Below are 113,158 nucleotides of genomic sequence, written 5' to 3' on the forward strand. Positions count from 1 at the left end.
CCCTTTCGATCAACTCAGCGGTTCACCGCGTGAGATCGAGAGGCCGTGCGTCCAGGAACCTCCCCCTGTGGGGGAGGCGGCCGAAGGCCGGTGGGGGGCGTTTTCAGCTTTCGAGGCGTCGGCCCATCTCGCACCAACTCCCCCCACCGATCGCTACGCGATCGCCTCCCCCACAGGGGGAGGTTCCTCGCAAGCCGCCGCCACCTTCTCCCGCAAGGGGAGAAGGAACTCAGAGCTCCAACCCGTACAGCCGCCCATCCCGCCGTTCGCCGTCGCGGTCCACCTGGCCCTTCAGATAGGCCGCGCCCTTGAAGCCCAGGCGCTCCAGCAGCTTCTCGGCCCGGGCGTCGCCGACCTGGGTGCGGGCGACCACGTGCTTGAGGTCGCTGGCGGCGGCGTGGGCGAGGAGGGCGCTGACCGCTTCCTGGGCGTAGCCGTTGCCCCAGGCCTCGCGGGCCACGATGAAGCGCAGTTCGGCCCGGTGGCGGCGCTCGTCGATCTCGACGAACTCGCAGGCCCCGACGAAGGCGCCGGTCGCGGTCAGGCGGATGGTCCAGTAGAGCGCGGTCCCGGCCTGCATGTCCTCGACCTGGCCGACCACGCAGGCGGCGACCTCGTCGGGATCCTCCAGCGGCGCCCGGTCCCAGTGCGCCATCAGTTCCGGATCGCTGAGGAACGGATAGATCAGCGGGGCGTCTTCGGCGACCAAGGGCTTGAGGGTCAGGCGTTCGGTCTCGAGAATCATGCGCGCCCTAAAGCTTGGATTGGAACTTGAGTTGGCCGGCCGTCGTCCCACCTATGGCGTGCGCGCGCCGGTAGTGGTAGAGGGGCCGCTTCGTTTTTCGCAGCCGGTCCGCCGACTGCACTGATCGAGAACTGTTTCGACATGCTCATCGCCGTCCTGCTGGCCATCAACATCATCGTCTGCATCGCGCTGATCGGCTTCGTGTTGCTCCAGCGTTCTGAGGGCGGCGCGCTCGGCATGGGCGGCGGTGGAGCGGGCAGCTTCATGACCGCCCGCGGCGCCGGCGACTTCATGACCCGGATGACCTGGATCCTGTTCTCGGTGTTCCTGGTCGTCAGCCTGGTGCTGACCATTCTGACCGGTCGCATCGGCGGCGCCGATTCGGTCGTCGACAAGCTGAAGATCGACAATCTCGACACCAAGACCCTGAACGCTCCGGCGACCCCGGCGGCTCCGGCCACGACCACGCCGGCGCCGATCCAGGCTCCGACCCCGCAACTGGGCGCCCCGGCTCCGGCCGTTCCGGCCACGACCGCTCCGGCCCAAACTCCGGCCCAAACCCCCGCCCAATAAGGGCGGGGCCCAGGCCCTGAAACGAAACTTGTTTATGAACGTCGGTCTTTTCGCCGCGATCGCCGAATCGCGGGTAATCTGAGCGCCCATGACGCGGTACATTTTCATCACCGGCGGCGTGGTTTCCTCCCTTGGAAAAGGCCTCGCCTCCGCAGCGCTCGGCGCTCTCCTGCAGGCTCGCGGCTACACCGTCCGCCTGCGCAAGCTCGACCCCTATCTGAACGTCGATCCGGGCACCATGAGCCCGTATCAGCACGGCGAGGTGTTCGTCACCGACGACGGGGCCGAGACGGACCTGGATCTGGGGCACTACGAGCGCTTCACCGGCGTGTCGGCCAAGAAGGCCGACAACATCACGACCGGCCAGATCTACAAGACGATCATCGAGAAGGAGCGCCGCGGCGACTATCTGGGCGCGACCGTCCAGGTGATTCCGCACGTCACCAACGAGATCAAGGACTTCGTCCTCTCGCCCGCCATGGACGAGACGGGCCAGAAGGCCGTGGACTTCGTGCTGGTCGAGATCGGCGGCACGGTCGGCGACATCGAAGGCCTGCCGTTCTTCGAGGCCATCCGCCAGCTGCGCCAGGACCTGCCGCGCGGCCAGAGCTGCTACGTGCACCTGACCCTGCTGCCGTTCATCAAGACGGCCGGCGAGATGAAGACCAAGCCGACCCAGCACTCGGTCAAGGAACTGCGCTCGATCGGCATCCAGCCGGATATCCTGCTCTGCCGCTGCGAGCAGGACATTCCGGTCGAGGAAAAGCGCAAGATCGCCCAGTTCTGCAACGTGCGCCCCAGCGCCGTGATCCAGGCCATGGACAGCGCCTCGATCTACGCGGTGCCGATCGACTATCACAAGGAAGGCCTCGACGCCGAAGTCCTCGACGTCTTCGGCATGCACGACGCGCCCAAGCCGGACCTGTCGCGCTGGGAAGCCATCGACAACACCGTCCAGCATCCCGACGGCGAGGTGACCATCGCCGTCGTCGGCAAGTACACCGTGCTCAAGGATGCCTATAAGTCCCTGATCGAGGCTCTGCACCACGGCGGCCTGGCCAACAAGGTCAAGGTCAACCTGGACTGGGTCGAGAGCGAGACCTTCGAGGGCGACGAGGGCGCGGCCGCGGCCCGTCTCGAGAACGCCCACGCCATCATGGTGCCGGGCGGCTTCGGCGAGCGCGGCGCGGAAGGCAAGATCCGGGCGGCCCAGTTCGCCCGCGAGCGCAAGGTGCCGTACTTCGGCATCTGCTTCGGCATGCAGATGGCGGTCATCGAGACCCTGCGCAACGTCGCGGGAATCACCGACGCCAGTTCCAGCGAGTTCGGCCCGACCGAACGCCCGGTCGTGGGCATCATGACCGAGTGGATCAAGGGCAACGAGACCGTGCAGCGCAAGGCCGGCGACGACCTGGGCGGCACCATGCGCCTGGGCGCCTACGACGCCGTCCTGCAGCAGGGCTCCAAGGTCGCCGAGATCTACGGCGGCACAGAGATCGTCGAGCGCCACCGTCACCGCTACGAGGTCAACATCGGCTACAGCCACAAGATGGAGGAGGCGGGTCTCAAGCTCACCGGCCGTTCTCCGGACGGCGTGCTGCCCGAGATCGTCGAGCGCGACGACCATCCGTGGTTCATCGGCGTTCAGTTCCACCCGGAACTGAAGAGCCGTCCGTTCGCCCCGCACCCCCTGTTCGCCAGCTTCATCGCGGCGGCCAAGGAGCACGGTCGACTGGTCTGAACTGGCGAGTTGCATGTCTGGAGAGATTCAGGCATAAGCGCGCCCTCACGCGGCGACCTGGGCTTTCCCGAGTCGCCGCTTCCGATTTTCACGCTCAGCGAGCAGAGTCACTTCGATGGCCGTTCCCAAAAGAAAAACTTCGCCTTCTCGCCGGAACATGCGCCGGTCGCACCACGCCCTGGGCGCTAACTCGTTCATCGAGGACAAGGACACCGGCGAGCTGCGTCGTCCGCACCACGTCGATCTGAAGACCGGCCTGTACAACGGCAAGCAGATCCTGACCCCGAAGGAAGACTAAGGTCTTTCTCGGACGCGCCCGCCCCACCGGCGAGCGCTCCAGGATTTAGCGTCTGACGCTTCGAAAGCGCCGCCCGGCTCGCCTGGGCGGCGCTTTTCGTCGTGGGGCGCCTCAAGCGGTGCTATCATGGCTTCCGGACCGCCACTGGGACGGTCCCAACAAAGCCAGGAGCGCGGTCAGCGCCAAGAATGGCGTGATCAGACTCCGGCGAACTGGGAGGTTCGCCATGTTCACGCGTCGCACCCTCGCGTGCGGCCTCGGCGCATCGTTCGCCGCCGCGCCCTCGCTCGTCCACGCCTTCTCACCCGGCCAGGCGCTGCAGGCCGGTTCCCCGACGCCGCCGGTCGTCGCTCCACCCGCCGCGCCTCTGCCGCTCTACGTCATCGACACCGGCATCGACGAATCGGAACGGATGACCGTCGAGACCCAGATCAACGATCAGGGGCCCTACCAGTTCGTCGTCGATTCCGGCGCGGATCGCTCGGTGCTCTCCCAGACGCTCGCCGCTCGCCTGGACCTGCCACGCGGCCGCGATGTGATCGTCCACGGCATCGGCGGCTCGGCGGTGACCCCGACCGCACGCATCGCCCGCCTGTCCACCGGCGAGGCGCGGCTGGCCGATGTCGAGCTGCCGGTGCTGCCGTCCGAACGGGTCGGCGGCGAGGGGCTTCTGGGCGTCGACATCCTGCAGGACCGCTCGGTGGTCATGGACTTCAGGAAGAAGCGCCTGGAAGTCCGCCACAGCACGCCGGAGTATCGCTTCTTCCGGCGAAACCAGGAGGTGCAGATCGAAGCCGACCAGCGCTTCGGACGGCTCACCGTGGTCAACTGCCGGGTCAACAACATCCGCACCCTGGCCTTCATCGATTCCGGGGCGGGCTCGTCGATCGGCAACATGGCGCTGTCGCGGGCCATCCAGGCCAGGCAGCGGCGCGGCGCCGACCCGGCCCTGGCCGTGCGCCTGATCGGCGTGGCCGGCGGCGAGACGATCGGCGAGTATCGGGTCCTGCGGTCGATGAACATGGGCGACCTGCGGATGACCAACCTGGCCGTGGTCTTCGCCGACCTGCACATCTTCGATCATTGGAAGCTCAACGAGAAGCCGGCGCTGCTGCTGGGCGTGGACGTGCTGAAGCTGTTCGCCCGGGTCGAGCTCGACTTCGGCGCCGAACAACTGCTGTTCCGCCTCGGTTCGGGCGGGCCGCCGGTCCTGCAGGCGTGACGACAAAGCGCTGACGCAGCGGAACTTCGATCCTGCCGAACGCCGGTCTTGGTTGCGGCGACGCGGCGTCGCGGCTAAGGGGAAGCGCCTTTTCTTTCGGGAGCTCCCATGACCGAGATCGTCGACATCATCGCCCGCGAAATCCTCGATAGCCGCGGCAATCCGACGGTCGAGGTCGACGTCGTCCTCGAGGACGGCGCCTTCGGTCGCGCCGCGGTGCCGTCGGGCGCCTCGACCGGCGCCCACGAAGCCGTCGAAAAGCGTGACGGCGACAAGGCGCGCTACCTCGGCAAGGGCGTCCGCCAGGCCGTGGAAGCCGTCAACGGCGAGATCTTCGACGCTCTGTCGGGCGTCGACGCCGAAGACCAGCGCCGCATCGACAGCCTGCTGATCGGCCTCGACGGCACGCCGAACAAGGCTCGCCTGGGCGCCAACGCCATCCTCGGCGTCTCGCTGGCCGTCGCCAAGGCCGCCGCCGAGTCGGCCGGCCTGCCGCTGCACCGCTACATCGGCGGCGTGAACGCCCGCGTTCTGCCGACCCCGATGATGAACATCATCAACGGCGGCGCCCACGCCGACAATCCGATCGACATCCAGGAATTCATGATCCTGCCGACCGGCGCGGCCAGCTTCTCCGAAGCCCTGCGCATGGGCGCCGAGATCTTCCACGGCCTGAAGAAGGCTCTGAAGGACGCCGGCCACAACACCAACGTCGGCGACGAAGGCGGCTTCGCCCCGAATCTCGCCTCGGCCGAAGCCGCGCTCGACTTCATCGTCAAGGCCGGTGAAGCCGCGGGCTACAAGGCCGGTGACGACTTCCTGCTGGGCCTCGACGTCGCCTCGACCGAGTTCTTCAAGAACGGCAAGTACGAGCTGGAAGGCGAGGGCAAGTCGCTCGACCCGGCCCAGATGGTCGACTACCTGGCCGACCTCGTTTCCAAGTTCCCGATCGCCTCGATCGAGGACGGCATGGCCGAAGACGACTTCGCCGGCTGGAAGCTGCTGACCGACACCCTGGGCAAGAAGGTCCAGCTGGTCGGCGACGACCTGTTCGTGACCAACCCCAAGCGCCTGCAGATCGGTCTCGACCAGGGCCTGGCCAACTCGATCCTGGTCAAGGTCAACCAGATCGGCACGCTGTCGGAAACCATCGACGCCGTCGATCTGGCTCACCGCCACGGCTACACCAGCGTCATGAGCCACCGCTCGGGCGAGACCGAGGACAGCACCATCGCCGACCTGGCCGTGGCCCTGAACTGCGGTCAGATCAAGACCGGCTCGCTGGCCCGTTCGGACCGGCTGGCCAAGTACAACCAGCTCCTGCGCATCGAGCAGCAGCTGGAAGACCAGGGCGTCTATGCCGGTCGCGCCGCCCTCAAGGGCCGTTGATCGGGCGGACTTCGGTCCAAGCTGAACGAGAAGAGCGCGCCGGGGCAGCCCGGCGCGCTTTTTCGTGTCCGATCCTCAGCCGGGCAGACTGCCCAACCAAGCCAGGAACAATCCGCCCCAGGCGGTTTCCGGCGCCGGCGGGCGCGAGCGCAGGGCGAAGCCGTGGCCTCCGGTCGGGAAGACGTGCAACTCGGCGGCGCCGCCTTGGGCGACGATGTCGCGAGCGGCGTCACGGCTATTGTCGGCCGACACCTTGGGATCGTCCTCGGCGTGGAACAGGAAGGCCCTCGTGGGGCCGTCGAAGCCGTGGAAGGGCGTCGCCTGCGGCGGGGCCTTGGGCCGGGTCAGCCACGGATATCCCAGGCCGATGAAGTCGGGCAGGGAAGGGGCCGCGTCCAGGGCGTCGACCGGCGGATAGAGGGCGGCGGCTCCGCGCGAGGCCAGGGCCGCGGCCAGGGTCCCGCCGGCCGAGAAGCCCAACGCGCCGACCATGGGAGCGCTGGTCCGGCTTCTCAGCAGCCGCAGCGCGCGCTGGGCGTCCTGCAACGGGGCGTCGAAGCGGGCCGCCCACGGATCCTTCGGCAACCGGTAGACCAGCACGCTGGCGTAAACGCCGTTGGCGGCCAGCCAGCGGGCGACCTCGTGCCCTTCCTTGTCGGCCACAACCTTGCTGAACCCGCCGCCGGGAATGACCAGCACCGCCGCCTTCGGCTTGGCGGTCCCAGCCGGCGGATAGAGCGTCAGCGTCGGTCGCGTGACGCCCTCGATGCTGTAGTCGACACGGCCGTCGGGCCAGTTGTAGGCCACGCGCTGCTCTTCGCCCGTCACGCGCTCTCCACCCGGCGCCGGACCGGGCCACAGGGGCAGGACTTCCGGGGCGGTCTCGGCTCTGGCCGCGCCTGCTGCGCCAAAGGCCAGCGCGCCGCCGGCCGCCATCAACCGGCGGCGATTCCAGTCGTGGTCCATCAAGGCGTCTCCAACCATGGGATAGGGCGAGCGTCTCAGCCCTCGATCAGCTGCGCCCGGGCCTTCACATCGGCCAGGGTGACGTCCTTCTTCATGACCATGTAGCCGGTCACCGCATGCCAGGCGTCCTCGCCCAGGCCGTCGGTCTCCGCGCCGGTCGCCGCGCCGTTGACGCGATCGGTGGTCGGCATCACCGGGCGGCCGGGCAGGGCGATCTCGCCCAGCACGAGGTCCTTGGCGTCGCCCGTCCGACCACGCCAGCCGCAGGTTTCGAACCGAACCAGGCGTTCCGGTGCGAAGGCCTGGGTCAGCAGCATCAGCTTCATCGTGCCGGTGGCGGCGTTTTCGGCCTGCAGCATGGCGCGCGCCTCGATACGGGCCACCGAGCGGCCATAGGTGACCCAGCGGTCCTCGCCCTCCCACAGGGTCTTGAAGATCGAGCTGTTCATCGGGATCACCAGCCCGCCGCCGAAGTCGAGCCTGGGCGGATCGCCTTTGATCATGTTCGGCCCGCCCTTGCGGCCCTTCACGACGCCGTTGTCGCTGCGCTGTCGGGCCGCCGCCGGCAGCGCCAGGGCGGTGATGGCGAGGCCCGCCAGAGCGTGTCTGCGAAGCATGTCGTTTCTCTCCCCATGAGACGCCGTCGCCGACGCTGATTTGACACGCATGGCGCGCGCTCAATCAATCTTGGATAGCAAGAGGAAAGCGTCACCGCGGCGATTCTGGGGCGAGGGCGCCTTCAAAACAGGCGTGACCGGTGTTCGATCAAAAAAGACCGACCACATTTTTTCTAAAAGCTCGGCCGCCTTTAGAAAAACAGAGGTTTTAACCGTTCTCGCGGCTGCGAACGAAATGCCGCGATGCGGTATCTCGATGCCCCTGAAACGGTCTCATTTGAAAGTATTTTGAGCCTGCTCGCGAGCTATTTGCAAGCCCCTTGCAGGGTTGGGGATTTAGACCGTGTTAAGCACGTTCTGGCAGCCTGAACCTCCCTGTCCGGGATTCTCCGATGTTCGCTCGACTGCAACCTTACCTGCCGACCGCGGCGCTCCTTCTCCTGATCACGTACTTCGTCTTTCACGCTCTGACGGGCGAGAGAGGCCTGCTTTCCTCGTCTCAACGCAACGCGGACTTGGCCGCCAAGACGATGGAACTTAAGAAGATCCGCGCTGAGAGGATGGACCTGGAGGCTCGGGCTCGTCTATTACGCAGCGGCAGCCTGTCGGCCGATCTCCTGGAGGAACGTGCGCGTTCCCTCCTTGGATACGCCGATCCCAAGGACTACGTGATCCGCACCAAGCGCTGAGCTCGGTCGGTTCACACCGGTCCGAGGCTGTCTTGTAGACCACACTCCAGGTTGCGGCCTGGAGGGCGGTCTCGGCGTCAACATGAGCGCGATCCTGCGCCGGAAAGCCGCAAAGCGGCGGCGACGGAAGCCTCTGAGATGAAGGCCGTTATGGTGATTGGCCAGGGAGAGTTTAATGGCGCGAACGCGCAAGGGTGAAGCCTCGACGGAGAAGGGCGCCGACACCGGTGTCAACGCCTTCGTCGGCAAGGAAGAGCTTCTCAAATTCTATCAGGACATGCTGCTGATCCGCCGCTTTGAAGAGCGCGCCGGCCAGCTTTACGGCATGGGCCTGATCGGCGGGTTCTGCCACCTCTACATCGGTCAGGAAGCCATCGCGGTCGGCATGCAGTCGATCTCGCACAAGGGCGACCAGATCATCACGGGCTACCGTGACCACGGCCACATGCTGGCCGCCGGCATGGACCCCAAGGAAGTCATGGCCGAGCTGACCGGTCGCGCTGGCGGTTCGTCGCGCGGCAAGGGCGGCTCGATGCACATGTTCGACATCGAGACCGGCTTCTACGGCGGCCACGGCATCGTCGGCGCCCAGGTGGCGCTCGGCACCGGCCTGGCGCTGGCCAACCACTACAAGGGCAACGGCAACGTCTCGTACGCCTACTTCGGCGACGGCGCGGCCAACCAGGGCCAGGTCTACGAGAGCTTCAACATGGCCCAGCTGTGGAAGCTGCCGGTCGTGTACGTGATCGAGAACAACCAGTACGCCATGGGCACCAGCGTCGAGCGTTCGGCGTCGGAAACCGCCTTCCACAAGCGCGGCGTCTCGTTCCGGATCCCGGGCGAGGAAGTCGACGGCATGGACGTGGTGGCCGTGCGTGAAGCCGGCGCCCGCGCCAGCGAGCACGCCCGCAGCGGCCAGGGTCCCTACATCCTCGAGATGAAGACCTACCGCTACCGCGGTCACTCGATGTCCGACCCGGCCAAGTACCGCACCAAGGAAGAGGTCGACGAGGTCAAGACGACCCGCGATCCGATCGACCACATCAAGGAACGCCTGGCCGCGGCCGGCGTCACCGAGGACGATCTGAAGACCGTCGACGGCGAAGTGAAGCGCATCGTGGCCGAAGCGGCCGAGTTCGCCCGCACCAGCCCCGAGCCGGACCCCTCCGAACTCTACACCGACGTATACCTGGAGGCCGCCGAGTGACGGACATCCTGATGCCCGCGCTTTCCCCCACCATGGAGGAAGGCACCCTGGCCAAATGGCTCGTCAAGGAAGGCGACACCATCAAGGCCGGCGACGTGATCGCCGAAATCGAGACCGACAAGGCGACGATGGAAGTCGAAGCCGTCGACGAGGGCGTGGTCGAGGCCATCCTCGTCCCGGCCGGCTCGGAGAACGTCAAGGTCAACACGATCATCGCCAAGCTGGCCGATGAAGACGGCGCCTCGGCGTCGGCGGCTCCCGCCGCCGCCCCGCTCGTCGCCGAAGCCGCTCCGGCTCCGGTCGCCGCGGCTCCGGCCCCGATCGCCGCCGCCTCGAACTTCGCGGACCCGGAACTGCCGGAAGGCACGCCGACCAAGAAGATCACCGTGCGCGACGCCCTGCGCGACGCCATGGCCGAAGAGATGCGCCGCGACGACCGCGTGTTCCTGATGGGCGAGGAAGTCGCCCAGTACCAGGGCGCCTACAAGGTCAGTCGCGAGCTCCTGCAGGAGTTCGGCGACAAGCGCGTCATCGACACCCCGATTACCGAGCACGGCTTCGCCGGCATGGGCGTCGGCGCGGCGATGGCGGGCCTGAAGCCCATCGTCGAGTTCATGACCTGGAACTTCGCCATGCAGGCGATCGACCACATCATCAACTCGGCGGCCAAGACGCTGTACATGTCGGGCGGCCAGATCAAGTCGTCGATCGTGTTCCGCGGCCCCAACGGCGCGGCCTCGCGCGTCGGCGCCCAGCACAGCCAGGACTACGCGGCCTGGTACGGCAACATCCCGGGCCTGAAGGTCATCGCGCCTTACGACGCGGCCGACGCCAAGGGCCTGCTGAAGGCCGCCATCCGCGACCCGAACCCGATCGTCTTCCTCGAACACGAGATGATGTACGGGCACGAGTTCGACATCCCGGATGTCGAGGACTACGTCGTGCCGATCGGCAAGGCCAAGGTTCGTCGTCAGGGCACGGACGTGACCCTGGTCGCCTACAGCCGCATGGTGGGCTTCGCCCTGCAAGCCGCTGAGGCCCTGGCCGCCGAAGGCATCTCGGCCGAGGTCGTCGACCTGCGGACCATCCGCCCGATGGACCACGCGACGATCCTGGAAAGCGTCAAGAAGACCAACCGTCTGGTCACGGTCGAGGAAGGCTGGGGCCCGATGGGCGTCGGCTCCGAGATCGTCGCCCGCATCACGGAGTTCGGCTTCGACTACCTGGACGCCCCGCCGCTGCGCGTGCACCAGGAAGACGTGCCGCTGCCCTATGCGGCCAACCTGGAAGCCCTGTCGCTGCCGTCGGTCGACAAGATCGTCAAGGCGGCCAAGGCGGTCTGCTACCGCTAAGCGCGGCGCGGCCCCCGCTCCTGATGGGCGGGGGCCGCATCGTCTTGGCCAACGAATTCATCCCGCTTCGAAGCGGGGTCTCGCGGACGACAGCCCCATCGGGGGCGGACATCGTCCCGAACGCTTGAGGAAAGAGCTCAAATGTCGATCGACATCCTGATGCCCGCCCTGTCGCCCACCATGGAAGAGGGCACCCTCGCCAAGTGGCACGTCAAGGTCGGCGACACCGTCAAGGCCGGCGACGTCATCGCCGAGATCGAGACCGACAAGGCGACCATGGAAGTCGAAGCCGTCGATGAGGGCGTGATCGAAGCCATCCTGGTCGAGGCCGGGACCGAGAACGTCAAGGTCAACGCGCTGATCGCCAAGCTGGCGGGCGAGGGCGAAAGCCCCGCGCCGGCTCCGGTCGCTGCACCCGCCGCCGCTGTCGCCGAGGCCCCGAAGGCCGCTGCTCCGGCTCCCGCCGCTGCGCCCGCGCCGGCCGCCCCGGCTCCGGCTGCTCCCGTGGCCGCCGACGGTTCGCGCGTCTTCGCCTCGCCGCTGGCCCGCCGTCTGGCCGCCGCCGCTAATCTTGACCTGAAGGCCATCAAGGGCTCGGGTCCGCACGGCCGCGTCGTCAAGTCGGACGTGGAAGCCGCCAAGAGCGGCGGCGCCCCGGCCGCCAAGGCCGCGCCGGCTCCCGCCGCCGCTGCTTCGGCCCCGGCCGCCGAACCGCGCAAGGTGCAGTCGCTGGAGCAGATGGGCATCCCCGCCGGCTCCTACGACCTCGTCCCGCTGGACGGCATGCGCAAGACCATCGCGCGCCGCCTGACGGAAAGCTTCCGCGACGTGCCGCACTTCCCGCTGACGATCGACATCGAGCTCGACGGCCTGCTGGCCGCCCGCGCGAAGATCAACAGCCTGCTTGAAGGCCAGGGCGTGAAGGTGTCGGTCAACGACATCGTCATCAAGGCCGCCGCCGTGGCGCTGAAGCGCGTGCCGGAGGCCAACGCCTCCTACACGCCCGAAGGCATCGCCATGCACAAGCATGCCGACATCGCCGTGGCCGTGGCCATCGACGGCGGCCTGATCACCCCGATCATCCGCGCCGCCGAGACCAAGGGCCTGGCCCAGATCTCGGCCGAGATGAAGGACCTGGCCGCCCGCGCCAAGGCCAAGAAGCTGAAGCCCGAGGAATTCCAGGGCGGCACCTTCTCGGTCTCGAACCTCGGCATGTTCGGCATCAAGGCCTTCTCGTCGATCATCAACGAGCCGCAGGGCGCGATCATGAGCGTCGGGGCCGGCGAGCAGCGTCCGGTGGTCAAGAACGGCCAGCTGGCCGTGGCCACGGTCATGACCGTGACCCTGACCTGCGATCACCGCGTGGTCGACGGTGCAGTCGGCGCCAAGTTCCTGGCGGCCTTCAAGCCGCTGATCGAGGAACCGCTGACCCTGATCGTCTAACGAAGCCATCGGAATCCTCGCCCCTCGACCAAACGCGGGGCGGGGATTTCGGAAGCGGCCGGGCAGGGCCCCATCCTGGACCTTTCAGGAACGGGGACGGCCCCGGGGAGAACACGCGATGTCGGTCTACGAATTCTCGGCCAAGACGCTCGAAGGCAAGGATGTCAGCCTGGCTGACTATCGCGGCCAGGTGCTGCTGATCGTCAACACCGCCAGCAAGTGCGGCCTGACCCCGCAGTACGAAGGCCTGGAAGCGCTCTACAAGGCGCAGAAGGACCGCGGCCTGACCATCCTGGGCTTTCCCTGCAACCAGTTCGGAAGCCAGGAACCGGGTACGGCCGAAGAGATCGGCAGCTTCTGCTCGCTGACCTACGACGTCACCTTCCCGATGATGGCCAAGATCGACGTCAACGGCCCCTCGGCCCACCCGCTCTACGCCTATCTGAAGAAGCAGCAGAAGGGCGTGCTGGGCACCGAAGGCATCAAGTGGAACTTCACCAAGTTCCTGATCGACCGCGACGGAAACGTCGTCGAGCGTTTCGCCCCGACCACCAAGCCTGAAGAGCTCCAGGCGGCCGTCGAGGCGCTGTTATAGATTTCCCAGGCCGGCCCCGCGGGGCCGGTCGTTCGACGCCGCCGCTCCCCCGTGCGACGTCCAAGCTAGGGTAAGACTACCATGTCCACGGAATTCGATGTCGTCGTCATCGGCGCCGGTCCGGGCGGCTACGTCGCCGCCATCCGCGCCAGCCAGCTGGGCCTGAAGACGGCGATCGTCGAGCGCGAAAACCTGGGCGGCATCTGCCTGAACTGGGGCTGCATCCCCACCAAGGCGCTGCTGAAGTCCGGCGAGATCTTCGAACAGCTGTCCCACCTGGACGCCTACGGCCTGGCGGTCGAAAAGCCCTCGTTCGACTTCAACAAGATCATCGAGCGCTCGCGCGGCGTGGCCAAGACCATGTCGGGCGGCATCGCCTTCCTGATGAAAAAGCACAAGATCGAGGTCATCGAGGGCGAGGCCAAGCTCGAGAAGGGTACGCCCGCTCCGAAGGTCGTGATCGCCCTGAAGGCCGGCGGCAGCCGCACGGTCCAGGCCAAGAACGTCATCCTGGCCAGCGGCGCCCGCGCCCGCAACATCCCGGCCATCGGCGCCGTTTCCGACGGCGACAAGGTCTGGACCTATCGCGACGCCCTGGCGCCGAAGTCGATGCCGAAGTCGCTGGTGGTCATCGGCTCGGGCGCCATCGGCATCGAGTTCGCCAGCTTCTACCGCGCCCTCGGCGCCGAGGTGACCGTCGTCGAGGCCGTCGACCGCATCATGCCGGTCGAGGACGCCGAGGTCTCCAAGGCCGCCCAGAAGGCCTTCGAGAAGCGCGGCATCAAGTTCCGCATCGGCGCCAAGGTCACCAAGATCGACAAGACCGCCACCGGCGTGTCGGTCTCGGTCGAGGTCGGCGGCAAGGCCGAGCAACTGACCGCCGAGAAGTGCATCGTCGCCATCGGCATCGTTCCGAACACCGAAGGCACGGAAGCCGTCGGCCTGACGCTGGACCGCGGCCACGTGGTCACCGGCAAGCATGGCGAAACCAACGTCCCGGGCCTCTACGCCATCGGCGACGTCGCCGGCGCCCCCTGGCTCGCCCACAAGGCCAGCCACGAAGGCATCCACGCCGCCGAGCACATCGCCGGCTACAAGACCCCGAACGTCCACTCGCCGATCCCGGGCTGCACCTACGCCAACCCGCAGGTCGCCTCGGTGGGCTACACCGAAGCCGCCGCCAAGGCCGCCGGCATCGACGCCAAGGCCGGCCGCTTCCCGTTCAAGGTCAACGGCAAGGCCGTGGCCGCGGGCGAGACCGAGGGCTTCGTCAAGACGGTGTTCGACGGCAAGACCGGCGCCCTGATCGGCGCCCACATGATCGGCCACGAAGTGACCGAGATGATCCAGGGCTTCGTCACCGCCATCACGCTGGAAGCCACCGAGGAAGATCTGCACGGCATCGTCTACGCTCACCCGACCATGTCGGAAGCCATGCACGAGGCCTCGCTGGACGCCTACGGCCGCGTCCTGCACATCTGATCCGGCTGCGGGTCTGGAGTTCGTCCGAACGCGGATGAACTTCAATCCTGGAGACTTTCCCAGACACACTTTGTCACGGGACAGCAAAGGCCCGGTCGCTATGAAGACCCGCCCGACAGGCCGTCGGGCGGGTATTCTGCATTCCGGGTGACGATCTTGCGCGCCTCCATCCAGCTCCCGCTGGCGACCGCCGTCGCCGGCCTTTGCCTCGCCACGTCTCCAGCCCAGGCCCAGGACGGGTCGCTGAGCGCCGAGGACGCCGCCGCGCTGCGGGCCGAGATCGCCACCCTGAAGGCCCAGCTCCAGCGCATGGAGCAGCGTCTGGACGGGGCGACCGGCGCGCCTCAGCGTACGGCCCCGCCGACCGCCCCCGCCGCCGTGGTCGCCGTCGCGCCGCCGGCCAAGGCCTCTGCGCCGACCGAGATCGCCTGGAAGGGCTCGCCCCAGTTCACCGCCAGCGGCGGCCGCAGCTTCAAGGCCAAGGGCCGTATTCAGACCGACGTCGGCTACGTTTCGCGCCCCGACGGCTCGACCGACCGCGGCCTCGGCTATGCCGCCGAGATGCGCCGCATCCGCCTGGGCGGGGAGGGGAGCCTCGGCGCCGGGATCGGCTACAAGCTGGAGCTCGAGCTCTCCGACAACGGCGTCGACCTGGTCGACACCTTCGTCACCTACAAGACCGGCGGCTGGCAGTTCGCGCTCGGCAACCAGAACCAGTTCCAGTCGCTCGACGAGTTGACCGGCGACACCTCCGGTTCGTTCATGGAACGCGCGGCCTTCACCGACGCCTTCAACTTCGAGCGCCGCCTGGGCTTGGCCGCCCAGTACGAGAACTCCGCCTGGCTGCTGCAGGCGGGCCTGTTCGCCGACGACATCACCGCCCTCTCCAATGACAGCGACGGCGCCAGCGGCGGCGACGAGAACAACAGCTACGGCCTGGACGGCCGCGTGGTCTATGCGCCCAAGCTCGGCAAGGCCCAGTTGCACCTGGGCGGTTCGGCCCACTGGCGCGACCTCAAGCGGGTTGGCGACGCCGGCACGCGCTATCGCCAGCGGCCCTACGTCCACACCAGCAACAGCCGCCTGATCGGAACCTCGACCCTGGCCGTCAGAGACGAGGCCCACTATGGCCTGGAAGCCGCCTTTGTCAGCGGCCGCCTGCATGGCGCGGCCGAGACCCATTGGCTGGAGAGCAACCTGGCCTCAGGCCCCGACGCCCGCTTCTTCGGCGGCTATGCCGAACTGGGCTGGTTCCTGACCGATGATGCGCGCGGCTACAAGTCGGGCATCTTCGACCGCGCCAAGCCGAAGAAGCCGCTGGGCGGCGGCGGTCTGGGCGCGGTGCAGGTCAACGCGCGCTACGACTATCTCGATCTCAACGACGGCCCGATCGTCGGCGGCCGTCAGGACGCCCTGATCGCCGCCATCATCTGGCAGCCGGTCGAGTATCTGCGCTTCAACCTCAACCACGCCTACCTGGCCTACCAGGACGCCACGCCCCTGGCCGACGGCGACCGCGACTATAGCGTGCATGTGACGGGCGCGCGGATGGAACTGGATTTCTAGCGGCTCGGACACGCCTTGGCGGGGACCAGCCTGATGTTGTCGGCGTTCAGCGGGACGTCATGGCCGTCCTCGGCGTCGATATCCCAGACCGAGGCCTTGCCGGCGAAGGTGGCTGGGATCTCGCCAGTGGCCTCGTAGATCGTTTCCTTCTGGACGGGGCCGTAGAGGGTGACCAGGACCAGCGCTTCGAGGCTCTTTGGATTGCGCTCCCTCAGCCAGCTGATCCCCTGGCCGCCTTCGCCGATCAGTTCGGCGTCAGGCGTCAGGCTTCCACCCGCCGTGATCCGCCAGCCATGGGGTATCTGGCAGACCGCATTGAACTCGACGCCCCAGGTCGTGAAGCTGAAGCCGTCGATCATCTGCCCGGTCTTCACAGGCAGGTCGACGATCGACAGCAGATAGGTCTTGGGGACGTCCGCCGGCGGGGCGACGGCCAGGGCCAGCATGAAAGGCAGGAAGGCGCTCATGCGCCATCCTGCGATAGGTCATGGCTGCTGTGCGGTTTCTTTCGGTTTTTCCGACAGTCGGATGGTCGTGGTTACGGCCGCTTGCGCACCTGCGCATCCACGCTCCATTCCCCCGGCCCGGCGAACACCAGGTACAGGAACACGAAACAGAACAGGATCGCCGCCTCGCCGCCGTTCAGCGCCGGCCAGAAGCCCTGGCTGAAGTGGGCGAGGAAGTAGGCCACGGCCATCTGGCCCGACAGCAGGAACGCCACCGGCCGCGTGAACAGGCCCAGCACCAGCAGGCCGCCGCCGACGACCTCCAATACCGCCGCGGCCAGCAGCAGCGGCGGCAGCGGATCGGGCGCGCCGGGCTGGGCGGCCGGGAAGTGGAAGAGCTTCATCAGGCCGTGCTCCATGAAGAGCAGGGCGGCGATGATGCGCAGCAGGCTCAGCACCCGCGGGGCCCACACGTACAGTCGTTCCAAGGATCTCTCCCGTTTCCGTCGTTTCGGTTCACGCAGTCGATCGCCGCCAGAAGGCGACGGCCGCAAGCTCTACTGAAACGCCCGGGGAGGGGCGAAGTTCGTCGGTCCGTAGGCGGGCCGTCAGGCGGCCTGGCTGTCGGTCTCGGCCATGCGCTGGATGGCGACGTAGTCGGTCTTGCCGCTGCCCAACACCGGCACCTGGGTGACCTTCAGGATCTTGCGCGGCACGGCCAGTTCAGGTGCGCCGATCGCCTGAGCATGAGCCACCAGCGGGGCCGCCGTGGCGGTCTGGCAATCGGTGACCAGGACCAGCTTCTCGCCCTTCTTCTTGTCGGGCATCGAGATAACGGCGTGACGGCCGTTGGGCCACACGGCCACGGCCAGGTCCTCGGCCGCGGTCAGCGACACCATCTCGCCGCCGATCTTGGCGAAACGCTTCACCCGGCCCTTGATGGTGATCCAGTCGTCGTCGGTCATGGTGACGACGTCGCCGGTGTCGTGCCAGCCGCCCTCGGGAGCATCCAGGCCGCCGTCCTCGCGCAGATAGCCCGACATGATGTTGGGACCGCGCACGTAGAAGCGGCCGCCCTCGGCGATGCCCTCGACGGACTCCAGACGGGTCTCGATGCCCGGCAGCAGGCCGCCGACGGTGCCGGGGCGATTGTCGGTCGGCTTGTTGACCGCGATCACCGGCGAGGCCTCGGTGGCGCCATAGCCTTCCAGCACCGGCACGTCGCCGAAGCGTTCCTTGATCAAGGCGTGGGTTTCGTCGCGCACCTTCTCGGCGCCGCAGACGATGAATTGCAGCCCGCCCAGTTCGTCGGTCTCGGAGGCCCGTGCGTACTGGTTGACGAAGGTGTCGGTGGCCAGCAGCAGCGAAGCCTTGCTGTCCTTGATCAGCGGCGGGATCTGCTTGGTGTGCAGCGGCGAGGGATATTCGAACGCCTTCATGCCCTGCAGCAGCGGCAGGATCACGCCGGCGGTCAGGCCAAAGCAGTGGAACACCGGCAGCGGGTTGAACATCACCCAGGCCGGATCCAGCGGAATGTGGGCGGCGATCTGGGCGGCGTTGGAGACCAGGTTGGCCTGGCTCAGCACCACGCCGCGCGGCGCGCCGAAGCTGCCCGAGGTGAACAGCACCACGCCCTTGTCCGACGGCTTGGCCGGGCTGCGGAACTGGCGCGGGAAGGCGCCGGCCGCGGCCGCGAACAGCTTGTCGCCGAGGCCGATCGTCTTGCGGACGTCTTCCAGGTAGACGACCTTGGCCAGGTCGTCGATCGCGTCGACCACGTCGTGCAGCTTGCCCAGTTCGATGAACTTGTGGGCGGTCAGCACGTGCTGGACATTGGCCAGCTTCACCGCGGCCTTGATGTTCCGCAGGCCCGCCGTGAAGTTCAGCATGGTCGGCACGCGGCCGAAGGCGTGCAGGGCGAAGAACACCACGACCGCGCCGACGCCCGAGGGCAGCAACACGCCGACATGCTCGCCGGGCTTGGTCATGGCCGCGATCTTGCGGCCCAGGGCGAAGCTCGCCCGGATCAGGTCGGTGTAGCTCAGAGGGTTGCGGTCCTGGTCCTCCAGGATCGGCTTCTTGGCTCCGAACTTGTCCTTGGCGTCGATCAGGGCGTCGAAGAGCGCCTTTTGGCCGTCTTCGGCTTTAAAAACTACCGGCATGCCGGCGAAACCTCCCACAAAGGCGCGAGTTCCGCCCTCGTTCGATTGAGCAGGGACCCTAGCGATCCCGGCGGGGTTTGCAAAGATCGGTCACGTTTCGTGATCGAACCCCGTTCTTCAGGTGGGATGCAAACCCTTGCGGCTCAAGGTGTGGCGGTCGAATGGCGGCCGGCGCCGCGCACGGTCTGGATCACCGCCTCCAGCCAGGGGCCCCGCACCGAATCCCGCTCCAGGTGCAGCGCATGGCGCCCGCCCGGCAAGCGGGTTTCGCGGCAGTCCGCCAGCGCCTTGCAGACGCTGGCCTGGGCCGAGGCCGGCGTGACCGTATCGGCGTCGCCGGCCAGCAGCACGGTCGGGATCTTCACCTCTGCCAGGTCTCGGGCCGTCGCGTCCAGCGCGTCGTAATAGGCCGCATAGAGGCCAAGGCTCGGCGCGCCCATCCGCAGGTCCGGATTGGCCGTCTGCCAGGCATGGTTCACCGCGCCCCGCACCGGATCGCCGGTCAGGCCCTGGGCCTTGTCGTCGGGACCGTCGCGCCGCCAGTCCTGCGCCGTCGGCCAGGCCAGGAACGACAGCCGGGCCTGCCGCGCCAGGCGGGCGGTCTTGATCAGTTGGGCCTTGGGAGCGGGCAGGGCGGAAAGCTCGAAGCTCGGCGCCGACAGCACCAGGGCGTCGGCCATCAGGCCTTCCTCGGCCGCGCGCAGGGCCACCAGCCCGCCCTGGCCCTGACCCAGCACCGTCAGCGGCAGGCGGCCGTCGGGACGGATCACCGCCTTGACCATCGCCTTGGTCGCCGTGACGTCGGGGGCGTAGCTGAACACGTGGCCGCGCTCGCGCTTGCCGGCCAGCCGCTCGGAGCCGCCCTGGCCCTGGCGCTCCAGGATCCAAACCACCACGCCCTTGGCGTTGAGGTCATTGGCCGTCTCGAACCAGGTCTCGGCGCTTTCGCCGTAATCGGTCAGGATCAGGATCTGGCTGGTCGGCGCGCCGTGTGGGGCCGAGACGCCGTAACGCTGCACCGCGTCCTCGCCGACCTGGACATAGCCCCAGGCCCAGCCGTTTGGCGGCAGGAAGCGGCGTTCCAGGCCCGGCGGGGTTCGACTGTCGGCGAAAGGCGCGCGGGAGCCTTGCTCGCCGCAGGCGAAAAGGGGCAGGGCGAGCAGCAGGACGAGCGCGTGGCGAAGCATATAGGCCACTCATTTCGCGCCTTTGCGCCGCATGCAAGATCGAGAGCTTGATCCGGAGGCCAAGAAGGCCGATCTAGGCCCACATGGTCACGTTGATCGATACGCTGAAGGCTCGCGGTCCCGAGGAACGCGCCGTCCGCCACCCCGAAAAGCAGAATCGCCCGGATACGCCGGTCCTGCGCAAACCCGAGTGGCTGCGCGTCCGCGCGCCCGGCTCGGGGCAGTACAACGAGACCAAGGGCATCGTGCGCGAGCACAAGCTGACCACGGTCTGCGAAGAGGCCGCCTGCCCGAACATCGGCGAGTGCTGGAGCCAGAAGCACGCGACCATGATGATCATGGGCGAGATCTGCACCCGCGCCTGCGCCTTCTGCAACGTCACCACCGGCCTGCCGACTCAGCTGGATCCGGACGAGCCACGCCGCGTGGCCGAGGCCGTCGCCAAGATGGGCCTCAAGCACGTCGTCATCACCTCGGTCGACCGCGACGACCTGATCGACGGCGGCGCCCGCCACTTCGCCGAGGTCGTCACCTCGATCCGCGCGATGTCGCCCGGCACGACCATCGAGATCCTGACGCCGGACTTCCTGCGCAAGGATCAGGCCGAGAACGTGGTGATCGACTCGCGGCCCGACGTCTTCAACCACAATCTGGAGACCGTGCCGCGGCTCTATCTGAAGATCCGTCCCGGCGCGCGCTACTACAACTCGCTGCGCCTGCTGGACCGCGTGAAGCAGCGCGATCCTTCCCAGTTCACCAAGTCCGGCCTGATGGTCGGCCTGGGCGAAACCAAGGAAGAGGTCATGCAGGTGATGGACGACATGCGTTCGGCCGGCGTCGACTTCATCACCATCGGCCAGTACCTGCAGCCGACCCGCAAGCACGCGGCCATCGACCGCTTCGTGACGCCCGAAGAGTTCAAGGCCTATGAGGCGATCGCTCGGGCCAAGGGCTTCCTGATGGTGTCGTCCAGCCCGCTGACCCGCTCGTCGCACCACGCGGGCGAAGACTTCGCCAAGCTGCAGGCGGCCCGCCGGGCCCTCGACTCCAAGGCCCGCTAAGCCTTGCACCGCCACGTCGTCACTCGGGTGCTGCCCTACGCGCCCGAACAGCTCTTCACGCTCGTCGGCGACGTCGAGGCCTATCCGTCGTTCGTGCCGTGGATCACGGCCATGCGCACCTGGAACGCCCACGAGGCGGGCGACGTCTCCAGCCTCGACGCCGAGGCCCAGGTCGGCTTCTCGTTCCTGCGCGAGAAGTTCGCCACCCGCGTCCGCCGCGACGTGACGGACTTGAGCGTCACGGTCAGCCTGCTCTACGGGCCGTTCAAGCGGCTGTCGAACCAGTGGCGGTTCTCGCCCCATCCGGATGGGACCACCGTCGACTTCGCCATCGACTTCGCCTTCAAGTCCAAGGTGCTCGACGCCCTGCTGGCCGCCAACATGGACCGCGCGGTCGACAAGCTGATCGCCTGCTTCGAGGCCCGCGCGGCGCAGCTCTATGGCGTGAAGGCCTGAGGCCCGCTCATTTCGGAATGGCGGGCGTCCAGGGCTTGGTGTCCTTCGGGCCGGCCCAACTGATGAACATCAGGCATTGGTCAGAAAGACAGTCGTCCGCATGGCCCTGTCCGCCCGGCTGGAACCAGTAGCTGCCCGGCCCCAGCGATTTGGCGTTCTCCCGGCCGCTCTGCGGCGTCCAGTGCTTCATGACGCCGCTGATCACCGTCAGGCGATAGTCGCTGGTATGGAAGTGAAGCTGGCCTTCGCTGCGCGGCGTCTTCATCAGCATGTCGGACGGACCCGTGTCCGGGTCGCCGCGCAGGACGGCGATCTGCGCCCCGTTGGGGTTGGTCGGTGAGACGGGCGCGAACTTGGCGTCCTCGAAGGGAATGATCACCAGCTGTTCGGCGGCGCTGGAGGCGCTCGCGAGGGCGGCGAGCAGGACGGTCAGGCAGCCGGCGCGCAGGGGCGTGCTGGACGAAGGCGAGCGCAACATCAGGCGTTTCCTCGATGCGGGACGACCCATCGAAGATAACCGGCGTTATTTGGAATGATGTGCGTTTTGGCGCCGAATCTAGTCCCGCTTCCCCGCCGTCTCCTCGACGCGATCGGCGAAATCCCCCAGGTTGGCGAACAGGTTCTCCACCGCGAACACCAGGCCGAAGGTCCGCGCCGCGTCGTCGAAGCCCAGTTCCCGTGTCGCCCCGACGTCGCGCATGCCCTCCACAGCGTCCTGGAAGGTCTGGTGGCCGGCGGCGAAGGCGATGCGGTCGGGGCGGGCGGTTCCTGACAGGCTCTGAGCCACGCCGCGCAGATAGGCCGACGAGGCCGACAGCATGGCCGCCGTCGGTGGGGCGAGGCTGGCCGCGGGCAGAGGCTCGCGCAGGGCCCGGCCGATCATCACGCAGTCGTTGCGCAGCCTCCACAGGGTGCGGGGCAGGGCGTCCGACACCGAGCGGTCGGAAAGCTTGCTGGCCGTCTCGCGGTCGGCCTCGGTCATCGCCGTCTGCAACTTCGACAGCGCCTTGAGGGTCTCGTCATAGTGTTCGCGCGCGTCCAGGTCGCTCGGCGCGCCCTCCAGTTTGGCGGCGTAGTGCGACAGCAGATCGGCCAGCAGTCCGGCCGCCTTCTGGCTGCTCGACACCACCGACTGGTGCGCCCGGGCCGGGAAGATCAGCAGGGTGGCGGCCACGCCGACCAGGCTGCCGACGGTGATCTCGGCCACCCGCAGGAACGCCGCTGTCAGCGGGTCCATGTGCGTCGTCGTGCCGATCAGCATGATCACCGCCGTGATCGGCGCCACCTTGAAGGCCGGACGCACCGCAGCCAGAAAGGCCAGGGCCGCGGCCGTCACGGCCAGGATCGGTCCACCCCATTCGGGATGACGGCTATGCAGCCAGGCCGCCACCGCGCCACCCGCCGCGCCGACCACGGTGCCCATGAACCGCTCGATCGAGGCTGTGATGGTCGCGCCCAGGCTCGACTGCACGACGATGACGGCCGTGAACACCGCCCAATAGCCCTGCGGCAGGTGCAGGAGCGTGGCCAGGGCGTAGGCGGCGACGACCGCCGCCGACACCCGCACCGCGTGGCGCAGCTCGCTCTTGCGCTTGGCCGCCGCGCCCAGCGCCGAGCGCGAAAAGCCCGCCCCGACGAACCGTCGCCAGTCGGAAGGCGCGCTGTCGGGCATCAGGCCACGGCCTCGCGCAACATCTCCAGCGCCGTGCGGATCGCCGCCAGCTGCACGGCCTCGCGCGTCTCGCCGTCGAAATGTTCGTGCCTATGGACGACCGAGCGGTTGGCGCGGGCGACGGCGAAGTGGACGGTGCCGACCGGCTTCATCGGCGTGCCGCCGCCGGGGCCGGCGATGCCGGTGATGGCCACGGCCACGTGGGCGTTGCTGTTGGCCAGGCCGCCCTCGGCCATCATCCGCGCTACCGGCTCTGAAACGGCCCCATGGTCGGCGATCAGGTCGCCCGGCACGCCCACCATCTCGCTCTTGGCGCGGTTGGTGTAGGTGACGAAGCCGCGCTCGAAGACGTCGGACGCGCCCGAGATCGCGCAGATCGCGCCCGCCACGAGCCCGCCGGTACAGCTTTCGACCGCCGTCAGGCGCAGCTTCTTCTCTCGCGCCTCGTCGATCAGCAGTCGGGCCAGGGTTTCGATCTCGATGGGAAACATGCCGCGACTCCTTTGAGGGCCAATCTAGAGGGGCGTCTCGACCGTCGCCACCGCCTGGGCCGCCAGGCCTTCGCCGCGGCCGGTGAAGCCCATCTTCTCGGTCGTGGTCGCCTTCACGCTGACGCGGTCGAGCGGCAGGTCGAGAATCTCGGCCAGTCGCTGACGCATGGCCTCGCGATGCGGTTTGATCTTCGGCCGCTCGCAGATCAGCGTCACGTCCACATTGATCAGGCGTCCGCCGCGCTGGCGGACGAGATCCACGGCGTGGATCAGGAACTTGTCCGAGGCCGCGCCCTTCCACTGCGGATCGGTCGGCGGGAAGTGGTCGCCGATGTCGCCGTCGCCGATCGCGCCCAGAATCGCGTCGGTCAGGGCGTGCAGGCCGGCGTCGGCGTCGGAATGGCCGATCAGGGTCTCGTCGTGGGCGATCTCGACGCCGCACAGCCACACTGATTCTCCCGGACCCCAGCGGTGGGCGTCGAAACCCTGGCCGATGCGGGTGATGCGGGCGCCGCCCGCCAGCCGTTCGGCCATGGCGAAGTCCTCCGGATAGGTCAGTTTGGTCAGCAGCGGATCGCCGGCCGAGATGGCGACCTTGCCGCCGTCGGCCTCGACCACCTGGGCGTCGTCCGTTGGCTCGGTCTCGCCGCTCCAGGCGGCGTAGGCGGCGAGCAGGCGGTCGCGGCGGAAGGCTTGCGGGGTCTGGGCGCGCCATAGGCCCTCGCGCGACGTCGTGGTCGCGCCCGACTCGCCGCCGCGCTTGCCAACGTACTTGAGCGTGTCGGCCACCGGCAGAGCCGGAACCACGCCGTCGGCGGTCTCCAGGGCCGCCAGCACGCCGTCCACGACGGTCTTGGTCAGGAAGGGGCGGGCGGCGTCATGCACCAGCACCGGCTCGTCGGCCTGGCGATGGGCGAGGGCGGCCAGGCCCGACTGCACCGACAGCGCCCGCGTGGCGCCGCCCGGCGCGAACCGCCAGCCGGCAAGGCCGGCCAAGGTTTCGCCCAGGATGTCCTGCATGGTGGGATCGGTAACGATTACGAGATCGGCGGCCCCGGCCGCCAGCAAGGCCTCGACCGACCAGCGCAGGACCGGCTTTCCCGCCAGATCCCGCCACTGCTTGGCCTGGCCGGGTCCGGCACGGGTTCCGCTGCCTGCGGCGACGACGACGGCTGAGAAGGTCATGGCCCGTGTCTAACGTTGTCGTCGCGCATGTCCAGCGAACGGAGGGCTTTACTGCGCTGCACAATGTGCCTAAAAACACAGCGGTGGGGATGATCATAAAATGAGCAAGCAGCTCGCAGTCGGCGCCGTCACGGTGCCCGGACGGGTGTGGATTGCGCCTATGACAGGCGTTTCCGACCTTCCGTTCAGAGAAACGGCCACGCGCCTTGGCGCATCATACGTGGCCACCGAAATGGTCGCCTGCGCGGAATTCGCGAAGGGCCGGCCCGACGTCGTCCGCCGCGCGGCCGTCGGCGAAGGCCTGCCGCTGATGGTCGTACAGCTTGTCGGCCGTGATCCGGAGCACATGGCGCACGGCGCCCGCCTGGCGGCTGAAGCCGGGGCCGAGATCATCGACCTGAACTTCGGCTGCCCGGCCAAGGAAGTCACCGCCGGCGCCGCCTCGGGCTCGGCCCTGATGCGCGAGCCGGACTTGGCCGAAGCCCTGGTCGCCGCCGCCGTCGAGGCCGTCGATGTGCCCGTCACCGTCAAGATGCGCCTGGGCTGGGACGACGCCAGCCGCAACGCCCCCGAGATCGCCGCTCGCGCCGAAGCCGTCGGGGCCCGCGCCATCACCGTGCACGGCCGCACCCGCTGCCAGTTCTACAAGGGTGAAGCCGATTGGGCCGCCGTCGCGCCGGTCAAGAACGCCGTCTCGGTACCGGTCCTGGTCAATGGCGACATCATCGACGCTGACAGCGCTCGCCGCGCCCTCGAGCAATCGGGCGCCGACGGCGTGATGATCGGCCGGGGCGTCTATGGTCGCCCGTGGATCGCCCAGGCCATCGAGGCGGCCCTGGACGGCCGCGACTTCGTCGAGCCGCAGGCCGACGAGCGCCTGGCGATCGTCCTGACCCATTTCCGTCGCAGCCTCGCCTTCTACGGCGATCGCCTGGGCCTGAAGATGTTCCGCAAGCACCTGGCCTCATACATCGAGGCCGCGCCGTGGCCGCAGAGCGCCGAAGCGCGCCGCCAGGCGCGCGCCAGCCTTTGTCGCATCGAGGATCCGGTTGTTCTGGAGGCGGCCCTGGCCGACCTCTGGCTCGCCGGCGGAAGGATCGCCGCATGACCGACCGCGCCCGCGCCATTACCGGTCCCGCGCTGGACGCCCTGAAGGCCGCCGCCTTCGAGCTCAGCCCCGAGCCCGCCCTGGTCGTCGATCGCGACGGCGCCCTGGTGGCCGTCAACGAGGCCGCCGAGGCCCTGTTCGGACATGGCCTGTCGCTGCTGGCCCGCGGCCGCTTCCGCGCCGCCCTGCCGCCCGGCTCGGTGCTGGTCTCCCTGATGGACCGCGCCGTGTTCGAAGGCGCGCTGGTCCGCGAGCACGGGGTCGAGGTCAATCTCTTCGGCCAGCCGCCGTTCGAGGCCGACGGCGCCGCCGCGCCCCTGGGCGATGGCTCTGTGCTGCTGACCCTGCACGTCAAGGGCGCGCTGAGCGGCGAGCGCAGCGCCGACGCCGCCGGCCTGCGCTCGGTCGTGGGCCTGGGCCGCATGCTGGCCCACGAGATCAAGAACCCGCTGGCCGGCATCCGCGGCGCGGCCCAACTGCTGAAGACCGGCGCCAGCGCCGCCGACCAGCCGCTGGCTCAGCTGATCGTCGACGAGACCGACCGCATCCGCCGTCTGGTGGATCGCATGGAGGCCTTCTCCGACCAGGCCCCGACCCCGCGCGAAGCCGTCAACATCCACCAGGTGCTCGACCGCGTGCGGGCGCTGGTGGTCAACGGCGTCGCCGACGGCCTGCGTTTCCGTGAGCAATACGATCCCTCGCTGCCGCCGGTCTGGGGCGACGAGGACCAGCTGATCCAGATCTTCCTGAACCTGGTGAAGAACGCCTCCGAGGCCGCCCACATGCGCGGCGACGGCCGTGGCGAGCTGGTCATCCACACCGCCTGGCGTCCGGGCGTGAGGGTGCGCGGCGCCGACGGCAAGGCCGCCTCCAGCGCGCCGATCGAGATCCGCGTGCAGGACAACGGGCCGGGCGTGCCCCAGAGCCTGCGCGAGCACCTGTTCCAGCCCTTCGTGACCACCAAGGCCAACGGCACCGGCCTCGGCCTCGCGTTGGTCACCAAGCTCGTGACGGCCCACGGCGGCCTGATCGATTTCGAATCCGAGCCCGGCCGCACCGTGTTCCGCGTGTTGCTGCCTGTGGCGCCCGAACCTTCCTTTGGAGACGCGTGAGTAGATGAACGCCGCCAACAAGAAGATTCTGATCGCTGACGACGACTCTTCGGTCCGTCTCGTTCTCAGCCAGGCCTTCACTCGTCTGGGTTACCAAGTCCGGGCCACCGGCAACGCCACCACGCTCTTGAAGTGGGTCAGCGACGGGGAGGGCGATCTCGTCGTCACCGACGTGATGATGCCCGACGAGAACGTGTTCGACGTGCTACCGCGCATCCGCAAGGAGCGCCCAAAGCTGCCGATCATCGTGATGAGCGCGCAGAACACCCTGCTGACCGCGGTCAACGCGGCCGACGCCGGGGCCTTCGAGTACGTCTCCAAGCCCTTCGACCTCGACGACGTCACCGCCGCCGCCCGCCGCGCCCTGTCGCGTCCGGCCGACGCCGAGGCCTCCAAGGCCCAGGCCCGCGCCATGCGCGACGAGCGCCTGCCGTTGATCGGCCGCTCGGCGCCGATGCAGGAGGTCTATCGCACCATCGCCCGCCTGGTCGGCGCGGACCTCACCGTCCTGATCCTGGGCGAAAGCGGCACCGGCAAGGAGCTGGTCGCCCGCGCCCTGCACGACCTGGGGCGCCGCCGCGACGGCAAGTTCGTGGTCCTGAACCTGGCGGCCGTGCCGCGCGAGCGGGTCGAGACCGAGCTGTTCGGCCGCGGGGAAGGCGACCTTGGCCGCCTCGTCGAAGCCGACGGCGGCACCCTGTTCCTCGACGAGATCGGCGACATGCCGCTCGACGCCCAGACCCGCCTGCTGCGCGTGATCGACGGCACCGAGCCGGTCGTGAACCCCAAGACCGGCCGTCGCCCCAATGTGCGGATCATCGCGGCCACCAACCGCGACCTGCGCGGCCTGATCCAGCAGGGTCTGTTCCGTGAAGACCTGTTCTTCCGCCTGAACGTCGCCCCCGTGCGCCTGCCGCCGCTGCGTGACCGTTCGGAGGACATCCCGGATCTGGCCCGCACCTTCCTGCTGCGCGCTAACCGCGAGGGTCTTCCCGCCAAGACCATCGACCAGAGCGCCCTCGACCGCATGAAGAGCCACTCCTGGCCGGGCAACGTGCGCGAGCTGGAGAACCTGATCCGGCGGATGTGCGCCCTCTATGCCGAGGAGCTGATCACCGCGCGCATCGTCGATCGCGAGCTGCAGGACCATTCGCCCGCGCCCCGCGCCGACGAAGGTCCGGTCACGCTGGCGGCCCTGGTCGAGCGCCACCTGGCCTCGCACTTCGCCGAACAGCCCGACGGCGTGCCGGCCGCCGGTCTCTACGACCGGGTACTGCAGGAGGTCGAGCGTCCGCTGATCCAGCTGACCCTGTCGGCCACGCGCGGCAACCAGGTGCGGGCGGCCGAAATCCTCGGCCTGAACCGCAACACGTTGCGCAAGAAGATCCAGGATCTGGGCGTCGAGATGAGCCGCGGCCGCCGCTAGGCGACCCGCGGAATTTGCGCTGACGCTTTTTCGGCACATGGGTGTTGAGTTTGGGGCACACCCCGCCCTAAACTCAACCCGATGTCGTCGATCCCGTCAGTTTCGGAATCGGAAGACCGCCCGCGCCGCTTCAGCCGGCTCTGGTGGCGTGAGCTTCTGAGGTCACGCTACGTCCTCGGCGGCGGTTACATCCTGGCGGCCATACTCACGGCCACCGGCGTGGGCCTGGCCTCGTCGCCGCCGACCACCGGCCCGATCGGACCGGCCAGCACCGTGATCCTGGTGGTGCTGGGCTTCAACCTAGCCCTCATCCTCTGCATCGCCGCCATCGTCGGCTGGCGGCTGCTCGACCTGATCGACGCCCGGTCCAGCGACGCCGGCGCGCGCCTGCACCTGCGCTTCGTCGGCCTGTTCTCCGTGGCCGCCGTCGCCCCGGCGGTGATCGTGGCCCTGTTCTTCGGGGTGCTCGTCAACCGCGGCGTCGACGGCTGGTTCAGCAAGCGGGTGACGACCGTGGTCGAGAACTCGGCCACCGTCGCGCGCTCCTACGTCTCGGAGCAGACGGCCTATATCAGCCAGCACATGGGCCCGATGGCCGGCATGTTGAACACCGCCGCACCGGCCATGGTCGAGTCGCCGGTCGCCTTCGGCCACTTCCTGAAGAACCTCGCCGACGACAACGGCTTTTCCGCCGCTTACGTGCTCGACCGCGACGGCCGCATCCTCGCAAGGGCGGAAGCCGAGAACGCCCCGCCGTTCCTGGCCCCGCCGCCCTCCAGCTTCCGCTGGACAGACACCGGCGAGATCACCTCGCAGCGCTTCGTGTCCGAAGACCTGTTCCGCGCGCTCTACAAGCTCAAGGGCTTCGAGGACGGCTATCTCTACATCGCCCGGCCGATCGACAAGGGCATCCTCGCCCACCTGATCGAGTCCGAGGAGTCGCTGATCTCCTATCGCGACGCCGCCGAGAACCGGGCGCGCATCCAGGCGATCTTCGGCCTCAGCTACGCCGAGACCGCGCTGCTGGTGCTGGTCGCCGCCGTCTGGGTCGGCATCGCCGCCGCCAACTCGATCGCCGCCCCGGTCTCGGGCCTCGTCCAGGCGGCCGGCCGCGTCTCGGCCGGCGATCTGGACGCCCGGGTCGATGTCGAGCTCGGTCCCGAGGAAATCCGGGCCCTGTCCAACGCCTTCAACATGATGACAGCCGATCTTCAGGCCCAGCAGGCCGCTCTGAAGGCCGCCAGCCTCGACGCCGAGTCGCGCCGCCAGTTCATCGAGACCGTGCTGTCGGGCGTCAGCGCCGGGGTCATCAGCCTGGACGGCGCTGGCCGGATCTCGGCCTTGAACCGCCGCGCCGGCGCCCTGCTGGCGCTCGACGACGAGGCCGTGGGCCAGGACCTCGTCGAGGCCGCCCCCGAGTTCGCCGAGGTGCTGGAAGAAATCAGCCAGGGCCGGCCCAACGCCGAGGTCGAGATCGACGTCGTGCGCGGCGGCGAGACCCTGCGCCTGCGCGTGCGCGCCGCCGGCCACGCCGCCGAGGGCCAGGTGCTGACCTTCGACGACGTCACCCGCCTGATGGCCGCCCAGCGCAACGCCGCCTGGAAGGACGTCGCCCGCCGCATCGCCCACGAGATCAAGAACCCGCTGACCCCGATCCAGCTGTCGGCCGAGCGCATCCGCCGCAAGTACCGCAAGGACATCACGGGCGATCTCGAGACCTTCGACCGCTGCACCGACACCATCATCCGCCAGGTCGGCGACATCGGCCGGATGGTCGACGAGTTCTCGGCCTTCGCCCGCATGCCCGCGCCGCGCTTCGCGCCGGCCGACGTGGCCGAGCTGCTGCGGGCCGGGGTCTTCGCCCAGCGGGTGGTCGACGCCGACACCGACGTGGTCATCGACGAGCCGGGCGGGGCGGTCTGGGTCAATTGCGACGCCCGCATGATCGGCCAGGCCCTGACCAACATCCTCAAGAACGCCGGCGAGGCCGTGGGCGCGCGACGCCACGCGGCGCCCGAGCCGCGCGGCCATATCGACGCGACCCTGGTCTCCGACGACGAGAACCTGTGCATCGTCGTCGAGGACAACGGCGTCGGCCTGCCGGCCAAGGATCGCGACCGGCTGGCCGAACCCTATGTGACCACCCGCGAGAAGGGCACGGGCCTAGGCCTGGCCATCGTCAAGCGGATCATGGAGGACCACGGCGGCGAGCTGGTCCTCACCGACGCGCACGGCCACGCCGGCGCGCGCGTCGTCCTGAAGTTCCCGGCGTCGGCGCGGCTCTCGTCCGCGCCATCCGTTCACGGCGTAGAGGAGATGACATGAGCGCCGACGTGCTGGTGGTCGACGATGAAGTCGACATCCGCGATCTGGTGGCCGGGATCCTGGAGGACGAAGGCTACGCCGTTCGCACGGCCGCCGATTCCGATCAGGCCCTGGCGGCCATCCGCGCCCGCAAGCCGGCCCTGCTGATCCTCGACATCTGGATGCAGGGCGGCGGCATGGACGGTCTCGAGCTGCTCGACATGATCAAGACGCTCGACGCCGACCTGCCGGTGATCATGATCTCCGGCCACGGCAATATCGAGACCGCCGTCAGCGCCATCAAGCGCGGCGCCTACGAGTTCCTGGAGAAGCCGTTCAAGTCCGACCGGCTGCTGCTGGTCGTCGAGCGGGCCCTGGAGGCGGCCAACCTCAAGCGCGAGAACCGCCGCCTGCGGGCCCAGAGCTTCGCCTCCGACGGCCTGATGGGCAAGTCGCAGGCCGCCCAGGCCCTGCGCCAGATGATCGCCAAGGTCGCGCCGGCCAACAGCCGGGTGCTGGTCGCCGGCCCGCCGGGGTCGGGCAAGGAGCTGGTCGCCCGCCTGATCCACAGCGCCAGCGCCCGCACCAAGGCCGAGTTCGTCGCCGTCAGCTCCGCCGGCATGGCTCCCGAGCGTCTCGACGTCGAGTTGTTTGGCGAGGAAGGCGAGGGCGGTCGTCCGCGCAAGATCGGCGTCTTCGAACGCGCCCACGGCGGCACCCTCTATCTCGACGAAGTGGCCGACATGCCGCGCGAGACCCAGAGCCGCATCCTGCGGGTGCTGGTCGAGCAGCGCTTCCGCCGCGTCGGCGGCGACAGCGACGTGCAGGTCGATGTGCGCGTGATCTCGTCCACCTCGCGCGACCTGCGCGAGGAGATCGCCGCCGGGCGGTTCCGCGAGGACCTGTTCCACCGCCTCAACGTCGTGCCCGTGCGCGTGCCCGGCCTCGCCGAGCGGCGCGAGGACATCCCCGAACTGATCAGCTATTTCGTCGAGCGGATCTCCGAGGCCACCGGCATGCAGCGCCGTCGTCTGGGCGAGGACGCCCTGGCCACGCTTCAGGTCCAGGCGTGGCCCGGCAACGTCCGTCAGCTGCGCAACAACGTCGAGCGGATGCTGATCCTGGCGGCCGGTGAGCCTGGCGACCTGATCACCGCCGACATGCTGAACGCGGCCGACCAGCCCTCCAGCGGCGGTTCGGGCGCGATCGGCGCCGAGCGGATCATCGCCCTGCCGCTGCGCGAGGCCCGCGAGCTGTTCGAGCGCGAATATCTCAACGCCCAGATCCTGCGGTTCGGCGGCAACATCTCGCGTACGGCCAACTTCATCGGCATGGAGCGCTCGGCCCTGCACCGCAAGCTGAAGTCCCTGGGCGTGGCCGGCGGCCGCGGCGAGGAAGAAGAGTAAGGACCCCGATGTCGCGTTTCGCTTACGTCAACGGCCGTTTCGTGCGCCACGGCCAGGCCGCCGTGCACATCGAGGACCGCGGCTACCAGCTGGCCGACGGCGTCTATGAGGTCTGGGCGGTGTTCGACGGCAAGCTGGCCGACGCCGCCGGCCACTTCGCCCGCCTGTGGCGCAGCCTCGACGAGCTGCGCATCGCCCATCCGATGAGCGAGGCGGCGCTGACCATCGTGCTGCGCGAGGCCATCCGCCGCAACCAGGTGCGCGAGGGCCTCGTCTATCTGCAGGTGACCCGCGGCGTCGCCAAGCGCGACCACGCTTTCCCCAATCCGGAAGTGCCGCCGGCCGTGGTGATCACCGCCCGTTCGGTCGATCGCGCCGCCGCCGAGGCCAAGGCCGCCAAGGGTTCCGGCGTCGTCACCGTGCCCGAGAACCGCTGGGGCCGCTGCGACATCAAGACTATCGGCCTTCTGCCCAACGCCCTGGCCAAGCAGGCCGCCCGCGAGCGCGGCGCCATCGAGGCCTGGTTCGTCGACGATCTGGGCCTGGTCACCGAAGGCGCCTCGTCCAACGCCTGGATCGTCGACGCCGAGGGCCGCCTGCGCACCCGCGACACCCAGGCCAACATCCTGCGCGGCGTCACCCGCCTGACCCTGCTGGACGTCATCGCCGAGGCGGGCCTGCCGGTCGAGGAGCGGCCGTTCACCGTGGAAGAGGCCAAGACCGCCCGGGAAGCCTTCATCACCGGGGCCGGCAGCCTGGTCACCCCCATCGTCAGCATCGACGGCGACAAGATCGGGGATGGAACGGTCGGACCGGTGGCGAGCCGGCTGCGGCGCGCCTATATCGAGCGCGCGAAGGCGGGAGCGATCTAAGGTTCGTCGCCGCCAAGCGTGCATTTTTCGCCGAAGGCCATGTCCAACGGCGAAAAATGCTCTAGCATGAACTTGTTTGTGTGGAGGGCGTGTTGCCCTCCGAAATCAACGAGAGGGGAATCCCCAATGTCCGCCGACAAGAAACAAAACCTTCAGGACACCTTCCTGAACAGCGTGCGCAAGTCCAAGACGCCGCTCACCATCTTCCTGGTCAACGGCGTCAAGCTGCAGGGCGTGGTCAGCTGGTTCGACAACTTCTGCGTCCTGCTGCGCCGCGACGGCCAGTCGCAACTGGTCTACAAGCACGCCATCTCGACGATCATGCCGGCTCAGCCCGTTCAGCTGTACGAGCCGAGCGCCGATCAAGACGACTAAGTCCAAGGCTCTTTTGTCAAAATCCACATCTAAGTCCCCCGATGGACTTATCGATCACGCCGACCCGATCCTTAAGGCGTTCGTGATCCACCCGGTGCGGCCTGCTCGTGGGCAGGCCGCTCTCGAGGCGCGCGATCCCAAGGCGCGTCTCGAAGAGGCCGTCGGCCTCGCCGTAGCCCTCGATCTCGACGTCGTCGAAACGGCCATCGCGCCGTTGCGCACCGTCACGCCCGCCACCCTGTTCGGCAGCGGCAAGATCGCCGAATTCAAGGCGATCTGCGAGGTCGAGCACATCGACGTCGCCGTGTTCGACGACCAGCTCACCCCCGTCCAGCAGCGCAATCTCGAACGCGGCCTGGGGGTCAAGGTCGTCGACCGTACGGGCCTGATCCTCGAGATCTTCGCCCGTCGCGCCCGCACGCGTGAAGGCAAGCTGCAGGTCGAACTGGCGCGGCTCGACTATGAGCGCTCGCGCCTCGTGCGCACCTGGACCCACCTGGAACGCCAGCGCGGCGGCACCGGAAACACCGGCGGCCCCGGCGAAACCCAGATCGAACTCGACCGGCGCCTGATCGCCGGCACGATCGGCAAGCTCAAGCGCGAGCTGGAGGAAGTGCGGCGCACCCGCACCCTGCACCGCAGCGCCCGCAAGAAGGTCCCGTACCCGACCGTGGCGCTGGTGGGCTACACCAACGCCGGCAAGTCGACCCTGTTCAACCGCCTGACCAACGCCGAGGTCGTGGCCCAGGACATGCTGTTCGCCACGCTCGACCCGACCCTGCGGACGGTCAAGCTGCCCGACGGCCGCCCGGCCATCCTGTCCGACACCGTCGGCTTCATCTCCGACCTGCCGCACGAGCTGGTCGAGGCTTTCCGCGCCACCCTCGAGGAGGTGCAGGAGGCCGACGTGGTCCTGCACGTCCGCGACGTCGCCAATCCCGACACCGACGCCCAGGCCCGCGACGTCCAGTCCGTGCTGAACGAGCTGAAGGTCACGGCCGACGAGGGCAAGACCGTCGTCGAGGTCTGGAACAAGATCGACCTGGTCGATGGCGAGGAACGCGAGATCCTCGAAGGCCGCGCCAAGCGCTCCGACGCCTCGGCGGTCTCGGCCGTCACCGGCGAAGGCTGCGCCGAACTGCTCAAGCGGGTCGGCGGCCTGATCGACGACACCCCGCCCATCGCCCTGCGCCTGTCGCCGGCCGACGGCGAGGCCCTGGCCTGGATCTACCGTAACGGCCGCGTGGTCGAGCGCGACGATCGCGAGGACGGCGAAGTCCACCTGGTGGCCCGCATGGACCCCCAGGCGCTGGGCCGCTTCGAGCGGCAGTTTCCGGGCGTCTGGGTGATGCCGATCGGGGAGTGATTTCACTCCCCCTCGACCCTATAAAAGTTCGTCATCCCGGAAAGCCCGCAGGGCTTATCCGGGACCCAGGGGCCGACGCGTCGCGGCTGCTCCTGGGTCCCGGCTCTGCGCTTCGCTCCGGCCGGGATGACGATCTTTTTGGGCGTTAGTTGCCGTTCTTCTCCGCCGCCTTCGCCGCGTCCCACAGCGCATCCATCTCCGCCAGGTCCGACTGATCCGGCGTGCGCCCGTCCTTGGCCAGTTCGGCCTCGATGAAGGCGAAGCGCCGGGCGAACTTGGCGTTGGTGGCGCGCAGGGCGTCCTCGGGCTCGACATCCAGCTTGCGGGCCAGGTTGGCGCAGACGAACAGGATGTCGCCCAGCTCCTCGCGGGCCTTGACCTGGTCGCCGGCGTCGATCTCGACCTGCAGTTCGGCCACTTCCTCGGCCAGCTTGGCCAGCACCTCGTCGGTCGAGGGCCAGTCGAAGCCGACGCGGGCGGCGCGCTTGGTCAGCTTCACCGCGCGGGTCAGGGCGGGCAGGCCGGCCGGCACGTCGTCGAGCACGCCGCCCTTCTTCTTGGCCTTGCGTTCCTGCGCCTTCAGCTCTTCCCAGCCGGCCTTCTGGTCGGCCAGATCGTCATAGGCGTGGTCGCCGAACACATGCGGATGCCGGCGGATCATCTTGTCGGAGATCGACTGGGCCACGCCCGCCAGGTCGAACGCGCCCTGTTCCTCGGCCATCCTTGAGTGGAACACCACCTGCAGCAGCAGGTCGCCCAGCTCTTCCCGCAGGTCCGACAGATCGTTCCGCTCGATGGCGTCGGCGACCTCGTAGGCCTCCTCGACCGTGTAGGGGGCGATGGTCGCGAAGGTCTGCTCCACGTCCCACGGGCAGCCGTGGTCGGGGTCGCGCAGGCGGGCCATGATCTCCACCAGGGTGAAGAGCGGATGCTCCTCACTCTGCTGCAGAGGACGCGGGGCTGGGGTCGGGGCGGCGGTCATGCGGGCTCGTGTCTGCGGCGGTGGCGGCCTCGGCGGCGTCGCGCGCGTCCAGTTGGGCGCGGATCTCGGCGTGGCGTCTGGCGTCCAGCGGATAGCGCACGATGATCAGGCAGACCAGCACCCCGAGCGCCGCCGGCACGACGGTGTACAGCGCCACCAGGGCCGCGTCGCCCTGGGCGCTGGGGACCTTGGGGTCGAAGCCGAGCTTCTCCAGCACCAGGAAGACGCCGATCGCCAGGGCGAAGCCCAGCTTCACCGTGCCGTTGACGACGGCGTAGAGCAGACCCGTGCGGTCGACGCCGGTGTTCAGCCGTTCCTCGTCGCCGATGTCCGCCATCATCGAGCGCACCAGCAGCGGCGCGGCCGAATAGGGCAGGCCGGCCAGCACCAGCACCGCCACGCCGAACAGGTTCATGCCCGGGGGCGTCAGGATCGCGGCCATCTGGAAGACGGCGTACATGATCCCGGCGATGGCCAGGGCGGTGTGCTTGCCCAGAGTCTTGGCCAGCCAGGGCCACAGCGGCGCGCCGGCCAGGGCGGCGACGAAATAGATCAGCAGCAGGATCCCTGCCTGATCCTTCGGGATGCCCTTGATCCGTTCGAAGAAGAAGAAGAACAGCGCCCCGCCGATGCCCGGCGCCAGGCCCATCAGCAGGTCGGCCGCCAGCAGCTTCTGCACGCTCGGGCGCTTGAGTAGGCCCAGATACTGCTTGAGGCCCGCCTCGTGACGCTGGGGCGGGGCGGCCGGCTCGCCGACCACGGCGCTGGCCACCAGCGCCGTCAGCGGCGTCAGCACGATGATGAACCAGCCCATGGCCGCGATGCCGGCGGCGTGGTCGCCCTTGAAGGCGAAGGCCACCAGCGGCGGCAGCAACAGCACCAGGATCATGCCGATCACGTTCCCGGCGCTCCAGAAGCCGTAGATCCGCGAGCGCTGCTGATAGTCGCCGGAGAGCACCGCCCCCCAGGCCGTCTGCGCCAGCACCGCCATGGAGTAGCCCACATAGACCACGATCAGCCACGACCACAGGAAGATCGGCCCGATCCCGGGCTTGGCCATGAACAGCGCGTAGGAGGCCGCCATCAGCAGCGGAGCGCTGGCGATCAGCCAGGGCCGGAAGCGGCCCCAGCGGGTGCGCGTGCGGTCCATCAGGCCGCCGAGGATCGGGTCCAGGATGATGTCGGCCAGCCGCACCAGCAGGAAGGCGGTCCCGACGACCGACAGCGAAAGGCCAAGCTCGCTGACGTAGTATTCCGGAAGATAGACCACCAGCGGCAGGCCCAGGCCCGCCAGCGGCAGGGTGGGCGAGGCATAGGCCGCCAGGACGGCGTTCGATCGTCGTGGCGCGGCGCTCATGCTTCCTCCCCGGCGCATTACGCAGCGCCTCACTGAACGGCGATCAGACGCTGCGTCGAGGCGTCTGGCAAGCGAGGGTGAAGATCAGCCAGGCTAGCAGGGCCGAGGCCAGCGAGCCGGCCAGCACGCCGATCTTGGTCTTCTCGCGCAGCAGTTCGGCGTCGAAGGCCAGGTTGTTGATGAACAGGCTCATGGTGAAGCCCACCCCGCACAGCGCCGCCACGCCGTAGAGCTGGCCCCAGTTCACCCCCGACGGCTTGCGCGCCAGCCCCAGCCCGATGGCGGCGGCGCTGAAGGCGAAGACGCCGGCCTGCTTGCCCAGGAACAGGCCCAGCGCCGCGCCCAGCGTCGCCGGCGCGGTCAGGGCCGAGGCGGAAAGGCCGCCCAGGGCCACGCCCGCATTGGCGAAGCCGAAGATCGGCACGATCAGGTAGGCGACCCACGGATTGAGCCCGTGCTCCAGCCGGTGCAGCGGCGACTTGGCTTGGTCGGGCGACAGCGGAATGGTCATGGCCAGCAGCACGCCGGCCAGCGTCGCGTGGATCCCCGACTTCAGGAACAGCACCCAGAGCACGGCCCCCAGCAGTAGATAGGGCCACAGCATCGTCACCTTCAGCCGGTTCAGCGCGATGAGAGCGGCCAGCACGACCGCCGCCCCGCCCAGCGCCCACAGCGTCAGGTGGTCGGTGTAGAAGAGGGCGATGATCACGATGGCGCCCAGGTCGTCGATGATCGCCAGGGCCGCCAGGAAGATCTTCAGCGCGCCCGGCACGCGTGGTCCCAGCAGCGACAGCACCCCCAAGGCGAAAGCGATGTCGGTCGCCGCCGGGATCGCCCAGCCGGCTCGAACCTGCGGCGCGTCGCGGGCGATCAGCAGATAGACCAGGGCCGGGACGATCATCCCGCCCAGGGCCGCGAAGCCGGGCAGGGCGCGGCGGGGCCAGGTCGAGAGCTCGCCGTCGACGACCTCGCGCTTGATCTCCAGCCCCACCAGCAGGAAGAACACCGCCATCAGCCCGTCATTGATCCAATGCTCGATGGACAGCGGTCCGAGATAGGCGTGCAGGGCGTGGAAATAGCCGTCCGCCAGCGGTGAGTTGGCGACGACCAGCGCCGCGGCCGCCGCGATCATCAGCAGCACCCCGCCGGCGGCTTCGCTGCGCAGGAAGTCGCGCAGGGAGGAGATCGGGCGGCGCGACATGGCGGCTCCTGGTCGGGATTCGTCGCCGGCAGTCTGGCCGCCGGCGAAGGGCGCGGCCAGGAAAACCGGTTTCAGGGCAGCCCGGCGATGCGGGCGATGGTGGCGATGTCCAGCGACCGGTCCAGGATTTCGGCGATCTCGTCGAGCGCCGCATCGACCCGCGCCGACTGATCATGGCCGTCGGCCGTCACGCCGAGCGGGGCGAGCAGGGCGGCGCGCGCCGAGGCCTTGTCGAACAGGCCATGCACGTAGCCGCCGGAAAGCCGGCCATCAGCCGACACGGCGCCGTCCGGGCCGTGGCCATCGATGGTAAGCAGCGGTCGCGCGGTTCCAGGACCGGTCGTTCGGCCGACATGGATCTCGTAGCCCTCGAAGGCCGCGCCGTCGGCCAGGTGTCCGGCGACCGGTCGCACCGTCTTGTCTCCGGCCAGAACGGTCTCGACGTCCAGCAGGCCAAGCCCCGCCGCCGACCCCGGCGCGCCCTCGACCCCGTCAGGATCGCTCACCGTCCGGCCCAGCATCTGGTAGCCGCCGCAGACGCCCAGCACCCGGCCGCCGCGCCGGGCATGCGCGAGGATGTCGACGTCCCAGCCGTTGGCGCGCAGGAAGGCCAGGTCCGCCAGCGTCGCCTTGGTGCCCGGCAGGATCACCAGGTCCGCATCAGCCGGCAGAACGCCGCCAGGCGGCAGGAACTGAAGCTCGATCGCCGGATCGTTCCGCAAAGGATCGAAGTCGTCGAAATTGGCGATCCGCGACAGCATCGGCACGACCACCTTGGCGCGGCGGCCTTCGGCAGGGGCGGCGGCGCGCTCCAGCACCACGGCGTCCTCAGCCGGCAGGAACCGCACCGGCGGCAGCCACGGGACCATGCCTAGGTCCGGCCATCCCGTCCGTTTGACGACCTCGGCCCGCCCGTCGTCGAACAGCGCCGGATCGCCCCGGAACTTGTTGATGATGAAGCCCTTGATCCGCGCCCGGTCGGCGTCGTCGAGGACCAGGTGCGCCCCGGCCAGGGCCGCGATCACGTGCCCCCGATCGATGTCGCCGACCAGGGCCACGGGCGCGTCGGCGGCGTGGGCGAAACCCATGTTGGCGATGTCGCCGGCTCTGAGGTTGGTCTCCGCCGGACTGCCCGCGCCCTCGATCAAAACGAGGTCGGCTTCGGCGGCTAGGCGGCGATAGCTGTGCAGCGTCGTGGCCAGCAGGTCGGGCTTCAGCCCCTGGAACGCCCGGGCCTTGTAGTTTCCGACCACGCGGCCCTGCACCACCACCTGCGCGCCCACATCGCTCTGGGGTTTGAGCAGCACCGGGTTCATGTGAACGCTGGCCGGTGTCCGACAGGCTATCGCCTGCAAGGCCTGGGCCCGCCCGATCTCGCCGCCGTCGGCGGTGACGGCCGCGTTGTTTGACATGTTCTGCGGCTTGAACGGCCGCACCACTAGGCCGCGATTGGCGAACAGCCGGCACAACCCGGCCACCAGCGTGGATTTGCCGACGTCGGAACCGCAGCCCTGGATCATCAATACCGCCATGGGTCTCCGTCGCGGTCCAATCGCTCCTGCGGACGCGTCGAGGATTGCCGTCGGCGCGGATCCGATGCTCTACTCAAGCTTGCGTCGCCGCCCGCTGGAAGAGCCCGTTGAAGCGATATCTGTTCCTGGCCCTGGCCATAGCCGCGTTTGCCGCCGTTGTCCCGCGGCCGGCCGCCGCCGTCGTTCCGACCAGCTGCCATGACCGCTATTTGGCCGGGCGCGCGATACCCAAGCAGGTCGAGGCGTGGGTCTGCGCCGATCCGGCCTTGGCCGCTCTGGAACGCGCCGCCTTCAAGACTTTCGTCGACCAGCGCCGCGTCGCGGAATGGGAGTCTATCGGAAGCGAGGACGACCTGCGGCTGGAACTGGAGAAGTGCCAGCAGGCGGCGTGCGTACGACGGGCCTACCAGGGGCGGCTCGACGAGATCGTCTCGATCGAGCCCTTTCCGCTCTCGCACGGTCGAAATCTGCGGTTCCGGGACCACGATCTTCGGGCGGACATCTGGAGCCGGGATCTGGGAGACGGCTGGCGAGTCTTCAAATTCAGCATCATCCAGGGCTATCCCCCGGAACCGACGCCGCAGGACTGGGCGGGGCAGGGCGTCTTCGAGGGCGCCGAGATGTTCGTCGCCAAGATGATCGACGGCCGGACCCGATATCGGCGCGCGGACGGCGGCGGCTTCGACATCCAGATCCGTCGGGACGGCTCATGGAAGGTCGATCAACTCGGCGATTGCGCCTGCGCCATAGGCCGACCGCTGAACTACACTGGCGTCTATCGCTGACCATAGCTGGCGCAAGACGGCGGCGCGCTCTATATCGGCGGCCGCATGACCATCGATCACGACGCCCGCCTTCGGCGGCTGAAGTTCCGGGCCTGGCATCGCGGCTTCCGTGAAGCGGACCTCATTCTGGGGCCGTTCGCGGATACGCTTGGCCCGACCCTGACCCCCGACCAGCTCGACGTGCTGGAAACCCTGCTCGAACAGTCCGATCGCGAGATCTACGCCTGGATCGTCGGCCAGGAGGCCACGCCCGAGGCCTTCGAGACCGAGATCATGGCCATGATCCGCAAGTTCCGCTTCGAGGCCCACACCTCGCGGCCTGTCGGCGACGGCGCCTGAACCCTTTGCATCTCGGCGGGTTGTTCCTCGCCCATACTTGAAGAGCAGCATGGCCTACGACGCCAAACAGATCGCCAAGGCCGCCGGCGGCCTGACCCTGGCCGGCGCGCCCGAGGGCTTCGACGCCCTGGCGATGGCCGACATCGCCCGCGCGCGCGGCGGCCTGACCGTGTTCGTGGCCCGCGACACCGCCCGGGCCAGCGCCTTCATCGACGCCCTGAAGTTCTTCGCCCCCGAGATCGAGGCGGTGCTGCTGCCTTCTTGGGACTGCCTGCCCTATGACCGCATCGGCCCCTCGGCCGGGGTCGCCGCCACCCGCATGTGCACCCTGCATCGCCTGGCCAACGGCCTGGGCGAGGGCAAGGCCGCCATGCTGGTCGTCGCCGCGCCCGCGCTCCTGCAGCGCGTGCCGACGAAAGAGGTGCTGCTCCGCGCCAGCTACGGCGCCAAGGTCGGCCAGTCGGTCGATATCAAGGACCTGGAGCGCTATTTCGCCGTCAACGGCTATGTCCGCGCCTCCACCGTCTCCGAGCGTGGCGAATTCGCCATCCGCGGCGGCGTCATCGACGTCTATCCGCCAGCCGCCGAGGAGCCCGTGCGCCTGGATCTGTTCGGCGACACCCTGGAGAGCATCCGCGCCTTCGATCCGGAGACCCAGCGCTCGACCAAGCAGCTGAAGTCGATCGAGCTCTTGCCGGTCAGCGAGGCCCTGCTCGACGCCGACGCCATCTCGCGCTTCCGGGGTTCCTATGTGCGCCTGTTCGGCGCGCCCGGTGACGATGCGCTCTACGCCGCGGTCAGCGACGGCGGTCGCCGCGCCGGCATGGAGCACTGGCTGCCGCTGTTCTACGAGCGGATGGCGACGATCTTCGACTACCTGCCGGCCGGAACCCTGATCGGCGTCGATCACCAGACGGCCGAGGCCCGCGACGAGCGCCTGGCGATGATCGCCGACGCCTACGACGCCCGCGCCGCCGCCGACCGCAAGTCGGCCTACCGCCCGCTGGAGCCGCACGCCCTCTACTTGACCGCCAAGGAGTGGGACGAGGCGGTCGCCGACCGTCCGCACCGCCAGTTCACGCCGTTCCAGCCTCAGGGGCTCGACGTCGTCGACATGGGCGCCAAGCATGGCCGGACCTTCGCCGCCGAGCGCGCCCAGGACAGCGTCAACCTTTTCGAGGCCACCGCCGACCACGCCAAGAAACTGGCCGGGGAGGGAAAACGCGTTCTCTTCGCCTCGTGGTCCGAAGGCTCGTCCGAGCGCCTCGGGACCATGCTGGCCGACCACGGCCTCAAGAAGATCCCCTATGCCGGCTACTGGCAGGCGGCCAAGGCCAACGATCCGAAGGTTCCCCAGCGCGTCGTCCTGCCGCTCGACGCCGGCTTCGAGACCGACAGCCTGGCTGTCATCTCCGAGACCGACATCCTCGGCGATCGCCTGGCCCGTCCGCGCAAGAAGCGCCGCGCCGCCAACTTCCTCGCCGAAGCCAGCGCCCTGACCCCCGGCGATCTCGTCGTCCACATCGACCACGGCATCGGCCGCTATGAGGGCCTCAAGACCCTCGACGTGCAGGGCGCGCCGCACGACTGCCTCGACCTGATGTACGGCGGCGAGGCCAAGCTCTACCTGCCGGTCGAGAACATCGACCTGCTCACCCGCTACGGCGCCGACGGCGAGAACGTCCAGCTGGACAAGCTGGGCGGCGCGGCCTGGCAGGGCCGCAAGGCCAAGGCGAAGGAGCGCCTGCGGGTCATGGCCGAGGGCCTGATCCAGATCGCCGCCGCCCGCTCGCTGAAGTCGGTGGAAGAGACCGATCCGCCGTCCGGCGTGTTCGACGAGTTCTGCGCCCGCTTCCCCTACGAAGAGACGGACGACCAGCTCAACGCCATCCACGACGTGCTGGAAGACCTGGCCTCAGGCAAGCCGATGGACCGCCTGATCTGCGGCGACGTCGGCTTCGGCAAGACCGAGGTCGCCCTGCGCGCCGCCTTCGTGGTGGCCATGAGCGGCAAGCAGGTGGCGATCGTCTGTCCGACGACGCTGCTGGCCCGCCAGCACTACAAGACCTTCAAGGAGCGCTTCCAGGGCTGGCCGATCAAGGTCACCCGCCTGTCGCGCCTGGTCACCGGCAAGGAAGCCGCCGACACCCGCGAGGGCCTGGCCAACGGCCAGCTGGAGATCGTGGTCGGCACCCACGCCGTGCTCAGCAAGCAGGTGGCGTTCAAGGACCTGGGCCTGGTCATCGTCGACGAGGAGCAGCACTTCGGGGTCAAGCACAAGGAGAAGCTCAAGGAGCTTCGCGCCGACGTGCATATGCTGACCCTGACTGCGACGCCGATCCCTCGAACCCTCCAAATGGCGCTCAGCGGCATCCGGGAGATGTCGATCATCGCCACCCCGCCGGTCGATCGCCTGGCGGTGCGCACCTACATCACGCCCTTCGACGCCGTCACCGTGCGCGAGGCCCTGCTGCGCGAGAAGTATCGCGGCGGCCAGGCCTATTACGTCGTGCCGCGCCTGAAGGACCTGGAGGACATCGAGAAGTTCCTCCGCACCCAGGTGCCGGAGATCAAGTACGTCGTCGGTCACGGCCAGATGAGCGCCACCCAGCTCGAGGAGGTGATGACCGCCTTCTACGAGGGCCAGTACGACGTGCTTTTGGCCACGACGATCGTCGAGAGCGGGCTCGACATTCCCTCGGCCAACACCCTGGTCGTGCACCGCGCCGACATGTTCGGCCTGGCCCAGCTCTACCAGATCCGCGGACGCGTCGGCCGCTCCAAGGCCCGCGCCTACGCCTATCTGACCACGCCCGCCGAGAAGCAGATCACCCTGTCGGCCGAGAAGCGCCTGAAGGTCCTGCAGTCGCTCGACAGCTTGGGCGCCGGCTTCCAGCTGGCCAGCCACGACCTCGACATCCGCGGCGGCGGCAACCTGCTCGGCGACGAGCAGAGCGGCCACATCAAGGAGATCGGCGTCGAGCTCTATCAGCAGATGCTGGAAGACGCCGTGGCGGCCCTGCGCGAGCGCCAGGGCGCCGAGGCCCTGCTGGAGGACCGCGCCTGGTCGCCGCAGATCAACACCGGCGCGGCCGTGATGATCCCCGACGACTACGTGCCCGACCTCAACGTGCGCCTGTCGCTCTATCGCCGTCTGTCGGAAGCCGAAAAGGCCGCCGACCGCGAGGCCCTGGCCGCCGAGATGATCGACCGCTTCGGCCCGCTGCCGCCCGAGACCGACTCCCTGCTGAAGGTCGTCGGCATCAAGGGCATGTGCCGCGAAGCCAATGTCGCCAAGATCGACGTCGGCCCCAAGGGCGCGGTGCTCAGCTTCCGCAACGACGAGTTCGCCAATCCGCTGCCCCTCATGCAGTTCATCGGCAAAAACAACCTGATCTGGAAGGCGCGTCCCGACCAGAAGGTCGTCGTGAAGGGCGAGTGGGATACGCCGGCCCAACGGCTGGATGCGGCCGAGAAGATCCTGGTCCAGCTGGTCAAGCTGGCGAAGGGGTAGGGAAGGCGAGGCGGTTTCGGCCGCCTCATATTCCCAGCAGGCTGACCGGCTCGACTTCGGCCACGCCGTCGAACCACGCCGCCAGGGTCTCGAACAGCCGCGCCGCTTCGAGATAGCGCAGCGGGTTGTCGACGAACGCCTGCCGGATTTCCTCGACCGAGTATTCGCCGGAGCGGAATACCTTTGGCGCACAGGCCGCCAGTCGGCGCGGGGTCAGTCGCCGACCGGGAGGCATGGCGGCGGCGAACCGCAAGCGACGCAGGCGGGATGCTTCAAGGCGCAACGCGGCGGTGAAGGCCGTCCTGGCCTCCACGGGAATGACGTTGGCGCCCCAGCGAACATAGGGCGGCATGGCGGGCCAGGCGGCGCCCAACAACGGAAAGACCAGATCGAACCCGTCCTCGCGCAGCACCAGGCTGTCGCCGATGGGATCGGGCCAGCGGCCGACCGCGAACTGGTAGCTGGTTCCTCTGGCGAAACCGAAGTGTCGCCTGACGCTCAGGTCCAGCCGAACAGGCCCCTTCCAATCGGGCCTCTGCGTGCCGTCGTAGCGATGGCGGCGTCGCCATTCGAGGCGGTCGCGAAATCCAAACATGCTGGCGCTGCGCGGCTGAGGCGCGAGTTGTGGGAAGCCCTGAAGTTGCACGCGGCCGCATCGACCGCAAGCCTTGCAGGCGCCAGATTGTCGCAGGTTAATCTCAGTTAAAGCGCCGTTAGGAATCGACCGCCACAACCAAGCTAAGGGCTCGGGCTGTGGAGATTCTCGATGAAGGCGTTCGGTCGGCTGACCATCGCGTGGAAGCTGGTGACGGTGGCGGGTCTGGCCATCGGCCTTCTGCTGATCGCCGCCGCCGTGGCGGTGTCGATGCACACCTTCGGCATCGTGGCGGGGCTGACGCACCGCTACGCCGACGCCGTGGCCGACGACGCCATCGAGCAGATCCGCACCGAGATCGGCCGGGTCGAGGCCACCTCGCGCTCGACCGCCGGTTCGATCGCCGCCGCCCACCAGGCCGGCCTGCGCGACCGCAAGACCTATATCGAGATGCTGCGCCCCCAGGCCGACGCCACGCCGATCGTCATGGGCAGCTGGTTCATGGCCGCGCCCAACGCCCTGGACGGCCGCGACGCCGAGTTCGCCGGCCAGACCGACATGGGCGCCAATCCCGACGGCAGCTTCACCCCGTACTGGGTGCACGCAGACGGCAAGGTGGTGTTCCAGCCCCTCAACGAGGGCAACGAATACAGCCAGCCCTACTACACGATCCCGCGCGACACCCATAAGGCCGCGCTGCTGGAGCCCTATCCCTACACCGTCGCCGGCAAGACCGAGCTGATGACCTCGGTGGTCTATCCGTCGATGGTCGGCGGCCAGTTTCTCGGCGCGACCGGCGTCGACCTGTCGCTGGATGGCGTCTCCAAGCGCCTGGAGCAGTTGAAGCCCCTGGGCGGCGGCCGCGTGATGCTGCTGTCGGCGGCCGGCAAATGGGTGGCTCACCCCGAGGCCGACAAGCTGACCACGTCCTATGCCGACGAAGGCGCCGACAAGGTCAAGGCCGTGCTCGGCGGCGGCAAGGCGGCGCTGTTCGGCGGCGTCAAGGTCGGCGACGAGGACATGGAGCGCCTGGTCAGCCCGATCGCCATTCCCGAGCTGAACACCACCTGGGCCCTGGTCATGGACGTGCCGCGTTCGGCCATTACCGGCCCGGCCGACCGCTTGGCCATGATCCTGCTGATCGGCGGTCTGGTCATCACCGGCGCCGTGCTTCTGGCCCTGTTCCTGGCCAGCGCCACCCTGGTCCGCAAGCCGCTGTCGGGCCTGACCCAGTCGGTCGACGCCCTCAGCGCCGGCCGCTACGACCAGCCGGTGCCCGGCGTGACCGGCGGCGACGAGATCGGCGCCATCGCCCGCGCTCTCGACGGCTTCCGCCACGATCTGGCCGACGGCCAGCGCCGCCGCGCCGAGCAGGAGGCCGAACGCGCCGCCGCCGAGATCGAGCGCCAGCGACACGCCGAAGAGGCCGAGGCCTTCGCCAAGGCCCAGGCCGCCGCCGTCGCCACCCTGGGCGAAGGCATGGAGAAACTGGCCGACGGCGACCTGATCTGGCGCATGCGCGAGGACGGCTTCGCCGGCGACGCCCGCAAGATGCCGCGCGACTTCAACGCCGCCGTCGAAAGCCTGCAGCAGACCATGGCCGGCATCCTGTCGGCCGCCCAGAGTATCCGCACCGGCTGCGCCGAGATCAGCCATGCCTCCGACGACCTGGCCCAGCGCACCGAGCGCCAGGCCGCCGGCCTGGAACAGACCGCCGCCGCCCTCGACCAGATCACCGCCACGGTGAAGAAGAGCTCGGACGGCGCCGAGCGCGCCCGCCAGCTGACCGAGAGCGCCAAGGCCAACGCCGAGAAGAGCGGCAAGGTCGTCACCGAGGCCGTCCAGGCCATGGGCGGCATCGAGAAGTCGTCGCAGTCGATCACCCAGATCATCGGCGTCATCGACGAGATCGCCTTCCAGACCAACCTCCTGGCCCTCAACGCCGGCGTCGAGGCCGCGCGGGCCGGCGAGGCGGGACGTGGTTTCGCGGTTGTCGCCCAGGAAGTGCGGGCCCTGGCCCAGCGCTCGGCCGACGCCGCCAAGGAGATCAAGGGCCTGATCCGCGCCTCCACCGACGAGGTCGGCAAGGGCGTGCGCCTGGTCGGCGAGACCGGCGAGACCCTGCAGCAGATCATGGAGCAGGTCTCCGAGATCAACGCCCTGGTCGGCGAGATCGCCTCGTCCGCCAAGGAGCAGGCCATCGGCCTGGCGGAGGTCAACACCGCCGTCAACCAGATGGACCAGGTCACCCAGCAGAACGCGGCCATGGTCGAGCAGTCGACCGCCGCCAGCCACGCCCTGTCCAGCGAGGCCGCCGAGCTCGAACGCCTGATCGGTCGCTTCCAGGTCGGCGCCGAGGTCCGCGAATTGCGGGCGCCCCCGCGCCAGCCGGCCGCCCCGCGCCGCGAGGCCTTCCGCGAACGCTACGTCCACGGCGCCAACGCCCTGAAGGTGGCCCCGCAGTCGCGCCCGGGCGACTGGGAGGAGTTCTAGGAACTGTGCCATTCCGGGCCTTGCCCGAAACGGCACGCTGAAGCTTGGGGAAAACGCCGTGCGCGGGGGCTCGCTTCCGCGCACGTTCGCGCTATATCCGGGCCATGGCTGAAGCTTTCAACGACAAGACCCTCTCCGCCGACAAGGCCGCCCGCTACGCCGAGGTGGCCGACGAGATCGCCTCGGTGCTCGACGGCGAAGGCAACGTGACGGCCCGCATGGCCACCGTGGCCTCGATGCTGGCCAACAGCTTCGACCACTACTTCTGGACCGGCTTCTACGTCGTCGATCCGGCCAAGCAGCGCGAGTTGGTCGTCGGCCCCTACCAGGGCACGCTGGGCTGCCTGCGCATCGCCTTCGGTCGCGGGGTCTGCGGCGCGGCCGCCGAGACCGGCCAGACCCAGCTGGTCGCCGACGTCCACGCCTTCCCGGGCCACATCGCCTGCGACGCCCGCTCGGCCAGCGAGATCGTCGTGCCGGTGTTCGACGGACAAGGTCGCCTGCTGGCGGTGTTCGACGTCGATTCCGACCGTCCGGCCGCCTTCGACGAAACCGACCAGGCCTGGCTCGAGCGCATCCTGGCCGCGACCTTCGTATCCTGAGGTTGGCCCCAGGGTTGCAGAATTGTTTCCATCATTCCTTAGCCGAGCCGGATTAGGACAGGTGGACATGCTGCAAGTCGAGACCCTGCACCCCACTGATCTGGCCCAGGCGGACGTGGCCCTGTGGCGAGCCTTCGCCGCGGCCGATCCGGCCCTGGCCAGCCCGCTCCTGGGTCCGGACTTCACCCTGGCCGTGGGGCGGGTGCGCGAGGATGCGCGGGTGGCGGTGATCCGTCGCGAGGGCGAGACGATCGGCTTCCTGCCCCACCATCGCCGTCCCGGCGGCATGGCCCGGCCGATCGGCGCGCCGCTGTCGGACTATCACGGCCTGGTCGCCAAGCCCGGTGTCGAGATCGATGCGGCCCAGGTGCTGCGCGCCGCCGACCTGGCCGTGTTCCGCTACACGGGCCTCGTCGATCCTGCCCACGCCTTCGCCGCCGAGCCGACGACGGCGGCCTACGTCATCGACATCGAGGACGACGTCGACGCCTATCTGGAGGCCGTCCGCTCGGGCAGCCCCAAGAAGATCAAGAACTACCGCCGCCTGGACAACAAGCTCGAGCGCGAGATGGGGCAGGTGGTGCTGAAGGCCGCCGACCACTCCCAGGAGTCGTTCGACCAGCTGATCGCCTGGAAGCGCGAGCAGATCGAGCGCACCGGCGTGCACGACTTCCTGCGTCCGCAATGGACCCGAGACCTGTTCCAGACCCTGTTCGAGACCCGCGAGGGCGACTTCCGGGGCCTGATGATCAACCTCTACGCCGGCGGCCAGCTGGTGGCCGGCCACTTCGGGGTGCGCCAGGGCGCGACCTACCATCCGTGGATCGCCTCGACCAATCCGGCCTTCGCCGCCTGGTCGCCGGGCCAGATCTTCTTCCCCCGGGCCATCGCCGCCATGCCGGCGGTGGGCCTGTCGCGCTACGACCTTGGTCCCGGCTCGGACCACTACAAGCACTCCTACGGCCTGACCCAGACCCTGATCGCCGACGGCGCGGTCACCTCGGCCAGCATGGCCGGCCGCGTCGCCCACTCGGTGGAGGGCGTCTGGGCCCTGGCCGGCGCCAACGGCCAGGGACCGGTTGCGCGCCTGCGCCGGCGCATGGACATCATCGCCAGCACCGAGCTTACGATGGGCGGTCGGGTGAAGGGGCTGGTCGACGCCGTCGCCTCCCAGGGCCGCCGCCGCAACGCGACGATGGAGGTCTGATGGCGCGCGTGACGATCATGATCCCGACCCAGCGTCGGCCCGGCGGCCTCACCGTCGCGGCCCGCTCGGTCCTGGCCCAGGCCGGGGTGGATCACGCCGAGCTCGAGCTCGTGATCGTCGACAACGACCAGACGCCCTCGGCCCAACCGGTCGCCGAGGCCCTGGCCGCGCAGGCGCCGTTCCCCGTCCACTACGTGCACGAACCCCGCGCCGGCGTCGCCAACGCCCGCAACGCCGGCATGGCCAAGGCTTCGGGCGAGTTCATCGCCTTCCTCGACGACGACGAGGAGGCCCCGGCCGGCTGGCTGGCGGCCCTGCTGGCGGCCCAGGCGCGTTACGCCGCCGACGTCGTCTTCGGACCCGTCCGCGGCCGCGCCCCGGAAGGCGCCGCCCATCGCGACTATCTGGAGCGGTTCTTCTCGCGCCTCGGCCCGGATCAGGCCGGCGTCATCGATCACTATTACGGCTGCGGCGACAGCCTGCTGAAGCGCTCGAGCCTGCCCGATCCCGTCGCGCCCTTCGCCGTCGAGCGCAACCATATCGGCGGCGAGGACGACATGCTGTTCGGCCACATGCAGGCGGCCGGCGCCGTCTTCGCCTGGGAGCCGGCCGCGTGGGTCTGGGAAGACCCGCTGCCCGAGCGCCTGACCCTCGACTACACGATCCGCCGCGCCTTCGCTTACGGGCAGGGGCCCTCGGCCCACTGCGCGGCCGCCGTACCGCCCGACCGGGCGGGCGTGGCCCGCTGGATGGTGGTCGGCGTCGTCCAGGCCGCTCTGTTCGGGGCCGTGGCCGGCTTCAAGTGGCTGACCCGCGCCGGCGACCGGGCCGAATGGCTCGACCGCGCCGCCCGGGGCCTCGGCAAGACCCTGTGGTGGGGCCCCTTCAAGATCCACTTCTACGGACACTCGGCGTGAGGCTGGCGTCATGACCATCATCCACGACTGGACCCCCGAAAAGGCCAAGGCCTTCGGCCGCGAGAACCTCGTCTTCAAGCACGGCCTGCACGAGCGGCCGATGTTCGACGACGAAGGCCTGGCGCGCCTGCTCGACCGCTATCCGCGCGAGCTGCTCGGCGTCTTCACCATGGGCGAGGACCCCAAGGCCTGGACTACCTGGCGCAAGGGCTCGGCCGGAAACCTGTCGGGCGACCAGCTGCTGGAGGCCGCCAAGGCCGGCCGCATCTGGCTGAACCTGCGCCACACCAACGACCACGTTCCCGAATACGCCGCCCTCTGCGACGAGATCTTCGCCGAGAAGGAAAGGGAGGTCCCGGGCCTCAAGACCTTCAAGCGCGATCTGGGCATGCTGATCAGCAGCGCCAACGCCCAGGTCTTCTACCACCTCGACGTGCCGCTGGTGTCGCTGTGGCAGATCCGCGGCGTCAAGAAGGTCTGGGTCTATCCGGTCGCCGATCCTTACGTCGGCGAACTGGCCCTCGAGAAGATCGTGCTGCGCGAAACCGCCGAGCAGTTCGCTTTCGAGCCCGCGTGGGACGCCGGCGCCCAGGCCGTCGAGCTGACGCCCGGCTCCATGGTCACCTGGAAGCAGAACGCCCCGCACCGGATCGAGAACGGCCCGATGCTGAACGTCTCGATCTCGATCGAATTCATGACCCCCCCGGCCCTGATGCGCGCCAACGTCATCTACGCCAACGGCGTGCTGCGCCGCCGGCTGGGCGCCAGTCCCAAGGTCCAGGCGGGCTTTGGTCCCACGGCCCTGGGCAAGCTGGCCATCGCCCGCGGCGCCAAGGCCCTGAACCTGCAGACCCCGCATGTGCGCCACCTGCCGGTGACCTTCGGCCTCGACGCCGCCCGGCCCGGCGTGCTGGTCGAGCACGCCTAGCCGCGGCCCCAGGCCCGACGCTCCGACACAGCCCGCGCGCGATCCGATCGCGCTCTCGTTCGGCGGACCGTCGTGCGACGGGCCCAATCGACTCCTCCTCGAGTTGAGGCTGGCGTCGACTGCTCGTCGGCGCCGCAATCCTGATCATCGCGCTGCAAAAAATCATGGCGGGCGCCATGCAAAGGGGCGCCGACGCGCCTGAAGCCCCCGTTACGATCCGATGACGGCGGGAGCTATTGCGCAAGTTGCAAGCCTGACGAACTGTTTCATTGGCGACATTCTTCGAATGTATCGCCCGACTTTTATTATCAAATAAGAACACTCGAACCGGGAAGCACCACGGAGAAAGCAAACGCGCGCGCATAGCGCCACGAGGGGGTATGCATGACTAAGTGCTCACGGACTATTTTGCTTTCTGGTATCTCTGCTTTTTCTCTGACCTTGGCGTATGCCAGCCTGGCCAATGCCGCCGACGCTCCCGCCGAACCGGCTGAGCCGGCCGTGACCGAGGTCGACACCGTCATCGTGCTCGGCACGCGCAGAACCGACCGCTCGGTCGTGGACTCGCCGTCTCCGATCGACGTCTTCGGCGGCGAAGAGCTCGCCCGCCAGCCGGCCGCCGACATGCTGGACGTGGTCAAGAACCTCGTCCCGTCGTTCTACGTCCCGCAGAACACCATCTCCGACGCCTCGACCTTCGTGCGCGCGCCATCCCTGCGCGGTCTCGGCGCCGACCAGGTGCTCGTGATGATCAACGGCAAGCGCTACAACCGCTCGGCGCTGGTCCAGGTCGTCACGGGCGGCGACACGGCCCTGTCGCTCGGCGCCCAGGCCGTCGACCTGTCGATGATCCCGTCGATCGCCGTCAAGAGCCTGCAGATCCTGCGCGACGGCGCCACCGCCCAATACGGCTCAGACGCCATCGGCGGCGTCATCAACTACGGCCTGCGCGACGCCGACAGCGGCTTCGAGGCCCAGGCGCGCTACGGCCAGACCTACGCCGGCGACGGCGAGAGCTATCAGTTCGCGGTCAACGGCGGCTTCAAGCTGTTCGACGCGGGCTTCGTCAACGTGTCGGCCGAGTATTTCGACGACAGCCAGACCAGCCGCGGCGCCACCCGGCCCATCGCGGCCGTCTTCGCGGCCCAGAACCCCACGCTGGCGAACCAGCTGCCCAACTATCCCGGTCCCGCGCAGATCTGGGGCTCGTCGCCGACCAACGGCTACAAGGTGTTCGTCAACTCCGCCTACGAGGTCAACGACAACACCAGCATCTATCTGACGGCCAATGTCGGGCATCGCGAGGCCGACCAGAGCTTCAACTACCGCTCGCCGATCTCGGCCCCGACGCCGCTGGCGGTCGACAACGGCACCGGCACGCCGGCCACGGGCTCGCCCGGGCGCAACGGCGCCTTCGCGCCGATCTATCTGACGCCTTGCCCGACCGGCAACGCCACCTGCCCGACGGGCGGTTTCGTCAAGGACGGCAACACCTTCAGCTTCACGTCGATCTATCCGGCCGGCTTCACCCCGCGCTTCCAGGGCGAGGTCGAACAGTTCTACGGCACGATGGGCGTCAAGGGTAAGGCCGACAGCGGTCTGACCTACGACCTGTCCGCCACCGTGGCGAAGAACTCGCTCGACCTGGCGATGACCCAATCGCTCAACGCCTCCTTCGGCCCGACCAGCCAGACCTCGTTCAAGTTCGGCAAGCTGATCCAGCGCGAAACCAACCTGAACCTCGACCTGACCTATCCGCTGGAAGTCGGGTTCGCCAGCCCGGTCACCCTGTCGGGCGGCGCCGAGTATCGGCACGAGGAGTATGAGGCGACCGCGGGCGACCTGCAGTCCTACGCCGCGGGTCCCTACGCCGTGCAGCCGCTGTACGTGCAGGTCTCGCCCGGCGTCTACACGCGCTCGATCGTGGGCGGCAATCCCGAGACGGCCTCGCAGTCGCCCGGCGCCAGCGGCTATGGCGGCACCAGCCCGGCCTCGGCCAAGACCTCGACCCAGAGCAACTACGGCGTCTATCTGGGCGCCGAGACCGACGTCACCGAGGCCTTCACGGTCGGCGTCGCCGGTCGCTACGAGGACTACGACACCTTCGGCGACACCGTGGTGGGCAAGGTCAACGCCCTCTATCGGTTCTCCGGGATGTTCTCGGTGCGCGGCACCGTCGGCACCGGCTTCCACGCCCCGTCTCCGGGGCAGAGCAACACCGAGATCCTGACGACCGCCTTCGCTCCCGGCGGCGAACAGGTCCAGACCGGCACCTATCCGGTGACCAGCGCCATCGCCCAGTATTTCGGCGCCAAGACCCTGACGCCTGAAGAGTCCACCAACTACGGCGTCGGGTTCATCTTCAACCCGATGAGCAACTTCACGCTCACGGTCGATGGCTACTTCATCAAGGTGAAGGACCGCATCAGCATCACCAGCACCTTCGATGTCACGGCGGCCGACATCGTCGCCCAGCCCGCGCTCGCCGCGGTCGGGGTCGGCGGCGCGGTGGCCTATTTCACCAATGGCTTCGACACAGAGACCAAGGGGATCGACGCCGTCGCCAGCTACCGCACCGAGCTGCTGGACAATCCGCTGAGCCTCACGCTCGCCTACAGCTACAACAAGAGCGAGGTCACCAAGTCCGACCCCGTCGCCATCGGCGCCGACCGGATCTACGACATCGAGAACATCACGCCCAAGCACCGGGCCAACGTCTCGGCCAGCTACGAGGTCGCCGGCTTCACGATCAACGCCCGCGGCAACTACTACAGCAAATGGAGCACCAACCAGGACTATCCCGGTCAGACGTTCGGCGCGAAGGTCACCGCCGACCTCGACATCAGCTATACGGTCGCGGAGAAGTACACGCTCACCGTCGGCGCCAATAACCTGTTCGACGAGTATCCGGACAAGCTGGCGCCGACCACGGCCAACCCGATCTACGCCATCACCGGCAGCACGGCCGATGGTCAGATCTACCCGCGTTCGGGCGGTCCGTTCGGCATGAACGGCGGCTTCTGGTACGCGCGCCTGAAGGTGAAGTACTAGGCTTAGGGACGCTCGTCGCCTCCACAGGGTGTTGGCGACGAAAGGGGAGGCGGCCAGGCAGTTCCTGGCTGCCTCCTCGCATCCTCCAAGGTCGCCAGCACGCGAATGCCGGTGATCAGCAAGTAAGCAAAAACTTCATTAGAACGCCGTGACGTCTTCAGGGCGGGATCGCGCCCTTGCCCGTGGCTCGCCTTTGCCTCACAGCTTGGTCACGATGAGTCAGGCAGTCACGATTGAACTTGGGGAAGGCGGCGCGCATGACGCCCGCGCCCTGCGCGATGCTTTCGGGTGTTTCACCACGGGGGTCACGGTCATCACGACCCTGGCGCAGGACGGCCGCCGCGTCGGCCTGACCGCCAATTCCTTCACGTCGGTTTCGCTGGATCCGCCGCTGGCCCTGGTCTGCGTCGATCTGAAGTCGTCCAGCCTCGGGGCGCTCGACGCCGCCGGCCGCTTCGCCGTCAACGTGCTGCATGCCGACCACCAGGCCCTGGCCCGCCAGTTCGTGCAGAAGAACACCGACCGCTTCGCCGGGATCTACACCGAGACCTGGCGCACCGGCGTGCCGATCCTGCCGGGCTGCATGGCCAATTTCGAGTGCGAGACCCACCACGTCTTCGACGCCGGCGATCACCGGGTCTATGTCGGCCGCGTGGTCAAGCTGCGCTACGACCCCGACCACGAGCCGCTGGTCTATTTGCAGGGCCGGTTCCGCCGCGTGCATGTGGACGCCGAGTAGGCGGGGATAGATTTTCCAGGATACGCGCCGTTTCTCGGATGCTATTGACGCCGAAAAACAGCGTTAGGGAGCGCATCATGCGAGACATCGCCCATTTCGTGAACGGCCAAGCCCTTGTCGGCGCCTCGGGGCGCTACGGCGACGTCTTCAATCCCAACACCGGCGAGGTGCAGGCCCGCGTCCAGTTCGCCAGCGACGCCGAGATCGACGCCGCCGTCCGGGCCGCTGCGAAAGCGCAGATCGGCTGGGCCGCCACCAACCCGCAGCGCCGCGCCCGGGTGATGTTCGAGTTCAAGCGCCTGATCGAGCGCGACATGAATGTGCTGGCCGAGATCCTGTCGTCCGAGCACGGCAAGGTCATCGCCGACAGCAAGGGCGACATCCAGCGCGGCCTTGAGGTGATCGAGTTCGCCTGCGGCATCCCCCATATCCTGAAGGGCGAGTACACCGAGGGCGCGGGCCCGGGCATCGACGTCTATTCGATGCGCCAGCCCCTGGGCGTGGTCGCCGGCATCACCCCGTTCAACTTCCCGGCCATGATCCCGATGTGGATGTTCGGGGTGGCCATCGCCGTCGGCAACACCTTCATCCTCAAGCCGTCGGAGAAGGATCCCACGGTTCCGGTGAAGCTCGCCGAGCTGATGATGGAAGCCGGCGCGCCCGAGGGCGTGCTGAACGTGATCCACGGCGACAAGAGCGCCGTCGACGCCATCCTGACCCATCCGGACATCAAGGCCGTCAGCTTCGTCGGCAGCTCCGACATCGCCCACTACGTCTACCAGACCGGCACGGCGCACGGGAAACGCGTCCAGGCCATGGGCGGCGCCAAGAACCACGGCCTCGTCCTGCCCGACGCCGACCTCGACCAGGTGGTCAAGGACCTGTCGGGCGCGGCCTTCGGCTCGGCCGGCGAGCGCTGCATGGCCCTGCCGGTCGTGGTTCCCGTAGGCCAGAAGACCGCCGACGAGCTGCGCGAACGCCTCGTCGCCGAGATCGAGACCCTGCAGGTCGGCATCTCCACCGATCCGGCCGCCCACTACGGCCCCGTGGTCAGCGCCCAGCACCGCGCCAAGATCGCCGACTACATCCAGATCGGCGTCGACGAAGGCGCGGAACTGGTGGTCGACGGCCGGGACTTCTCGCTTCAAGGCTTCGAGAAGGGCTTCTTCATCGGTCCGTCGCTGTTCGACGGCGTCAAGAAGGGCATGAAGACCTACCAGGAAGAGATCTTCGGTCCCGTCCTGCAGATGGTCCGCGCCGAAAGCTTCGAGGAGGCGATCGCCCTGCCGTCCGAGCACCAGTACGGCAACGGCGTCGCCATCTTCACCCGCAACGGCCGCGCCGCCCGCGAGTTCGCCCAGCGCGTCAATGTCGGCATGGTCGGCATCAATGTGCCGATCCCCGTGCCGGTGGCCTATCACACCTTCGGCGGCTGGAAGCGCAGTGCGTTTGGCGACACCAACCAGCACGGCGTCGAGGGCGTGAAGTTCTACACCAAGGTCAAGACGGTCACGGCCCGCTGGCCGGAGGGCGACGTCGAGGACAGCGCCTTCGTCATCCCGACCATGAAGTAGCGGGCAGGGGGCGGCGATGGGCCAGACGCGCAGGACCGTGGCGGCCGGGATGCTGGCTTCCAGCCTCGCGCCCAGCGTGGCCCTCGCCGCCGCCGATCTCGCCCTCGTTGGCCAGTACGGCGTGGCCGAGGCGCCGACGACGGTGTTCGAGACCGACGCCGGCGGCCTGGGCGTCTTCGCCCATGGCCAGCCGGCCCGGCGGCTTTCGCCGCTGGCGGCCGGCCGCTACGCCGTCGAGGGCGGCGGCGAGCTTCTAGTCACAGCCCGAGGCGTGCGCCTTGACGGCGCCTTCCTGCCGCGCCGTGATTTCGGGGCAGAAGTCCAGTCCGGCATCCGCCGCGCCGTCCGCGCCGATTCCAAGGCCCTTCGCGCTCGGGCGCTTGCCGCGACGCCGCCGAAGGAGGCCGGCCAGTTCCTGCCGGCCGACCTCGTCGATCTGGCCACGATCGATCCGACCATCCGCTTCGACATCCGCTATGCGGGCCGCGACAACTTCATGGGCCTGAAGCTCTACGAACGTCCGGCGGCCTGGCTCCAGCGGCCGGCCGCCCAGGCGTTGGGACGCGCCGCCAAGCTCCTGGCGGCTCAAGGCTACGGCCTGACGATCCACGACGCCTATCGCCCCTGGTTCGTCACCTGGATGTTCTGGGAGGCGACGCCGCCGGCCAGCCGCGTCTTCGTCGCCGATCCGGCCAAGGGCTCGCGCCACAACCGCGGCTGCGCCGTGGACCTGACGCTCCACGATCTGAAGACCGGCGCTGTTGTCGACATGCCCAGCCGCTACGACGAGATGTCGACCCGCTCCTACGCCGACTTCGCCGGTGGAACGGCCCGACAGCGCGCCCTGCGCCAGATCCTGCGCGACGCCATGGTTGCCCAGGGATTCGAGGTCTATCCGGAAGAGTGGTGGCACTTCGACTACGGCGACTGGCGCCGCTATCCGATCGGAACCAAGACCTTCACGGAACTGGCGGGGTAGGGGCTCTCCCTCGGTCCTCCGCGCTCCTCCGCTCGTCATCCCGGGCGAAGGGCCGCGCAGCGGACCGTAGACCCGGGACTCAGGGGACTGGGCGCGGCGCTTGCAACAGCCTCATCTTTGCGATCGCCACCACGGTGCAGGCGGCCCCTGGGTCCCAGCTCTACGCTTCGCTCCGGCCGGGATGACGATATGCGCGGGCCGGCCATAGCTCACCCCAGCCACTCGAAGCTCACGACAGCCCAACCGTACGACCGGATCCGCCAGTCGCCGGCCTCGCGGACCTGTACGAACGTCCAGCCGCCATGCTCGACGAACCGCCGCCCGTCGCGCACGCCGGTCCACTGCGTCGGCAGGGTGAAGTGAACCGTCTCGTCGGTCAGTACGAAGTCCTGAGCCGCGCCGAACGCGTGCTTCAGCTCGCCGATGCTTCCCGCATGGCCGGTCATGATCGTTCGCCATTGCGCCAGGCCTGCCCGGCCCTGAAACACGTGCGGCGCGAAGTTCTCCAGGATCGTGACGTCGCCGGACGAGAACGCGCCGTCGAGCAGGCGCTCGTCCACCGTCTCGAGGAACCGCGCCAGCGCTTGCGGAGCGGCCATCATGGCGGCGTCGGGTCCTTCGACCTTGGGATGCTCGCTCATCGACCTCGACTCCTCGTCCGCCCAGCCGCGATTCCACAGCAGCCTAGCGCGCCGCCTTAAGGCGAGGCTTGCGCCGCTCGCGGATTTATCACATCAATCAATGTAAAGTTGCGAGCGTTTAGGGGGCGTGAGTGCGTATCGACAGGCGAGCCGTGATTGCGGCCGGGACGGCGTCGGCTTGGCTGTTGGCCGCCGGAGCGCGGGCCCAGGAACCCACCGGTCGCTGGGTGCGGGCCGAAAGTCCCCACTTCGTCGTCTATTCCGCTGACGGCGAGCGCGAGGCGCGCGAATACGCCCTGATGCTGGAAGACTTCGACGGCGTCCTGCGCCGCTTCCACGGCAAGCAGGATGCGCCGGCCGGGCGCAAGCTGCCGGTCTACCTGGTCCGCGACAACGACCAGCTCCAGAAGGTGTTTCCCGGCGCCGACCGCGCGGCCGGCCTCTACAGCGCTTCGCTGCAGGAGATCTTCATTATCGCCGTCAAGGGCATCGGCGACTACAGCACGCTGGACCTGACAGTCGGCGACAACGTCGTGCTGCACGAGTACGTGCACCACTTCGTCATGCAGTACTTCCCGGACGGCTATCCCGCCTGGCTCTCGGAAGGCCTGCCCGAGTACTATTCGACCATCGACCTGAAGCCCAAGCGCGTCTTCGTCGGCGGCCCCAACAACCTGCGAGCCTTCTCGCTGCGCCAGCGCGCCTGGCTGCCGGCGGACAAGCTGCTGAGCAGCAATCGCCGCCAGATCGACGAGCAGAGCATCGGCGTGTTCTACGGCCAGGCCTGGCTGCTGACCCACTACGTCTGGAGCAACGCCGAGCGCCGCCAGAAGCTGGGCGCCTATCTCGAGCGCTATCGCGACGGTCACGATGCGATGCAGGCCTGGACCGCGGTCTATGGCGACGACGCCAAGGGCCTGGAGAACAAGCTCAAGAGCTACATGAACACCCGCCTGATGGGCGTGGAGATGACCCGCGACGGCCCGCCGACACCGCCGGTCACGGTGACGGCCATGCCGGCCGGCGCCGACGACCTGCTGCTGGACGTCCAGCTTCTCAAGCGCCAGATGGTCAACGACAAGGACAAGCAGCTGGAACGGGTGCGCACCCAGGCCGCCAAGCGTCCGAACGAGCGCTTCAGTCGGCTGGCCCTGGCCCGGGCCGAAACCCAGTTCGGCGATCGCGACGCCGGCGAGGCGATGCTGGAGCGCCTGTTGGCCGAAAAGCCCGACGACCTGGAAGCCCTGCAACTCGCCGCCTTCAGCCGTCTCTATCGCGCCGAGAAGAAGTCGCCCGACGCCGCGGCCCAGATGAGCCAGGCCTCCGTCTATCTCGGGCGCGCCAACAAGCTGGACCCGGACAACTACCTCACCCTCTACGGCTATTTCCGGGCCCAACGCGGCGCGGGCAAGCCGACCGAAAACACGCTGAACGTCCTGGCGCGCGCCGTCGAACTGGCGCCCCAGCAGGCCTCCATCCGCATGACCGCCGGCCAGACCTTCATGGAGGCCGGCCACTACGACGAGGCCCGCTTCTTCCTCGAACCGGCCGCCAACAATCCGCACGGCGGCGGCCTGGCCGCGGCCGCCCAGAAGCTGATCGACCAGATCGACGCCAAGGAAGCCGCCGCCGGGGCCAAGACCACCTGAGCTAGATCCGGGCGAGGTGCGTCTTGAGCGCCAGCGCATCGGTCGTCGCCGCGCCGAACTTGGTGTTGTCGAAAATGCACCAGGCCTGACCGGAGGCGGCCTCGATGGGCAGCCGTTTCGCCAAGGCGTCCAGCGCCTCGGGCGGGTAGGGGCTCTCATATGTCACCGGCGAGCCGTGCCAGCGGCGATAGGTTGTCGCGGCCTCGCCGCCGGGCTGCGCCGCCTGCGGGATGATCGCCGGATCGGCCGCGACGCGGGCGACGCCGAAGGCGGCCAACAGCGTCTCGGCTTCGTCCGCGAACCAGGTGGGGTGGCGCGGCTCCAGCACGCTCAGAGCGTCGGTGCGGCCACGCCAGTCCTCCAGGAACCGTCCGACGACGGCGGCGTCGAAGCGCAGGCTGGGCGGCAGCTGGATCAGCAGCGGCCCGCGCCTTACGCCCAGGCCGTCGCTCTCATCGAGGAATCGCGCCACCAGGTCGGAGGTCTCGATCAGCCGCCGCTCATGGGTGACCGTCCTTGGAGTCTTCACCGCGAACCGGAAGCCGTCCGGCGTGCTCGCGGCCCAGCGCTCGTAGGTCTTGCGCTGGTGTGGACGGTAGAAGGAGGAGTTGATCTCGACGCAGTCGAACACGGCGGCGTAGCGCTCCAGCCCCGTTCCTTCGGCGGGAAACGCCTCCAGGGCGCGCGGAAAGCTCCAGCCGGCCGTGCCGATGCGAATGGTCGTCATCCTGGGCCAGCGCGCGAGACTGGCTTCGGTTCAGCCGTCGGCCTCAGCCCCGCGGCCGCCAGGCCAGCACCTGCGCGCCCTCGACCCCGACGCGCCGGCACTGCGCTTTCAGCGGACAGGCGCCGCATCGGGGGGCCTCGTGCGGGCACAGCATCTGGCCCAGGCCATGCTTCATCAGGCAGTGCAGTTCGAAGAGATCGTCGGCGCTCCAGCTGTCGGGAACCAGCGCCATCAGGCCGTGATAGCTGTGCGTCGGGTCGCCGGAGCCGACCAGGCCCAGGCGCTGGGCCGTTCGGTGCACGTGGCTGTCGACCACCAGGTCGCGCATGGCCAGGGTGCTGAAGTTGAGCACGCTGGCGGCCACCTTCTGGCCGACGCCGGGCAGGGCGCGCAGTTCGTGCCGAGCCTGCTCGACGGTCTGGTTGCGCAGGTGGCTGAGCGACAGCCAACCGACCCGCGCCTCGATCATCCGCAGCGCCAGCGGCAGCCGCCGGGCCTTGTCCTGCGCGAACTGCACGTCCGCGATCAGGTCCAGCACCGCCTCAGGCTCGGCCCGCGCCAGGTCCTCCCAGCTTGCGAACGCGCCCTGCAGTCGCAGGAACGCGGCCCACGACACCGCATCCAGCGTGCGATGGCTGATCGACGACTTCACCAGCTGCGAGACCGGATCCATCCGCGCCTTGGGGCGCTGCGGGCCGAAAGCCTCGAGCAGGACGTCGCGCACGCCTTCGAGCGGCGACCGGGCGAGGTTCAGGGAAAGCTGCATGGCGCGACCAATTGGAACATAACGAGAACATTATGCGCCAATCAACCGGTTGTCCACAGCCCTTCGGCAGGCTCTAGCGCTGGCGGCGCGCGCGGCCCCACAGGGCGGTCACCCGCCGGCGCAGACGGCCGAACGCCACGCGTACCGGCGTCGGGGCCTGGTCGGGCTCGGGGCGTTCCTCGGCCGGGAGCTCGACGCCGGCGAAGCGGGCGATCAGGTCGCGCAGTTCCGGCTCCTGCACGGCGAGGGCGGCCTCGACCGGGCTCATCCATTTCAGGGTGCGCTGGCCCTTTTCCGGCCAGGTGGCGTGCTCGCCGGTGACCTGCATCGGAAAGACGTCGACCTTGACCAACCGCGCCGCGCCGCTCTTCAGCCGCTTGAGATATTCGTATTCGCCGAAGGCCGCCGGCGCGATCCTGCCGTCGAGCCCGGCCTCTTCATAGGCTTCCTGGGCCGCGGCCTGGGGATCGGCCTTGTCCTTCATCGGCCAGCCCTTGGGGATCACCCAGCGGCGGGTCTCGCGCGACGAGACGAGCAGGATCTCCAGCCCGGCGCCGTCGCCGCGCCAGGGCAGGGCGGCGACCTGACGACGCTTGCCGCCGCCCTTGCCGCTCCCTTGGCTTCCGCCGGTCTGCTTGACCGTCCCGTCCGTCACTTCATCCAGAACCCGAGATAGTAGAACAACGCCGCCGTCAGGGCCGCCGCCGGAAGCGTGATGACCCAGGCCGTGACGATGTTCTTGGCCACGCCCCAGCGCACCGCCGAGACCCGGCGCGAAGCGCCGACGCCCACAATAGCGCCCGTGATGGTGTGAGTCGTCGATACAGGAACGCCGATATGCGTGGCGAGGAACAAAGTGATCGCCCCGCCGGTCTCCGCGCAGAAACCCTGCATCGGCGTCAGGCGGGTGATCTTGCTGCCCATGGTGTGCACGATCCGCCAGCCGCCGAACAGCGTTCCAAGGCCCATCGCCGTCTGGCAGGCCAGCACAACCCAGAACGGGATGTGCCCCGGCTGGTGCGTGGCGCCGTGGGCGAACAGCAGGGCGGCGATGATACCCATGGTCTTCTGCGCGTCGTTGCCGCCGTGGCCCAGGCTGTAGAGCGCGGCCGAAACGAACTGCAGCTTGCGGAACACCCGATCGGCGAAGAACGGCGAGGTCTTCACGAAGGTCCAGGAGACGATCAGCACCAGGATCAGGGCCAGCACGAAACCGAAGGTCGGCGACACCACGATGCCGGCCGCGGTCTTGCCTAGGCCCGCCCACTGGATGGCGCCCAGGCCGCCGACCTTGGCGACCGACGCGCCGACCAGCCCGCCGATCAGGGCGTGCGAACTGGAGGAGGGGATGCCGGCCCACCAGGTCAGCAGGTTCCAGCTGATCGCCCCGCCCAGAGCGCCGAAGATCAGGCGGTCGCTGATGATGTGCGGATCGACGATCCCCGAGCCGACCATCTTGGCCACGCTGGTGCCGAAGAACATGAAGGCGATGAAGTTGAAGAACGCCGCCCAGATCACCGCCCACTTGGCCGACAGCACGCGGGTGGAGACGATGGTGGCGATCGAGTTCGCCGCGTCGTGCAGGCCGTTCAGGAAGTCGAACGCCAGGGCGACGACGACCAGGAACACCAGGATGAGAAGGGTGGGGTCCACGGGGCGGGCCTCTTAGACCTGCTCGACCACGATGCCGCTGATGCGGTTGGCCACGTCCTCGAAGCGGTCGACCACCTTTTCCAGGTGGCTGTAGATGTCGATGCCTACGATGAAGGCCATCGGATCGGCGTCGCGGTGGGCCAGGAACAGCTCCTTGCGGCCCAGGTCGTACATCTGGTCGGCCTGTTCCTCGATCTGGGTGATCTTCACGGCCAGGTCGCTCAGGCGCTGGGCGTTGTTGCGCATCTTCGGCAGCAGCGACACGGCCTCGGCCGTCAGGTCGGCGGCCTGGACGATGATCTGCGCCATCGCCTTCATCTGCGGCTCGAAGGTCTTGACCTCGAACAGGCTGACCACCTTGGCCGTCTTGCGCATCTGGTCGATGGCGTCGTCCAGCGACGTCGTCAGGTCCTGGATGTCGCTGCGGTCGAAGGGGGTGATGAAGCTGCGGCGCACGGCCTGCATCACCTGGCGGGTGATCTCGTCGGCCTCTTCCTCGTGCAGGTTCACCCGCTGGGTGGCCGCCTCGATGCTGTCGGCGCCGCTCATCAGGTCGCTCAGCGCCTTGGAGCCTGCCACCAGCGTCTGGGCGTGCTGCGAGAAAAGGTCGAAGAACCGGTCTTCCTTCGGCATGATCGCCCGGAACAAACCCAGCATGGTCGCTTCATCCTCTTGTTCGAAGCGCGGCAACGAAAAACGCGGACGTCCGTATCGGGAGCATCCGCGTCATTGGCCGGAGCGGAACCACGGAAGAGCCGGCCGTTCAAGCCCCTCTGTGAAACTTTTGTGACAGTTCGGGCGGAGCGGCCAACGGCGCAAGGCGGGAAGTCGGCGCCGCGACATAGCGTCCCAAGCAGCCGCAAAACCCTTGGCTGGCCTAAATCCGAACAATCTTCTTAACCCTGTCGGCCGATCCTCGAAGCCTGAATTCGGGGAGGCCAAGATGGGCGAACACGTCGAGACGCTGGTGATCGGGGCCGGGCCCGCCGGGCTTTCGGCCGCTCACGCCCTGGCCTGCGCCGGCCGCACGGTCACCGTGATCGAGGCCCAGGCGATCGGCGGCGCCGCCCGCACCCTTTCCTTCGACGGCTTCTCCCTCGACGTCTCCGGCCGCCGGTTGAGCTCTGCCGATCCCGCCATCCGCGCCTTCTGGACGGCTCTGCTGCCGAACGACCTGGTCGAGGCCCCCAGCGCCATGCGTCTCGAAGGCGAGCGGGCGGCCCGCGGCCGTCCCGGCGCGGCCATCGGCGCGCTGCTGACCGCCAGGCTGCGCCCGATCGCCAATTCCAAGACGCTGAGCGAATGGCTGACCCGTCGCTTCGGCCGCCGCGTCGCCCGCCGCCTGGGCGACTACGCCCACAAGCTCTGGGCCCTGCGTCCGGAAGAGACCCCGGCCCAGCCGGCCTGTCCCAGCTTCCAGTCCGAAATCGGCTCGCTGCCGCGCCTGGGTTCCGGTCAGCTGTGGGACGCCTGTGCGCAAGGGATCCGCGCCGCCGGCGGCGAGATCCAGCTGGGCCTCAAGGCCACCGGCCTGCGCCGCGACCGCGCCACCGGCGTCTGGACCGTCACGGCTGAAACCGGGGAGGGAGCGACCGAAACCTTCACCGCCGACCAAGTGATCTCGACCATGCCGCTGCGCGAGCTGATGGGCGCGCTGTCGCCCACGCCGATCAGCCTCTTCCACGCCTGCGAGCTGATGTATCGCGACCAGGTCACCGTCGCCTTCGCCGCAAAGCCCGGCCGCCGCCGCGCCCCGGCTCTGGCCGAGATCCACGATCCGCAGATCAAGGCCGCCCGCGCCCGCGCGCTCGACGGGGGCGCTCTGGCGCTCGACTACTATTGCTTCGAAGGCGACGCCACCTGGGTCGCTGACGATGCGGCTCTCACCGCCCAGGCCGTCACCGAGGCCGCGCGTCTTGGCCTGATCGCCCCGGGCTCGGCCTGCGACGCCCAGGTCGTGCGCCAGCGCAAGGTCCACCCGATCCACGACGAGTGCTGCGACGAGCACCTGAAGATGATCGGCCTGGACCTACGCCTCCACTTCGCCGGCCTGCACCTGGCCGGCCGCGCCGGAACCCACGGCGACAGCGCCGACGACCAGTCCATCCGCACCGGCCTCTCCGCCGCCTCGGCCGTCCTGGCCCGCGTCCTGACCCCGGTGAGGGTCGCGGCGTAGCCTCGAGTTTTCTTTTGCCTGGGATCAGGGTGAGGCTGGGCTCGCTCCAATCCCCCTCCCGTAAAATCCCCGCGAAAGCGGGGACCCAGGCTTTTCACCGTTCCACTCCGCCTCCCTCGCCCCTGTGGCGAGGGCCCATGCCGGCGACCGCTCAAACCTCGGCCGTCCTCGACAGGTCTGAGCAGCTGAACGATGGATCCTGGGCACAAGGCCCAGGAAGGCGGTGTTGGGTTGGGCTGACGGGGATTGGCGAGTGTCTATCCCCGACGATCGCGCCAAAGACCCCAACCAATCCAGTCCCTTACAACTTTCTCAGCGTTCTGGATCAGACGCGCCCAAACCCACTGCATAATGGACCCCGTCCCGTCGCAGGGAGAGGGCGCAAGGATCCGGCCCGAAGCGTGCGACGGCGATGCGATCGAGCGGGGCCGCCGGAGCTGCGTGAGCAGGGCCGAACGGCTTAAATGAGGATGGAGGACGTAAACCCATCCATCGGGAGCTTGCCTAAATAGGCTTCCGCCCGTCCGAGGGTCCGCTCCGGCGCCTTCTGTCTGCACGCGATGGCTAGCGAAGCTTACAGCCCGGTTCCGGGGAAGGCATACGCCGAAGGGGGTGAAGGGCGGAAGAGGCCCGCGCGCCCCGGCCTGAGGCACAACGATCGCGCGGGGCGTCGAGGCTTCGTCGAAACGGTATTCAAACTCACAGCTCCGGGCGTGGCCCGGACGCCCCGCGCCCTCTCCATCCCCTCAGCGGCTCGCCGCGTGAGATCGCAAACCCGTTCCCTCTCCCCTTGCGGGAGAGGGTGGCCTCCCGGAGGGAGGTCGGGTGAGGGGTCTCTCAAAACTGAAAGCCGCGTGCGGCGCTCAGGCGGGGTGAAGCGTCTCCCATCTGAGAGACCCCTCATCCGTCGCATGTCGACCCCACCTTCTCCCGCAAGGGGAGAAGGATCCTACTCCGGCCGCTTCAGGCTCCGTGCGCCCCAGCAGGCCAGATGCACGAAGGCGTCGGCCAAGCCGATCGCGGCGACCATCGCCACGATCCCGCACGACACCACGACGACGATCGAAGACATGCCCGTTCTCCCAGCTTTCGGCTGAACGGTGACGCTGGCCCTCCGGTTCCGCTTGATACCGGTCCCAACGGGGAAGAAACGGGCTTAGAGGTTGACAACGTTGTCACGTTCGGGGCGACTACGGCGTCCCGCGAAGACGGACATGGGGAGTGAAAACAGATGGCAGGCATGGGCGGCGCGGCCCCGGTTAACGGCGGCGCGGACGGAAAAGGGGCGGCTCTGCTGCCCTTCGTGATTCTTCTCTTCTTCGCCTGGGGCTTCTCGACCTGCCTGGTCGACCTCGTGGCCCCGGCGCTGAAGTCGCTGTTCTCGCTGACCAACTTCGAAGCGGGCCTGACCCAGTTCGCCTTCTTCATCGGCTACGCCGTCGTTTCGCTGCCGGCGAGCTTCCTGCTGGCCAAGGTCGGCTATCTGCGCACCGTCGTCGTCGGCCTGCTGATCATGATGGTCGGCTGCCTGATGTTCGCCCCCGCCGCCAACGCCGGCGTCTATGAAGGCTTCCTGGCCGCGCTGTTCGTGCTGGCCTCGGGCATCACCATCCTGCAGGTGGCGGCCAACCCGCTCGTCGCCATCCTGGGCAAGAGCGAGACCGCCTCGGCCCGCCTGACCTTCGCCCAGTTCCTGAACTCGTTCGGCACGTTCCTGGCCCCGTTCGTCGGCTCGGCCCTCATCCTCAGCCATATCGAGAAGGCGCCGGACCCGGCCACCCTGACCGCCGTCCAGCTGGCCGCCGTGCGTCACACCCAGGCCCAGGCCGTGCAGACGCCCTACCTGATCATCGCCGGCGTGCTGCTGGCCCTGGCCGTGCTGTTCTGGCTGCTGCGCAAGAACACCTCCGCCCCGCAGGCCGAAAAGGCCGTGGGCGTCGGCGAGATGCTCGGCATGCTGAAGTACAAGCGCCTGGCCTTCGCCGTGCTGTGCATCTTCGTCTATGTCGGCGCCGAGGTGTCGATCGGCACCTACATGACCAGCTACCTGACCCAGTCCAACACCCTGGGCCTGACCCTGGCCAAGGCCGGAAGCATGGTCGCCTTCTACTGGGGCGGCGCCATGGTCGGCCGCCTGATCGGCTCGTTCGTCCTGGCCAAGGTGTCGCCGGGCAAGGTGCTGACGGTCGCCTCGCTGGCCGCCATCGTGCTGATCCTGGTCTCGGCCTTCAGCGTCGGCCCGCAGGCCGGCTACGCCCTGATCGCGATCGGCTTCTTCAACTCGGTCATGTTCCCGACCATCTTCACCCTCGGCATCGAGGGCATGGGTCACCGCACGCCGCAGGCCTCGGGCCTGCTGTGCATGGCCATCGTCGGCGGCGCCCTTGTTCCGCCGGCCACCGGCTTCCTGGGCGACCACTACGGTCTGGGCCTGGCCTTCCTGCTGCCGGCCGCCTGCTACCTGGTCATCGCCGCCTTCGGCTGGTTCGCCCGCAAGCCGGCCCCGGCGTTGTTCGTACAGGACGAGCTGGCGCCCGCGCCGGCCGAGTAGATCTAGAACCGGCCGGGTTTCCACCCGTCCGGACCCGACAGAAAGCGGCGGGGCGCCCAGCGCTCCGCCGTCTTCGCGTCCAGGGCGTGGGCGGTCGGTTCGCGCGCGGCGGGATTGGCCCCGCGACCGGTCGAGGCGTATTCGGCGTAGTAGGCCGTCTTGAAGGTCTCGGTCTTGCCCGGGGTCCATTCCCGCCAGCCCTTCGGCTGCAAGTCAGCGTCGATCTTCGTGCGCAGGAACACGACGGTCGCATAGGGCCGCCAGGCCCGGCCCAGCCACAGCTCGCCCACCTTCGGGGCGGCGGTGATCGTGCAGCGGTCGAAGACGTAGCCGCTGTCCTGCTCGGGCGCGCTCTTGCTCTGGGCGGTGATCATCACCGTGGCGTTGGCGATGCCGTGGATGGTGCAGCGGTCGAACACCGCCTTGCTGTCGCCGAAGATGAAATCGACGTGGCCTTCGACGTAGCAGTCTCGGAAGTACTGCCGGCTCGGGGGCTTGCCCTTGCGGCTGGCGGCGTAGAGCGTGTCCTGCGCGCCCAAGAGGCGCACCTTGTAGAGCTGGGCCCGGTCGCCCATCAGCGCCAGCGCCACGGCCTGCGAGGGCTGGGCGTTCTTGAGATGATAGTCGTTCTGTATGGTCAGGTTACGGGCCAGGAAATCGTCGCCCGACACCGTCACGGAAGAGGATTTCAAGGTGCCGCCCACCGTCGCCGAGGCGTCGCCATAGACCAGCACCACGTCCTGCGGCCGCTTGCCCTTGCCGACCAGCCGCACGCCGTCGCGGGGGATCGACAGCTTCTCGCGATAGGTCCCCGGCGCGATGTCGATCTCGCCGCCGTCCTCGGGCAGGGCGTCGATCGCGGCCTGCAGCGTCCGGTGGTCGGCCTTGCCGTCAAAGGCCACGGTCAGGCGCAGCGGCGCGGCGCCGATCAGGGCGGTCAGCGCCGTGGCCGCCAGGGCGAGCCGCTTGGCGAAGTTGGAAATGGTCATGGCCCGCGTCCTCCCCGGATCGTTTCGACAAGGAGTATGACACCGGTAGACATCTGACCAGCGGGATCGATCAGCGTCGGCTATCCGACGGAAGATATTGAGAAATGTTCGCACGGAACATCCCGCTTTGGACACGGGTTGAAGGACCGGTCGGGGGATCACGGAACACTCAGGGAGACGCCACATGGCCGCCGCCGCCAAGTCCACCTCGAAAGCCAAGTCCAAGTCCGCTTCCGCCCGTCGCACGCGCCGCACCGGCCGTCGCGACCCGCTCGCCATCCGCTTGCTGAAGGCCGATCATCGCGAGGTCGAGGCGATGTTCGACGAGTACGAGCAACTCGAAAGCGACACCGAGAAGCTGGCGCTGTTCAATAAGATCGCCTTGGCCCTCAAGGTCCACACCCAGATCGAGGAAGAGATCCTCTATCCGGAAAGCCGTGGCGAGGTGGAGGACGACCTGCTGGACGAGGCCTATGTCGAGCACGACGGCGCCAAGAAGCTGATCGCCGAGATCGAGGGCATGAAGCCGGGCGAGGAGTTCTACGACGCCAAGGTCAAGGTGCTGGGCGAGTACATCAAGCACCACGTCAAGGAAGAGGAGCAGCCCGGCGGCGTGTTCGCCCAGGCCAAGAAGGGCGACGAGGATCTCGAAGCCATGGGCGAGCGTCTCGAGGCCCGCAAGGCCGAGCTGATGGAGGAACTCGGCGGCGAGAAGACCCACTGACGGGCCAAGCGCCGACACCCAAAGAAAACGCCCCCGGCCTGATGGCCGGGGGCGTCTTTCGTTCGACGGGGTGGTCGCGGCTAGAGTGCGCGGCGTCCGGCCAGCAGGTGGTAGATGGCCAGCACGATCACCGCGCCGACGGTCGCCACCAGCAGGCTGTAGAGATTGAAGCCCGAGACGCCCGAAGCGCCGAACTGGTTGAACACGAAGCCGCCGACCAGAGCGCCGACGATGCCGAGCACCAGGTCGACAAGCAGACTGCCGCCGCTGCGGCTTACGAGCTTGCTGGCGATGAAGCCGGCCACGAGACCCAGAACGATCCAGGCGAGAATGGACATGAGCGCCTCCTGAACATTTCCTGGCGCGCCTTGGCGCGTCCGATGCAGAAGAAAGACGCTCATCAAGACTTCGTTCCGACACGATCGCGTGTGTCGCCCCGCGAAATCATGGGGCGAGGATGGAACGTCTTGGCGCGAGGCTCAGCGCTTGCCGATGCGGGCCTGGATCACCGCCAGCAGCTTCTCGGCGGGGGCGCGGCCAAGCACGATGAACAGGGCGGAGCCGATGATCGCGCCGATCAGGAAGGAGGTGCTCATGGCGGCTCCGAGGGTAAGCAGGCGGGGGAGGAAGCATCGCCAGCCTAGGGGCCGCGATGCGGATTTACCATGTGACATGCCGCCGCCGCGCGTCCTTGCAGCTTGGCTGGCGCCCGATCGCACAAAAACTGGTTCGACCGCGCGCTTCATATGCGCGAGCAGGAAAATTCCAGATTTCCGGTGCATCTGCATGCGCAGTAACCCGGCATCCGATGTTTTATGAGTTTTGGAACGGCCTTGGCCGCTTCTTATGAGCAGGAAACAACCCATGGCCCAGGCGACCGCTCCTTCCAGCCGCTTCATCAGCGGCTTCGGCGTCCAGGTGCTGGTCGGCATGCTCGCCGGGCTGGGCCTTGGCCTGCTGGCGCGCCGGCTAGGCGTCGAGGAGGGGCAGGCGGGTCACGCCCTGGCCGAGGTTCTGCACCAGGTCGGTTCGATCTTCATCCAGCTGCTGCGCGTGCTTGTGCCGCCGCTGGTGTTCACGGCCATCGTCGCCAGCATCGCCAACCTGCGCGAACTGCAGAACGCCGCCCGCCTGGTCTGGAAGACCCTGCTGTGGTTCGCGATCACGGCCCTGATCGCCGTGGCCATCGGCATCACCCTGGGCGTCGTCCTGAAGCCGGGCGCGCACGCCGTGCTCGACGCCGCGACCGCCGCCGCGCCACGCACCAACGGCTCGTGGCTCGACTTCCTGACCGGCCTCATCCCGTCCAACATCCTGGGCCTGAACGCCTCGACCAAGGTCGGCGACAGCGGCGCCAGCACCTCGCTGTCGTTCAACGTGCTGCAGATCCTGGTCATCTCGCTGGCTGCCGGCATCGCCGCCCTGCGCGTCGGGCTGGCGGGCGAGGGTTTTCTGGCCTTCAACGCCTCGGCCCTGGCCGTGGTGCGCAAGGTGCTGAGCTGGGTGATCCGCCTGACGCCGATCGGCACCGTCGGTCTGCTCGGCAACGCCGTGGCCCAATACGGCTGGACGACGCTGGGCCAGCTCGGCGCCTTCACCGGCGCGATCTATATCGGCCTCGGCCTCGTGCTGTTCGTCGTCTACCCGATCCTGCTGACCGCGCACGGCCTCAACCCGCTGAAGTTCTTCGCCAGCGCCTGGCCGGCCATCCAGCTGGCCTTCGTCTCGCGATCGTCGATCGGCACGCTGCCGGTGACCGAGACCGTCACCGAGGCGGGCCTCGGCGTGCCGCGCGCCTACGCCGCCTTCGCCGTGCCGCTGGGGGCGACGACCAAGATGGACGGCTGCGCGGCCATCTATCCGGCCCTGTCGGCGATCTTCATCGCCCAGTTCTATCACCTGCCGCTGGGCGTGGCCGACTACGCCCTGATCGTCGCGGTCTCGGTGCTGGGCTCGGCCGCAACGGCCGGCCTGACGGGCGCGACGGTCATGCTGACCCTGACGCTGTCGACGCTGGGCCTGCCGCTGGAAGGCGCGGGCCTGCTGCTGGCGATCGACCCGATCCTCGACATGGGCCGCACGGCCGTGAACGTCGCCGGCCAGGCCCTGGTGCCCACCCTGGTGGCCAAGCAGGAGGGCATCCTCGACCAGGCGACCTATGACGCGGCGGCCGGCGTTGCGCCCGAAGGCTCTCTGGAGGAAGGCGCGGTCACGCAGTCCTGACGAGCTCCGGCCGCGCCCGCAGCCGCGTGGCGTCGCGCAGCGGCGGGGCGCCGAACAGCCGGGCGTATTCGCGGCTGAACTGCGAGGGGCTGTCGTACCCGACATTGTGGCCGGCGGTGGCCGCGTCCAGCCCCTGGGCCAGGATCAGGCGGCGGGCCTCCTGCAGGCGCAGCTGCTTCTGATACTGCAGCGGGCTCATCGCCGTGACGGCCTTGAAGTGCTGGTGCAGGGCCGAGGGGCTCATCCGCGCCTCGGAGGCCAGCGTCTCCATCCGGAACGGCAGGTGATAGTTGGTCCTCAGCCAGTGGATGGCGCGCGAGACCTGGCCCAGCCGGCTTTCGCAGGCGGCGATCTCGCGCAGCCGCGGCCCCTGGTCGGTCCGCAACAGGCGATAGAGGATTTCGCGCTGGATCAGCGGCGCCAGGACAGGGATATCGGACGGCGTCTCCAGCAATCGCACCAGCCGCACCGTGGCGTCCAGCAGTTCCGGCGTCGTCTCGCTCAGCGCCATGCCGGGCGCCGGGGCGTTGCGGACTGGGCCGGGGTCGATCTCGAGGATCAGCTCGTTCAGCCGGCGCGGGTCGATGTCGAGACGCACGCAGAGATAGGGCGCCTCGTCGCTGGCCTCGATCACCTGACCGACCACGGGCACGTCGACCGAGACGACCAGGAACCGGGCGTGGTCGTAAACATAGACCTCTTCGCCCAGCATCACCTGCTTGCGGCCCTGGGCGATGATGCAGACGGCGGCCTCGTGCACGCCGTGCACCGGCGGGCTGGGCTGCGACATGCGGGCCAGCCACATGCCCGGGATGGCGGTGGGATGCACGCCGTCCATCGATACGGATCGTTCAATCGCCTCGGCCAGGGCCGGATGGCGAGGGCAGCCGACAGGCGTCGACGCTGGGAAGGTTTGCATGACGCCAGGTTAGCGCCGCGGGGCGGGGAGGCCAATGGCGGCGAGCGTGGTTCTGCGGGATCGTGCAAGAATTCCGGGCGATCATGCGCCCAGGCAGGACTTCAGGGGTGCAGGATCAGCGAGCGCGGGGTCGCCTCGAAGCGCGAAAGGCGGCCCAGATAGCTCATGCCGAGCAACGAGGTCTCCAGGCCGCTCTCGATCACCAGGGCGTCGACATTGGCGACCTTGGCGCCGGCGATGGCGACGCTGCCCAGCTTGACCGAGGCGGCGCGGGTGCGGCCGTCGGCGGTGACCACGTCGTACTCGTAGTTCAGCTTGGCGACGTCGATGCCCAGGCGCTGGGCGTCGGCTTTGCTCAGCGAGACGGCGGTGGCGCCGGTGTCGACCAGGAATCGCACGGCGCGGCCGTCGACCTTGGCCTCGGCCCAGAAGTGGCCGTCGGGACCCTTGGTCAACTGCGCGGCGCCGGCGTCGCCCAAGGTGGCGGCGGCCGCGACGGCCGGGCCCGGGGACGATTGACGCAGCGAGCTGTCGAGCGAGGTCACGGCCTTGGCCGCACCCACCGCAGACAACGCACCGACTATCGCGATCGCCGTGAACTTGAGCATCGAAAGCACCCCGCCTTGCAGGCTTTTCGGCCGTTTCTACGACCATTGACTGCACAATAGGGCGAAAGACGTTTTCAACCCGTGAATGGGAATGCGGATCTACTTGGTTAACAAAACATCATCACAATGCCAGTTAACTCGGAGTAACATTCGAAGCTCGAATGTGTAATAAAGTTCATGGACTGGATTTAACTTCAAAGCTCAAATCCGAGGTCGCATGTTCAAAAGCGTTGAAGCGACGCTTCAGGAACAACCTCGACGCTGAGCCCTGCGATGCTTTCGAGATCCTGAGGGCGCTTCAACCGCGCGAACCCGCCTGGGCGGCCATCAGGCTTTCCATCGGGTCGGGACGATGGGGCAGGGCGACCATGATCGCCGCGCGTTCCTCGTCGCTGTAGCGCGACCAGCCGGCGATCTCCTGCAGGGTCCGCCGGCAACCGAGACAGAAGCCGCTCGCGCCATCGACCGCGCACACCTTCACGCAAGGGGTGACGATCGGACGGGGAGGGCGGCTTTCGGAAGTCATGACCGAATGTCGCCGTCCACGGCGTCGCGCGCAAGCCGCTCGACGCGTCGCGGTCGTGCGACCCGATCGCAACCATTGGGGAATAGCTCATGCGCACCACCGTCATCCTGCTCGCCGCCGCCTCGCTCGCCGCCATCGCTGCTCCGGCCCTGGCCGCCGAACGCCTGAGCGACGCCCAGTTCGTACGCGCCAACCGCTGCCTGGGCCTGACCGAGGCCAAGACCTTGGGCGAAGCCGATTCCGCGGCGCTGAAGTCGCTGATCAAGACCCAGCGCCAGGGCCGGCACAGCTCCACCGAAGACCGCGCGGACAGCGCCCGCCTGGACGCCAAGCGCGAAGCCGCCAACGCCGAGGGCGCCGCCAAGTCGGCCCTGGTCGAGGAGCGCGACGGCGCCTGCAAGTCGCTGGGCCAAAGCTGATTTCTCGGGCCTGATTTCTTCGCATCGCGCCAACAATCTGGCGCGATGCGCTTGCATCGGGCGCGGACGGGTTTAAGTCCGCGCCCATGACCGCTTCCGCCGCCGCTTCGCCCTTCGCCGACATCCGCCACCTGGCCGCCGACCTGCCCGCGCCGGGCGTCTTCGTTCCGCCGGCCGACGGCGGCCGTCTGGCCGAGATCTCGGCCTGGCTGACGGCCTGGACGGGCCGCAATCCGCCTTCGGTGAACCGGCCTGTGATCGCCCTCTACGCCGGCGCGCGCCAGGGCGTCGGTCCGCGCGGCTACGCCCGCGATCGTCTCGAAGCCGTCGCTTCGGGCGGCGCGACCGTCTGCCGTCTGGCCGGCGCCCAGGGCGCGGGCCTGGAGGCCTTCGACCTCGCCATCGACCGCCCGACGCCCGACGCGCGCCAGAAGGCCTCGATGAGCGAAAAGGAATGCGCCGCGACCATGGCCTTCGGCATGGAAGCCCTGGCCAAGCAGCCCGACCTGCTGATTCCCGGCGTCATCGCCGCCGAAGCCCACCGTGACGCCGCCGCCATCGCCCTGGCCCTGTTCGGCGGAGAGGCCGGCGACTGGACCGAAGCGACCGCTGACGTCTCCGCCGCCGTCGAGCGTGCGCGAGGCGAGGGCGATCTTTCCGATCCGCTGGAGGTCCTGCGCCAGCTGGGCGGCCGCGAGACCGCCGCCGTGGCCGGCGCGATCCTGGCCGCTCGCGTCCAGAAGATCCCGGTCCTGCTTGACGGCTACGCCGCCACCGCCGCCGCCGCCGTGCTGCACGCCATCGATCCCAACCTGATCGCCCACGCCGTGGCTGCACATGTCGCCGGACCCGGCCACGCCCGTCTGCTAGAGAAGCTCGGCAAGTCGCCGTTGCTGGCGCTGGAGATCGAGGGCGAGGAAGGCGTCGGCGGCGCGTCGGCCGTGGCGTTGGTGCGCCTGGCCTGCGAGGTTCGCTGACCTGATTTCCGAAGCTTGGGTGAACGCTGTTTACGTTGACCCAAGCGTCATCTTTCCAAACGCTCGTTTGGCTCCTATCATCGCCCCGAAACAACAGAGAAGGCCGCCCCAGTCGGCCATGTTCGGGAGCCCGCCATGAACCTCGACTTTTCGCCTGAAGACCTGGCCTTCCGCGACGAGGTTCGCGCCTTCATCGCCCAGAACTACCCCGAAGGCCTGCGCGAGCGGCAGGAGGAGGGCGAGGAGATGTCCAAGGAGGACTTCCTCTCCTGGCACCGCACGCTCGCCAAGAAGGGCTGGGTCGCCCCGGCCTGGCCGCAGAAGTACGGCGGCCCGGGCTGGACCTCCGTGCAGCGCTACATCTGGTCGGAAGAGACCGCCCGCGCCGACTGCGTGCCGATCCTGCCGTTCGGCATCAACATGGTCGGGCCGGTGATCTACACCTTCGCAACACCCGAGCAGAAGGAGCGCTTCCTGCCGCCGACCCTGTCGGGCGAGATCTGGTGGGCCCAGGGCTACAGCGAGCCGGGCGCAGGCTCCGACCTGGCCAGCCTGAAGACCAAGGCCGAGCGCTTCACTGGCGACGACGGCAAGGAATACTACCTGGTCAACGGCCAGAAGACCTGGACCACCCTGGCCCAGCACGGCGACTGGATCTTCTGCCTGGTCCGCACCGACCCGAACGCCAAGATCCAGGAAGGCATCTCGTTCCTGCTGATCGACATGAAGTCGCCCGGCGTGACCGTGCGCCCGATCATCACCCTGGGCGGCGAGCACGAGGTCAACGAGGTCTGGCTCGAGAACGTCAAGGTGCCGGTCGAGAACCGCATCTATGAGGAGAACAAGGGCTGGACCTGCGCCAAGTTCCTGCTGGCCCATGAGCGCTCCGGCATCGCGGGCGTCGCCCGCTCCAAGCGCGGCATCGAACGCATCCGCGCCATCGCCTCGACCGAGCTTTCGGACGACGGCGACGCCCTGATCAAGGATCCGATGTTCAAGCGCAAGATCGCCGAACTGGAGATCGACCTGACGGCGCTGGAATATACCGAACTGCGCACCCTGGCGGGCGAAGCCGCCGGCAAGGGTCCCGGTCCCGAATCCAGCGTCCTGAAGATCAAGGGCACCGAGATCCAGCAGCGGATCACCGAACTGGCCCTGGAGGCCGCCGGTCACTACGGCGCGCCCTATTTCCGCGGCTTCCCGAAGGACGGCGACAACGCCCATCCGATCGGCCCCGACTTCGCCCACCGCGCCGCCCCGACCTATTTCAACGTCCGCAAGACCTCGATCTACGGCGGCTCCAACGAGATCCAGCGCAACATCATCGCCAAGATGGTGCTCGGGCTCTGATGACTGCCCTCCCCGGCGATGGGGAGGGCGCTTCGCTATCCAATCAACGACGCTCCTGGCAGGCCTGGCGGAACGCGGCCTCGGAGCCTTGAGAACAAAGGACTTCAGGGATGGACTTCAACTTTACCGAAGAGCAGTCGATGGTCCGCGACACGGTCGCGAGCTTCCTGCAGGACAAGTACGACTTCGAGACCCGCCGCAAGATCGTGGCCTCGGAAAGCGGCTGGCGCGCCGATTACTGGCAGGCCTTCGCCGAGGAGCTGGGCATCCTGGGCGCCTCGTTCAGCGAGGAGCTGGGCGGCCTGGGCGGCGGCGCGATCGACAACATGATCATCATGGAGGAGTTCGGCAAAGCGCTGGTCATCGAGCCCTATCTGGGCACGGTCGTCATCGGCGGCGGCTTCATGAAGCATTCGGGCTACGCCGGCGCCGCCTCGGTCATCGAAGGGATCGTCGCCGGAACCACGACCATCGCCTTCGCCTATGCCGAACCCCAGGGCCGCTACACCTGGAGCGATCTGAAGACGACCGCCAAGAAGGACGGCGCGGGCTGGATCCTGAACGGTCACAAGGCCGTGGTGGTCGGCGCGCCGTTCGCTTCGCACCTCGTCGTCACCGCCCGCACCGGGGGAAGCCAGCGCGAGGCCTCGGGCGTGTCGGTGTTCCTGATCGACAAGACCCTGCCGGGCGTCGTCACCCGCGACTATCCCACCGTCGACGGCGGCCGCGCCTCGGAGGTCTATTTCGAGAACGTGTCGATCCCGGCCGACGCCCTGATCGGCGAAGAAGGCGCGGGCCTGCCGCTGGTCGAGAAGGTCATCGACGAGGCCACCGCCGCCAGCCTGGCCGAGGGCGTGGGCGTGCTGCGCAAGCTGCACGAAGGCACGCTGGACTACGCCAAGCAGCGCAAGCAGTTCGGCCGCGCCATCGCCGACTTCCAGGTGCTGCAGCACCGCATGGTCGACATGTTCATCGAGCTCGAACAGTCGGTGTCGATGACCTACATGGCCACCATCAAGCTCGACGAGAGTGACGCCGAGCGCGCCAAGGCCGTGTCGGCCGCCAAGGTGCGGATCGGCCGCGCGCTCAAGTTCGTGGGCCAGAACGCCATCCAGATCCACGGCGGCATGGGCATGACCGACGAACTGGCCATCGGCCACTACTTCAAGCGCGGCACGATCATCGAGGGGCTGTTCGGCTCGGTCGATCACCACCTGCGCCGCTACGAAGGGCTGTCGTTCGGCGCCGCGGCCTGACACCACCTAAGAAACGGCGCCGCCCACGGAACGACGCCGTTTTTCGAAGGAGGCCGCCTGCGTCACGCCGACGCGGGCGGCCTTTTTTCTGGAAGCGCGATTTTCACCGCCCCGTCGGCCGGGGTGCGACCGTTCAACGCAGCAGAACACCCGATCGACTGCACGGTGAATGTGATGCTCCGCCCCGAAGCCCTCCAAGGTCTCTCCCCGGAAAAACTGGCCGACACCCTGGAGGCCATGGACTCCAGCGCCCGCCTTCTGCTCGACCAGGCCCGCGAGGCCAAGGCGCGCGCCGACAAGCTGGAAACCGCCCTGTCGCTGCTGGTCGGCGTGGTCGCCAACGACCCAGGCCTCGAGGAAAACTTCGCCCTGCAACGGATCGCGGGCCAGCTGCGCCTGTGCGCCGACCTGCCGGAACTGGCCGCCGAACTGGTTGGCTGCGAGGCCGATCGGATCGAGCCGGTCATGCTGCGGGCCGCGGCCAACATCATCGCCGCCGCCGGAAAACCCGACGCCGTGAGCCAGGCCGTCACCCATGAGCTGATGGACCGGGACGGCGCCACGCTTCACTAATTCATTCGTTGGCGGACAATATTCGCTGCGAATGATCTGGGCCGCCTGAGATCATTTTCAGCATGCGGACATCGTCCGAACCCGGAATATTTTGCTTGTCATGGGCGAGCTTGAGCGCATCCTCCCCCATGACGCGCTGACGACTAGGAGGGTGCGAGTCCCTGTAAGCCGCGCGCGTCTCTTTCTGGCTGGGCCGGTCTGCCGATCGGTCCCGTAACAAGTGGAGCGTTTTCAGGAAGCCCTCCTGAACCGCTCCGGGCTGGTCAAGGAGACGCCGCCATGAACGTGACGAAGATGAACCACGCCATGCTGTCCTTCGCCCTGATGGGCGGACTGCTGGTCGGGCCTCGCCCCGGAACCTCCAAGCCGCCGCAGCGGCCGTCCAAGACTTCGGACAGGAAGTAGCGCCCCAGGGCTTCTCACCAAAGAAAAACGCCATCCCGGTCGGTCCGGGATGGCGTGAAAATCCGACGCTTTGTCGGGCAGGGCTTACGGCTTGGCGGCCGCGTTGCATTCCTCGATGCCGGCGGCGTCGAGCGCATCGCCGCGCCAGGTGAAGGCCGAAACGGCCCCGAGCTCGGCCACGATCTTGCGGCAGCTGCGACCGGCCGGAAGGGCCTTCACCGTCGGCGCCTTGCAGACGGTGCCGGTGCAGCGCCAGATCGCGCCGTCCTGAATGAGTTCGGCCTTGGCCGGCGGCGCCTTGAGCACGAGCATGGCGCCTTCGGAGGTCGCGGCCTGGGCCGCGCCGACGAGCGAAATCGCGGCGAAACCGCCGAGCAGAAGCATACGCATGGACATCTCCTATCCCCGCGTCCTATTTCTAGGTGGACGCTGATCACATTGTTCGTTGTGATTGAAAACTAAGTCAATCGACGAACGTCGATCTCGTGGTCGCGATCGACGTCCAGGCCCCAGGCCAGCAAGGCCTGCGTCACTTCCGAAGCCTCCGTGACCGAGACCCAGGCGTTGGCCAGCGCCGGCGGCGTCAGTCCGCGCTCGATCGTGTGGTGAAGCAGGGCGAAAAGCGGATCCCAGAATCCGTCCGGGTTGTGGAAGACGATCGGCTTGCGGTGCAGGTCGAGACGCCGCCAGGACAGCAGCTCGATGATTTCCTCGAGCGTGCCGATACCGCCGGGCAGCACAACGAAGGCGTCCGAGCGTTCGAACATCAACATCTTGCGCTCGTGCATCGAAGTGACGATCACCGTCTCGACGTCGTCGAAGGGCTGTTCGCGGCCGCGCAGGAATTCGGGGATGATGCCCAGCACCTTGCCGCCGGCGTCGTGCGCGCCGCGCGCGGCCGCGCCCATCAGGCCGACGCCTCCGCCGCCGTACACCAGCTTGATCCCGGACCGGGCGAAGTCGCCGCCGATGTCGTAGGCCGCCTGCAGATAGGCCGGATCGGCCGTGTTCGATGAGCCGCAGTAGACGCAGACCGATCCCAGGGCGCTAGACAGGTCGGGCATCGTCGTCCACTCCAACAAAAGAAAAGGCGCGGCTCCCAGCGGGAAGGGCGCGCCATCGGTGTTTCAGGCTCGGCCGCAGGCCGACGCCAGACTTGGAAGGCGCATGATCGGGATTCGCAAGGCTGCTTTCAAGCCGTGGCCCCTGGCCCTCGTCGCCCCCTTGGCGTTCATCGCGACCCTGGCGGGCTGCGACGACGCGGGACGGCGCAACTGGGGCCAGGAAGCGCCGGCCGCCCAGCCGGCCCGCGACCCGGAAGCGGCTTATCTCGCCCCGCCCAGGGTGGTGACCGCGGCGGTCGAGGCCGGCGGCGTCGCCGTTTCTGGATCCGCGGCGCCCGGCGCCTCCGTGCGACTGGGCTCGCCGACCGGCCAGGCCGTCAGCACCGAGGCCGACGCCGGCGGTCTGTGGCGGGCGATCCTGCCCGGCGCGGCCGAGCCCCGCCTCTTTGGCCTGTCGATGACCCGCGAGGGCCGCACCGTCCAGGCCGAAGGCTATCTCTTCGTCGCTCCGGAGGGCGCGGTCGCCTTGCTGCGGGCCGGGGGCGGCACCGAGCCGCTGTCGGGGCCGTCCGATTCGCCGCGTATCCTGGCCATCGACTTCGATCGCGAGGGCGGGGCGGTGATTTCCGGCGTCGGCCGGCCCGGCGCCGGCTTCGGCGTCCGTGTCGATCGCACCACCCAGGCCGAGGGCAAGGTCGACGCCCAAGGGCGCTTCAGCCTATCCCTGACCTCGCCCCTCAGGGCCGGCGAGCATACCGTGCAGGTGGCCGGCGAGGGCGGCGAGAACCTCGTCCGCCTGGTGGTTTCCCCGCCCGCGCCGCTGACCGGCGGTCCCTTGCACGCCGAGCGCTTCGAAAGCGGCTGGCGCGCCGACTGGATGACGCCCGGCGGAGGGGTCCAGACCACCATGCTGTTCACGCCGGGAACCGGCTCGTGAGGGGCTTTTCTTCGGCCGGTCGCGATCAGGCCCGCACGGCGCCGGAAGCCTCACGCCCGGTCTCCGGCTGGGAGGCGCTGGCGGAACTCCTGCGTCTCGTCCTGCGCTCGAAGGCGCCAGGCCTGACCTGGCGGCTGACGGCGGCCCTGGTCCTGACCTTCGCCGGCAAGGCGCTGGGCGTGGCCGCGCCGCTGCTGCTGGGCGCGGCGGTCAACCGGCTGACGGCCGGGCAGGGCGCGGCGACCCAGGTGACCCTGTCGTTCGGCGCCCTGGCGCTGGGCTGGGCCGGCGTTCGCTTCATCGCCGCCGCCGCGCCGCAGGCCCGGGATGCGGTGTTCACGCCCGTCGCCCAGGCGGCCCAGAACCGCGCGGCGACCGAGACCTTCGCCCACGCCCTGTCGCTGTCGATCGACTTCCACCAGACCAAGCGGACCGGCGCCCTGTCGCGGACCATCGACCGCGGCGCGCGGGCCATGGATTTCCTGATCCGGGGCCTGGTCTTCAACATCGCCCCGACCCTGGTCGAGCTGGTGCTGGCCGCCGCCGTGCTGGCGCGGGCCTATGACTGGCGGTTCGCGGCGACGGCGATCGTCACCGTCGTGATCTACGGGGTCCTGACCTTCTCGATCTCCAACTGGCGGATCGGCCATCGCCGCGTGCTCAACGAAGCCGACGCCGAAGCCGCCAGCCGGGCCGTAGACGCCTTGCTGAACTATGAGACCGTCAAGACCTTCGGGGCCGAAGAGCGCGCCGTCGGCGGTTACGAGCGAGCGCTGGCCACCTATGGCGCGGCCCAGATCAAGGCGACCAACTCGCTGTCGCTGCTCAACGTGGTCCAGTCGCTGATCATGAGCCTGGGTCTGGCGGTGATGGCCGTGCTGGCCGGCTCGGAAGCCGCCGCAGGCCGCATCGGCCCGGGCGACATCACCGCCGTCGTGCTGATCCTGGTCAATCTGTACCAGCCGCTGAACTTCCTCGGCTTCGCCTACCGCGAGATCCGCCAGTCGTTCATCGACATGGAGTCGATGATGGACCTGCGCCGCCAGGGCGCCGATGTCGCCGACGCGCCCGACGCCATCGACCTGCCGCCGACGGGCGACCGTCGTGGCGGGGCCGTGGCTTTCGAGGGCGTTTCGTTCCGCCACGGGGCGCGATCGGACGGCCTGACGGACGTGAACTTCGTCGCCCAGCCGGGCCAGACGGTGGCCATCGTCGGCCCGTCCGGCGCCGGCAAGACGACGCTGGTGCGCCTGGCCCTGCGGATGATCGACCCGCAAGCCGGCCGAGTGACCTTGGACGGCCATGACCTGAAGGCTCTGAAGCAAGCCTCGCTGCGGCGGGCCGTGGCGCTGGTGCCGCAGGACGTGGCGCTGTTCAACGACACGATCGCGGCCAACATCGCCTTCGGGCGTCCCGACGCGACCGAGGAAGAGGTCTGGGGCGCGGCCCGGTCGGCGGAACTCGGCGACTTCATCGGCAATCTGCCGGAAGGCATGGCCACCAAGGTCGGCGAACGAGGCCTGAAGCTTTCGGGCGGCGAGCGCCAGCGGGTGGGCATCGCCCGGGCCCTGCTGGCCGATCCGCGCGTGCTGATCCTCGACGAAGCGACCAGCGCGCTGGACAGCCGCACCGAGGCCGCGATCCAGGCGACGCTGCGCAAGGCGCGGGAAGGGCGCACGACCCTGGTCGTGGCCCACCGGCTGTCGACCATCGCGGACGCCGACGAGATCATCGTCCTGCGCCGGGGCAAGGTGGTCGAGCGCGGCCCGCACGCCGACCTGCTGGCGGCCGAGGGGGAATACGCGGCCCTGTGGCGTCGCCAGACGCGCGGCAAGGTCGCGGCCGAGTAGCTGATCCGCTATATCGACGCTTCGCAACACCAGGAGGCCCCCTTGCGCTATCTGCACACCATGGTCCGCGTGAAGGATCTCGACGCCTCTCTGCGGTTCTACTGCGAGGGCCTGGGCCTCCAGGAAATGTACCGGATGGAGAACGAGAAGGGCCGGTTCACCCTGGTCTTCCTCGCCGCGCCCGAGGACGTGGAGTTGGCCAAGGAGCGCAAGGCGCCGCTGGTCGAGCTGACCTTCAACTGGGACACCGAAGACTATCAGGGCGGCCGCAACTTCGGTCACCTGGCCTACCGGGTCGACGACATCTACGAGACCTGCCAGCGCCTGGCCGACATGGGCGTGGTCATCAACCGCCCGCCGCGCGACGGCCACATGGCCTTCGTCCGCTCGCCCGACGGCATCTCGGTGGAGCTGCTGCAGGACGGCAGCCTGCCGCCGGCCGAGCCCTGGGCCTCGATGCCCAACACCGGCGCCTGGTAGAAACGCAGAAAGGCCCGCCAGATCGGCGGGCCTTTTTCGTTGTGGTCAGCCCCGCGTCCCGAACCGGCTGGCGCGGGCGGCGGTGGAGCGCAGGTCCGAGAAGCTGGCGGCGACCAGCGGGTAGTCGTCGGGCAGGCCCCACTTGGCGCGATACTCCTGCTCGGTCAGGCCCAGGCTGTTGAGGTGGCGCTTGAGCGAGCGGTAGCGGCGGCCGTTCTCGAAGCTGATGATGGCGTCGTCGCTGACGCTGGCGGCGATCTCGTCGGGGCTGGGCCGTTCGACCGGCGCGGCCGGCGTCGAGAACACCGCCTCCAGCGCCGCATAGGTGCGGGCGGCCAGGTCTGGCAGGTCGTCGGTGGAGACGAGATTGTTGTTCAGATAGGCGCAAAGCACCTGGGCCGTCACGTCGGCGGCGCGTTCCTGGGCCTTGTTCATCGGGGATCTCTAGGGTCTCGCATCGAAAAGAACCCCGGAGACGGCGAGCGGCCGTCCCCGGGGGCGGGGCAGGGTCAGTGGGCGCCGGCGGGTCGCAGGCGGGCGCCGAACACGCAGGCGGGCGGCAGTTCGACCTTCGATCCCGTGCGCTCCTTGCTCTTGACCCACTCGCTGAGCACCTCGGTGGCGGTGTGGTCGAGAACGGTCAGGGCGCTGGTGTCGAGGCGGACGACGCCGCCGTCCGGGGCCGCGTCCAGGGCCTTGGTGATCTTCGGCAACTGCACGAAGGTCGCCGCGCCCTTGAGGCGGATTTCCTGCTCCTGTTCGCCGACGTCGCGTTGGTCGATGCGCAGGCGCATCTTCTTCAGGTTCGGCAGCAGCTCGACGATGGTCAGGGCCAGGCCGACCAGGACGCCGGTGAGCAGATCGGTGGCGACGACCATGATGAAGGTCGCGGCCCAGATCAGCGCCGGCAGCAGACCGTAGCGGGCGAACAGGTGACGCACGTGGTCGAGGCTGACCAGCTTCCAGCCGGTGACCACCAGCACGCCGGCGAGAGCGGCGCTGGGCACCTGGCGCAGGACGAAGGGCAGCAGGGCCACGAAGGCCAGGATCCAGACGCCGTGCATGATCGCCGACAGGCGGGTGGCCGCGCCGGCCTGGACGTTGGCCGAGCTGCGCACGATCACGCCGGTCATCGGCAGGGCGCCGACCGCGCCGCACATCATGTTGCCGACGCCTTGGGCGAACAGCTCCTTGTTGTACTTGGTGCGGGGACCATCGTGCATGCGGTCGACGGCGGCCGCCGACAGCAGGGTCTCGGCCGAGGCGATGAAGGCCACCGCCACGGCGGTCAGCACGATCATCGGATCCAGCAGCTTGGCGAAATCGGCCGCGCCGGGGATCGCGATGGCCGCGCCGATCGATTCCGGCACGGCGATCTTCTGGACGTCGAGGCCGAAGCCCATGGCCACGAAGGTGCCGGCCAGAACGCCCAGCAGGGCGCCGGGAACCAGCTTCAGCTTGGCGGGGCGGACCTTTTCCCAGAGCAGGATCGAGCCGATGGTGACGACACCGACCAGCAGGGCCGCTTCCGCGCCGCCGAAGGTCGAGGCCGACAGGCCGCCCAGGGCCGCCGGGATGGCCATCAGGTTGTCGAGCCCGTTGGCTTTCGGCTTGTCGCCGAACAGCACGTGCAGCTGGCCCGCGACGATCAGCACGCCGATGCCGGCCAGCATGCCGTGGACGACGGCCGGCGAGATGGCGCGGAACCACTGGCCCATCTTCAGCGCGCCGGCGATCAGCTGGACGAGGCCGGCCAACACCAGGATCGGCCCGAGGGTCGACAGGCCGTGCTTGGCCACGATCTCGAAGACGATGACGGCCAGGCCCGCGGCCGGGCCGCTGACCTGCAGGGGCGAGCCGGCCAGGGCGCCGACGATGATGCCGCCGATGATACCGGTGATCAGGCCACGCTCGGCCGGCACGCCGGAGGCGACGGCGATGCCCATGCACAGCGGCATGGCGACGAGGAAGACGACGATCGAGGCGGTCAGGTCACGCGACAGGAACGCCGTCAGACCAGCCTTGCCGTTGGGGGAGGAAACGGCGGAGCGGGTCATTCGGCGGCGATGCCCAGGTGGTCGGCGGCGACCATGCGGCGGCTGGGGCGCTGGGCGACGGGGAGGGGCGCGCCTTCGAAGACCTGCTCGAACTGGCCGGTGTCGCCGTTATAGGCCTGGATGTGGCCGGTCTCGATCTCGAAGAACCAGCCGTGCAGGGTCAGCTCGCCCTTGGCGATGGCGGAAGCCACCGAAGGATGGGTGCGCAGGTGGTTGATCTGGACGACGACGTTCTCCAGCGACAGGGCGCGGGTGCGGCCGTGGTCGTCGAGGCCGTGATAGGCGTTGCAGACCACGCTGTGGGCGGCGTGGGCGTGGCGCAGCCAGGCGGCGACGTTGGGCATCTTTTCCAGGGCTTCCGGATGCGAGAAGGCCTTCATGGCCCCGCAGTCGGAGTGGCCGCAGACGACGATGTCGCGCACGCCCAGCGCCACGACGGCGTATTCGACGGCCGAGGAGACCCCGCCGTTGGCCTGGCTGAACGGCGGCACGATGTTGCCGGCGTTGCGGCAGACGAAGAGATCGCCGGGCGCGGCCTGGGTGATCAGCTCGGGCACGACGCGGCTGTCGGCGCAGGAGATCATCAGGGCCTTGGGGCTCTGGCCGTGGCTGGCCAGGCGCTCGTAGAGGGCGCTCTGGGCGGGAAAGACCTGGCCGCGGAAGAGGGCGGCGCGTTCGAGAAACTGTTCCAAGGGAACCTCCGTGCGATGGCCGCGACGTCCGGGGAAAGGGGGAAACGAACGTCGCGGCGCGGCGCGGCTGGACCGCCACGCTAGGCAGGAAGTTGGGGGGCGGCCTTTGCTGCGATGCAGCGGGTTTGTGTCAAAGGGTGTCTGGAGTCCTTCTCCCCTTGTGGGAGAAGGTGGCGGTCGAAGGCCGACGGATGAGGGGTCTCTCAGATGGGAGACGCTCCGCCCGGCCTGACCGCTGCACGCGCTTTCAGTTCTGAGAGACCCCTCACCCGCCCCTGCTCCGCAGGCCACCCTCTCTCGCAAGGGGAGAGGGACATGGGTTGGCGATCTCCCGCGCGAAGGCGCGTTAGGTGTGGGGAGGCGCGGAGCGGCCGGGCGGAGCCCGGAGACCGTGATGTGTTTTAGCGTTTCGGCTTCGTCAGACCGCTCCGCCGCATCATTTGTCTCGGAGGGGCCAGAGGCGCGGGTGTTGTTTCAACCCAAGGGCCAGCCTTTCCCCCGGACGGGCAGGATCAACAGCCCCGCGGTGATCCGGCGGCGGCCTCGGCTGATCCTGTTAGGTCGGTTTAGCGATCCCGACCCTGTCGACCCGCTTGTCTCGTCACGGAACGGCTTGGCGGCCCAATCACGCCTTCTGAGCGATCCTGCAAACCCGCCCTTCCCATGACGCCCCAAGCGGCCCCGCTCGATGCGATCCACAGCCGCTAACTCGGGCCGGTACCAAGAGCCCTCCCCGTGGCTGGGATGGGGATGATTATGGGGGTGGTTTGGGCAGGTGGGGGTAAGTTGGGATTATAAAGTTATATGGTGTTGAATTTGTTGAACTCTTTTCCGATTACGCCGTGCGAGTGAAGTGCGTATCGCCCGATCTTTCTCCCCTTGCGGGAGAAGGTGGCGGCCGAAGGCCGACGGATGAGGGGTCTCTCAGATGGGAGACGCTCCGCCCGGCCTGACCGCTGCGCGCGGCTTTGAGGTCTGAGAGACCCCTCACCCGACCCTGCTCCGCAGGGCCACACTCTCCCGCAAGGGGAGAGGGATCACAGGGCCGGCAGCCTGACCTCGGCTCGCAACCCGCCCTCGGGGCGGTTCCTGAGCACCAGTTCGCCGCCTTCGCGCCTCAGGATCTGCTGGACGATGGTGAGCCCGAGGCCCAGACCGGCCGTGTTGCGGGCGCGGGCGCTGTCGAGGCGGTGGAAGGGTTCGAGGACGTGAGCGAGCTCTTCCTCGGGGATGCCGGGACCGCTGTCCTCGACCGCCAGGATCACCAGCCGACCGTCGCGGACGAGACTCAGCCGGGCCTCGCCGCCGTAGTGCAGGGCGTTCTCGACCAGGTTGCTGACGGCGCGCTTCAGCGACAGCGGGCGGGCGTGGACCGGCAGGTGCTCGGGGCCGTCGTATCTCGCCTCGCGCTCGGCGTCGGTGGCGTCGTCGACCAGGGTCATGGCGATGGCGGCGATGTCGGTGCGGCGCGGCGGTTCGGGGTCCTCCTGGCCGCCCAGATAGGCCAGCAGCGAGTCGAGCATGGCCGTCATCTCGTTGACGTCGGCCTCCAGGGCCTCGCGGGCGGCGACGTCCTGGACGAAGCCGGCGCGCAGGCTGAGGCGGGCCAGCGGCGTGCGCAGGTCGTGCCCCACGGCGGCCAGGGCCTCGGTGCGGGTCTGCAGCAGGCCGGCGATGCGGTCCTGCATGGCGTTGAAGGCCTTGGCCACCAGTTTCAGGTCGCCGGCCCCGGTCTCGGCCACGCGCATGCGCTCGCCCTGGCCGACCTTGTCGGCGGCCTCGGCCAGGGCGCGCAGGGGCCGGCTGAGGTTGCGCAGCACCAGGGCGGCGGCGGCGATGACGCCCAGGCCGAGAATGAAGGCAGAGCCGAAGCTGCTGAGCACTACGGCCCAGGGCGCGGCGCGGATCTTGGTCTTCATCCAGACCCACGAGCCGTCGCGCATCTTCAGCGCCACCTTAAGGTGGGTGTCGCGGGGCAGGGCGTGGTCGGTCTCGGTGTTCATCCGCAGCTCGCGCCGCACGAGGCTGGGCTCGGCGTCGCGGAACTGGTCCTTCAGTTTGCGCTCGGCGGCGCGTTCGCGATCGACCAGGGTCGGCAGGGCGGTCCAGCCGATCTCGTTGGGGCGCGCCGACAGGCCAGCGGCGCGGGCGGCGCGCTCATGCTCGGGACGGGTCTCGAGGATGGCTTCGGCGGTGACCAGCTGCTCGGCGGCGCGCCGCACCTGGTTGTCGCGATTGGGATAGAGGCGGCTGTTCTCGAACAGGATCGAGCTGCCGACGAATTCCAGGGCCACGGCCAGCATCAGGACCAGGGTGACCTGGCCGACCAGACGCTGCGGCCACAGCCGCAAAGGCTTCATCGGCGCTCCACCGCCGCGGTGAAGATGTAGCCGACGCCGCGCACGGTGCGCAGCAGGGCCTCGGCCTGGCCGCTGACGGCCAGTTTCCGACGAAGACGGCTGACCAGCACGTCGATGCTGCGGTCAGAGGCGTCGGAAATGCGGGCGCGCGACATCTCCAGCAGGCGCTCACGGCCGATCACCCGCTGGGGCGACGACAGGAAGGCCAGCAGCAGGTCGAACTCCGCCCCCGACAAATCAACGAAGGCGCCGTCGGGCGACAAGAGCTCGCGGCGGCCGGGATCCAGCTGCCAGCCGGCGAAGACCATCTGCTGGTGGCCACGCGGCTGGCTGGACTGGGTGGCGCCCTGGGCGCGGCGCAGGATGGCCCGGATGCGGGCGATCAGCTCCTTCTGGCTGAAGGGCTTGCCGATATAGTCGTCGGCGCCCAGCTCCAGGCCGATCAGGCGGTCGGTCTCGTCGTCGCGGGCGCTGAGCATGACGATCGGCACGTCGCTCTCGCGGCGCACGCTGCGGCACAGGTCAAAGCCGTTGCTGCCGGGCAGCATGACGTCGAGCAGGATGATGTCGACGCTGTTGGTCTCGAGAACCCGGGCCATCTCGGCCCCGTGGGCGGCGCTGAGCGGCTGGAAGCCTTCCTCGCGCAGCAGGCGCATCAAGAGGGTGCGCAGGGCCGGATCGTCCTCGACGATCAAGACGACCGGAGCGACGGGGGCGGCAGCGATCTCGCGCTGCAGGGCGATCATTCCGTGGCCTGAGGATTCCATGCGTCCGGGCTATCTAGGAACGACGGCGCCGTGAACAAGGTTGGAAACGGCAATTCCTCGCCAGTTTCCACCGGAGATCGGCCGGATTTCGTCGCTCGCTGAAAAGTAAGGCGCCCTCGCGCGCACTTCGGGGGAAGAGGAACTCGCGCGAGGGCAGGCCGCCGGGGCGGCCGTCTTTGGACCGCTGGCTTACGCCGCGCGGCAGGCTTCGGAGACAGCGGCCCGCACCGCGCCTTCGTGGGCGGCGGCGTCGGCGGCGCTGTTGAACACCACGTGGACCAGGCCTTGCTTGGCCTTGGCCGCGGCCACGCCCTGACGGCTGGCGACGAGGCCAGCGGCCGAGGAGGCGCAGGTTCCGGCGGTCTGGATCTTCACCGTGCGCTTGGCGAGGTTTTGCTTGGCGACGGCTTCGGTGTGGGTGAGGCCATGGCCGGCGGGGCCGGCGACGGCGGGAGAGGCGGCCAGGCACGCGGCCAGGCCGAGGAACGCAACGACTTTCATAGGACTTGGAAACTCCGGATACAGAACTCAGCCGCCAGCGGCGGGGTCGGCCTTCGCCTGAAGGGCGGGCAGGGTGGCGCGGTAGCCGTCGACGGCCTTCAGCAGGCCGGCGATCTCGGCCGGGGTGATGGCCGTGCGGTGCTCGTAGCCCTTGTCGGACTTGAACTTGAAGCCCCAGGCCGCGGGTTGGGCGGAGAGCTTGCGCAGCTCGGCCTCGCTGACGGTGAACGAGATCTCCTCGCGGCACAGCTCGGGCGCCTCGAACAGGAAGCACTGGCCGGCGTTGTCGCGGATCTTGGTCACCTGGGCCTGCACCGGGAAGGCGCTGGTCTGGTAGGCCACGGCGCCTTCGCCATAGCCGCGCATCGAGCCCTGGTAGGTCAGGGTCTGGCGCACCTCGAAGCGGGTGGAGCCCGTGCGCTTGTCGACGACGGCGCGCAGGTGGTTGTCGTTGGAGGGCGAGCGGAACACGCCCTTGCCGGTCTGGAAGCCGCGCTCGGTGCTGACGACGGTCTCGATGTCGAGCGGATCATCCAGCACCTGGGCCTTGGCGTGGAAGTGCTCGACGCCGAGCGCCGTCTGCTTGGCCGGCAGTTTCACCGTTTCCGCGGCTGCGGCGCCGGCGATCGCGAAGCCGCTGATCACGGTGAGCGCCAGCAGGCGATGACGGGTCTTGTTCATGGTCTTCTCCCGAACGGCGCCGATCGATCCCTCGTTCGACCAGCGCCTCTGAACATGTGTCAGAGTGCAGAGAGCGCCTTTCGGCTTTGCATCGCGTTCGTGACAAAGCGTGTCGGAAGGGGCGCTTCGGGAAGACGGCGTTATGCGGCCGAGCCCAGATAGCCCAGGCCCGTGGCCCGGTGGATGGCCTGGGCGCGGCCGGCCACACGCAGCTTCAGGGCCGCGTTCTGGACGTGAAAGCGCACCGTGGGTCCGGAGATGCCGATGATCTGGCCGATGTCGGCGTCGGTCTTGCCGGCCGCGGCCCACTTCAGGCACTGGATCTCGCGCTTGGTCAGCCGGGCCAGGGGCGCGTCGTCGCCGACGCCGTCGCGATAGGCCGACACCAGGCGCAGGGCCGCCCCGTGCAGCTGGTCGGCGCGGGCCTCGTAGAGGGCCGGCAGGTCGGGAACGGCCTTGTCCGAGGCCCAGACCACGGCCCCGATCACCCCGCCGGTCAGGTAGGCGGGCGCGATGATGGCGGCGGCGACGCCGAAATCTTCCGCCGCCTCGCGCACGGCGATGGCTTCGAGCCGGGGCAGGGGGCGCCAGCTGGAGAAGCGGCCTTCATGATAGAAGAACGGGTCGGCGGCGTAGCGGGCGGCCAGGATGAACGGGGCCCGCAGAGCGAAGGAGCGGTCGCGCCAGTAGCGCAGGCCCGCGTCCAGCCACTCGAAGGTGGTCTCGGCCAGCGGCAGGCCGTCCGGGCCGAGCATCGGCTCGGGGCTTGAGATGTCGGCGCTGGCGGCGATGTAGGGCAGGCCGATCTCGGCCCCGAGATCGCGGACGCGCACCGCCAGGTCCAGGACCCGCGCCAGGCGTTCGTCGCTTCCCCCCAAGGACTGGGCCGTGGTCGCCGTCATGCGGGCGTTCTTTCCCTATCGGTTCCGATAGCTTGCGCACCCGGGCCAGGCTTTCGCAAGTTTCCCCGAGGGCGTGGGATGGGAGTGAGCGCGTGGATCTGGAACTGTCGGCCGAGGACCTGGCCTTCCGCGACGCGGTGCGCGCCTTCATCGACGCCAACCTGACGCCGCAGCTGCGCGAGGCCGGGCGGCGGATGACCAGCGTGTTCTGCGACAAGGCCCACAGCCTGGCCTGGCAACGGATCCTCCACGCCCAGGGCTGGGCCGCGCCGACCTGGCCGGTCGAGTACGGCGGGCCGGGCTGGAGCGAGATCCAGCGCCACGTCTTCTTCGCCGAATGCGCGCGGGCCGGGGCGCCGGGCCTGGCGCCGATGGGGCTGCGGATGGTGGCGCCGGCGATCATGCGGTTCGGCAGCCCCGAGCAGAAGGCCCGCTACCTGCCGCGCATCCTGTCGGGCGAGGACTACTGGTGCCAGGGCTATTCGGAGCCGGGGGCGGGGTCGGATCTCGCCTCGCTGCAGATGAAGGCCGTGGCCGACGGCGACGACTATGTGCTGAACGGCTCGAAGATCTGGACCACCCACGCCCACTGGGCCACGCACATGTTCTGCCTCGTGCGCACCAGCACCGAGGGCAAGCCTCAGGCGGGCATCACCTTCCTGCTGGTCGAGATGGACCGGCCGGGGATCCGCGTCGATCCGATCGTCACCATGGCCGGCGAGCACGAGGTCAACCAGGTGTTCTTCGACGATGTCCGCACGCCCAGGGCCGACCGGCTGGGCGAGGAGAACCAGGGCTGGACGGTGGCCAAGCACCTGCTGGAGTTCGAGCGCGGCGGGGGCTACGCGGCCGGGCTGGAAGCGGGGCTGGAGCGGCTGGCCGGACAGGTCGAGCCGGAGGACCGCGATCAGCGACGGCGGCTGGCCGAGGCGCAGATCGCGGCGCTGGCCATCGACGTCACCGAGCGGCGGGTGCTGAGCGCCATCGCCGGCGGAACCAATCCCGGACCGGCCTCGTCGATCCTCAAGGCGCAGGGTTCGGAGGCCTTGCAGCGGCAGGACGAACTGGCGCTGGACGCCCTGGGCGGCTACGCGGCCGTGCACCAGCCGAAGGCGCGCGAGGCGGGCTCGAACGAGGCCTTCGTGGGACCCGAGACGGGGCTTACGACCACGGCCCGCTATCTGAACAACCGCGCCGCCTCGATCTATGGCGGCTCCAACGAGATCCAGCGCGACATCATCGCCCGGCTGGTGCTGGGGCTATGACCCTATCAGTTCCGATAGCTTGTTAGAGCCTCCCCGCCACCGCACGCTCCGATAGAGCCAGCGTCCAATGAAGGCGCGGCCGGAGGGAGGTTTCGCATGCGAGGACTTCGTGTCGCGCTGACGCTAGGGGTGTCCGCGGTGGCTCTGACGATGGCGGCGCCGGTCTGGGCGCAAGCCCCGGCGGCCAAGCCCGCCCAGGACGACAAGAGCAGCTACGCCATCGAGGCGGTCGTCGTGACGGCCCAGCGCCGCGAGGAGGCGGCCAACGACATCGGCATGCCGATCCAGGCCTTCAGCGGCGACGCCCTGAAGCAGCTGCGGGTGACCGACCCCAAGGACCTGTCGACCGTCGCGCCCAGCTTCACGGTGAGCCAGAGCTACCAGGGCGTGCCGACCTATACGCTGCGCGGCATCGGCTTCAACACCATCAACCTGTCGGCCACCTCGACCGTCGGCACCTATGTCGACGAGGTCGCCTACGCCTATCCGTTCATGAACACCGGCCCGATGTTCGACCTGGAGCGGGTGGAGGTGCTGAAAGGCCCGCAAGGCACGCTCTATGGCCGCAACACCACGGCGGGCCTGGTCGACTTCGTGACCAACAAGCCGACCGACCAGTTCGAGGCCGGGCTGACGGCCGAGGCCGGCAACTACAAGACCCGCAATTTCGAGGGCTATTTCAGCGGCCCCTTAGGCGACAAGGTGCAGGCTCGCGTCGCCTTCCGCGCCGAGCACAGCGGCGAGGGCTGGCAGAAGAGCAATTCGCGCGACGAGCGCCTGGGCGAGGTGCATCGCCAGGGCTGGCGGCTGTCGCTGGCCGCCCAGCCCAGCGAGAAGGTGGACCTCGATTTCTCCTATGCCGGCTGGCGCAATCGGTCGGACACGGTGGCCGCCCAGGCCATCGGCTTCACCCCGGCCACGGCCGCCAGCCCGTTCAACGCGGCGGGCCTGGTCACCTATGTCGCCAACAACAAGCCGACCAAGTCGACCCAGGCCGACTGGGCGCCGTTGTCGGTGCGCGGAACCGACGTGGGCACGGGCCTGGGGATCAGCGATCCCGCCGAGGAAGACGACCGCTTCGACGCGGCCAAGCTGCGCTTTTCCTGGCACCTGTCGGACGACGTCAGCCTGATCTCGCTGACCAGCTACAACAAGCTCAAGCGCGACGCCGTCTTCGACTGGAGCGGCGCGCCTTACGAGATCCTGGTGCAGAAGGCGCATGGCGACATCGAGTCCACGGCCGAGGAACTGCGGCTGGAGGGGCGCACGGAGAAGGGCTCGTGGCTGGTCGGCGTCTATGTGGCGCATGACGAGATCCTCGACATGAACCGCACGATCCTGGGCCAGAACGCCAATGTCGGCCTGATCCGCTTCTATGGCGCGACCCTTCTGGCGACGCCGTTCAACAGCGGCGGCTACACCGCCTTGCAGATGAGCCAGGCGTTCCGCACCTACGAGGACGTCGGCAATATCGAGACCGACACCGCCAGCCTCTTCGCCAACGCCGACCGGCAGCTGACCGACAGGCTGAAGCTTACCGTCGGCCTGCGCTACAGCCAGGACAAACAGGACTATGTGGGCTGCTCGCGCGACTTCAACGGCAACATGCTGCCCAACGTCAATGTCGTGAACCGGGCGCTGTTCTTCGGGGTCTACGGCCTGGTGGCGCCGATCACGCAGGGGTCGTGCAACACCTTCGATCCGGCGACGGCCAGCTTCGGCTTCGTGAAGTCGACCCTGGACGAGGACAACTTCGCCTGGCGCGTGGCGCTGGACTGGCAGGCCTCGGATGACGTGCTGGTGTTCGGCTCGATCTCGCGCGGGGCCAAGGCCGGGGCGACCCCGATCAACGCCGCCAACATCTCGACCCAGAACGCCCCGGCGCGGCAGGAACTGCTGACCGCCTACGAACTGGGCGTGAAGGCCGCCCTGTTCGACCGCCGGGTGCAGGCCAATCTGGGCGTCTTCTACTACGACTACACCGACAAGCAGCTCAGCGTGTATTTCGCCGACCCGATCTATACGGCCCTGTCGCGCCTGGCCAACGTGCCGGAAGGCGAGGCCAGGGGCCTGGACGGCGACATCACCTGGCGCGCCACGCGGTCTTTGACTTTCCTCGCCTCGGCGACCTGGCTGCACACCGAAGTGAAGGGCTACACCGGCATCAACGCCGCCGGTCAGGCCCAGAACTTCGATGGGCGGCCCTTTCTATACAGCCCGAAGTTCCAGGGCGGCCTGACGGCCCTGTTCGACCACGACCTCAGCAATGGCCTGAAGCTGCAGGCGGCGCTGAATGGGCGCTGGCAGGACAAGTCGAGCGCAGACCTGGAGGGCAATCCGCTGTTCGCCATCGACAGCTATGGCCTGCTGAACGCCAGCCTGGGCCTCTCTTCACCGGAAGCCGGCTGGGAGGTCTCGCTGTGGGGCCGCAACCTGACCGACGAGTACTACTGGACCGCCGTCAGCAGCAACGCCAACACCGTGGTCCGCTTCCCCGGCAAGGCCCGCACCTGGGGCGCGGCGCTGAGCTGGAAGTTCTAGAGCGCCCAGGGGCGGCGCGGAGCCGATCCGCGTCGCCGCCTCGCCGTCGCCCAGCGGCCAGCGACGGATCATCGCGCCTGGAATTGATATGGCTCTGGGGCTGGCGTTCTCGCGCGACCCGAGCTAGCAGACCGCCCCATGATCCGCCTCGACAACATCTCCAAGCAGAACGGCCACCAGATCCTGTTCATCGAAGCCTCGATGGGGATCCAGAAGGGTGAAAAGGTCGGCCTCGTCGGCCCCAACGGCGCCGGCAAGACGACGCTGTTCCGCATGATCACCGGCCAGGAGCAGCCCGACGACGGGCTGGTCGCGATCGATCCGGGCATGAAGATCGGCTATTTCAGCCAGGACGTCGGCGAGATGTCGGGCCAGAGCGCGGTCGCCGCGGTGATGGACGGCGTCGGCCCCGTCAGCGCGCTGGCCGCCGAAATGGCCACGCTCGAGGCGGCCATGGTCGATCCGGACCAGGCCGACCAGCTGGACGCCGTCATGGAGCGCTACGGCGAGGTGCTGGAGCGCTTCCAGGAGCTGGACGGCTATGCGCTGGAGTCGCGGGCGCGCGAGGTGCTGGCGGGCCTGAGCTTCAGCCAGGAGCGCATGGACGGCGACGTCGGCATGCTGTCCGGCGGCTGGAAGATGCGCGTGGCGCTGGCCCGCATCCTGCTGATGCGGCCCGACGGCATGCTGCTGGACGAACCCTCCAACCACCTGGACCTGGAAAGCCTGATCTGGCTCGAAGCGTTCTTGAAGAACTACGATGGCGCGCTGCTGATGACCTCGCACGACCGCGCCTTCATGAACCGCATCATCGGCAAGGTGGTCGAGATCGACGGGGGCCAGCTGATCACCTATTCGGGCGATCTGGACTTCTACGACCAGCAGCGCGCGCTGGGCGAGGCGCAGCGTCAGGCGCAGTACGAGCGCCAGCAGGCCATGCTGGCCAAGGAAATCAAGTTCATCGAGAAGTTCAAGGCGCGCGCCTCGCACGCCGCCCAGGTGCAGAGCCGGGTCAAGAAGCTCGACAAGATCGAACGCGTCGAGGCCCCGCGCCGCCGCCAGGCGGTGCAGTTCGAGTTCCAGAGCCCGCCGCGCTCGGGCGAGGACGTGATCAGCCTGCGCAACGTCCACAAGGGCTATGGCGACAAGCCGATCTACGCCGACCTGGATTTCCTGGTGCGCCGCAAGGAGCGCTGGTGCGTGCTGGGCGCCAACGGGGCCGGCAAGTCGACCCTGCTGAAGCTGGTGGCCGGCGACGCCAAGCCCGACCAGGGCGCGGTCAACATCGGCGCCAGCGTCAAGATGGGCTATTTCGCCCAGCACTCCATGGACCTGCTGGACGGCGAAGAGACGATCTTCGAGTCCCTGGAGCGTTCGTTCCCGCAGGCCGGGCAGGGCGCTCTGCGCACCCTGGCGGGGTGCTTCGGCTTCTCCGGCGACGACGTCGAAAAGCCCTGCCGCGTGCTGTCGGGCGGCGAGAAGGCGCGTCTGGTCATGGCCAAGATGCTGTTCGATCCGCCGAACCTGCTGGTGCTCGACGAGCCGACCAACCACCTCGACATGGCCACCAAGGAAATGCTGGTCGCGGCGCTCGCCGACTTCGAGGGCACCATGCTGTTCGTCTCGCACGACCGCCACTTCCTGGCGGCCCTGAGCAACCGCGTGCTGGAACTGACGCCCGAGGGCGTTCACCAGTACGGCGGCGGCTATACGGAATACGTCACCCGCACCGGCCAGGAAGCGCCGGGCCTGCACCCGGGCGGCTAAGCCCCCCTGACCGTCTAGCGCAAGGCGAGGGCGCGACGAGACCCTCGCCGAAGCGACGTCAGCTTCCCGTCGTCAGCTTCCCGTCGCGGGCTTGGTGATCAGGAAGCGCGGCAGCAGGCTGGCCACGACGCGGCGGGCCGCGTCGTCGGGCTGGTCGAGCATGTCGCGCAGGGGCGGGCCGATCAGGGCCTCGCCGAAAGCGCTGAGCGCGATGAACAGCACCGCCGCCCCCATGCCCTGACGGGCCTGGGCGTCCTGCACGCCCATCTTGTCGCTGATCGCGTCGACTAGGTTCTGCACGGCGGCCCGCACGGGCTCCAGGTGCGAGAGGTCTCCGGACAGCGCTATCCAGGCGGCCAGACGGCCGGCGCCGCCGGTGGAAAAGGCGTCGAACACCGCATTGACTAGCTCCAGCGGCGCGCCTTCGTCGGTGCGCAGGCGGGCGACCGCCTCGTCGAGGGCCTGGGTCAGGTCGGCGACCATCGAGGCCATCAAAGCCGACTGCAATCCGGCCGCCGATCCGAAGTGGTGGATCAGGTTGGCGTGGGTCACCCCGATTTCGCCGGCGACCGCCGACAGCGTCACCGCGTCGGGTCCGCCCGACAGCAGCAGGGCGCGCGCCGAGGCCAGCGCTTCGCGGCGCGCCTCCTCGGGCAGGCGTCGACGACGACGCGTGGCGGTCTTTTCAATTGACATCGATGTAAATGACATTCATGTAGATAAGACGAAATTCTTAAGCCCGGACAAGGGGAACCGCAAGTGCAAGCTTCGCCGTCATCACCCGTGTTGCAGCCCGTCGCCGGGCACGAGCGGCTTCCATCCCAGACCGCGCCCCGTCGCGTGCAGCCCGTGCGGGCGGCTCGCGCCTTCGGCCGGCTGGTGGCCGACAAGGAAGACACCCGGCAGGTGTTCGAGATCATGAACGCCCTGGCGGGCCGTTCGATCGACTGGGGCTATCAACGCCTTCTGGAGACGCCGGAGGGCGGCCAGCAGGCCTACGCCCAGGTCGAGCTGTCGGACCGGCTGCAGGATCGCGACTGGCTGGCGGGCTTCGCGCCCGGGACGGTGGGCGCGGCCTATCTGGCCTTCATCGACGTGCGCAACCTCTCGGCCTACGGCCTGGCCGACGAGAGCCGCAAGGTCGCCGACAGCGAGATCGAGGCGGCTCATCCCCGCGCCTGGTACGCCCGCCGCATCCGCGACGTGCACGACATCTGGCACGTGCTGACCGGCTACCAGACGGATGCTCTGGGCGAGGCCTGCGTGGTGGCCTTCTCGCTGCCGCAGACGAAAAGCGCGGGTTTCGGCCTGATCGCCGCCGGCGGGGCGGTGCAGTTCATGCGGGCGCGCACCGGCTATCCCTGCGGGCGGGCCGTGCTGCAGGCCTGGCGCAACGGTCGCCGCGCGGCCTGGCTGCCGGGGCAGGACTACGAGGCCCTGATGGCCGAGCCGCTGGAAGCGGCGCGCCAGCGGCTGCGGATCCCGCGCCCGAGCGTCTACGAGCAGGTGCCGCCGACCGTGCGCAACGCCTATCTGGGAGGCGCGGGATGAGGCGCGCGGCGACGGGGCTTCTCGTCGGGCTGGCTTTGCTGACGGCCGCGGCCTCGCCGGCCCTGGCCCAGGACGACGCTCTGGTCGGCCGCTGGCGCACCTCGGCCCGCGAAGGGGTGGTCGGCATCGAGCGCTGCGGCGCGGTGTTGTGCGGGCGGGTGCTGGACGCGGCGCCCCTGCGGAGCAATCCCGACCAGCGCGACATCCACAACAAGAAGCCGGCCCTGCGCACCCGGCGGGTGATGAACCTGCTGGTGCTGGAGAACTTCACCGGCGGCCCCAAGGCCTGGAAGGGCGGACCGCTCTACGACCCCGACACCGGGGACCGGGCGACGACCGGAACCCTGACCCTGATCGACGACGACACCCTGGCGGTGAAGGGCTGCATCGCGCCGCTGCTTTGCCGGACCCAGACCTGGAAACGCGCGCGCTGAGTATCGGGCGCGCGGGCTCAAAGAGTGCCCAGTAACGGGCGGCTGCGGCCGCCGCTTTTCATCCGATGACTTCGAGGAAGCCGGCGTCGAAAGGGACGTCGGACGGGGGATTGCGACCATGCTGATCTGGATCGGCGCGCTTGCGCCTGTGGTTTTCCTGCTGGCCTTCGTGCAGGCCAGAGCCCTGGCCTGGGGCGCGGCCCTGGCCGGCTGGATCGCGGCGGGATGGGCCCTGGGCTTGATCGGCGCGACTCCGGCCCTCGCAGCGGCGGCCGTTGTCGCGGTCTTCACCGTCCTGCTGGCCCTGCGGCCGCTGCGCGCCGCTGTGCTGTCGGCGCCCGCCATGAAGGCCTTCGGCGCGATCATGCCGAGGATGAGCCCCACCGAGCAGGCGGCCGTCGAGGCCGGCAACGTCTGGTGGGACGCCGAGCTGTTCGCCGGCCGGCCCGACTGGAAGAAGCTGCTGGCCACCCCGGCGCCAAAGCTGAGCCCCGAGGAGCAGCGCTTCGTCGACATCGAGACCGAGCACCTGTGCGACCTGTCGAACGACTGGGAGAGCACCGCCGTCTGGCAGGACCTGCCGCCGGCCGCCTGGGCCTTCGCCCGCGACAAGGGCTTCCTGGGGATGATCATCCCCAAGCAGTACGGGGGCCTCGGCTTCTCGGCCTACGCCCACAGCCAGGTGGTGCAGAAGCTGTCGACGCGCTGCTCGGCGGCGGCGGTCTCGGTGATGGTGCCCAACTCGCTGGGTCCGGCCGAGCTGCTGCTGCACTACGGCACACAGGCTCAGAAGGACCACTATCTGCCCAGGCTGGCGAGCGGCGACGAGATCCCGTGCTTTGCGCTCACCAATCCCTATGCCGGCTCGGACGCGGCCTCGATCACCGACACCGGCGTGATCTGCCGCGGGACCTGGCAAGGCCGCGAGACCCTGGGTTTCCGCATCAGCTGGCGCAAGCGCTACATCACCCTGGCCCCCATCGCGACGGTGATCGGCCTGGCCTTCCGCGCCGTCGATCCGGACGGGCTGCTGGGGCAGGGGCCTGAGCCCGGCATCACCTGCGTGCTGATCCCGCGCGAACATCCGGGGGTCAATATCGGCCGCCGGCACTGGCCGCTGAACGCGGTGTTCCAGAACGGCCCGATCACCGGCGACGACGTGTTCGTGCCGATGGAGATGGTGATCGGCGGCCAGGCCCAGGTCGGCCATGGCTGGCGGATGTTGATGGAGTGCCTGGCGGCCGGGCGGGCGATCTCGCTGCCGTCGTCCAACGTGGGCATGTCGAAGCTGGCCGCCGGCATGGTCGGCGCCTATGTGGCGATCCGCCGGCAGTTCAACATGCCGATCGGCGCCTTCGAGGGGGTGCAGGAGCCGCTGGCCCGGATGGCCGGCCACCTCTACGCCGCCGACAGCGTGCGACAGCTTGCGGCCGCGGCCTTGGACCAGGGCGAGAAGCCGTCGGTGGTCTCGGCCATCGCCAAGTACCACGTCACCGAGCGCGCCCGCATCGTCGTCAACGAAGCGATGGACGTGGTCGGCGGCAAGGGCGTGTGCATGGGCCCCGGCAACTTCCTGGCCCGCGCCTACCAGCAGATCCCCATCGCCATCACGGTCGAGGGGGCCAACATCATGACCCGCACCCTGATCATCTACGGCCAGGGCGCGATCCGCTGCCATCCTTACGTCCTGACCCTGATGCGGACCACGCAAGAGCGAGACCTGAAGGCCTTCGACGCGGCGCTGTTCGGCTATGTCGGCTTCCTGTTCAGGAACCTGGCGCGCTCGGCCGCCTTCGCCCTGACCGGCGGCGCGCTGATCCCGGCTCCGGCCGGCGCGGCGCCGCAGCTGGGCCGCTACTACCGCGCCGCGACCCGGTTCTCGACCCTGCTGGCCCTGGCCTCGGACCTGTCGATGGCCACGGTGGGCGGCGCCCTCAAGCGCAAGGGCGCGCTCACCGGACGTCTGGGGGACCTGCTGTCGCAACTCTTCATCTTGTCGAGCGTGCTCAAGCGCTTCGAGGACGAGGGCCGGCCGGCCGAAGACCTGCCGTTCGTCCACTGGGCGGCGCAGGACGCCCTGGCGCGGGCGGCGACCGCCTGGAAGGGGCTGACAGCCAATCACCCGAGCCGCGTCGTCGCCGGCCTGCTGGGCCTGGTCGGGGCGGGTCTGCCGGGCCTTACGCGTGGTCCGAACGATCGCGTCGCCGCAGAGGTCGCTGGGCTGATCCAGCGTCACGGACCGGCGCGCGACCGCCTGCTGGCCGGGTCGTGGACGCCGCGCATCGAGGTCGACCCGATCGCCGCCACGGCGGTGGCCTTCGATCTCCATCCGCAGGTCGAGGCCATCGAGCGTCGCTTGAAGCCCGCCATCACGGCCGGCACGATCGCCCGCGCGCCGCAGAACCTGACCCTGATGGACGCCTGGGCGGCCGAGGCGGAGGCCAAGGGCCTGATCGACGCCGCCGAGCGCGACCTGATCGGCCGCTTCGCCCACCTGGCCGATCAGGCGATCCAGGTCGATGACTTCCCGCAGGACTTCGGCCTGGGCGAGGGCCTGGCCCGCCGCAACGGGATCAAGGGCGCGGCCCGCGCCAAGAAGGAAGGGGTGGCCTGATGCCCGACCGCTATCTGGAATTCGCCAGCAGCGGCCTGGGCGGCTGGGTGGTCGAGGCTCTGGGCCTGCCCAAGCCGGCCCCGCTGCTGCGGCGAGGCGAGGGGGAGGCCCCGCCGACCTTGCCGCTGCTGCTAGGCCCGCCGACGGCGGACGGACGCATGGGGCCGGTGCTGGCGCGACTGGCGGTCGCCTCGGGCGTCGAGATTCACCACGCCTGGACGCCGGACGTGCGCTATGGCGGCTTGGTGTTCGACGCCTCGGCCTGCCTGGACGTCGCCGCGACGCAGGGGCTGTACCGCTTCTTCCACCAGGCGATCCGCTCGGTGGCCGAACATGGCCGCATCGTCGTGGTCGGGATTCCGCCCGAGACCGCCAAGACCGCCGAGGGCGAGGCGATCCAGCGCGGGCTGGAGGGCTTTGTGCGGTCGCTGGCCAAGGAGGCGCGGCGCAGCATCGCCGTGCAACTGCTCTACGTGACGCCCGGCCGCGAGGATCAGGCGCAGAGCACCCTGGCGTTCCTGCTGTCGCCGCGCTCGGCCTATGTGTCGGGCCAGGTGATCCGGGTGGGGGCGGCGGCCGTGGCGGCCGATCCCGCCGTCGGTCACGCTGGCCGCCAGGTGCTGGTCACGGGGGCCGCCCGAGGGATCGGCGAGGCGATCGTCCGGCTGTTCGTCGCCGAGGGCGCCAAGGTCACCGCGCTGGACGTGCCCGGCGCTCAGGACGACCTGCGAAGCCTGGCCGCCGAGCTGGGCGTCGATCCGCTGCCGCTGGACATCACTGCGCCGGAGGCGGCCGGGGTGCTGCTGAAGACGGCGCGAGCGCGCGGCGGCTTCGACGTGGTGGTGCACAACGCCGGCATCACCCGCGACCGCACCCTGGGCCGGATGGACGAACGCGAGTGGAACAGCGTCATGGCCGTCAATCTCGGCGCGCCCCTGACCCTGACCCGCGTGCTGCTGGAGGCGGGCGCGGTGCGCCGCAACGGCCGGGTCGTGGCGGTCTCGTCGCTGAGCGGCGTGGCTGGCAACATGGGCCAGACCAACTACGCGCTCTCCAAGGCCGGCTGGATCGGCGCGGTGGGCCGCATGGCGCGCGACGGGCTGGACCACGGGATCACCGTCAACGCGGTCGCGCCCGGCTTCATCGAGACCCGCATGACAGCCGCCATCCCGTTCGCGATCCGCGAGGCCGGCCGGCGGATGAACAGCATGGGGCAGGGCGGCAGTCCGGTCGACGTGGCCGAGACCATCGCCTGGCTGGCGCATCCCGCCAGCGGCGGCGTCAACGGCCAGGTGGTGCGCGTCTGCGGCCAGAGCCTGCTGGGGGCCTAGAACCATGTCCAACGCCGAACAGGTGTCGCCCCTGGGCATGGCCTGGGGCGCGGCCCGAGGCCTGCTGCGCGGCGGTACGGCCAGCGCCTTGCCGTCCGTCAACCTGAGCGCCGACGAGGTTTGGGTGCGCGCCGAGGCCGTCAGGGCCTATGCCGGGGTCTGCGGCTTCGCAGCCGAAGCGGGCGTGCCGCCGACCTTCGCCCACGTCCTGGCCTTCCCGTTGCAGATGCGGATCATGCTGGCGGCGGGCTTTCCGTTCCCGGTCATGGGCCTCGTGCACATCCACAATCGCATCCGCCAGCGCGCGCCCTTGCGGATCGGCGAGGCCCTGACGATCGGCGCCCGCACCGGCCGGCTGATGGCGCACGACAAGGGCCAGGCCTTCTCGCTGGAGACCTGGGCGCTGCGCGACGGGGCTACCGTGTGGGAGGGGACGAGCGTCTATCTGCGCCTGGGCAAGCCCGGCCATGGCGCGGTTGCGCCGACGCTCGACGGCGTCGAAGCGACTTCGCAGGTCGAGACCTGGCGGGTCCCCGCCGACATCGGCCGACGCTACGCAAAGGTGTCGGGCGACGCCAACCCGATCCACACCTCGCCCCTCGGCGCGCGGCTGTTCGGCTTTCCGCGACCCATCGCCCACGGCATGTGGGCCAAGGCCAGGGCCGTGGCGGCCCTGACCCGGGGCCAGGCGGTCGAGGCGATCGAGATCGAGACCGCCTTCCGCGCGCCCCTGCTGCTGCCTGGCGAGGGCCGCCTGTCTAGCGGCCCCGCCGGCGCCTTCGAGCTTACGGACGCCTCGGGCGGCCGAACCCATTTGCGCGGGCGCCTGATCAGCGCGCCCCAACCACAGGATTCTTCTCCATGCTGACCTTGCCCGCGCCCCGGCGCGTCGCCGTGATCGGCGGTCGCCGCATTCCGTTCGCGCGCTCCAACACCGCCTATGCCGAGGCCTCCAACCAGGACATGCTGACCGCCGCCCTCCAGGGCCTGGCCGACCGCTTCGACCTGCACGGCCTACGGCTGGGCGAAGTGGCGGCCGGCGCGGTGCTGAAGCACTCGCGCGACATCGCCCTGACCCGCGAGGCGCTGCTCTCCACCACCATCGGCCACGACACCCCGGCCTACGACGTGCAGCAGGCCTGCGGCACCGGCCTGGAGGCGGCGATCCTGGTGGCCAACAAGATCGCGCTGGGCCAGATCGACGTCGGCATAGCGGGCGGCGTCGACACCACCTCGGATGCGCCGATCGCGCTGAACGAAGACTTCCGCAAGGCGCTGCTGTCGGCCAATCGCCAGAAGACGACGGGCGCCAAGGTCAAGGCCCTGGCCGGGGCGGGCCTGACCGCGCCCTTCCGCCCCGAGCCGCCGCGCAACGCCGAGCCGCGCACCGGCCTCTCGATGGGCGAAAGCTGCGAGCTGATGGCCAAGCGGTGGGGCATCGCCCGCGAGGAGCAGGACACCCTAGCGATCCGCAGCCATCGCAAGATGGCGAAAGCGTATGATGACGGCCTGTTCGACGACCTCGTCACGCCGTTCCGGGGGCTGAAGCGCGACAACAATCTGCGGCCCGACATCGACCCGGCCAAGCTGGCGACGATGAAGCCGGTGTTCGACCGCGAGCACGGCACGCTGACGGCGGCCAATTCCACGCCCCTGACCGACGGCGCCTCGGTGGTGCTGCTGGCCAGCGAGGAGTGGGCGAGGGCGCGCGGCCTGCCGGTGCTGGCTTACCTCAGGGCCGGCGAGACGGCGGCGGTGGACTTCGTGGACGGCGAGGAGGGTCTGCTGATGGCCCCGGCCTACGCCGTGCCGCGCATGCTGGCCAAGCTGGGCCTCACCCTGCAGGACTTCGACTACTACGAGATCCACGAGGCCTTCGCCGCCCAGGTGCTGTGCACGCTGAAGGCCTGGGAGGACGACGACTACGCCCGCACGCGACTGGGCCTCGACCGTGCGCCCGGCGCCATCGATCGCGAGAAGCTGAACGTGCATGGTAGTTCCCTGGCGGCCGGTCACCCGTTCGCCGCCACCGGCGGCCGGATCCTGGCCCACCTGGCGGCCATGCTGGACCGCAAGGGATCGGGCCGGGGCCTGATCTCGATCTGCGCCGCCGGTGGCCAGGGCGTCGTGGCGGTGCTGGAGAAATGACCGGCGCGCCGATCATCGAGGGCGTCGACGGAGCCGACGCCGACCAGCTGTGGGCGCAGCGCTTCTGGACCCGGGCCTATCGTCCCGACGTGCCGGCCACGATCGACGACGAACTGGCCCTGTGGCGATCGGTCGGCCAGCTGTTCGAGCACGACGCCGCGCGTTTCGCGCAAAGGACAGGCTTCGTCAGCATGGGCTCAGGCGTGGACTATGGTCGCGCCCTGAAGGACGCGCGGGCCTTCGCCGCCTGGCTGCAATCGGCGGGCGTGCGTCAGGGCGAGCGGGTGGCGCTGATGATGCCCAACTGCCTGCAGTATCCGATCGCCCTGTTCGGCACGCTGATCGCCGGCGCCGTGGTCGTGAACGTCAACCCGCTCTACACGCCGCGCGAGCTGCGCCACCAGCTGGAGGACAGCGGCGCGGTCGCCATCGTGGTCATGGACATGTTCGCCCACACGCTGGAGCAGGCCATCGAGGGCACGGCGCTGCGCCAGGTGGTCGTAACCTCGATGGGCGACATGATGGGGCCGGCCAAGGGGACGGCGATCAACGTCCTGATGGGCCATGTCGAGAAGCTGGTCCCCAAGTGGCGGCTGCCCGGCGCCTTGCGCTGGCCGGCGATGATGCGGCGGGCGCGGCGGCTGAAGCTGGAGCCCGTCGAGGTACGGTCCGAGGATCTGGCCTTCCTGCAATATACCGGCGGCACGACGGGAGTGGCCAAGGGGGCCATGCTGACCCACCGCAACATCCTGGCCAATGTGCTGCAGGGCCGCGCCTGGATCATGACCCAGATCCCGCCCGACCAGGCGGTGGGCAACGTGACCATGCTGCCGCTCTACCATGTGTTCTCGCTGACCGCGAACCTGCTGATGTTCGTCGGGGTGGGCGGCCGCAACATCCTGATCGCCAATCCCCGCGACGCCAAACGGGTGGAGTGGGTGCTGCGCAAGGAGCGGTTCGCGGGGCTGGCGGGGCTGAACACCCTGTTCTCGAGCCTGCTGAAGAACGAGGCCTTTCGCGGTCGCGACTTCTCGGAACTGAGCCTGACCATCGCCGGCGGCATGGCCACCCAGCGGGCCGTCGCCGAGGAATGGGAACTGGTCACAGGCTGCCCGGTGATCGAGGGCTACGGCCTGACCGAGTGCTCGCCGATCGTCTGCGTGGGGTATGTGGATCTGGAGCGGCCAGAGACCATGGCCTTCGACGGCACAGTGGGCCTGCCGGTTCCTTCGACCGAGGTGCGCATGCGCCGCGAGGACGGCTCCTGGTGCGGCGTCGACGAGCCGGGCGAGCTGTGCGTGCGCGGGCCGCAGGTGATGAAGGGCTACTGGAACCATCCAGGCGAGACCGCGCGGGTGCTGTCGGCCGACGGCTGGCTCTCGACAGGCGACGTCGCCGTGATGCAGGCCGATGGCCGCGTGCGGCTGATGGACCGGCTGAAGGAGATGATCCTGGTCTCGGGCTTCAACGTCTATCCCAGCGAGATCGAGGACGTGATCGCCGCCCACCCCCTGGTCGACGAGGTCGCCGCGGTCGGGGTGCCCGACCCGGTGCAGGGCGAGCGGATCAAGGTGGTGGTCGTGCCGCGCTCGGCGGAACTGACGGCCGAGGCGGTGATCGCCCACTGCCGCGAGCGGCTGACGGGCTACAAGGTGCCGAGGATCGTCGAGTTCCGGAGCGAGCCGCTGCCGAAGACAGCGGTGGGCAAGGTACTGCGGCGGGAGCTGCGGTAGCCATTCCCCCAAAACCGTCATCCCGGGCGAAGGACCGCGAAGCGGTCCGCAGACCCGGGACCCAGGAGCAGCCGCACGGGGATGGCCGCCGCGATTTGCGTGAGCCTGACCGCGAAGCCCAGTCCCCTGGGTCCCGGCTCTCCGCTTCGCTACGGCCGGGATGACGATGGGTTTGAGACCGGATCACGCACAGCGCCCCGCGTCACCACCATCCCGAACAGCACCGCCAGCGGGAAGGCCGCCACGCCGTACACGGCGGCGGGCAGGCTGACTTCGGGGCGTTGCAGCACCGACTGGGCGATGACGATGGCCAGGGCGGCGTTGTGCAGGCCCACCTCGAAGGCGCTGGCGATGGCCTGGTCGCGGGCCACGCGCAGCAGGCGGGGCACGACGAAGCCCAGGGTCAGGCTGACCAGGCAGAAGGTCACGGTGACGCCGGCCAGCGCCAGGATCTCTTCGCGCAGCTCGGCCAGGTTCGAGGCCACCGCGCCGATGACCAGCACGGCCAGGAACAGGCTGGAGGCGATGCGCACCGGCTTGTCCATGGCGCGGGCGAAGCGCGGTTTCAGGCGGCGGGTCAGCATGCCCAGCGCCACGGGGACCAGCACCACCAGGAACACCTCGACGGTCTTGTCCAGCCGCAGGCCGATGCGCCCGTCGCCGGGTTCGAACACCGCGATGGCCCGGTTGACCACGAGCGGCAGGGTGACGACGGCCAGCACCGAATTGATCGCCGTCAGGCTGACGTTCAGCGCCACGTCGCCGCGAAAGAGGTGGCTGTAGAGATTGGCCGCCGTCCCGCCCGGCGAAGCCGCCAACAGCATCAGCCCGACCGCCATGGCCGGCGGCAGGTCGAACAGCAGCGCCAAGGCGAAGGCGACGATCGGCAGGATCAGCACCTGGCAGGCCAGGGCGACCAGGGCCGCGCGCGGCTGGCGGGCCACGCGGGTGAAGTCGGCCGGGGTCAAATCAAGGCCCAGCCCGAACATGATGATCCCCAGCGCGGCGGGCAGGCCCGTGGTGATCAGCGGCGAGGCCAGCCCCTCCACGGACCTAGCTAGACCGCGCCGGCCAGGGCCAGGCCCGCGGCCCGTCCGGAGAAGATGCAGCCGCCCAGGAACGTGCCCTCCAAGGCGTTGTAGCCATGCACGCCGCCGCCGCCGAAGCCCGCCGCCTCGCCGGCCGCGTAGAGTCCCTCCAGCACCTGGCCGTCGGGGGTGAGCACGCGGCTGGAAAGGTCGGTCTGCAGGCCGCCCAGCGACTTGCGCGTCAGGACGTGCAGCTTGACCCCGATCAGCGGGCCGGCGGCGGGATCCAGGATCCTGTGCGGCGCGGCGGTGCGGGCCAGGCGGTCGCCCAGCGACCGACGGCTGTTGTGGATGCCCATCACCTGCAGGTCCTTGGCGAAGGGATTGGCGATCTGGGCGTCGCGGTCCTCGATCTGGCGTCGGATCAGGGCGGCGTCGAGCAGGGGCGTCTCGGTCAGCCCGTTCATCTTGGCGACCAGATCCTCTAGCCGGTCGGCGACCACGAAGTCGGCGCCGTTGCGCTTGAAGGCGTCGACCTCGGGCGGCGCGCCCTTGCCCAGGCGGGATTTCAGCAGCGAGAGCCGCCGGCGGTTGGTGATGTCGCCATTCTGCTCGGAGCCGGAGAGGGCGAACTCCTTCTCGAGGATCTTCTGGCTGACAATGAACCAGCTGTGGTCGTGCTGCGCGAGGTCCGGCGTCGTGCGCAGGTGGCGCAGGGTGGCGACGGTGTCGTAGCCGGGCAGGGCGGGGAAGGGCAGCCGCCGCCCCAGGGCGTCGAACCACATCGACGAGGGGCCGGGCAGGATGCGGATGGCATGGCTGGGCCAGATCGGCGCCCAGTTCCGCACGCCTTCCACGTAGTGCCACATGCGGTCGCGGTTCACGAGGCGGGCTCCGGCCGCGCCGGCGATGTCGAGCATGCGCCCGTCTACATAGGCCGGCACACCGGTGATCATGCTGGCCGGCGCCGTTCCCAGCCGCTCGGGCCAGTAGCGGCGGACGAGATCATGGTTGCCGCCGATGCCGCCGGTGGCCAGCACCACGGCGCCGGCCTTCAGCGTGAAGTCGCCCACGACGTCGCGATTGGACGGCGCGCCGCGCGCGGCGTCGTCAGGCGCCAGCACCGCGCCGGAAACGCCGGTGACCCGGCCGCCCTCGACGATCAGGTGATCGACCCGGTGGCGGTGATGGAAGCTGAGCTTGCCCTCAGACGCCGCCTGGCGGGCGCTGTCGGCGAAAGGCTCGGACACGCCGGTGCCGGTGCCCCAAGCGACGTGAAAGCGCGGCACGGAGTTGCCGTGGCCCATGGCCTGGCCGGCCCCGCGCTCGGCCCAGCCGACCATCGGCGTCAGGCTGATCCCGTGGCGGCGCAGCCAGTGGCGCTTCTCGCCGGCGGCGAACTCGACATAGGCGCGGCCCCAGCGGATCGACCATTCGTCCTCGGGAAGGGGGCCGTCCAGCCGGTCCCAGCCGGCGCTGCCGGTCCAGTCGCGCCAGGCCAGGTCCAGGCTGTCGCGGATGCCCATGCGCCGCTGCTCGGGCGAATTGACGAGGAACAGCCCGCCGAAGGACCAGAAGGCCTGGCCGCCCAGGTTGGCGGCGTTCTCCTGGTCGAGCAGGGCGACCCGCTTGCCGGCCCGGACCAGTTCGTCGGCGGCCACCAGTCCGGCCAGCCCGCCCCCCACGACGATGACGTCGGCATCCATGTTTTCGCCCTCCCGATCGGCGCTGAACCTCGGCCTTTTTTACAGCGATGTAAATATTAATTCGAGGTCAGGAACAGGCCCGATCGTCCGGCCCCGGAAGGCCGTGGAAAGCGATCTTCGACGCACGCCGCCTTGCCCCAAAAGGGCCGCCGCCAGACTGCCGCAACGTAACTGAACATCGATGTAAGTAATGTATTGACATGCTAGTGAATAGGTAGATCGTACAACCCAACCGTGGGGCGGAGCCGCCATGCCGCGCGGAGATTGATGAGGGGCGGGGGAAACGTTCACCGGGCCAGACGCAGAGCTGGCCGGGGCAGGGGAGGATAGGGCATGGCTGCAAAAGCCTGCGTGCGCGCGCGTCTGGCCGTCACCGCATCCGCCATGGCGCTCGCCGTGGCGGCGGGGCCGGCTTTGGCGCAGGACGCCACGACCCAAGTCGAAGACATCGTCGTCACCGCGCAGAAGCGCGAAGAGTCAATCCAGCAGGTGCCTATCGCCGTAACGGCCCTGTCTTCGGAAGCGCTCAACGAACGCAAGATCGAGGGCGGCTCCGAGCTGATGCGCGCCGTGCCGAACGTCTCGTTCTCGAAGGCGAACTTCAGCATGTACAACTTCTCGATCCGCGGGGTCGGGACCAAGGCGATCTCGGCCAGCAGCGATCCCGCCGTGGCCGTCAGCTTCAACTCCACGCCGCTGATCCGCAACCGGCTGTTCGAGCAGGAATACCTGGACGTGGCGCGGGTCGAGGTGCTGCGCGGGCCGCAGGGCACGCTGTACGGCCGCAACGCCACCGGCGGCGTCGTCAACATGATCCCGAACCTGCCGGGCCATGAGTTCGAGGGCTTCATCAAGGGCGAGGCCGGCAACTACGACAGCCGGCGGATGCAGGCCCTGATCAATGTGCCCATCGGCGAGACCTTCGCCCTGCGCCTGGCCGGCTCGGCCACCAAGCGCGACGGCTTCGACTACAACACCTTCAACGAGACCAAGGTGAACGGCCGCGACCTGTGGTCCACCCGCCTGTCGGCGGCCTGGGAGCCCTCGAGCCGCCTGCGCACCAACGCGATCTGGGAGCACTTCGAGGAAGACGACAACCGCTCGCGGACCGGCAAGCAGCTCTGCACCACCGATCCGGGCCCGACTTCGGTGGGCGCGGTGACGATCACCTCGGCGCTGATCCGCAACCGCCTGAGCCAGGGCTGTCTGCCGGGCTCGCTGTACGACGACGCGGCCTACGGCGTGCCCAACGGCGGCGCCTTCGCGCACATCTTCCTGGCTTCGGTGTCGCTGGGCCAGAACGCGTCCAACCAGACGGTGTTCGCCGTGCCGCTGGGCACCGATCCCTATGCCGGCCTGACCCAGTCGAAGGACCTGCGCGAGATCGCCACCAGCTACGACCCGGTCTTCCGCGTGAAGAACGACGTCTTCCAGTTCAACGTCGAGTTCGACCTGACCGACAAGCTGAAGCTGATCTCGCAGACGGCCTACGCCAAGGACGACTACTACTCGACCCAGGACTACAACCGCTTCGTCTCCAACCCGATCTTCAGCAGCACCGACGGGCTGCGCGACGTGCTGGGTCAGCCGATCGTGGGCAAGTCGTTCCTGTCGGGCGGCTACTACACCGACCCGCAGCTGGGCACGTCGAACCGCATGGTCTCGGCCGATCTCAGCCGCTCCGACAATCGCCAGTGGACGCAGGAACTGCGCCTGCAGTCGGCCTTCGACGGGCCGTTCAACTTCAGCCTCGGCGCCAACTACATCGACTTCAAGTCAGCCGACGACTACTTCGTGTTCAACAACGTGTTCACGTTCCTGGCCGAGTACTACTACAACGTCGACATCACCCTGCCGAGCAACCAGGGCCGCCAGACCGCACCCTGCACGCCGACGACGGCCAAGGAATGCGTCTATGTCGACTATTCGTCGCTGGATAACCTGGCCGGCGACGGCCACAACTACTTCCGCAGCAAGAACGCCATCCATACCCGCTCGTGGGGGATCTTCGGCGAGGCCTATTACGACCTGTCGCCCACCTGGCGGGTGACCGCCGGCCTGCGCTACACCGACGATCGCAAGGTCAGCACGCCCTATCCCAGCCAGCTGCTGCTGGGCGCCGACCGGGGCACCCCGGGCACCTCCTCGGGCGGCTATGTCAGCCGCGGCTATCCGGCCCTGCCGGACATCGACCAGCAGTGGGACGCGGTCACCGGCCGCCTCGTGGTCGACTGGAAGCCGAACTTCAGCTTCACCGACGACACCATGGTCTACGCGTCCTATTCGCGCGGCTACAAGGGCGGCGGCGCCAACCCGCCGCGGGTCGACATCAACCCGTCGGTCATCCAGTACCAGCCGCTGGCCGAGACCTTCGATCCCGAATACGTCAACGCCTTCGAGATCGGGACCAAGAACACCCTGGCCGGCGGCATGGTCCGCTTCAACGCCACGGCCTTCTACTACGACTACAAGGACTACCAGGTCTCGCAGATCGTCGACCGCATCTCGCTGAACGAAAACTTCGACGCCCGCACCTGGGGCGTGGAGCTGGAGACGGTGTTCCGGCCCACCCGCGACTTCAGGCTGGACGCCAACCTCGGCTACCTGAACACGCGGATCGCCGACGGCGAGGGCTCGATCGACGTCATGAACCGCACCCAGGGCAACGCCGACTGGATGGTGCTGCGGCCGTGGCTGCAGGTGCCTTCCAACTGCGTGGCCCCGACCAAGTACGTCGAGCGGGTGCTGTCGCGGCCGTTCCCGGTCGAGCTAACGACCCTGGCCCTGCAGGCGCTCTGCGGCGGTTCGCTGCGGACGGGGACGTTCAACCCGGCCTTCACCTCGACCCTACCGTTCTGGGCGCTCTACGGCTTCACCTACGACCCGCTGACCGAGGCTCCCAACGGCGGCCGCGGCTTCGAGGCGGATCTCAGCGGCAACGAGCTGCCCAACGCCCCGAACTGGACCGCCAACATCGGCGCCCAGTACACGTTCCACAAGAACGACTGGGCCCTGACGTTCAGGGGCGACTACTACTACCAGGGCAGCAGCTACGCCCGCGTCTACAACACCGAATACGACCGGCTGAAGTCGTGGGACAACGTCAACATCTCGGTGACGCTGGAGAAGCCCTCCGACGGGCTCGTCTTCCAGGCCTACGTCAAGAACCTGTTCGACAAGACGCCCATCACCGACACCTTCACCAACAGCGACGACACCGGCCTGACGGCCAACGTCTTCACCCTCGATCCCCGTCTCATCGCGGTCAGCGTGTCCAAGCGCTTCTAGGCCCTCTCGGTAACTCGCCGCCCCCTTCCGGGGCGGCGATTTTTTCGCACCCGACGTTCCTGAAAGGAGCGCCGGGCGTCGGCGCGACTCCTGAATAAGTTATTGAAAATACTATATTATTCCGTTTGACTCCCTCCGCATTTAGCAGTTGCATACACCCGCCGCCCCAATGCGCGGTTGTAATAAAAAACATCGGAGGAAGACGTCATGTTGAAGACCGCTTCTGTTCTGGCCGCCGCCGCCCTCGGCTTCGCCGGCCTGGCCGGCGCCAGCTCCGCCTCGGCCGCGACCATCGCCCCGGCCGGCGCCAGCTTCACCCTCACCGGCAACCTGAGCCTCAGCCAGACGACCAACGTCACCTGCGCCGTCACCCTGACGGGCACGGTGAACGCGGCCGGCACCGCCGCCACCATCACCGGCGGTTCGTTCGCTCCGGGCTCCTGGCAGTGCGGCTGGCTGGTCGTTCCGTCGGGCTTCCCGTGGACCGTCACCCCGGGCGCGGGCCCCACCGTGACGATCACCGGCATCTCCGCCAGCTCGATCGCCGGCAGCTGCTCGGGCACCATCACCGCCGCCCCGTGGACCAATGGTCCGCCCAGCAGCGTGACCTTCTCGAGCGCCTCGATCCCGGGCTCGCCGAGCGCCTGCACGATCAGCGGCACCCTGACCAGCAACGTCACGCTGACCGTTTCCTGATCCCCCAGGGCGAACCCTCGTCCCTCGACTCGCCGGGAGCCTTCGGGTTCCCGGCGTTTCTTGCTCCAGGGGGCGGCGCTTGCGCTCCCACGACAGGTCATTCGGGAGAAGACGTCATGTCGAAGAGCGTTTCACTCGTGGCGGCCGCCGCCGCACTCGCCGTAGCCGGAGGCGCCTATTCGGCGCAGGCCGCCGTATTCGTCCCGAATGGTTCGGAGCCCACGTCGTTCACCCTGACCGGCACGCTGACCCTGCAGCAGTCGACGACCGTCCGCTGCGCGGTCAAACTCAACGGCATGATCCTGCCGGGCGGGAGCTTGGCCT

The 113,158-nt window shown here is 68.7% G+C and carries 102 protein-coding genes and 1 pseudogene (1 of these 103 cut by a window edge); 61 read left to right on the forward strand and 42 right to left on the reverse strand.

From position 1 onward, the window contains the following. Positions 1-229 precede the first annotated feature (229 nt). The gene (locus AC07NS_RS19055) at positions 230-745 is read right to left on the reverse strand and encodes a GNAT family N-acetyltransferase (RefSeq protein WP_487289425.1); all 516 of its coding nucleotides are present in this window, start codon (positions 743-745) and stop codon (positions 230-232) included. Positions 746-886: 141 nt separating this feature from the next. Here AC07NS_RS19055 and secG point away from each other — a divergent pair, with 141 nt between their 5' ends. The 5 genes from secG (at position 887) to eno (ending at position 5,968) form a co-directional block, all read left to right on the forward strand. Continuing rightward, complete coding sequence (gene secG, locus AC07NS_RS19060) at positions 887-1,318, forward strand: preprotein translocase subunit SecG (protein ID WP_494605771.1); 432 nt, start codon at positions 887-889, stop codon at positions 1,316-1,318. 88 nt (positions 1,319-1,406) lie between these two features. Beyond that, entirely contained in the window at positions 1,407-3,059 is a 1,653-nt protein-coding gene (pyrG, locus tag AC07NS_RS19065; RefSeq protein WP_494605773.1) for a CTP synthase, read from the forward strand. A 115-nt stretch (positions 3,060-3,174) separates the two neighbouring features. Then, entirely contained in the window at positions 3,175-3,357 is a 183-nt protein-coding gene (rpmF, locus tag AC07NS_RS19070; RefSeq protein ID WP_110122084.1) for a 50S ribosomal protein L32, read from the forward strand. Positions 3,358-3,583: 226 nt separating this feature from the next. Then, a complete protein-coding gene (locus tag AC07NS_RS19075) occupies positions 3,584-4,579 on the forward strand; it encodes a retroviral-like aspartic protease family protein (protein ID WP_494605775.1) in 996 nt (331 codons plus the stop codon). A gap of 108 nt (positions 4,580-4,687) precedes the next feature. After that, the gene (gene eno, locus AC07NS_RS19080) at positions 4,688-5,968 is read left to right on the forward strand and encodes a phosphopyruvate hydratase (RefSeq protein WP_494605777.1); all 1,281 of its coding nucleotides are present in this window, start codon (positions 4,688-4,690) and stop codon (positions 5,966-5,968) included. A 75-nt stretch (positions 5,969-6,043) separates the two neighbouring features. On the opposite strand, the gene AC07NS_RS19085 is transcribed toward eno, so the two are convergent. Further along, a complete protein-coding gene (locus tag AC07NS_RS19085) occupies positions 6,044-6,934 on the reverse strand; it encodes an alpha/beta hydrolase (protein WP_494605779.1) in 891 nt (296 codons plus the stop codon). Between the two features lie 35 nt (positions 6,935-6,969). Then, positions 6,970-7,551, reverse strand: coding sequence for a hypothetical protein (locus tag AC07NS_RS19090; protein ID WP_494605781.1), 582 nt, complete (start codon positions 7,549-7,551; stop codon positions 6,970-6,972). Positions 7,552-7,943: 392 nt separating this feature from the next. Between AC07NS_RS19090 and AC07NS_RS19095 the strand changes: the two genes are divergently transcribed. From AC07NS_RS19095 to AC07NS_RS19125, 7 genes are all read left to right on the forward strand, one after another. Next, positions 7,944-8,240 (forward strand): FtsB family cell division protein, encoded by a 297-nt coding sequence (locus tag AC07NS_RS19095; RefSeq protein ID WP_058348879.1) that lies wholly within the window; start codon positions 7,944-7,946, stop codon positions 8,238-8,240. A gap of 175 nt (positions 8,241-8,415) precedes the next feature. Further along, positions 8,416-9,447: a pyruvate dehydrogenase (acetyl-transferring) E1 component subunit alpha gene (gene pdhA, locus AC07NS_RS19100; RefSeq protein WP_494605783.1), complete on the forward strand. Its 1,032-nt coding sequence runs from the start codon at positions 8,416-8,418 to the stop codon at positions 9,445-9,447. Then, positions 9,444-10,799 carry a pyruvate dehydrogenase complex E1 component subunit beta gene (locus tag AC07NS_RS19105; RefSeq protein ID WP_494605785.1) on the forward strand — a complete coding sequence of 452 codons (1,356 nt, stop codon included), beginning with the start codon at positions 9,444-9,446 and terminating at the stop codon, positions 10,797-10,799. Before pdhA ends, AC07NS_RS19105 begins: the two co-directional genes overlap by 4 nt. Before the next feature lie 141 nt (positions 10,800-10,940). After that, a complete protein-coding gene (locus tag AC07NS_RS19110) occupies positions 10,941-12,242 on the forward strand; it encodes a pyruvate dehydrogenase complex dihydrolipoamide acetyltransferase (RefSeq protein WP_494605787.1) in 1,302 nt (433 codons plus the stop codon). 118 nt (positions 12,243-12,360) lie between these two features. Then, positions 12,361-12,837 carry a glutathione peroxidase gene (locus AC07NS_RS19115; RefSeq protein WP_110122075.1) on the forward strand — a complete coding sequence of 159 codons (477 nt, stop codon included), beginning with the start codon at positions 12,361-12,363 and terminating at the stop codon, positions 12,835-12,837. Between the two features lie 81 nt (positions 12,838-12,918). Next, complete coding sequence (gene lpdA / locus AC07NS_RS19120; protein ID WP_494605789.1) at positions 12,919-14,319, forward strand: dihydrolipoyl dehydrogenase; 1,401 nt, start codon at positions 12,919-12,921, stop codon at positions 14,317-14,319. 156 nt (positions 14,320-14,475) lie between these two features. Beyond that, entirely contained in the window at positions 14,476-15,885 is a 1,410-nt protein-coding gene (locus tag AC07NS_RS19125) for an OprO/OprP family phosphate-selective porin (protein WP_494605791.1), read from the forward strand. Here the strand turns inward: AC07NS_RS19125 and AC07NS_RS19130 are convergent. The 4 genes from AC07NS_RS19130 to AC07NS_RS19145 form a co-directional block, all read right to left on the reverse strand. Next, positions 15,882-16,352: a hypothetical protein gene (locus tag AC07NS_RS19130; RefSeq protein WP_494605793.1), complete on the reverse strand. Its 471-nt coding sequence runs from the start codon at positions 16,350-16,352 to the stop codon at positions 15,882-15,884. The genes AC07NS_RS19125 and AC07NS_RS19130 overlap by 4 nt on opposite strands. Positions 16,353-16,423: 71 nt before the next feature. Further along, a complete protein-coding gene (locus AC07NS_RS19135; RefSeq protein WP_494605795.1) occupies positions 16,424-16,819 on the reverse strand; it encodes a DoxX family protein in 396 nt (131 codons plus the stop codon). Positions 16,820-16,939: 120 nt separating this feature from the next. Then, positions 16,940-18,493 (reverse strand): AMP-binding protein, encoded by a 1,554-nt coding sequence (locus AC07NS_RS19140; protein WP_494605797.1) that lies wholly within the window; start codon positions 18,491-18,493, stop codon positions 16,940-16,942. Between the two features lie 143 nt (positions 18,494-18,636). Further along, positions 18,637-19,680: an alpha/beta fold hydrolase gene (locus AC07NS_RS19145; protein ID WP_494605798.1), complete on the reverse strand. Its 1,044-nt coding sequence runs from the start codon at positions 19,678-19,680 to the stop codon at positions 18,637-18,639. 83 nt (positions 19,681-19,763) lie between these two features. On the opposite strand from AC07NS_RS19145, the gene lipA reads away from it, so the two are divergent. Both lipA and AC07NS_RS19155 read left to right on the forward strand, forming a co-directional pair. Beyond that, the gene (gene lipA / locus AC07NS_RS19150; RefSeq protein WP_494605800.1) at positions 19,764-20,741 is read left to right on the forward strand and encodes a lipoyl synthase; all 978 of its coding nucleotides are present in this window, start codon (positions 19,764-19,766) and stop codon (positions 20,739-20,741) included. 3 nt (positions 20,742-20,744) lie between these two features. Continuing rightward, the gene (locus AC07NS_RS19155; protein WP_494605802.1) at positions 20,745-21,197 is read left to right on the forward strand and encodes a type II toxin-antitoxin system RatA family toxin; all 453 of its coding nucleotides are present in this window, start codon (positions 20,745-20,747) and stop codon (positions 21,195-21,197) included. Positions 21,198-21,204: 7 nt separating this feature from the next. Here AC07NS_RS19155 and AC07NS_RS19160 read toward each other — a convergent pair whose 3' ends face one another. From AC07NS_RS19160 to AC07NS_RS19175, 4 genes are all read right to left on the reverse strand, one after another. After that, positions 21,205-21,675 carry a cupin domain-containing protein gene (locus AC07NS_RS19160; RefSeq protein ID WP_494605804.1) on the reverse strand — a complete coding sequence of 157 codons (471 nt, stop codon included), beginning with the start codon at positions 21,673-21,675 and terminating at the stop codon, positions 21,205-21,207. Between the two features lie 78 nt (positions 21,676-21,753). After that, positions 21,754-22,869, reverse strand: a complete 1,116-nt coding sequence (locus tag AC07NS_RS19165) for an FUSC family protein (RefSeq protein WP_494605806.1) — start codon at positions 22,867-22,869, stop codon at positions 21,754-21,756. After that, the gene (locus tag AC07NS_RS19170) at positions 22,869-23,360 is read right to left on the reverse strand and encodes a CinA family protein (RefSeq protein WP_494605808.1); all 492 of its coding nucleotides are present in this window, start codon (positions 23,358-23,360) and stop codon (positions 22,869-22,871) included. The genes AC07NS_RS19165 and AC07NS_RS19170 overlap by 1 nt, the downstream gene beginning before the upstream one ends. Before the next feature lie 24 nt (positions 23,361-23,384). After that, positions 23,385-24,545 (reverse strand): bifunctional 2-C-methyl-D-erythritol 4-phosphate cytidylyltransferase/2-C-methyl-D-erythritol 2,4-cyclodiphosphate synthase, encoded by a 1,161-nt coding sequence (locus AC07NS_RS19175; RefSeq protein ID WP_494605810.1) that lies wholly within the window; start codon positions 24,543-24,545, stop codon positions 23,385-23,387. 100 nt (positions 24,546-24,645) lie between these two features. Here AC07NS_RS19175 and dusB point away from each other — a divergent pair, with 100 nt between their 5' ends. The 8 genes from dusB to hflX all read left to right on the forward strand — a co-directional run bounded on the left by dusB (position 24,646) and on the right by hflX (position 34,514). Continuing rightward, a complete protein-coding gene (dusB, locus tag AC07NS_RS19180; protein ID WP_494605812.1) occupies positions 24,646-25,653 on the forward strand; it encodes a tRNA dihydrouridine synthase DusB in 1,008 nt (335 codons plus the stop codon). Next, the gene (locus AC07NS_RS19185; RefSeq protein ID WP_494605814.1) at positions 25,650-26,765 is read left to right on the forward strand and encodes a two-component system sensor histidine kinase NtrB; all 1,116 of its coding nucleotides are present in this window, start codon (positions 25,650-25,652) and stop codon (positions 26,763-26,765) included. Before dusB ends, AC07NS_RS19185 begins: the two co-directional genes overlap by 4 nt. Positions 26,766-26,769: 4 nt before the next feature. Beyond that, positions 26,770-28,191 carry a sigma 54-interacting transcriptional regulator gene (locus tag AC07NS_RS19190; RefSeq protein ID WP_110122062.1) on the forward strand — a complete coding sequence of 474 codons (1,422 nt, stop codon included), beginning with the start codon at positions 26,770-26,772 and terminating at the stop codon, positions 28,189-28,191. Between the two features lie 81 nt (positions 28,192-28,272). Continuing rightward, positions 28,273-30,516 carry a sensor histidine kinase NtrY-like gene (locus AC07NS_RS19195; RefSeq protein ID WP_494605817.1) on the forward strand — a complete coding sequence of 748 codons (2,244 nt, stop codon included), beginning with the start codon at positions 28,273-28,275 and terminating at the stop codon, positions 30,514-30,516. Then, positions 30,513-31,901, forward strand: coding sequence for a nitrogen assimilation response regulator NtrX (ntrX, locus tag AC07NS_RS19200; RefSeq protein ID WP_494605819.1), 1,389 nt, complete (start codon positions 30,513-30,515; stop codon positions 31,899-31,901). The genes AC07NS_RS19195 and ntrX overlap by 4 nt, the downstream gene beginning before the upstream one ends. An 8-nt stretch (positions 31,902-31,909) precedes the next feature. After that, on the forward strand, positions 31,910-32,773 hold the full coding sequence (locus AC07NS_RS19205) for a D-amino-acid transaminase (protein WP_494605821.1): 864 nt from the start codon (positions 31,910-31,912) through the stop codon (positions 32,771-32,773). Between the two features lie 126 nt (positions 32,774-32,899). Beyond that, on the forward strand, positions 32,900-33,148 hold the full coding sequence (gene hfq, locus AC07NS_RS19210; RefSeq protein ID WP_058348899.1) for an RNA chaperone Hfq: 249 nt from the start codon (positions 32,900-32,902) through the stop codon (positions 33,146-33,148). A 13-nt stretch (positions 33,149-33,161) separates the two neighbouring features. Then, on the forward strand, positions 33,162-34,514 hold the full coding sequence (gene hflX, locus AC07NS_RS19215; protein WP_494605823.1) for a GTPase HflX: 1,353 nt from the start codon (positions 33,162-33,164) through the stop codon (positions 34,512-34,514). Between the two features lie 57 nt (positions 34,515-34,571). Here the strand turns inward: hflX and AC07NS_RS19220 are convergent. From AC07NS_RS19220 to AC07NS_RS19240, 5 genes and pseudogenes are all read right to left on the reverse strand, one after another. Beyond that, a pseudogene (locus AC07NS_RS19220) lies at positions 34,572-34,643 on the reverse strand (hypothetical protein); the annotation flags it as partial. A 16-nt stretch (positions 34,644-34,659) separates the two neighbouring features. After that, positions 34,660-35,496 (reverse strand): nucleoside triphosphate pyrophosphohydrolase, encoded by an 837-nt coding sequence (gene mazG, locus AC07NS_RS19225; RefSeq protein ID WP_494605825.1) that lies wholly within the window; start codon positions 35,494-35,496, stop codon positions 34,660-34,662. Further along, positions 35,450-36,853 carry an MFS transporter gene (locus AC07NS_RS19230; protein ID WP_494605827.1) on the reverse strand — a complete coding sequence of 468 codons (1,404 nt, stop codon included), beginning with the start codon at positions 36,851-36,853 and terminating at the stop codon, positions 35,450-35,452. The genes mazG and AC07NS_RS19230 overlap by 47 nt, the downstream gene beginning before the upstream one ends. Positions 36,854-36,896: 43 nt before the next feature. After that, complete coding sequence (nhaA, locus tag AC07NS_RS19235) at positions 36,897-38,054, reverse strand: Na+/H+ antiporter NhaA (protein ID WP_494605829.1); 1,158 nt, start codon at positions 38,052-38,054, stop codon at positions 36,897-36,899. Positions 38,055-38,125: 71 nt separating this feature from the next. Beyond that, a complete protein-coding gene (locus AC07NS_RS19240) occupies positions 38,126-39,586 on the reverse strand; it encodes a cobyric acid synthase (protein ID WP_494605830.1) in 1,461 nt (486 codons plus the stop codon). Between the two features lie 107 nt (positions 39,587-39,693). On the opposite strand from AC07NS_RS19240, the gene AC07NS_RS19245 reads away from it, so the two are divergent. Genes AC07NS_RS19245 through mfd form a run of 3 tightly spaced genes read left to right on the forward strand, consistent with a single transcriptional unit; the run spans position 39,694 to position 44,224 of the window. Then, complete coding sequence (locus AC07NS_RS19245; protein ID WP_494605831.1) at positions 39,694-40,371, forward strand: lysozyme inhibitor LprI family protein; 678 nt, start codon at positions 39,694-39,696, stop codon at positions 40,369-40,371. A 45-nt stretch (positions 40,372-40,416) separates the two neighbouring features. Continuing rightward, positions 40,417-40,710 carry an FAD assembly factor SdhE gene (locus AC07NS_RS19250; protein ID WP_110122052.1) on the forward strand — a complete coding sequence of 98 codons (294 nt, stop codon included), beginning with the start codon at positions 40,417-40,419 and terminating at the stop codon, positions 40,708-40,710. A gap of 49 nt (positions 40,711-40,759) precedes the next feature. Then, positions 40,760-44,224, forward strand: a complete 3,465-nt coding sequence (gene mfd / locus AC07NS_RS19255) for a transcription-repair coupling factor (RefSeq protein WP_494605832.1) — start codon at positions 40,760-40,762, stop codon at positions 44,222-44,224. A 25-nt stretch (positions 44,225-44,249) separates the two neighbouring features. Here mfd and AC07NS_RS19260 read toward each other — a convergent pair whose 3' ends face one another. After that, the gene (locus AC07NS_RS19260; protein ID WP_494605833.1) at positions 44,250-44,870 is read right to left on the reverse strand and encodes a hypothetical protein; all 621 of its coding nucleotides are present in this window, start codon (positions 44,868-44,870) and stop codon (positions 44,250-44,252) included. Between the two features lie 120 nt (positions 44,871-44,990). Between AC07NS_RS19260 and AC07NS_RS19265 the strand changes: the two genes are divergently transcribed. From AC07NS_RS19265 to AC07NS_RS19305, 9 genes are all read left to right on the forward strand, one after another. Next, positions 44,991-47,312 (forward strand): methyl-accepting chemotaxis protein, encoded by a 2,322-nt coding sequence (locus AC07NS_RS19265; protein WP_494605834.1) that lies wholly within the window; start codon positions 44,991-44,993, stop codon positions 47,310-47,312. A gap of 104 nt (positions 47,313-47,416) precedes the next feature. Next, a complete protein-coding gene (locus tag AC07NS_RS19270; protein WP_494605836.1) occupies positions 47,417-47,914 on the forward strand; it encodes a GAF domain-containing protein in 498 nt (165 codons plus the stop codon). Positions 47,915-47,981: 67 nt separating this feature from the next. Next, positions 47,982-49,121, forward strand: a complete 1,140-nt coding sequence (locus tag AC07NS_RS19275) for a GNAT family N-acetyltransferase (protein WP_494605838.1) — start codon at positions 47,982-47,984, stop codon at positions 49,119-49,121. Continuing rightward, positions 49,121-50,038, forward strand: coding sequence for a glycosyltransferase family 2 protein (locus tag AC07NS_RS19280; RefSeq protein ID WP_494605840.1), 918 nt, complete (start codon positions 49,121-49,123; stop codon positions 50,036-50,038). Before AC07NS_RS19275 ends, AC07NS_RS19280 begins: the two co-directional genes overlap by 1 nt. Positions 50,039-50,048: 10 nt before the next feature. Then, positions 50,049-50,966 (forward strand): hypothetical protein, encoded by a 918-nt coding sequence (locus AC07NS_RS19285; protein WP_494605842.1) that lies wholly within the window; start codon positions 50,049-50,051, stop codon positions 50,964-50,966. Positions 50,967-51,467: 501 nt separating this feature from the next. Next, entirely contained in the window at positions 51,468-54,017 is a 2,550-nt protein-coding gene (locus tag AC07NS_RS19290) for a TonB-dependent receptor plug domain-containing protein (protein WP_494605844.1), read from the forward strand. 214 nt (positions 54,018-54,231) lie between these two features. Continuing rightward, a complete protein-coding gene (locus AC07NS_RS19295) occupies positions 54,232-54,756 on the forward strand; it encodes a flavin reductase family protein (RefSeq protein ID WP_494605846.1) in 525 nt (174 codons plus the stop codon). A 77-nt stretch (positions 54,757-54,833) separates the two neighbouring features. Next, positions 54,834-56,330, forward strand: a complete 1,497-nt coding sequence (locus tag AC07NS_RS19300) for a CoA-acylating methylmalonate-semialdehyde dehydrogenase (protein ID WP_494605848.1) — start codon at positions 54,834-54,836, stop codon at positions 56,328-56,330. Positions 56,331-56,346: 16 nt separating this feature from the next. Next, complete coding sequence (locus AC07NS_RS19305; RefSeq protein ID WP_494605849.1) at positions 56,347-57,309, forward strand: M15 family metallopeptidase; 963 nt, start codon at positions 56,347-56,349, stop codon at positions 57,307-57,309. A 209-nt stretch (positions 57,310-57,518) separates the two neighbouring features. Here the strand turns inward: AC07NS_RS19305 and AC07NS_RS19310 are convergent, their stop codons facing one another. Beyond that, positions 57,519-57,950, reverse strand: coding sequence for a hypothetical protein (locus AC07NS_RS19310; RefSeq protein ID WP_494605851.1), 432 nt, complete (start codon positions 57,948-57,950; stop codon positions 57,519-57,521). A 131-nt stretch (positions 57,951-58,081) separates the two neighbouring features. Between AC07NS_RS19310 and AC07NS_RS19315 the strand changes: the two genes are divergently transcribed. Continuing rightward, positions 58,082-59,599: a peptidase MA family metallohydrolase gene (locus AC07NS_RS19315; protein ID WP_494605853.1), complete on the forward strand. Its 1,518-nt coding sequence runs from the start codon at positions 58,082-58,084 to the stop codon at positions 59,597-59,599. Between the two features lies 1 nt (position 59,600). Here the strand turns inward: AC07NS_RS19315 and AC07NS_RS19320 are convergent, their stop codons facing one another. The 5 genes from AC07NS_RS19320 to AC07NS_RS19340 all read right to left on the reverse strand — a co-directional run bounded on the left by AC07NS_RS19320 (position 59,601) and on the right by AC07NS_RS19340 (position 63,402). After that, positions 59,601-60,326 carry a DUF72 domain-containing protein gene (locus AC07NS_RS19320; protein ID WP_494605854.1) on the reverse strand — a complete coding sequence of 242 codons (726 nt, stop codon included), beginning with the start codon at positions 60,324-60,326 and terminating at the stop codon, positions 59,601-59,603. A gap of 43 nt (positions 60,327-60,369) precedes the next feature. Next, a complete protein-coding gene (locus AC07NS_RS19325) occupies positions 60,370-61,092 on the reverse strand; it encodes an endonuclease III domain-containing protein (RefSeq protein ID WP_494605856.1) in 723 nt (240 codons plus the stop codon). 73 nt (positions 61,093-61,165) lie between these two features. Further along, positions 61,166-61,747, reverse strand: coding sequence for an NUDIX hydrolase (locus AC07NS_RS19330; protein WP_494605858.1), 582 nt, complete (start codon positions 61,745-61,747; stop codon positions 61,166-61,168). Further along, a complete protein-coding gene (locus AC07NS_RS19335) occupies positions 61,744-62,745 on the reverse strand; it encodes an inorganic phosphate transporter (protein ID WP_494605859.1) in 1,002 nt (333 codons plus the stop codon). The genes AC07NS_RS19330 and AC07NS_RS19335 overlap by 4 nt, the downstream gene beginning before the upstream one ends. 12 nt (positions 62,746-62,757) lie before the next feature. Then, positions 62,758-63,402 carry a DUF47 domain-containing protein gene (locus tag AC07NS_RS19340; protein ID WP_492855346.1) on the reverse strand — a complete coding sequence of 215 codons (645 nt, stop codon included), beginning with the start codon at positions 63,400-63,402 and terminating at the stop codon, positions 62,758-62,760. A gap of 286 nt (positions 63,403-63,688) precedes the next feature. Here AC07NS_RS19340 and AC07NS_RS19345 point away from each other — a divergent pair, with 286 nt between their 5' ends. Continuing rightward, positions 63,689-64,921, forward strand: a complete 1,233-nt coding sequence (locus tag AC07NS_RS19345) for an FAD-dependent oxidoreductase (protein ID WP_494605861.1) — start codon at positions 63,689-63,691, stop codon at positions 64,919-64,921. Between the two features lie 949 nt (positions 64,922-65,870). Here the strand turns inward: AC07NS_RS19345 and AC07NS_RS19350 are convergent. Continuing rightward, the gene (locus AC07NS_RS19350) at positions 65,871-65,993 is read right to left on the reverse strand and encodes a hypothetical protein (RefSeq protein WP_494605863.1); all 123 of its coding nucleotides are present in this window, start codon (positions 65,991-65,993) and stop codon (positions 65,871-65,873) included. 231 nt (positions 65,994-66,224) lie between these two features. On the opposite strand from AC07NS_RS19350, the gene AC07NS_RS19355 reads away from it, so the two are divergent. Next, positions 66,225-67,472: a sugar MFS transporter gene (locus AC07NS_RS19355; RefSeq protein WP_494605865.1), complete on the forward strand. Its 1,248-nt coding sequence runs from the start codon at positions 66,225-66,227 to the stop codon at positions 67,470-67,472. 2 nt (positions 67,473-67,474) lie between these two features. Here AC07NS_RS19355 and AC07NS_RS19360 read toward each other — a convergent pair whose 3' ends face one another. Then, positions 67,475-68,461, reverse strand: coding sequence for a pectinesterase family protein (locus AC07NS_RS19360; RefSeq protein WP_494605867.1), 987 nt, complete (start codon positions 68,459-68,461; stop codon positions 67,475-67,477). Positions 68,462-68,645: 184 nt separating this feature from the next. Here AC07NS_RS19360 and AC07NS_RS19365 point away from each other — a divergent pair, with 184 nt between their 5' ends. Continuing rightward, positions 68,646-69,185: a hemerythrin domain-containing protein gene (locus AC07NS_RS19365; protein WP_494605869.1), complete on the forward strand. Its 540-nt coding sequence runs from the start codon at positions 68,646-68,648 to the stop codon at positions 69,183-69,185. A gap of 80 nt (positions 69,186-69,265) precedes the next feature. On the opposite strand, the gene AC07NS_RS19370 is transcribed toward AC07NS_RS19365, so the two are convergent. Next, positions 69,266-69,523 carry a GlsB/YeaQ/YmgE family stress response membrane protein gene (locus tag AC07NS_RS19370; RefSeq protein ID WP_101713103.1) on the reverse strand — a complete coding sequence of 86 codons (258 nt, stop codon included), beginning with the start codon at positions 69,521-69,523 and terminating at the stop codon, positions 69,266-69,268. 526 nt (positions 69,524-70,049) lie between these two features. Here AC07NS_RS19370 and AC07NS_RS19375 point away from each other — a divergent pair. Beyond that, positions 70,050-71,408, forward strand: a complete 1,359-nt coding sequence (locus tag AC07NS_RS19375; protein WP_494605871.1) for a dicarboxylate/amino acid:cation symporter — start codon at positions 70,050-70,052, stop codon at positions 71,406-71,408. On the opposite strand, the gene AC07NS_RS19380 is transcribed toward AC07NS_RS19375, so the two are convergent. The 3 genes from AC07NS_RS19380 to AC07NS_RS19390 form a co-directional block, all read right to left on the reverse strand. Continuing rightward, the gene (locus AC07NS_RS19380) at positions 71,395-72,246 is read right to left on the reverse strand and encodes an AraC family transcriptional regulator (protein WP_494605873.1); all 852 of its coding nucleotides are present in this window, start codon (positions 72,244-72,246) and stop codon (positions 71,395-71,397) included. The genes AC07NS_RS19375 and AC07NS_RS19380 overlap by 14 nt on opposite strands. A gap of 182 nt (positions 72,247-72,428) precedes the next feature. Further along, the gene (locus AC07NS_RS19385; RefSeq protein WP_494605875.1) at positions 72,429-72,944 is read right to left on the reverse strand and encodes a TIGR02281 family clan AA aspartic protease; all 516 of its coding nucleotides are present in this window, start codon (positions 72,942-72,944) and stop codon (positions 72,429-72,431) included. 289 nt (positions 72,945-73,233) lie between these two features. After that, positions 73,234-73,461, reverse strand: coding sequence for a DUF1289 domain-containing protein (locus AC07NS_RS19390; RefSeq protein WP_494605876.1), 228 nt, complete (start codon positions 73,459-73,461; stop codon positions 73,234-73,236). Between the two features lie 89 nt (positions 73,462-73,550). Here AC07NS_RS19390 and AC07NS_RS19395 point away from each other — a divergent pair, with 89 nt between their 5' ends. The 6 genes from AC07NS_RS19395 to AC07NS_RS19420 all read left to right on the forward strand — a co-directional run bounded on the left by AC07NS_RS19395 (position 73,551) and on the right by AC07NS_RS19420 (position 78,441). After that, positions 73,551-73,880 (forward strand): hypothetical protein, encoded by a 330-nt coding sequence (locus tag AC07NS_RS19395; protein ID WP_494605878.1) that lies wholly within the window; start codon positions 73,551-73,553, stop codon positions 73,878-73,880. Between the two features lie 86 nt (positions 73,881-73,966). Beyond that, positions 73,967-74,857: a nicotinate-nucleotide--dimethylbenzimidazole phosphoribosyltransferase gene (locus tag AC07NS_RS19400; RefSeq protein WP_494605881.1), complete on the forward strand. Its 891-nt coding sequence runs from the start codon at positions 73,967-73,969 to the stop codon at positions 74,855-74,857. Between the two features lie 135 nt (positions 74,858-74,992). Then, positions 74,993-76,207 (forward strand): acyl-CoA dehydrogenase family protein, encoded by a 1,215-nt coding sequence (locus AC07NS_RS19405; protein WP_494605883.1) that lies wholly within the window; start codon positions 74,993-74,995, stop codon positions 76,205-76,207. 110 nt (positions 76,208-76,317) lie between these two features. Further along, positions 76,318-77,463: an acyl-CoA dehydrogenase family protein gene (locus tag AC07NS_RS19410; protein ID WP_494605885.1), complete on the forward strand. Its 1,146-nt coding sequence runs from the start codon at positions 76,318-76,320 to the stop codon at positions 77,461-77,463. 174 nt (positions 77,464-77,637) lie between these two features. Further along, positions 77,638-78,036, forward strand: a complete 399-nt coding sequence (locus AC07NS_RS19415; RefSeq protein WP_494605887.1) for a hypothetical protein — start codon at positions 77,638-77,640, stop codon at positions 78,034-78,036. A 279-nt stretch (positions 78,037-78,315) separates the two neighbouring features. Further along, complete coding sequence (locus AC07NS_RS19420; RefSeq protein ID WP_492855357.1) at positions 78,316-78,441, forward strand: hypothetical protein; 126 nt, start codon at positions 78,316-78,318, stop codon at positions 78,439-78,441. Positions 78,442-78,525: 84 nt separating this feature from the next. Here the strand turns inward: AC07NS_RS19420 and AC07NS_RS19425 are convergent, their stop codons facing one another. Continuing rightward, a complete protein-coding gene (locus AC07NS_RS19425) occupies positions 78,526-78,831 on the reverse strand; it encodes a CC_3452 family protein (RefSeq protein WP_110121658.1) in 306 nt (101 codons plus the stop codon). Between the two features lie 68 nt (positions 78,832-78,899). Beyond that, a complete protein-coding gene (locus tag AC07NS_RS19430) occupies positions 78,900-79,505 on the reverse strand; it encodes an LOG family protein (protein WP_494605889.1) in 606 nt (201 codons plus the stop codon). A 103-nt stretch (positions 79,506-79,608) separates the two neighbouring features. Here AC07NS_RS19430 and AC07NS_RS19435 point away from each other — a divergent pair, with 103 nt between their 5' ends. The 3 genes from AC07NS_RS19435 to AC07NS_RS19445 are packed head-to-tail and all read left to right on the forward strand — an operon-like array spanning position 79,609 to position 82,772. Then, the gene (locus AC07NS_RS19435; RefSeq protein WP_494605891.1) at positions 79,609-80,442 is read left to right on the forward strand and encodes an Ig-like domain-containing protein; all 834 of its coding nucleotides are present in this window, start codon (positions 79,609-79,611) and stop codon (positions 80,440-80,442) included. After that, positions 80,367-82,292: an ABCB family ABC transporter ATP-binding protein/permease gene (locus tag AC07NS_RS19440; RefSeq protein ID WP_494606287.1), complete on the forward strand. Its 1,926-nt coding sequence runs from the start codon at positions 80,367-80,369 to the stop codon at positions 82,290-82,292. Before AC07NS_RS19435 ends, AC07NS_RS19440 begins: the two co-directional genes overlap by 76 nt. Positions 82,293-82,334: 42 nt before the next feature. After that, positions 82,335-82,772 carry a VOC family protein gene (locus tag AC07NS_RS19445; RefSeq protein WP_494605893.1) on the forward strand — a complete coding sequence of 146 codons (438 nt, stop codon included), beginning with the start codon at positions 82,335-82,337 and terminating at the stop codon, positions 82,770-82,772. A gap of 45 nt (positions 82,773-82,817) precedes the next feature. Here AC07NS_RS19445 and AC07NS_RS19450 read toward each other — a convergent pair whose 3' ends face one another. From AC07NS_RS19450 to AC07NS_RS19485, 8 genes are all read right to left on the reverse strand, one after another. After that, positions 82,818-83,207, reverse strand: coding sequence for a Ros/MucR family transcriptional regulator (locus tag AC07NS_RS19450; RefSeq protein WP_494605895.1), 390 nt, complete (start codon positions 83,205-83,207; stop codon positions 82,818-82,820). A gap of 74 nt (positions 83,208-83,281) precedes the next feature. Further along, positions 83,282-84,829 (reverse strand): SulP family inorganic anion transporter, encoded by a 1,548-nt coding sequence (locus AC07NS_RS19455; RefSeq protein WP_494605897.1) that lies wholly within the window; start codon positions 84,827-84,829, stop codon positions 83,282-83,284. Then, on the reverse strand, positions 84,826-85,521 hold the full coding sequence (locus AC07NS_RS19460) for a carbonic anhydrase (RefSeq protein ID WP_494605899.1): 696 nt from the start codon (positions 85,519-85,521) through the stop codon (positions 84,826-84,828). The genes AC07NS_RS19455 and AC07NS_RS19460 overlap by 4 nt, the downstream gene beginning before the upstream one ends. A 1,037-nt stretch (positions 85,522-86,558) precedes the next feature. Then, positions 86,559-87,881, reverse strand: a complete 1,323-nt coding sequence (locus AC07NS_RS19465; RefSeq protein WP_494605900.1) for an ATP-binding protein — start codon at positions 87,879-87,881, stop codon at positions 86,559-86,561. After that, the gene (locus tag AC07NS_RS19470) at positions 87,878-88,627 is read right to left on the reverse strand and encodes a response regulator (protein ID WP_110121422.1); all 750 of its coding nucleotides are present in this window, start codon (positions 88,625-88,627) and stop codon (positions 87,878-87,880) included. Before AC07NS_RS19470 ends, AC07NS_RS19465 begins: the two co-directional genes overlap by 4 nt. Positions 88,628-88,837: 210 nt before the next feature. Further along, the gene (locus AC07NS_RS19475; protein WP_494605903.1) at positions 88,838-89,149 is read right to left on the reverse strand and encodes a hypothetical protein; all 312 of its coding nucleotides are present in this window, start codon (positions 89,147-89,149) and stop codon (positions 88,838-88,840) included. 27 nt (positions 89,150-89,176) lie between these two features. After that, positions 89,177-89,830 (reverse strand): hypothetical protein, encoded by a 654-nt coding sequence (locus tag AC07NS_RS19480; protein WP_494605905.1) that lies wholly within the window; start codon positions 89,828-89,830, stop codon positions 89,177-89,179. Between the two features lie 140 nt (positions 89,831-89,970). Continuing rightward, positions 89,971-90,732 (reverse strand): helix-turn-helix transcriptional regulator, encoded by a 762-nt coding sequence (locus tag AC07NS_RS19485; protein ID WP_494605906.1) that lies wholly within the window; start codon positions 90,730-90,732, stop codon positions 89,971-89,973. A gap of 92 nt (positions 90,733-90,824) precedes the next feature. Here AC07NS_RS19485 and AC07NS_RS19490 point away from each other — a divergent pair, with 92 nt between their 5' ends. From AC07NS_RS19490 to AC07NS_RS19500, 3 genes are all read left to right on the forward strand, one after another. Continuing rightward, a complete protein-coding gene (locus tag AC07NS_RS19490) occupies positions 90,825-91,997 on the forward strand; it encodes an acyl-CoA dehydrogenase family protein (protein ID WP_494605908.1) in 1,173 nt (390 codons plus the stop codon). Positions 91,998-92,135: 138 nt separating this feature from the next. After that, positions 92,136-94,538: a TonB-dependent receptor gene (locus AC07NS_RS19495; RefSeq protein ID WP_494605910.1), complete on the forward strand. Its 2,403-nt coding sequence runs from the start codon at positions 92,136-92,138 to the stop codon at positions 94,536-94,538. Between the two features lie 138 nt (positions 94,539-94,676). Then, positions 94,677-96,305 carry an ABC-F family ATP-binding cassette domain-containing protein gene (locus AC07NS_RS19500; RefSeq protein WP_494605912.1) on the forward strand — a complete coding sequence of 543 codons (1,629 nt, stop codon included), beginning with the start codon at positions 94,677-94,679 and terminating at the stop codon, positions 96,303-96,305. A gap of 72 nt (positions 96,306-96,377) precedes the next feature. Here AC07NS_RS19500 and AC07NS_RS19505 read toward each other — a convergent pair whose 3' ends face one another. After that, complete coding sequence (locus tag AC07NS_RS19505) at positions 96,378-97,001, reverse strand: TetR family transcriptional regulator (RefSeq protein ID WP_494605914.1); 624 nt, start codon at positions 96,999-97,001, stop codon at positions 96,378-96,380. 87 nt (positions 97,002-97,088) lie between these two features. Between AC07NS_RS19505 and AC07NS_RS19510 the strand changes: the two genes are divergently transcribed. The 7 genes from AC07NS_RS19510 to AC07NS_RS19540 all read left to right on the forward strand — a co-directional run bounded on the left by AC07NS_RS19510 (position 97,089) and on the right by AC07NS_RS19540 (position 106,116). Continuing rightward, complete coding sequence (locus AC07NS_RS19510; RefSeq protein WP_494605916.1) at positions 97,089-97,856, forward strand: Coq4 family protein; 768 nt, start codon at positions 97,089-97,091, stop codon at positions 97,854-97,856. Continuing rightward, positions 97,853-98,290 (forward strand): DUF2147 domain-containing protein, encoded by a 438-nt coding sequence (locus AC07NS_RS19515; protein ID WP_494605918.1) that lies wholly within the window; start codon positions 97,853-97,855, stop codon positions 98,288-98,290. Before AC07NS_RS19510 ends, AC07NS_RS19515 begins: the two co-directional genes overlap by 4 nt. A 118-nt stretch (positions 98,291-98,408) precedes the next feature. Beyond that, entirely contained in the window at positions 98,409-100,904 is a 2,496-nt protein-coding gene (locus tag AC07NS_RS19520; RefSeq protein ID WP_494605920.1) for an acyl-CoA dehydrogenase, read from the forward strand. Beyond that, positions 100,904-102,235, forward strand: a complete 1,332-nt coding sequence (locus tag AC07NS_RS19525; protein ID WP_494605922.1) for a 3-oxoacyl-ACP reductase — start codon at positions 100,904-100,906, stop codon at positions 102,233-102,235. Before AC07NS_RS19520 ends, AC07NS_RS19525 begins: the two co-directional genes overlap by 1 nt. Positions 102,236-102,239: 4 nt before the next feature. Next, positions 102,240-103,103 (forward strand): MaoC family dehydratase, encoded by an 864-nt coding sequence (locus AC07NS_RS19530; RefSeq protein WP_494605923.1) that lies wholly within the window; start codon positions 102,240-102,242, stop codon positions 103,101-103,103. Further along, positions 103,097-104,383 (forward strand): acetyl-CoA C-acetyltransferase, encoded by a 1,287-nt coding sequence (locus AC07NS_RS19535; protein ID WP_494605925.1) that lies wholly within the window; start codon positions 103,097-103,099, stop codon positions 104,381-104,383. Before AC07NS_RS19530 ends, AC07NS_RS19535 begins: the two co-directional genes overlap by 7 nt. After that, a complete protein-coding gene (locus tag AC07NS_RS19540) occupies positions 104,380-106,116 on the forward strand; it encodes an AMP-binding protein (protein ID WP_494605926.1) in 1,737 nt (578 codons plus the stop codon). Before AC07NS_RS19535 ends, AC07NS_RS19540 begins: the two co-directional genes overlap by 4 nt. Positions 106,117-106,265: 149 nt before the next feature. Here AC07NS_RS19540 and AC07NS_RS19545 read toward each other — a convergent pair whose 3' ends face one another. Both AC07NS_RS19545 and AC07NS_RS19550 read right to left on the reverse strand, forming a co-directional pair. After that, complete coding sequence (locus AC07NS_RS19545; RefSeq protein ID WP_494605927.1) at positions 106,266-107,165, reverse strand: bile acid:sodium symporter family protein; 900 nt, start codon at positions 107,163-107,165, stop codon at positions 106,266-106,268. A gap of 8 nt (positions 107,166-107,173) precedes the next feature. Further along, positions 107,174-108,850, reverse strand: coding sequence for an FAD-binding dehydrogenase (locus AC07NS_RS19550; RefSeq protein ID WP_494605929.1), 1,677 nt, complete (start codon positions 108,848-108,850; stop codon positions 107,174-107,176). Positions 108,851-109,183: 333 nt separating this feature from the next. Between AC07NS_RS19550 and AC07NS_RS19555 the strand changes: the two genes are divergently transcribed. The 3 genes from AC07NS_RS19555 to AC07NS_RS19565 form a co-directional block, all read left to right on the forward strand. After that, positions 109,184-112,138 (forward strand): TonB-dependent receptor, encoded by a 2,955-nt coding sequence (locus tag AC07NS_RS19555; RefSeq protein ID WP_494605931.1) that lies wholly within the window; start codon positions 109,184-109,186, stop codon positions 112,136-112,138. Between the two features lie 207 nt (positions 112,139-112,345). Beyond that, complete coding sequence (locus AC07NS_RS19560) at positions 112,346-112,834, forward strand: PraA/PraB family alkane oxidation protein activator (RefSeq protein WP_494605932.1); 489 nt, start codon at positions 112,346-112,348, stop codon at positions 112,832-112,834. Between the two features lie 116 nt (positions 112,835-112,950). Then, on the forward strand, positions 112,951-113,158 hold the 5' portion of the coding sequence (locus tag AC07NS_RS19565) for a PraA/PraB family alkane oxidation protein activator (protein ID WP_494605934.1). It continues 287 nt past the right edge of the window; the window shows 208 of its 495 coding nt (coding positions 1-208); it begins with the start codon at positions 112,951-112,953; its stop codon lies beyond the right edge, outside the window.

Source organism: Caulobacter sp. GW821-FHT10A10, assembly GCF_059415745.1.

Excerpts from the sequence above, each read along its gene's own strand:
- AC07NS_RS19055 (WP_487289425.1), bottom strand. The coding sequence starts at position 745 with ATGATTCTCGAGACCGAACGCCTGACCCTCAAGCCCTTGGTCGCCGAA.
- secG (WP_494605771.1), top strand. The coding sequence starts at position 887 with ATGCTCATCGCCGTCCTGCTGGCCATCAACATCATCGTCTGCATCGCG.
- pyrG (WP_494605773.1), top strand. The coding sequence starts at position 1,407 with ATGACGCGGTACATTTTCATCACCGGCGGCGTGGTTTCCTCCCTTGGA.
- rpmF (WP_110122084.1), top strand. The coding sequence starts at position 3,175 with ATGGCCGTTCCCAAAAGAAAAACTTCGCCTTCTCGCCGGAACATGCGC.
- AC07NS_RS19075 (WP_494605775.1), top strand. The coding sequence starts at position 3,584 with ATGTTCACGCGTCGCACCCTCGCGTGCGGCCTCGGCGCATCGTTCGCC.
- eno (WP_494605777.1), top strand. The coding sequence starts at position 4,688 with ATGACCGAGATCGTCGACATCATCGCCCGCGAAATCCTCGATAGCCGC.
- AC07NS_RS19085 (WP_494605779.1), bottom strand. The coding sequence starts at position 6,934 with ATGGACCACGACTGGAATCGCCGCCGGTTGATGGCGGCCGGCGGCGCG.
- AC07NS_RS19090 (WP_494605781.1), bottom strand. The coding sequence starts at position 7,551 with ATGCTTCGCAGACACGCTCTGGCGGGCCTCGCCATCACCGCCCTGGCG.
- AC07NS_RS19095 (WP_058348879.1), top strand. The coding sequence starts at position 7,944 with ATGTTCGCTCGACTGCAACCTTACCTGCCGACCGCGGCGCTCCTTCTC.
- pdhA (WP_494605783.1), top strand. The coding sequence starts at position 8,416 with ATGGCGCGAACGCGCAAGGGTGAAGCCTCGACGGAGAAGGGCGCCGAC.
- AC07NS_RS19110 (WP_494605787.1), top strand. The coding sequence starts at position 10,941 with ATGTCGATCGACATCCTGATGCCCGCCCTGTCGCCCACCATGGAAGAG.
- AC07NS_RS19115 (WP_110122075.1), top strand. The coding sequence starts at position 12,361 with ATGTCGGTCTACGAATTCTCGGCCAAGACGCTCGAAGGCAAGGATGTC.
- lpdA (WP_494605789.1), top strand. The coding sequence starts at position 12,919 with ATGTCCACGGAATTCGATGTCGTCGTCATCGGCGCCGGTCCGGGCGGC.
- AC07NS_RS19130 (WP_494605793.1), bottom strand. The coding sequence starts at position 16,352 with ATGAGCGCCTTCCTGCCTTTCATGCTGGCCCTGGCCGTCGCCCCGCCG.
- AC07NS_RS19140 (WP_494605797.1), bottom strand. The coding sequence starts at position 18,493 with ATGCCGGTAGTTTTTAAAGCCGAAGACGGCCAAAAGGCGCTCTTCGAC.
- AC07NS_RS19145 (WP_494605798.1), bottom strand. The coding sequence starts at position 19,680 with ATGCTTCGCCACGCGCTCGTCCTGCTGCTCGCCCTGCCCCTTTTCGCC.
- lipA (WP_494605800.1), top strand. The coding sequence starts at position 19,764 with ATGGTCACGTTGATCGATACGCTGAAGGCTCGCGGTCCCGAGGAACGC.
- AC07NS_RS19160 (WP_494605804.1), bottom strand. The coding sequence starts at position 21,675 with ATGTTGCGCTCGCCTTCGTCCAGCACGCCCCTGCGCGCCGGCTGCCTG.
- AC07NS_RS19165 (WP_494605806.1), bottom strand. The coding sequence starts at position 22,869 with ATGCCCGACAGCGCGCCTTCCGACTGGCGACGGTTCGTCGGGGCGGGC.
- AC07NS_RS19170 (WP_494605808.1), bottom strand. The coding sequence starts at position 23,360 with ATGTTTCCCATCGAGATCGAAACCCTGGCCCGACTGCTGATCGACGAG.
- AC07NS_RS19175 (WP_494605810.1), bottom strand. The coding sequence starts at position 24,545 with ATGACCTTCTCAGCCGTCGTCGTCGCCGCAGGCAGCGGAACCCGTGCC.
- dusB (WP_494605812.1), top strand. The coding sequence starts at position 24,646 with ATGAGCAAGCAGCTCGCAGTCGGCGCCGTCACGGTGCCCGGACGGGTG.
- AC07NS_RS19185 (WP_494605814.1), top strand. The coding sequence starts at position 25,650 with ATGACCGACCGCGCCCGCGCCATTACCGGTCCCGCGCTGGACGCCCTG.
- AC07NS_RS19190 (WP_110122062.1), top strand. The coding sequence starts at position 26,770 with ATGAACGCCGCCAACAAGAAGATTCTGATCGCTGACGACGACTCTTCG.
- AC07NS_RS19195 (WP_494605817.1), top strand. The coding sequence starts at position 28,273 with ATGTCGTCGATCCCGTCAGTTTCGGAATCGGAAGACCGCCCGCGCCGC.
- ntrX (WP_494605819.1), top strand. The coding sequence starts at position 30,513 with ATGAGCGCCGACGTGCTGGTGGTCGACGATGAAGTCGACATCCGCGAT.
- AC07NS_RS19205 (WP_494605821.1), top strand. The coding sequence starts at position 31,910 with ATGTCGCGTTTCGCTTACGTCAACGGCCGTTTCGTGCGCCACGGCCAG.
- hfq (WP_058348899.1), top strand. The coding sequence starts at position 32,900 with ATGTCCGCCGACAAGAAACAAAACCTTCAGGACACCTTCCTGAACAGC.
- mazG (WP_494605825.1), bottom strand. The coding sequence starts at position 35,496 with ATGACCGCCGCCCCGACCCCAGCCCCGCGTCCTCTGCAGCAGAGTGAG.
- AC07NS_RS19230 (WP_494605827.1), bottom strand. The coding sequence starts at position 36,853 with ATGAGCGCCGCGCCACGACGATCGAACGCCGTCCTGGCGGCCTATGCC.
- nhaA (WP_494605829.1), bottom strand. The coding sequence starts at position 38,054 with ATGTCGCGCCGCCCGATCTCCTCCCTGCGCGACTTCCTGCGCAGCGAA.
- AC07NS_RS19240 (WP_494605830.1), bottom strand. The coding sequence starts at position 39,586 with ATGGCGGTATTGATGATCCAGGGCTGCGGTTCCGACGTCGGCAAATCC.
- AC07NS_RS19250 (WP_110122052.1), top strand. The coding sequence starts at position 40,417 with ATGACCATCGATCACGACGCCCGCCTTCGGCGGCTGAAGTTCCGGGCC.
- mfd (WP_494605832.1), top strand. The coding sequence starts at position 40,760 with ATGGCCTACGACGCCAAACAGATCGCCAAGGCCGCCGGCGGCCTGACC.
- AC07NS_RS19265 (WP_494605834.1), top strand. The coding sequence starts at position 44,991 with ATGAAGGCGTTCGGTCGGCTGACCATCGCGTGGAAGCTGGTGACGGTG.
- AC07NS_RS19270 (WP_494605836.1), top strand. The coding sequence starts at position 47,417 with ATGGCTGAAGCTTTCAACGACAAGACCCTCTCCGCCGACAAGGCCGCC.
- AC07NS_RS19275 (WP_494605838.1), top strand. The coding sequence starts at position 47,982 with ATGCTGCAAGTCGAGACCCTGCACCCCACTGATCTGGCCCAGGCGGAC.
- AC07NS_RS19280 (WP_494605840.1), top strand. The coding sequence starts at position 49,121 with ATGGCGCGCGTGACGATCATGATCCCGACCCAGCGTCGGCCCGGCGGC.
- AC07NS_RS19285 (WP_494605842.1), top strand. The coding sequence starts at position 50,049 with ATGACCATCATCCACGACTGGACCCCCGAAAAGGCCAAGGCCTTCGGC.
- AC07NS_RS19295 (WP_494605846.1), top strand. The coding sequence starts at position 54,232 with ATGAGTCAGGCAGTCACGATTGAACTTGGGGAAGGCGGCGCGCATGAC.
- AC07NS_RS19300 (WP_494605848.1), top strand. The coding sequence starts at position 54,834 with ATGCGAGACATCGCCCATTTCGTGAACGGCCAAGCCCTTGTCGGCGCC.
- AC07NS_RS19305 (WP_494605849.1), top strand. The coding sequence starts at position 56,347 with ATGGGCCAGACGCGCAGGACCGTGGCGGCCGGGATGCTGGCTTCCAGC.
- AC07NS_RS19310 (WP_494605851.1), bottom strand. The coding sequence starts at position 57,950 with ATGAGCGAGCATCCCAAGGTCGAAGGACCCGACGCCGCCATGATGGCC.
- AC07NS_RS19320 (WP_494605854.1), bottom strand. The coding sequence starts at position 60,326 with ATGACGACCATTCGCATCGGCACGGCCGGCTGGAGCTTTCCGCGCGCC.
- AC07NS_RS19325 (WP_494605856.1), bottom strand. The coding sequence starts at position 61,092 with ATGCAGCTTTCCCTGAACCTCGCCCGGTCGCCGCTCGAAGGCGTGCGC.
- AC07NS_RS19340 (WP_492855346.1), bottom strand. The coding sequence starts at position 63,402 with ATGCTGGGTTTGTTCCGGGCGATCATGCCGAAGGAAGACCGGTTCTTC.
- AC07NS_RS19345 (WP_494605861.1), top strand. The coding sequence starts at position 63,689 with ATGGGCGAACACGTCGAGACGCTGGTGATCGGGGCCGGGCCCGCCGGG.
- AC07NS_RS19350 (WP_494605863.1), bottom strand. The coding sequence starts at position 65,993 with ATGTCTTCGATCGTCGTCGTGGTGTCGTGCGGGATCGTGGCGATGGTC.
- AC07NS_RS19360 (WP_494605867.1), bottom strand. The coding sequence starts at position 68,461 with ATGACCATTTCCAACTTCGCCAAGCGGCTCGCCCTGGCGGCCACGGCG.
- AC07NS_RS19365 (WP_494605869.1), top strand. The coding sequence starts at position 68,646 with ATGGCCGCCGCCGCCAAGTCCACCTCGAAAGCCAAGTCCAAGTCCGCT.
- AC07NS_RS19370 (WP_101713103.1), bottom strand. The coding sequence starts at position 69,523 with ATGTCCATTCTCGCCTGGATCGTTCTGGGTCTCGTGGCCGGCTTCATC.
- AC07NS_RS19375 (WP_494605871.1), top strand. The coding sequence starts at position 70,050 with ATGGCCCAGGCGACCGCTCCTTCCAGCCGCTTCATCAGCGGCTTCGGC.
- AC07NS_RS19380 (WP_494605873.1), bottom strand. The coding sequence starts at position 72,246 with ATGGACGGCGTGCATCCCACCGCCATCCCGGGCATGTGGCTGGCCCGC.
- AC07NS_RS19390 (WP_494605876.1), bottom strand. The coding sequence starts at position 73,461 with ATGACTTCCGAAAGCCGCCCTCCCCGTCCGATCGTCACCCCTTGCGTG.
- AC07NS_RS19395 (WP_494605878.1), top strand. The coding sequence starts at position 73,551 with ATGCGCACCACCGTCATCCTGCTCGCCGCCGCCTCGCTCGCCGCCATC.
- AC07NS_RS19400 (WP_494605881.1), top strand. The coding sequence starts at position 73,967 with ATGACCGCTTCCGCCGCCGCTTCGCCCTTCGCCGACATCCGCCACCTG.
- AC07NS_RS19405 (WP_494605883.1), top strand. The coding sequence starts at position 74,993 with ATGAACCTCGACTTTTCGCCTGAAGACCTGGCCTTCCGCGACGAGGTT.
- AC07NS_RS19410 (WP_494605885.1), top strand. The coding sequence starts at position 76,318 with ATGGACTTCAACTTTACCGAAGAGCAGTCGATGGTCCGCGACACGGTC.
- AC07NS_RS19415 (WP_494605887.1), top strand. The coding sequence starts at position 77,638 with ATGCTCCGCCCCGAAGCCCTCCAAGGTCTCTCCCCGGAAAAACTGGCC.
- AC07NS_RS19420 (WP_492855357.1), top strand. The coding sequence starts at position 78,316 with ATGAACGTGACGAAGATGAACCACGCCATGCTGTCCTTCGCCCTGATG.
- AC07NS_RS19425 (WP_110121658.1), bottom strand. The coding sequence starts at position 78,831 with ATGCGTATGCTTCTGCTCGGCGGTTTCGCCGCGATTTCGCTCGTCGGC.
- AC07NS_RS19430 (WP_494605889.1), bottom strand. The coding sequence starts at position 79,505 with ATGCCCGACCTGTCTAGCGCCCTGGGATCGGTCTGCGTCTACTGCGGC.
- AC07NS_RS19435 (WP_494605891.1), top strand. The coding sequence starts at position 79,609 with ATGATCGGGATTCGCAAGGCTGCTTTCAAGCCGTGGCCCCTGGCCCTC.
- AC07NS_RS19450 (WP_494605895.1), bottom strand. The coding sequence starts at position 83,207 with ATGAACAAGGCCCAGGAACGCGCCGCCGACGTGACGGCCCAGGTGCTT.
- AC07NS_RS19455 (WP_494605897.1), bottom strand. The coding sequence starts at position 84,829 with ATGACCCGCTCCGCCGTTTCCTCCCCCAACGGCAAGGCTGGTCTGACG.
- AC07NS_RS19465 (WP_494605900.1), bottom strand. The coding sequence starts at position 87,881 with ATGAAGCCTTTGCGGCTGTGGCCGCAGCGTCTGGTCGGCCAGGTCACC.
- AC07NS_RS19470 (WP_110121422.1), bottom strand. The coding sequence starts at position 88,627 with ATGATCGCCCTGCAGCGCGAGATCGCTGCCGCCCCCGTCGCTCCGGTC.
- AC07NS_RS19475 (WP_494605903.1), bottom strand. The coding sequence starts at position 89,149 with ATGAAAGTCGTTGCGTTCCTCGGCCTGGCCGCGTGCCTGGCCGCCTCT.
- AC07NS_RS19480 (WP_494605905.1), bottom strand. The coding sequence starts at position 89,830 with ATGAACAAGACCCGTCATCGCCTGCTGGCGCTCACCGTGATCAGCGGC.
- AC07NS_RS19485 (WP_494605906.1), bottom strand. The coding sequence starts at position 90,732 with ATGACGGCGACCACGGCCCAGTCCTTGGGGGGAAGCGACGAACGCCTG.
- AC07NS_RS19500 (WP_494605912.1), top strand. The coding sequence starts at position 94,677 with ATGATCCGCCTCGACAACATCTCCAAGCAGAACGGCCACCAGATCCTG.
- AC07NS_RS19505 (WP_494605914.1), bottom strand. The coding sequence starts at position 97,001 with ATGTCAATTGAAAAGACCGCCACGCGTCGTCGTCGACGCCTGCCCGAG.
- AC07NS_RS19515 (WP_494605918.1), top strand. The coding sequence starts at position 97,853 with ATGAGGCGCGCGGCGACGGGGCTTCTCGTCGGGCTGGCTTTGCTGACG.
- AC07NS_RS19520 (WP_494605920.1), top strand. The coding sequence starts at position 98,409 with ATGCTGATCTGGATCGGCGCGCTTGCGCCTGTGGTTTTCCTGCTGGCC.
- AC07NS_RS19525 (WP_494605922.1), top strand. The coding sequence starts at position 100,904 with ATGCCCGACCGCTATCTGGAATTCGCCAGCAGCGGCCTGGGCGGCTGG.
- AC07NS_RS19530 (WP_494605923.1), top strand. The coding sequence starts at position 102,240 with ATGTCCAACGCCGAACAGGTGTCGCCCCTGGGCATGGCCTGGGGCGCG.
- AC07NS_RS19535 (WP_494605925.1), top strand. The coding sequence starts at position 103,097 with ATGCTGACCTTGCCCGCGCCCCGGCGCGTCGCCGTGATCGGCGGTCGC.
- AC07NS_RS19540 (WP_494605926.1), top strand. The coding sequence starts at position 104,380 with ATGACCGGCGCGCCGATCATCGAGGGCGTCGACGGAGCCGACGCCGAC.
- AC07NS_RS19550 (WP_494605929.1), bottom strand. The coding sequence starts at position 108,850 with ATGGATGCCGACGTCATCGTCGTGGGGGGCGGGCTGGCCGGACTGGTG.
- AC07NS_RS19555 (WP_494605931.1), top strand. The coding sequence starts at position 109,184 with ATGGCTGCAAAAGCCTGCGTGCGCGCGCGTCTGGCCGTCACCGCATCC.
- AC07NS_RS19560 (WP_494605932.1), top strand. The coding sequence starts at position 112,346 with ATGTTGAAGACCGCTTCTGTTCTGGCCGCCGCCGCCCTCGGCTTCGCC.